Annotated in this window: 109 protein-coding genes, 5 tRNA genes, 1 other RNA gene, 1 pseudogene and 1 riboswitch (2 of these 117 cut by a window edge); of the genes and pseudogenes, 66 read left to right on the top strand and 50 right to left on the bottom strand. The window is 52.7% G+C overall.

Translation table 11 applies throughout. The features are described from left to right. A protein-coding gene (glmS, locus tag HV350_RS16715) for a methylaspartate mutase subunit S (RefSeq protein WP_016152308.1) crosses the window boundary here: on the bottom strand, positions 1–343 show its 5' portion. Its footprint begins 107 nt before the window's first position; the window shows 343 of its 450 coding nt (coding positions 1–343); the start codon lies at positions 341–343; its stop codon lies off the left edge, out of view. Between the two features lie 1,217 nt (positions 344–1,560). Here glmS and cydA point away from each other — a divergent pair. From cydA to pnuC, 19 genes are all read left to right on the top strand, one after another. Next, positions 1,561–3,129 carry a cytochrome ubiquinol oxidase subunit I gene (gene cydA, locus HV350_RS16710; protein WP_016152309.1) on the top strand — a complete coding sequence of 523 codons (1,569 nt, stop codon included), beginning with the start codon at positions 1,561–1,563 and terminating at the stop codon, positions 3,127–3,129. A gap of 15 nt (positions 3,130–3,144) precedes the next feature. Beyond that, a complete protein-coding gene (gene cydB, locus HV350_RS16705; RefSeq protein WP_047359469.1) occupies positions 3,145–4,284 on the top strand; it encodes a cytochrome d ubiquinol oxidase subunit II in 1,140 nt (379 codons plus the stop codon). 14 nt (positions 4,285–4,298) lie between these two features. Continuing rightward, positions 4,299–4,412: a cytochrome bd-I oxidase subunit CydX gene (cydX, locus tag HV350_RS16700; protein ID WP_003022970.1), complete on the top strand. Its 114-nt coding sequence runs from the start codon at positions 4,299–4,301 to the stop codon at positions 4,410–4,412. Continuing rightward, complete coding sequence (ybgE, locus tag HV350_RS16695; RefSeq protein WP_095715203.1) at positions 4,412–4,705, top strand: cyd operon protein YbgE; 294 nt, start codon at positions 4,412–4,414, stop codon at positions 4,703–4,705. The genes cydX and ybgE overlap by 1 nt, the downstream gene beginning before the upstream one ends. A 330-nt stretch (positions 4,706–5,035) precedes the next feature. Further along, positions 5,036–5,440, top strand: a complete 405-nt coding sequence (ybgC, locus tag HV350_RS16690; protein WP_003831439.1) for a tol-pal system-associated acyl-CoA thioesterase — start codon at positions 5,036–5,038, stop codon at positions 5,438–5,440. Further along, positions 5,437–6,129, top strand: a complete 693-nt coding sequence (gene tolQ / locus HV350_RS16685) for a Tol-Pal system protein TolQ (RefSeq protein WP_016152312.1) — start codon at positions 5,437–5,439, stop codon at positions 6,127–6,129. The genes ybgC and tolQ overlap by 4 nt, the downstream gene beginning before the upstream one ends. 3 nt (positions 6,130–6,132) lie before the next feature. Continuing rightward, a complete protein-coding gene (tolR, locus tag HV350_RS16680; RefSeq protein WP_003022978.1) occupies positions 6,133–6,561 on the top strand; it encodes a colicin uptake protein TolR in 429 nt (142 codons plus the stop codon). A 64-nt stretch (positions 6,562–6,625) separates the two neighbouring features. Next, a complete protein-coding gene (gene tolA / locus HV350_RS16675) occupies positions 6,626–7,879 on the top strand; it encodes a cell envelope integrity protein TolA (RefSeq protein WP_181628954.1) in 1,254 nt (417 codons plus the stop codon). Between the two features lie 131 nt (positions 7,880–8,010). Then, positions 8,011–9,303 carry a Tol-Pal system beta propeller repeat protein TolB gene (tolB, locus tag HV350_RS16670; RefSeq protein WP_003022981.1) on the top strand — a complete coding sequence of 431 codons (1,293 nt, stop codon included), beginning with the start codon at positions 8,011–8,013 and terminating at the stop codon, positions 9,301–9,303. 34 nt (positions 9,304–9,337) lie between these two features. Then, positions 9,338–9,856, top strand: a complete 519-nt coding sequence (pal, locus tag HV350_RS16665) for a peptidoglycan-associated lipoprotein Pal (protein WP_003022983.1) — start codon at positions 9,338–9,340, stop codon at positions 9,854–9,856. A 9-nt stretch (positions 9,857–9,865) separates the two neighbouring features. Further along, positions 9,866–10,654, top strand: coding sequence for a cell division protein CpoB (cpoB, locus tag HV350_RS16660; protein WP_016156016.1), 789 nt, complete (start codon positions 9,866–9,868; stop codon positions 10,652–10,654). Between the two features lie 165 nt (positions 10,655–10,819). Further along, a tRNA-Lys gene (locus HV350_RS16655) sits at positions 10,820–10,895 on the top strand. A gap of 26 nt (positions 10,896–10,921) precedes the next feature. After that, positions 10,922–10,997: transfer RNA gene (locus HV350_RS16650), tRNA-Val, on the top strand. Between the two features lie 3 nt (positions 10,998–11,000). Next, a tRNA-Lys gene (locus HV350_RS16645) sits at positions 11,001–11,076 on the top strand. Positions 11,077–11,225: 149 nt separating this feature from the next. Next, positions 11,226–11,301: transfer RNA gene (locus HV350_RS16640), tRNA-Lys, on the top strand. 32 nt (positions 11,302–11,333) lie between these two features. Further along, positions 11,334–11,409: transfer RNA gene (locus HV350_RS16635), tRNA-Lys, on the top strand. Positions 11,410–11,438: 29 nt separating this feature from the next. Continuing rightward, positions 11,439–11,564, top strand: a non-coding RNA gene (locus tag HV350_RS16630) — RtT sRNA. Between the two features lie 269 nt (positions 11,565–11,833). Continuing rightward, the gene (gene nadA / locus HV350_RS16625; protein WP_047415203.1) at positions 11,834–12,877 is read left to right on the top strand and encodes a quinolinate synthase NadA; all 1,044 of its coding nucleotides are present in this window, start codon (positions 11,834–11,836) and stop codon (positions 12,875–12,877) included. A 27-nt stretch (positions 12,878–12,904) separates the two neighbouring features. Beyond that, positions 12,905–13,624, top strand: a complete 720-nt coding sequence (gene pnuC / locus HV350_RS16620) for a nicotinamide riboside transporter PnuC (protein ID WP_016152316.1) — start codon at positions 12,905–12,907, stop codon at positions 13,622–13,624. Here pnuC and zitB read toward each other — a convergent pair. Then, positions 13,621–14,562: a CDF family zinc transporter ZitB gene (zitB, locus tag HV350_RS16615; RefSeq protein WP_016152317.1), complete on the bottom strand. Its 942-nt coding sequence runs from the start codon at positions 14,560–14,562 to the stop codon at positions 13,621–13,623. The genes pnuC and zitB overlap by 4 nt on opposite strands. A gap of 113 nt (positions 14,563–14,675) precedes the next feature. Then, positions 14,676–15,050, bottom strand: coding sequence for a YbgS-like family protein (locus tag HV350_RS16610; protein WP_181628952.1), 375 nt, complete (start codon positions 15,048–15,050; stop codon positions 14,676–14,678). 317 nt (positions 15,051–15,367) lie between these two features. Here HV350_RS16610 and aroG point away from each other — a divergent pair, with 317 nt between their 5' ends. Beyond that, positions 15,368–16,420, top strand: coding sequence for a 3-deoxy-7-phosphoheptulonate synthase AroG (gene aroG / locus HV350_RS16605; protein WP_016152319.1), 1,053 nt, complete (start codon positions 15,368–15,370; stop codon positions 16,418–16,420). Positions 16,421–16,574: 154 nt separating this feature from the next. On the opposite strand, the gene gpmA is transcribed toward aroG, so the two are convergent. Then, positions 16,575–17,327, bottom strand: a complete 753-nt coding sequence (gene gpmA / locus HV350_RS16600) for a 2,3-diphosphoglycerate-dependent phosphoglycerate mutase (protein WP_003022999.1) — start codon at positions 17,325–17,327, stop codon at positions 16,575–16,577. A 407-nt stretch (positions 17,328–17,734) separates the two neighbouring features. On the opposite strand from gpmA, the gene chbC reads away from it, so the two are divergent. The 4 genes from chbC to chbG all read left to right on the top strand — a co-directional run bounded on the left by chbC (position 17,735) and on the right by chbG (position 22,125). Next, positions 17,735–19,093, top strand: a complete 1,359-nt coding sequence (chbC, locus tag HV350_RS16595; protein ID WP_181628950.1) for a PTS N,N'-diacetylchitobiose transporter subunit IIC — start codon at positions 17,735–17,737, stop codon at positions 19,091–19,093. A gap of 12 nt (positions 19,094–19,105) precedes the next feature. Then, positions 19,106–19,924, top strand: a complete 819-nt coding sequence (gene chbR, locus HV350_RS16590; protein WP_181628949.1) for a transcriptional regulator ChbR — start codon at positions 19,106–19,108, stop codon at positions 19,922–19,924. Between the two features lie 73 nt (positions 19,925–19,997). Next, on the top strand, positions 19,998–21,389 hold the full coding sequence (locus HV350_RS16585) for a 6-phospho-beta-glucosidase (protein WP_181628947.1): 1,392 nt from the start codon (positions 19,998–20,000) through the stop codon (positions 21,387–21,389). Then, on the top strand, positions 21,367–22,125 hold the full coding sequence (gene chbG, locus HV350_RS16580; RefSeq protein WP_181628946.1) for a chitin disaccharide deacetylase: 759 nt from the start codon (positions 21,367–21,369) through the stop codon (positions 22,123–22,125). Before HV350_RS16585 ends, chbG begins: the two co-directional genes overlap by 23 nt. A gap of 50 nt (positions 22,126–22,175) precedes the next feature. Here chbG and galM read toward each other — a convergent pair whose 3' ends face one another. From galM to modE, 6 genes are all read right to left on the bottom strand, one after another. Further along, a complete protein-coding gene (galM, locus tag HV350_RS16575; protein ID WP_019076309.1) occupies positions 22,176–23,216 on the bottom strand; it encodes a galactose-1-epimerase in 1,041 nt (346 codons plus the stop codon). Beyond that, positions 23,210–24,358 carry a galactokinase gene (galK, locus tag HV350_RS16570; RefSeq protein WP_016152321.1) on the bottom strand — a complete coding sequence of 383 codons (1,149 nt, stop codon included), beginning with the start codon at positions 24,356–24,358 and terminating at the stop codon, positions 23,210–23,212. The genes galM and galK overlap by 7 nt, the downstream gene beginning before the upstream one ends. Before the next feature lie 3 nt (positions 24,359–24,361). Beyond that, entirely contained in the window at positions 24,362–25,408 is a 1,047-nt protein-coding gene (galT, locus tag HV350_RS16565) for a galactose-1-phosphate uridylyltransferase (RefSeq protein ID WP_016152322.1), read from the bottom strand. Positions 25,409–25,417: 9 nt separating this feature from the next. Further along, positions 25,418–26,434 carry a UDP-glucose 4-epimerase GalE gene (gene galE / locus HV350_RS16560; RefSeq protein WP_016152323.1) on the bottom strand — a complete coding sequence of 339 codons (1,017 nt, stop codon included), beginning with the start codon at positions 26,432–26,434 and terminating at the stop codon, positions 25,418–25,420. A 217-nt stretch (positions 26,435–26,651) separates the two neighbouring features. Then, positions 26,652–28,124, bottom strand: a complete 1,473-nt coding sequence (gene modF / locus HV350_RS16555) for a molybdate ABC transporter ATP-binding protein ModF (RefSeq protein ID WP_181628944.1) — start codon at positions 28,122–28,124, stop codon at positions 26,652–26,654. Between the two features lie 67 nt (positions 28,125–28,191). Beyond that, complete coding sequence (modE, locus tag HV350_RS16550; RefSeq protein ID WP_016152325.1) at positions 28,192–28,980, bottom strand: molybdenum-dependent transcriptional regulator; 789 nt, start codon at positions 28,978–28,980, stop codon at positions 28,192–28,194. A 130-nt stretch (positions 28,981–29,110) separates the two neighbouring features. Between modE and HV350_RS16545 the strand changes: the two genes are divergently transcribed. From HV350_RS16545 to modC, 4 genes are all read left to right on the top strand, one after another. Beyond that, a complete protein-coding gene (locus tag HV350_RS16545) occupies positions 29,111–29,260 on the top strand; it encodes an AcrZ family multidrug efflux pump-associated protein (protein WP_003023026.1) in 150 nt (49 codons plus the stop codon). A gap of 201 nt (positions 29,261–29,461) precedes the next feature. After that, entirely contained in the window at positions 29,462–30,235 is a 774-nt protein-coding gene (gene modA, locus HV350_RS16540) for a molybdate ABC transporter substrate-binding protein (RefSeq protein ID WP_016152326.1), read from the top strand. Next, a complete protein-coding gene (gene modB, locus HV350_RS16535) occupies positions 30,235–30,924 on the top strand; it encodes a molybdate ABC transporter permease subunit (protein ID WP_016152327.1) in 690 nt (229 codons plus the stop codon). Before modA ends, modB begins: the two co-directional genes overlap by 1 nt. A 2-nt stretch (positions 30,925–30,926) precedes the next feature. Then, on the top strand, positions 30,927–31,985 hold the full coding sequence (modC, locus tag HV350_RS16530; RefSeq protein WP_181628942.1) for a molybdenum ABC transporter ATP-binding protein ModC: 1,059 nt from the start codon (positions 30,927–30,929) through the stop codon (positions 31,983–31,985). On the opposite strand, the gene HV350_RS16525 is transcribed toward modC, so the two are convergent. Next, positions 31,986–32,804 carry a pyridoxal phosphatase gene (locus HV350_RS16525; protein WP_181628940.1) on the bottom strand — a complete coding sequence of 273 codons (819 nt, stop codon included), beginning with the start codon at positions 32,802–32,804 and terminating at the stop codon, positions 31,986–31,988. Positions 32,805–32,969: 165 nt separating this feature from the next. Between HV350_RS16525 and pgl the strand changes: the two genes are divergently transcribed. Next, a complete protein-coding gene (gene pgl, locus HV350_RS16520; protein WP_049042052.1) occupies positions 32,970–33,965 on the top strand; it encodes a 6-phosphogluconolactonase in 996 nt (331 codons plus the stop codon). Between the two features lie 82 nt (positions 33,966–34,047). Here pgl and HV350_RS16515 read toward each other — a convergent pair whose 3' ends face one another. Continuing rightward, positions 34,048–35,331, bottom strand: coding sequence for a putative acyl-CoA thioester hydrolase (locus HV350_RS16515; protein WP_029139460.1), 1,284 nt, complete (start codon positions 35,329–35,331; stop codon positions 34,048–34,050). Positions 35,332–35,554: 223 nt separating this feature from the next. On the opposite strand from HV350_RS16515, the gene hutI reads away from it, so the two are divergent. From hutI to hutH, 5 genes are all read left to right on the top strand, one after another. Further along, entirely contained in the window at positions 35,555–36,778 is a 1,224-nt protein-coding gene (hutI, locus tag HV350_RS16510; protein WP_181628938.1) for an imidazolonepropionase, read from the top strand. Next, on the top strand, positions 36,775–37,716 hold the full coding sequence (gene hutG / locus HV350_RS16505; RefSeq protein WP_103766055.1) for a formimidoylglutamase: 942 nt from the start codon (positions 36,775–36,777) through the stop codon (positions 37,714–37,716). The genes hutI and hutG overlap by 4 nt, the downstream gene beginning before the upstream one ends. Positions 37,717–37,803: 87 nt before the next feature. Further along, the gene (locus tag HV350_RS16500; protein ID WP_047415225.1) at positions 37,804–38,523 is read left to right on the top strand and encodes a histidine utilization repressor; all 720 of its coding nucleotides are present in this window, start codon (positions 37,804–37,806) and stop codon (positions 38,521–38,523) included. Positions 38,524–38,648: 125 nt separating this feature from the next. Continuing rightward, on the top strand, positions 38,649–40,334 hold the full coding sequence (gene hutU / locus HV350_RS16495; RefSeq protein WP_181628937.1) for a urocanate hydratase: 1,686 nt from the start codon (positions 38,649–38,651) through the stop codon (positions 40,332–40,334). 1 nt (position 40,335) lies between these two features. After that, on the top strand, positions 40,336–41,856 hold the full coding sequence (gene hutH, locus HV350_RS16490; protein ID WP_049043079.1) for a histidine ammonia-lyase: 1,521 nt from the start codon (positions 40,336–40,338) through the stop codon (positions 41,854–41,856). 56 nt (positions 41,857–41,912) lie between these two features. On the opposite strand, the gene HV350_RS16485 is transcribed toward hutH, so the two are convergent. From HV350_RS16485 to bioA, 7 genes and pseudogenes are all read right to left on the bottom strand, one after another. Further along, complete coding sequence (locus tag HV350_RS16485; RefSeq protein WP_181628935.1) at positions 41,913–42,389, bottom strand: kinase inhibitor; 477 nt, start codon at positions 42,387–42,389, stop codon at positions 41,913–41,915. A gap of 99 nt (positions 42,390–42,488) precedes the next feature. Then, positions 42,489–42,650, bottom strand: a pseudogene (locus HV350_RS16480) (phage tail protein); the annotation flags it as partial. Beyond that, a complete protein-coding gene (locus HV350_RS16475) occupies positions 42,610–42,870 on the bottom strand; it encodes a hypothetical protein (RefSeq protein WP_181628934.1) in 261 nt (86 codons plus the stop codon). The pseudogene HV350_RS16480 and the gene HV350_RS16475, both read right to left, overlap by 41 nt. Positions 42,871–43,065: 195 nt before the next feature. After that, positions 43,066–43,500 (bottom strand): hypothetical protein, encoded by a 435-nt coding sequence (locus HV350_RS16470; RefSeq protein ID WP_181628932.1) that lies wholly within the window; start codon positions 43,498–43,500, stop codon positions 43,066–43,068. Next, positions 43,497–43,853, bottom strand: coding sequence for a tlde1 domain-containing protein (locus HV350_RS16465; protein ID WP_181628931.1), 357 nt, complete (start codon positions 43,851–43,853; stop codon positions 43,497–43,499). The genes HV350_RS16470 and HV350_RS16465 overlap by 4 nt, the downstream gene beginning before the upstream one ends. Before the next feature lie 10 nt (positions 43,854–43,863). After that, complete coding sequence (locus tag HV350_RS16460; RefSeq protein ID WP_047415235.1) at positions 43,864–44,355, bottom strand: Hcp family type VI secretion system effector; 492 nt, start codon at positions 44,353–44,355, stop codon at positions 43,864–43,866. A 254-nt stretch (positions 44,356–44,609) separates the two neighbouring features. Further along, on the bottom strand, positions 44,610–45,899 hold the full coding sequence (gene bioA / locus HV350_RS16455) for an adenosylmethionine--8-amino-7-oxononanoate transaminase (protein ID WP_046274629.1): 1,290 nt from the start codon (positions 45,897–45,899) through the stop codon (positions 44,610–44,612). Positions 45,900–45,975: 76 nt separating this feature from the next. Between bioA and bioB the strand changes: the two genes are divergently transcribed. Genes bioB through bioD form a run of 4 tightly spaced genes read left to right on the top strand, consistent with a single transcriptional unit; the run spans position 45,976 to position 49,600 of the window. Beyond that, positions 45,976–47,016: a biotin synthase BioB gene (gene bioB, locus HV350_RS16450; RefSeq protein ID WP_029139462.1), complete on the top strand. Its 1,041-nt coding sequence runs from the start codon at positions 45,976–45,978 to the stop codon at positions 47,014–47,016. After that, positions 47,013–48,170: an 8-amino-7-oxononanoate synthase gene (gene bioF / locus HV350_RS16445; protein ID WP_181546273.1), complete on the top strand. Its 1,158-nt coding sequence runs from the start codon at positions 47,013–47,015 to the stop codon at positions 48,168–48,170. The genes bioB and bioF overlap by 4 nt, the downstream gene beginning before the upstream one ends. Then, complete coding sequence (gene bioC, locus HV350_RS16440; RefSeq protein WP_016152341.1) at positions 48,154–48,909, top strand: malonyl-ACP O-methyltransferase BioC; 756 nt, start codon at positions 48,154–48,156, stop codon at positions 48,907–48,909. The genes bioF and bioC overlap by 17 nt, the downstream gene beginning before the upstream one ends. Further along, positions 48,902–49,600, top strand: a complete 699-nt coding sequence (bioD, locus tag HV350_RS16435; RefSeq protein WP_181628929.1) for a dethiobiotin synthase — start codon at positions 48,902–48,904, stop codon at positions 49,598–49,600. The genes bioC and bioD overlap by 8 nt, the downstream gene beginning before the upstream one ends. Here bioD and HV350_RS16430 read toward each other — a convergent pair. After that, on the bottom strand, positions 49,566–50,288 hold the full coding sequence (locus tag HV350_RS16430; protein WP_049282683.1) for an ATP-binding cassette domain-containing protein: 723 nt from the start codon (positions 50,286–50,288) through the stop codon (positions 49,566–49,568). The genes bioD and HV350_RS16430 overlap by 35 nt on opposite strands. Positions 50,289–51,058: 770 nt before the next feature. On the opposite strand from HV350_RS16430, the gene uvrB reads away from it, so the two are divergent. From uvrB to nhaC, 3 genes are all read left to right on the top strand, one after another. Then, positions 51,059–53,080, top strand: a complete 2,022-nt coding sequence (uvrB, locus tag HV350_RS16425) for an excinuclease ABC subunit UvrB (protein WP_181628928.1) — start codon at positions 51,059–51,061, stop codon at positions 53,078–53,080. 316 nt (positions 53,081–53,396) lie between these two features. Continuing rightward, positions 53,397–54,608, top strand: a complete 1,212-nt coding sequence (locus HV350_RS16420; RefSeq protein ID WP_181628926.1) for an aminotransferase class I/II-fold pyridoxal phosphate-dependent enzyme — start codon at positions 53,397–53,399, stop codon at positions 54,606–54,608. Positions 54,609–54,623: 15 nt separating this feature from the next. Then, positions 54,624–56,090 (top strand): Na+/H+ antiporter NhaC, encoded by a 1,467-nt coding sequence (gene nhaC, locus HV350_RS16415; protein WP_181628924.1) that lies wholly within the window; start codon positions 54,624–54,626, stop codon positions 56,088–56,090. Positions 56,091–56,154: 64 nt separating this feature from the next. Here nhaC and yvcK read toward each other — a convergent pair whose 3' ends face one another. Then, positions 56,155–57,063: a uridine diphosphate-N-acetylglucosamine-binding protein YvcK gene (gene yvcK / locus HV350_RS16410; protein WP_016152345.1), complete on the bottom strand. Its 909-nt coding sequence runs from the start codon at positions 57,061–57,063 to the stop codon at positions 56,155–56,157. Positions 57,064–57,455: 392 nt separating this feature from the next. Beyond that, a riboswitch (molybdenum cofactor riboswitch) is annotated at positions 57,456–57,601 on the top strand. Between yvcK and moaA the strand changes: the two genes are divergently transcribed. From moaA to HV350_RS16380, 6 genes are all read left to right on the top strand, one after another. Beyond that, positions 57,589–58,578: a GTP 3',8-cyclase MoaA gene (moaA, locus tag HV350_RS16405; RefSeq protein WP_065554855.1), complete on the top strand. Its 990-nt coding sequence runs from the start codon at positions 57,589–57,591 to the stop codon at positions 58,576–58,578. It overlaps the preceding riboswitch by 13 nt. Before the next feature lie 19 nt (positions 58,579–58,597). Continuing rightward, positions 58,598–59,110, top strand: a complete 513-nt coding sequence (gene moaB, locus HV350_RS16400) for a molybdenum cofactor biosynthesis protein B (RefSeq protein ID WP_016152347.1) — start codon at positions 58,598–58,600, stop codon at positions 59,108–59,110. Positions 59,111–59,112: 2 nt separating this feature from the next. Then, entirely contained in the window at positions 59,113–59,598 is a 486-nt protein-coding gene (gene moaC, locus HV350_RS16395; RefSeq protein WP_003035188.1) for a cyclic pyranopterin monophosphate synthase MoaC, read from the top strand. After that, on the top strand, positions 59,591–59,836 hold the full coding sequence (gene moaD, locus HV350_RS16390) for a molybdopterin synthase sulfur carrier subunit (RefSeq protein WP_016152348.1): 246 nt from the start codon (positions 59,591–59,593) through the stop codon (positions 59,834–59,836). Before moaC ends, moaD begins: the two co-directional genes overlap by 8 nt. A gap of 1 nt (position 59,837) precedes the next feature. Further along, a complete protein-coding gene (gene moaE / locus HV350_RS16385) occupies positions 59,838–60,290 on the top strand; it encodes a molybdopterin synthase catalytic subunit MoaE (protein WP_046274634.1) in 453 nt (150 codons plus the stop codon). A gap of 41 nt (positions 60,291–60,331) precedes the next feature. Continuing rightward, a complete protein-coding gene (locus HV350_RS16380; protein ID WP_003831536.1) occupies positions 60,332–61,036 on the top strand; it encodes a Bax inhibitor-1/YccA family protein in 705 nt (234 codons plus the stop codon). A gap of 39 nt (positions 61,037–61,075) precedes the next feature. On the opposite strand, the gene HV350_RS16375 is transcribed toward HV350_RS16380, so the two are convergent. The 3 genes from HV350_RS16375 to HV350_RS16365 are packed head-to-tail and all read right to left on the bottom strand — an operon-like array spanning position 61,076 to position 64,037. Further along, positions 61,076–62,038, bottom strand: a complete 963-nt coding sequence (locus HV350_RS16375; RefSeq protein WP_016152350.1) for a YbhN family protein — start codon at positions 62,036–62,038, stop codon at positions 61,076–61,078. Further along, positions 62,038–63,279 carry a cardiolipin synthase ClsB gene (gene clsB, locus HV350_RS16370; protein ID WP_016152351.1) on the bottom strand — a complete coding sequence of 414 codons (1,242 nt, stop codon included), beginning with the start codon at positions 63,277–63,279 and terminating at the stop codon, positions 62,038–62,040. Before clsB ends, HV350_RS16375 begins: the two co-directional genes overlap by 1 nt. Continuing rightward, positions 63,276–64,037 carry an endonuclease/exonuclease/phosphatase family protein gene (locus tag HV350_RS16365; RefSeq protein ID WP_016156057.1) on the bottom strand — a complete coding sequence of 254 codons (762 nt, stop codon included), beginning with the start codon at positions 64,035–64,037 and terminating at the stop codon, positions 63,276–63,278. The genes clsB and HV350_RS16365 overlap by 4 nt, the downstream gene beginning before the upstream one ends. A 131-nt stretch (positions 64,038–64,168) precedes the next feature. On the opposite strand from HV350_RS16365, the gene HV350_RS16360 reads away from it, so the two are divergent. After that, positions 64,169–64,579: a YbhQ family protein gene (locus HV350_RS16360; protein WP_016152353.1), complete on the top strand. Its 411-nt coding sequence runs from the start codon at positions 64,169–64,171 to the stop codon at positions 64,577–64,579. On the opposite strand, the gene HV350_RS16355 is transcribed toward HV350_RS16360, so the two are convergent. From HV350_RS16355 to cecR, 5 genes are read right to left on the bottom strand one after another with little or no spacing between them, the layout of a single operon-like run. Beyond that, positions 64,541–65,647, bottom strand: a complete 1,107-nt coding sequence (locus HV350_RS16355; RefSeq protein ID WP_008784194.1) for an ABC transporter permease — start codon at positions 65,645–65,647, stop codon at positions 64,541–64,543. The two genes, HV350_RS16360 and HV350_RS16355, sit on opposite strands and share 39 nt — an antisense overlap. Positions 65,648–65,657: 10 nt before the next feature. Beyond that, positions 65,658–66,791 carry an ABC transporter permease gene (locus HV350_RS16350; RefSeq protein WP_016156059.1) on the bottom strand — a complete coding sequence of 378 codons (1,134 nt, stop codon included), beginning with the start codon at positions 66,789–66,791 and terminating at the stop codon, positions 65,658–65,660. Beyond that, entirely contained in the window at positions 66,784–68,520 is a 1,737-nt protein-coding gene (locus HV350_RS16345) for an ATP-binding cassette domain-containing protein (protein WP_181628922.1), read from the bottom strand. Before HV350_RS16345 ends, HV350_RS16350 begins: the two co-directional genes overlap by 8 nt. Further along, positions 68,513–69,508 carry a secretion protein HlyD gene (gene hlyD / locus HV350_RS16340; RefSeq protein WP_142417722.1) on the bottom strand — a complete coding sequence of 332 codons (996 nt, stop codon included), beginning with the start codon at positions 69,506–69,508 and terminating at the stop codon, positions 68,513–68,515. Before hlyD ends, HV350_RS16345 begins: the two co-directional genes overlap by 8 nt. Beyond that, entirely contained in the window at positions 69,505–70,182 is a 678-nt protein-coding gene (cecR, locus tag HV350_RS16335) for a transcriptional regulator CecR (protein WP_016152358.1), read from the bottom strand. Before cecR ends, hlyD begins: the two co-directional genes overlap by 4 nt. A 221-nt stretch (positions 70,183–70,403) precedes the next feature. Here cecR and rhlE point away from each other — a divergent pair, with 221 nt between their 5' ends. From rhlE to HV350_RS16315, 4 genes are all read left to right on the top strand, one after another. Next, complete coding sequence (rhlE, locus tag HV350_RS16330; protein ID WP_181628921.1) at positions 70,404–71,747, top strand: ATP-dependent RNA helicase RhlE; 1,344 nt, start codon at positions 70,404–70,406, stop codon at positions 71,745–71,747. Between the two features lie 96 nt (positions 71,748–71,843). Further along, the gene (dinG, locus tag HV350_RS16325; RefSeq protein ID WP_046274637.1) at positions 71,844–73,994 is read left to right on the top strand and encodes an ATP-dependent DNA helicase DinG; all 2,151 of its coding nucleotides are present in this window, start codon (positions 71,844–71,846) and stop codon (positions 73,992–73,994) included. Between the two features lie 29 nt (positions 73,995–74,023). Continuing rightward, positions 74,024–74,992: a DNA-binding protein YbiB gene (gene ybiB, locus HV350_RS16320; RefSeq protein WP_181628919.1), complete on the top strand. Its 969-nt coding sequence runs from the start codon at positions 74,024–74,026 to the stop codon at positions 74,990–74,992. A gap of 161 nt (positions 74,993–75,153) precedes the next feature. Then, positions 75,154–76,239 (top strand): malate/lactate/ureidoglycolate dehydrogenase, encoded by a 1,086-nt coding sequence (locus tag HV350_RS16315; RefSeq protein WP_181628917.1) that lies wholly within the window; start codon positions 75,154–75,156, stop codon positions 76,237–76,239. A gap of 97 nt (positions 76,240–76,336) precedes the next feature. On the opposite strand, the gene ybiJ is transcribed toward HV350_RS16315, so the two are convergent. From ybiJ to mcbA, 5 genes are all read right to left on the bottom strand, one after another. Continuing rightward, on the bottom strand, positions 76,337–76,597 hold the full coding sequence (ybiJ, locus tag HV350_RS16310; RefSeq protein WP_181628916.1) for a DUF1471 family protein YbiJ: 261 nt from the start codon (positions 76,595–76,597) through the stop codon (positions 76,337–76,339). Between the two features lie 300 nt (positions 76,598–76,897). After that, positions 76,898–77,164, bottom strand: coding sequence for a DksA/TraR family C4-type zinc finger protein (locus HV350_RS16305; RefSeq protein WP_003035233.1), 267 nt, complete (start codon positions 77,162–77,164; stop codon positions 76,898–76,900). 75 nt (positions 77,165–77,239) lie between these two features. Continuing rightward, the gene (gene ybiX / locus HV350_RS16300; RefSeq protein WP_181628914.1) at positions 77,240–77,917 is read right to left on the bottom strand and encodes a PKHD-type hydroxylase YbiX; all 678 of its coding nucleotides are present in this window, start codon (positions 77,915–77,917) and stop codon (positions 77,240–77,242) included. Between the two features lie 43 nt (positions 77,918–77,960). Continuing rightward, positions 77,961–80,246, bottom strand: coding sequence for a catecholate siderophore receptor Fiu (locus tag HV350_RS16295; protein WP_131405756.1), 2,286 nt, complete (start codon positions 80,244–80,246; stop codon positions 77,961–77,963). A 293-nt stretch (positions 80,247–80,539) separates the two neighbouring features. Continuing rightward, positions 80,540–80,800, bottom strand: a complete 261-nt coding sequence (gene mcbA / locus HV350_RS16290; protein ID WP_016152367.1) for a DUF1471 family periplasmic protein McbA — start codon at positions 80,798–80,800, stop codon at positions 80,540–80,542. A 210-nt stretch (positions 80,801–81,010) separates the two neighbouring features. Between mcbA and rlmF the strand changes: the two genes are divergently transcribed. Further along, positions 81,011–81,937, top strand: coding sequence for a 23S rRNA (adenine(1618)-N(6))-methyltransferase RlmF (gene rlmF / locus HV350_RS16285; RefSeq protein WP_047359435.1), 927 nt, complete (start codon positions 81,011–81,013; stop codon positions 81,935–81,937). Here rlmF and ybiO read toward each other — a convergent pair. The 6 genes from ybiO to rhtA all read right to left on the bottom strand — a co-directional run bounded on the left by ybiO (position 81,934) and on the right by rhtA (position 88,582). Then, on the bottom strand, positions 81,934–84,171 hold the full coding sequence (ybiO, locus tag HV350_RS16280) for a mechanosensitive channel protein (protein WP_016156068.1): 2,238 nt from the start codon (positions 84,169–84,171) through the stop codon (positions 81,934–81,936). The two genes, rlmF and ybiO, sit on opposite strands and share 4 nt — an antisense overlap. Before the next feature lie 118 nt (positions 84,172–84,289). Next, positions 84,290–85,012 carry a glutamine ABC transporter ATP-binding protein GlnQ gene (glnQ, locus tag HV350_RS16275; protein ID WP_003035246.1) on the bottom strand — a complete coding sequence of 241 codons (723 nt, stop codon included), beginning with the start codon at positions 85,010–85,012 and terminating at the stop codon, positions 84,290–84,292. Continuing rightward, a complete protein-coding gene (glnP, locus tag HV350_RS16270; protein ID WP_003035248.1) occupies positions 85,009–85,668 on the bottom strand; it encodes a glutamine ABC transporter permease GlnP in 660 nt (219 codons plus the stop codon). Before glnP ends, glnQ begins: the two co-directional genes overlap by 4 nt. A gap of 107 nt (positions 85,669–85,775) precedes the next feature. Beyond that, positions 85,776–86,522, bottom strand: coding sequence for a glutamine ABC transporter substrate-binding protein GlnH (gene glnH, locus HV350_RS16265; protein ID WP_181628912.1), 747 nt, complete (start codon positions 86,520–86,522; stop codon positions 85,776–85,778). Positions 86,523–86,887: 365 nt separating this feature from the next. Next, on the bottom strand, positions 86,888–87,391 hold the full coding sequence (dps, locus tag HV350_RS16260) for a DNA starvation/stationary phase protection protein Dps (RefSeq protein ID WP_006685362.1): 504 nt from the start codon (positions 87,389–87,391) through the stop codon (positions 86,888–86,890). 303 nt (positions 87,392–87,694) lie between these two features. Then, a complete protein-coding gene (gene rhtA / locus HV350_RS16255) occupies positions 87,695–88,582 on the bottom strand; it encodes a threonine/homoserine exporter RhtA (RefSeq protein ID WP_016156069.1) in 888 nt (295 codons plus the stop codon). A gap of 411 nt (positions 88,583–88,993) precedes the next feature. On the opposite strand from rhtA, the gene ompX reads away from it, so the two are divergent. Then, the gene (ompX, locus tag HV350_RS16250) at positions 88,994–89,509 is read left to right on the top strand and encodes an outer membrane protein OmpX (protein WP_016152372.1); all 516 of its coding nucleotides are present in this window, start codon (positions 88,994–88,996) and stop codon (positions 89,507–89,509) included. Positions 89,510–89,572: 63 nt separating this feature from the next. Here ompX and HV350_RS16245 read toward each other — a convergent pair whose 3' ends face one another. Next, on the bottom strand, positions 89,573–91,159 hold the full coding sequence (locus tag HV350_RS16245; protein WP_047359432.1) for a phosphoethanolamine transferase: 1,587 nt from the start codon (positions 91,157–91,159) through the stop codon (positions 89,573–89,575). Between the two features lie 276 nt (positions 91,160–91,435). Beyond that, positions 91,436–91,564: a manganase accumulation protein MntS gene (mntS, locus tag HV350_RS16240; protein WP_016152374.1), complete on the bottom strand. Its 129-nt coding sequence runs from the start codon at positions 91,562–91,564 to the stop codon at positions 91,436–91,438. Between the two features lie 186 nt (positions 91,565–91,750). Here mntS and mntR point away from each other — a divergent pair, with 186 nt between their 5' ends. After that, a complete protein-coding gene (gene mntR / locus HV350_RS16235; RefSeq protein ID WP_003831586.1) occupies positions 91,751–92,224 on the top strand; it encodes a manganese-binding transcriptional regulator MntR in 474 nt (157 codons plus the stop codon). Next, on the top strand, positions 92,221–93,330 hold the full coding sequence (locus HV350_RS16230) for an anion transporter (RefSeq protein ID WP_153690566.1): 1,110 nt from the start codon (positions 92,221–92,223) through the stop codon (positions 93,328–93,330). The genes mntR and HV350_RS16230 overlap by 4 nt, the downstream gene beginning before the upstream one ends. Before the next feature lie 80 nt (positions 93,331–93,410). On the opposite strand, the gene ldtB is transcribed toward HV350_RS16230, so the two are convergent. Continuing rightward, positions 93,411–94,331: a L,D-transpeptidase gene (gene ldtB, locus HV350_RS16225; protein ID WP_003035268.1), complete on the bottom strand. Its 921-nt coding sequence runs from the start codon at positions 94,329–94,331 to the stop codon at positions 93,411–93,413. Positions 94,332–94,563: 232 nt separating this feature from the next. Here ldtB and HV350_RS16220 point away from each other — a divergent pair, with 232 nt between their 5' ends. Next, positions 94,564–96,156: an ABC-F family ATPase gene (locus HV350_RS16220; RefSeq protein WP_016152376.1), complete on the top strand. Its 1,593-nt coding sequence runs from the start codon at positions 94,564–94,566 to the stop codon at positions 96,154–96,156. A 143-nt stretch (positions 96,157–96,299) separates the two neighbouring features. Here the strand turns inward: HV350_RS16220 and HV350_RS16215 are convergent, their stop codons facing one another. The 4 genes from HV350_RS16215 to HV350_RS16200 all read right to left on the bottom strand — a co-directional run bounded on the left by HV350_RS16215 (position 96,300) and on the right by HV350_RS16200 (position 101,990). Continuing rightward, positions 96,300–97,562: a DUF1479 domain-containing protein gene (locus HV350_RS16215; protein ID WP_115190786.1), complete on the bottom strand. Its 1,263-nt coding sequence runs from the start codon at positions 97,560–97,562 to the stop codon at positions 96,300–96,302. A gap of 153 nt (positions 97,563–97,715) precedes the next feature. Then, on the bottom strand, positions 97,716–98,531 hold the full coding sequence (locus HV350_RS16210; RefSeq protein WP_065554862.1) for a Cof-type HAD-IIB family hydrolase: 816 nt from the start codon (positions 98,529–98,531) through the stop codon (positions 97,716–97,718). A 121-nt stretch (positions 98,532–98,652) separates the two neighbouring features. Then, positions 98,653–101,085, bottom strand: coding sequence for a glycyl radical protein (locus tag HV350_RS16205; protein WP_181628910.1), 2,433 nt, complete (start codon positions 101,083–101,085; stop codon positions 98,653–98,655). A 5-nt stretch (positions 101,086–101,090) separates the two neighbouring features. Continuing rightward, entirely contained in the window at positions 101,091–101,990 is a 900-nt protein-coding gene (locus HV350_RS16200) for a glycyl-radical enzyme activating protein (RefSeq protein WP_047359426.1), read from the bottom strand. Between the two features lie 132 nt (positions 101,991–102,122). Between HV350_RS16200 and fsa the strand changes: the two genes are divergently transcribed. After that, a complete protein-coding gene (fsa, locus tag HV350_RS16195; RefSeq protein ID WP_019076360.1) occupies positions 102,123–102,785 on the top strand; it encodes a fructose-6-phosphate aldolase in 663 nt (220 codons plus the stop codon). Between the two features lie 119 nt (positions 102,786–102,904). On the opposite strand, the gene moeB is transcribed toward fsa, so the two are convergent. Together moeB and moeA are read right to left on the bottom strand one after the other, a co-directional pair. Beyond that, on the bottom strand, positions 102,905–103,654 hold the full coding sequence (gene moeB / locus HV350_RS16190) for a molybdopterin-synthase adenylyltransferase MoeB (RefSeq protein WP_049282695.1): 750 nt from the start codon (positions 103,652–103,654) through the stop codon (positions 102,905–102,907). Next, positions 103,654–104,889, bottom strand: coding sequence for a molybdopterin molybdotransferase MoeA (gene moeA, locus HV350_RS16185; protein WP_019076362.1), 1,236 nt, complete (start codon positions 104,887–104,889; stop codon positions 103,654–103,656). Before moeA ends, moeB begins: the two co-directional genes overlap by 1 nt. 175 nt (positions 104,890–105,064) lie before the next feature. Between moeA and HV350_RS16180 the strand changes: the two genes are divergently transcribed. From HV350_RS16180 to gsiD, 6 genes are all read left to right on the top strand, one after another. Further along, positions 105,065–105,853, top strand: a complete 789-nt coding sequence (locus HV350_RS16180) for an aminoglycoside adenylyltransferase family protein (protein WP_181628909.1) — start codon at positions 105,065–105,067, stop codon at positions 105,851–105,853. A gap of 192 nt (positions 105,854–106,045) precedes the next feature. Next, positions 106,046–107,011 carry a beta-aspartyl-peptidase gene (iaaA, locus tag HV350_RS16175; RefSeq protein ID WP_016156081.1) on the top strand — a complete coding sequence of 322 codons (966 nt, stop codon included), beginning with the start codon at positions 106,046–106,048 and terminating at the stop codon, positions 107,009–107,011. Next, entirely contained in the window at positions 106,998–108,869 is a 1,872-nt protein-coding gene (gene gsiA / locus HV350_RS16170; RefSeq protein WP_142417734.1) for a glutathione ABC transporter ATP-binding protein GsiA, read from the top strand. The genes iaaA and gsiA overlap by 14 nt, the downstream gene beginning before the upstream one ends. 28 nt (positions 108,870–108,897) lie before the next feature. Then, on the top strand, positions 108,898–110,436 hold the full coding sequence (gene gsiB / locus HV350_RS16165; RefSeq protein ID WP_181628908.1) for a glutathione ABC transporter substrate-binding protein GsiB: 1,539 nt from the start codon (positions 108,898–108,900) through the stop codon (positions 110,434–110,436). Between the two features lie 46 nt (positions 110,437–110,482). Continuing rightward, positions 110,483–111,403 (top strand): glutathione ABC transporter permease GsiC, encoded by a 921-nt coding sequence (gene gsiC, locus HV350_RS16160; RefSeq protein ID WP_016152391.1) that lies wholly within the window; start codon positions 110,483–110,485, stop codon positions 111,401–111,403. 2 nt (positions 111,404–111,405) lie between these two features. Continuing rightward, positions 111,406–112,317: a glutathione ABC transporter permease GsiD gene (gene gsiD / locus HV350_RS16155; RefSeq protein WP_047359421.1), complete on the top strand. Its 912-nt coding sequence runs from the start codon at positions 111,406–111,408 to the stop codon at positions 112,315–112,317. 56 nt (positions 112,318–112,373) lie between these two features. Here gsiD and rimO read toward each other — a convergent pair whose 3' ends face one another. Further along, entirely contained in the window at positions 112,374–113,699 is a 1,326-nt protein-coding gene (gene rimO / locus HV350_RS16150) for a 30S ribosomal protein S12 methylthiotransferase RimO (protein ID WP_016152393.1), read from the bottom strand. Between the two features lie 230 nt (positions 113,700–113,929). On the opposite strand from rimO, the gene bssR reads away from it, so the two are divergent. Both bssR and HV350_RS16140 read left to right on the top strand, forming a co-directional pair. Continuing rightward, complete coding sequence (gene bssR, locus HV350_RS16145) at positions 113,930–114,313, top strand: biofilm formation regulator BssR (RefSeq protein ID WP_016156086.1); 384 nt, start codon at positions 113,930–113,932, stop codon at positions 114,311–114,313. A 102-nt stretch (positions 114,314–114,415) separates the two neighbouring features. After that, positions 114,416–115,343, top strand: the 5' portion of a protein-coding gene (locus HV350_RS16140; protein WP_094760734.1) for a PQQ-dependent sugar dehydrogenase. It continues 170 nt past the right edge of the window; only the first 928 of its 1,098 coding nucleotides appear in the window; its start codon is at positions 114,416–114,418; its stop codon lies beyond the right edge, outside the window.

The following is a 115,343-nucleotide window of genomic DNA, read 5'->3' as shown; positions in this document are numbered from 1 at the left end:
GGTTAAAACCCATCTCCTTAAACTTCACTTCCACATCGCCGAAGTCATGTTTACCAACTACCAGGTTGCCACCGACGTACAGCAGAATGTCGCCGAGGCCGCGTTCGATGCAGCGCTCACGTAACCCGAGGCAGTCAATGTCGCCATGACCGTAGATAGAGGACACCACGATGGCATCGGCGCCTGTTTCAATCGCGGCATCAATATATTCATCCTGGCTCACCATCACCCCGAGGTTGATTACGTGAAAATCATGAGCAGTAAAAACGCGATCCAGAACTTTATTACCTACTGCATGGCAGTCAGCACCGATGACGCCAATAACAAGTGTAGATTTCTTCATGGGTAATCCTCTGTAGGGCTGATGGTCAATAAGTGAAAATTATTTTCTAATATTTAGAACATGGCTTGTGACAACCTCTTAATAGGGTCGGAGTTTCTGTGTAAGCGGAAAAGGAAGCAATTGATCTATTTTCAAAATATCCTGCGCAAAATGATTGTTATATTTTTTATTTGTAAAAACCCTTGTTTATCAGGTTGTTGAATGTTGTTTTTGCGGCTTTTTTTAATTTACCAGGAAAATGACGAATAAATGACTTGCCATGTTTGTGATCGAAATCTTATTTTGTTGTGCGCCTCATTTATGCGTCATTTTTTATAATTTAAAAAATTACCTTTACTAAATAACTTGTGAACGGGATAACGGTTTTTTATTTTTTAATCTTATATGACATAATTATATTTTGTTAAATTTAAGATAAAAATGATAATGAATTGTTTGTGGCATATTTAAACGTTGCCACATAAGAGAAAAAGAGAAGTGAGTGATAACTTTCAGTGATGCTTTAAGCGAAACGCCTGCGCTGTGCTGAGGACGTCAAACCCAATGCGTCTGTCAATGAGGGACGCTTTCGCTTCCATTTGAGATAGTTACATCTTGGTGTTAATTATAAGTAAAATTTAAATGAATAATTTGTATGAAATAACAATTCCATGACTTGCTAAACAAAAAACTGTGAGCTACCCAGCAATAGTGACTCTTTATCTGCTGGCAATTCTGTCAATCGGGCGGGTTAAAAGATCGTGTAGATTTAAATAAATATCCTATCATTTGTAGTAACGGCAATTACTCATTGAAAAACATACCGTTAACATGGCGTTCACTAGTCGCCTGACTGTTAAACACTATTAACATTAAATTTGAAAATTGATTTAAATCAATGTTTAAAACTTGGTAAACAGCCTCAAAAGAGGTTAAATTGCTGCAGATCAAATTGGTCTGAAAGTGATAAATTAGCTATAAATTGATCACTATCGAAAAATGCAAATTTACCTCGATAAAAACCTGTTTATTGTAAGGATTTTACGGCGTAATATAATTGCGGGATCAATTTGAGTGTTTTATTAACATGTTTGTAACCTTTCATCATTGTCCTTTCTTCAATTGAGAAGAAAGAGCAGCGGCGGAGGGAAGCAGATAAATTTGTATTGGGGCATGCGTGTGACCCTTTCTAACGGGGTTCACTCTCGGAGTCTTCATGCGATGAGCAAGGAGTCATGATGTTAGATATAGTCGAACTGTCGCGCTTACAGTTTGCCTTGACCGCGATGTACCACTTCCTGTTTGTGCCACTGACGCTAGGTATGGCGTTCTTGCTGGCCATTATGGAAACGGTCTACGTCCTTTCCGGCAAACAGATTTATAAAGATATGACCAAGTTCTGGGGCAAGTTGTTTGGTATCAACTTCGCTCTGGGTGTGGCAACCGGTCTGACCATGGAGTTCCAGTTCGGGACTAACTGGTCTTACTACTCCCACTATGTAGGGGATATTTTCGGTGCGCCGCTGGCGATCGAAGGTTTGATGGCCTTCTTCCTCGAATCCACCTTTGTAGGTCTGTTCTTCTTCGGCTGGGACCGTTTGGGTAAAGTCCAGCATATGTGCGTCACCTGGCTGGTGGCCCTGGGTTCTAACCTGTCCGCACTGTGGATTCTGGTTGCGAACGGCTGGATGCAAAACCCAATCGCCGCGGATTTCAACTTTGAAACCATGCGCATGGAGATGCTGAGCTTCTCTGAACTGGTGCTCAACCCGGTAGCACAGGTGAAATTTGTTCACACTGTGGCATCTGGTTATGTTTGTGGCGCGATGTTCGTTCTGGGGATCAGCTCCTACTATATGCTGCGCGGTCGTGACTTCGCGTTTGCTAAACGTTCTTTTGCAATCGCCGCCAGCTTTGGTATGGCTGCTATTCTGTCTGTTATCGTTCTGGGTGATGAATCCGGTTACGAAATGGGCGACGTGCAGAAAACCAAACTCGCTGCTATTGAAGCAGAATGGGAAACGCAGCCTGCACCGGCTTCCTTTACCCTGTTCGGTATTCCGGACCAGGATGCGCAGGAAAACCATTTTGCGATTCAAATTCCTTATGCGCTGGGCATCATTGCCACCCGCTCTGTTGATACACCGGTCATTGGTCTGAAAGACCTGATGGTGCAGCACGAAGAGCGCATCCGTAACGGGATGAAAGCGTATCAACTGCTGGAAGAACTGCGTGCGGGTACTACCGATCAGGCCGTTCGCGACCAGTTCAACAGCATGAAGAAAGACCTGGGTTATGGTCTGCTGCTGAAACGCTATACGGATAACGTCACCGACGCGACCGAAGCGCAAATTCAGCAGGCAACGAAAGATTCTATTCCTCGCGTTGCGCCGCTGTACTTCGCTTTCCGTATTATGGTGGCGTGCGGCATTCTGATGCTGGCAATCATCGCAGTGTCCTTCTGGACCGTGATTCGTAACCGTATCGGTGAGAAAAAATGGCTGCTGCGCACCGCGCTGTATGCGATTCCTCTGCCGTGGATTGCCATTGAATCCGGTTGGTTTGTTGCAGAGTACGGCCGCCAACCGTGGGCGATTGGTGAAGTGTTACCAACAGCCGTAGCGAACTCTTCGCTGACCGCTGGCGACCTCATCTTCTCGATGCTGTTGATTTGCGGCCTGTATACCCTGTTCCTGGTGGCTGAACTGTATCTGATGTTCAAGTTCGCACGCCTTGGGCCGAGTAGCCTGAAAACCGGTCGTTATCACTACGAGCAGTCCACTGTGACTTCTCAGCCGGCACGCTAAGACAGGAGTCGTCAAATGATCGATTATGAAGTATTGCGTTTTATCTGGTGGCTGCTGGTTGGCATTCTGCTGATTGGTTTCGCGGTCACTGATGGCTTCGACATGGGGGTGGGCATGCTCACCCGTTTCCTCGGTCGTAATGATACCGAGCGTCGAATTATGATTAACTCCATCGCCCCGCACTGGGACGGTAACCAGGTTTGGCTCATCACCGCGGGTGGCGCACTGTTCGCTGCCTGGCCGATGGTGTATGCCGCTGCGTTCTCCGGTTTCTATGTGGCGATGATCCTGGTACTGGCGTCTTTGTTCTTCCGTCCGGTCGGTTTTGATTACCGCTCCAAGATTGAAGACATGCGCTGGCGCAACATGTGGGACTGGGGCATCTTCATTGGTAGCTTCGTTCCACCGCTGGTTATTGGCGTGGCGTTCGGCAACCTGCTGCAAGGGGTTCCGTTCCACGTAGACGACTACATGCGTTTGTACTACACCGGTAACTTCTTCCAGTTGCTGAATCCGTTTGGTCTGCTGGCGGGTGTCGTGAGTGTTGGGATGATCATCACCCAGGGCGCGACCTATCTGCAGATGCGTACGGTAGGTGAACTGCATCTGCGTGCGCGTACAACGTCGCAGGTTGCGGCACTGGTCACTATGGTCTGCTTCGCGCTGGCTGGTGTGTGGGTGATTTACGGTATTGACGGTTATGTTGTGACCTCAGCACTGGATCATCATGCCGCCTCTAACCCGCTGACCAAAGAAGTGGCTCGCGTGGCTGGCGCATGGATGGTGAACTTTAACAATGCACCTATCCTGTGGCTGGTTCCTGCACTGGGCGTGGTTCTGCCGCTGTTGACCATCCTGACTTCTCGTATGGAGAAAGGGGCATGGGCGTTCGTCTTCTCTTCACTGACGTTAGCCTGCATCATCCTGACGGCTGGTATCGCAATGTTCCCGTTTGTGATGCCATCCAGCACCATGATGAACGCAAGTCTGACCATGTGGGATGCAACGTCCAGCCAGCTGACGCTGAATCTGATGACGTATGTAGCTTGTGTGTTCGTTCCGATCATTCTGCTGTACACCGGCTGGTGTTACTGGAAGATGTTCGGTCGCATCACCAAAGAAGATATTGAAAGCAACACCCACTCTCTGTACTAAGTAAGGAGCTTAAAATGTGGTATTTCGCATGGATTTTGGGAACGCTTCTTGCCTGTGCATTTGGGATAATCACAGCGCTGGCGCTTGAGCACGTTGAATCAGGCAAAGCCGGACAAGAAGATAGCTGATGACCAACATTATCGCGATACAGTATAACGCGATGGATAAGCGCCCCTTGCGGGCGCTTTCCTTTGTGCTGGCAATCGTGTTGGCTGGCTGCATATTCTGGGATCCGTCACGTTTCGCGGCCAAAACCAGTGAGCTGGAAATCTGGCATGGTCTCCTGCTGATGTGGGCGGTCTGCGCAGGCATCATTCACGGCGTTGGTTTTCGTCCTCGCGCCGTACACTGGCAGGGCATTTTCTGCCCGCTAATCGCAGATATCGTCCTGGTTGTTGGTCTGATTTTCTTCTTCTTTTGAATAAGAAACATCCTTAAATATTTATGGGCTTGCATAAGCCCATAAATTTTTACTCTCCGTTTACTTTCCCCCATTCCAAACCACCATTCCCGCGCGTATAGTAGCGAAGTTTGAAAGCATTAACCTAAGGTTGTGCCCTGGAGTTGTGTGCGGTGGCGACACTGGACCATCAGGACGCAACTTAATTGCATTACCGGGATGTAAAGTGAATACAGCGCGATATACAACGACATTCTTGAAGCATCGCGGCGGCAAGAACGCGAGTCACCAGGCGCTTACAAAGTTAAGCGACCGGTGTGAGTGGGCGAAGCCAACAAAGAGGCAGTAAGAATGAACAAGTATATGTTTCGATGGCCGGTTCGTGTCTACTATGAAGACACCGATGCCGGAGGGGTGGTTTACCACGCCAGCTACGTCGCTTTTTACGAAAGAGCACGCACAGAAATGCTGCGTCATCATCACTTCAGTCAGCAGGTCCTGTTGGCCGAACGTGTAGCCTTTGTGGTGCGCAAGATGACGCTGGAGTATTTTGCGCCTGCCCGGCTCGACGATATGCTCGAAGTCCAAACCGAAATTACGTCAATGCGTGGCACCTCATTGGTTTTCACGCAACGCATTGTCAACGCAGAGAACACCGTGCTGAATGAAGCCGAAGTTCTGATTGTTTGCGTTGATCCACTCAAAATGAAGCCTCGTGCGCTTCCCAAGTCTATTGTCGCGGAGTTTAAGCAGTGACTGACATGAATATCCTTGATTTGTTCCTGAAGGCAAGCCTTCTGGTTAAACTTATCATGTTGATTTTGATTGGTTTCTCAATCGCATCCTGGGCCATTATTATCCAGCGGACCCGTATTCTTAATGCGGCTTCACGTGAAGCCGAAGCATTTGAAGACAAGTTCTGGTCCGGCATTGAATTGTCGCGCCTGTATCAGGAAAGCCAGGGGCGTCGTGATAACCTGGTGGGCTCGGAACAAATTTTCTACAGCGGATTCAAAGAGTTTGCGCGTCTGCATCGGGCGAATAGTCATGCGCCGGAAGCGGTCGTTGAGGGGGCATCCCGTGCGATGCGTATCTCGATGAACCGTGAACTGGAAACGCTGGAAACGCATATTCCATTCCTCGGCACCGTCGGCTCTATCAGCCCGTATATCGGTCTGTTCGGTACCGTTTGGGGGATCATGCACGCATTTATCGCGTTAGGCGCGGTAAAACAGGCAACGCTGCAAATGGTCGCACCGGGTATCGCGGAAGCGTTGATTGCAACGGCTATCGGTCTGTTTGCGGCAATCCCGGCGGTTATGGCTTACAACCGACTGAATCAGCGCGTGAACAAGCTGGAACTGAATTACGACAACTTTATGGAAGAGTTCACCGCGATTCTGCACCGCCAGGCGTTTACCGTTAGCGAGAGCAACAAGGGGTAAGCCATGGCCAGAACGCGTGGACGAGGTCGTCGCGAACTCAAGTCCGAAATCAATATTGTACCGCTGCTCGACGTACTACTGGTGCTGTTGCTGATCTTTATGGCAACCGCGCCGATTATTACGCAGAGTGTGGAAGTCGACCTGCCGGATGCGACCGAATCGCAAGCTGTCAGTAGTAACGACGAACCGCCGGTCATTATTGAAGTTTCCGGGATAGGGCAATACAGCGTGGTCGTTGAGAAAGATCGTATGGATCAACTGCCGCCGGAGCAGGTTATCGCGGAAGCGAAAAGTCGCCTGCAGACCAATCCGAAAACGGTCTTTTTAATCGGTGGTGCGAAAGACGTGCCTTATGATGAAATAATTAAAGCGCTGAACTTGTTACACAGTGCAGGCGTAAAATCGGTTGGCTTGATGACGCAGCCAATCTGATGACTGCGTTTTGCTGGCTTGAAAGATAGCGCGTAACAGGCGAACAGTTTTTTGGGAACCGAGAGTGTCAAAGGCAACCGAACAAAACGACAAGCTCAAAAGGGCGATAATTATTTCAGCGGTGCTGCATGTCATTTTATTTGCAGCGCTGATCTGGAGTTCGTTCGATGAGCACATTGATGCTTCAGCCGGCGGCGGTGGTGGTTCGTCCATCGACGCCGTTATGGTCGATCCTGGCGCCGTTGTGCAACAGTACGACAGGCAGCAGCAACAGCAGGCAAGTGCTAAACGTGCAGAAGAGCAGCGTGAAAAACAGGCGCAGCAGCAAGCTGAGGAACTTCGCGAGAAGCAGGCGGCCGAGCAAGAGCGACTGAAGCAACTTGAAAAAGAACGTTTAGCCGCGCAAGAAAAAGTGCGCGAACAGGCGGAACAGCAGAAACAGGCCGAAGCCGCCGCCGCGAAAGCGCAAGAGCAACAGAAACAGGCTGAAGAAGCTGCGGCGAAGGCTGCTGCAGACGCGAAGGCCAAAGCTGATGCTCAGGCGAAACAAGCGGCAGATGCCGCGAAGAATGCCGCTGCGGACGCACAGAAAAAAGCAGAGGCTGAAGCCGCTAAAGCCGCCGCTGATGCGAAGAAAATTGCCGAAGCACAAGCTGCTAAGGCTGCCGCAGACGCTGCGAAGAAAGCTCAGGCTGAAGCCGCTAAGCAAGCAGCAGCCGAGAAAGCTGCTGCAGAGAAAGCAGAAAAAGCCGCTGCCGCGAAAGCTGCCGCTGCTGAAAAGGCTGCGGCTGATAAGAAAGCCGCAGCGGAAAAAGCAGCAGCAGACAAAAAAGCTGCAGCCGAGAAAGCCGCTGCCGATAAGAAAGCTGCGGCAGATAAAGCGGCGGCTGCGAAAAAGGCTGCGGCCGAAAAAGCAGCTGCAGCCTCTGGCGTTGACGACTTGTTAGGCGACTTAAGCTCCGGTAAGAATGCACCGAAATCAGGTGGTGGAGCGAAAGGAAGTAATAATTCTCCTGCGGGGAGTGGTAATACTAAAAATAATGGAGCATCAGGCGCGGATATCAGTAATTACGCTGGGCAGATTAAAACGGCTATAGAGAGTAAGTTTTACGACTCATCATCCTATGCAGGGAAAACCTGTACGTTGCGTGTAAAACTCGCTCCCGACGGTATGCTGCTGGATATTCAGTCTGAAGGCGGCGATCCTGCGCTTTGTCAGGCTGCGCTTGCCGCAGCCCGACAAGCTAAGATTCCTAAGCCACCGAGCCAGGCGGTATATGAAGTCTTTAAAAACGCGCCTCTGGATTTTAAACCTTAAGCCGGGTTTTCCCGAGTCTTCGGAAGAAAACGGTCTAAGGTTGAGACAGCGTTCTGGTAGTTTTGTGTATTTGAGTTTGTTAACATTCTGCTAAATTATCGTGGGCTTTCCGTCCAGATAAGGGAGATATGATGAAGCAGGCATTACGAGTAGCATTTGGTTTTCTGATGCTGTGGGCAGCGGTGCTGCACGCAGAAGTACGTATCGAGATCACCCAGGGGGTGGACTCGGCACGCCCGATTGGTGTTGTCCCCTTCCAGTGGGCAGGGCCGGGTGCTGCACCTGAAGATATCGGTGGTATCGTAGGCGCTGACCTGCGTAACAGCGGTAAATTTAATCCGTTAGACCGTTCTCGTCTGCCGCAGCAGCCGGGTACCGCACAGGAAGTTCAACCTGCCGCATGGTCTGCGCTGGGTATTGATGCCGTGGTAGTAGGTCAGGTTACGCCAAATCCGGATGGTTCCTACAGCGTTGCTTATCAACTGGTAGATACCGGTGGCGCACCGGGTACCGTACTGGCACAGAACACCTATAAAGTGAACAAGCAGTGGTTGCGTTACGCGGGCCATACTGCAAGTGACGAAGTGTTTGAAAAACTGACCGGTATTAAAGGTGCATTCCGTACCCGTATCGCTTATGTTGTTCAGACGAACGGCGGCCAGTTCCCGTACGAATTACGTGTATCCGACTACGATGGCTACAACCAGTTCGTGGTACACCGTTCTCCGCAGCCGCTGATGTCTCCGGCATGGTCTCCGGACGGTTCAAAGCTGGCATACGTCACTTTCGAAAGCGGTCGTTCTGCGCTGGTTATTCAGACGTTGTCTAATGGCGCGGTTCGTCAGGTAGCGTCGTTCCCACGTCACAACGGTGCACCTGCGTTTTCTCCGGATGGCAGCAAACTGGCGTTTGCCCTGTCTAAAACCGGTAGCCTGAACCTGTATGTCATGGACATTGGTTCCGGTCAGATCCGTCAGGTGACGGATGGTCGCAGCAACAACACGGAACCTACCTGGTTCCCGGACAGCCAAAACCTGGCCTTTACCTCTGACCAGGCCGGTCGTCCGCAGGTATATAAAGTTAACGTCAACGGCGGTGCTCCGCAGCGTATTACCTGGGAAGGTTCGCAAAACCAGGATGCGGATGTGAGCAGCGACGGTAAGTTTATGGTAATGGTAAGCTCAGCCAATGGTCAGCAGCACATTGCCAAACAAGATCTGGTAGCGGGTGGCGTACAAGTCCTGTCGTCAACGTTCCTGGATGAAACGCCAAGTCTGGCACCTAACGGCACTATGGTAATCTACAGCTCTTCTCAGGGGATGGGATCCGTGCTGAATTTGGTTTCTACAGATGGGCGTTTCAAAGCGCGTCTTCCGGCAACTGATGGTCAGGTTAAATTCCCTGCCTGGTCGCCGTATCTGTGATAATAAATAATTGATTAATAAAGGAATCATTGAAATGCAACTGAACAAAGTGCTGAAAGGGCTGATGATTGCTCTGCCTGTTATGGCTATTGCAGCGTGTTCTTCTAACAAGAACGCCAGCAATGACGGCAGCGAAGGCATGCTGGGTGCCGGCACTGGTATGGATGCAAACGGCAGCGGCAACATGTCTTCTGAAGAGCAAGCGCGTCTTCAGATGCAACAGCTGCAGCAGAACAACATCGTTTACTTCGATCTGGACAAGTACGATATCCGTTCTGACTTCGCTGCAATGCTGGATGCTCACGCTAACTTCCTGCGTAGCAACCCGTCTTACAAAGTCACCGTAGAAGGTCATGCGGACGAACGTGGTACTCCTGAGTACAACATCTCCCTGGGTGAGCGTCGTGCGAACGCCGTTAAGATGTACCTGCAGGGTAAAGGCGTTTCTGCTGACCAGATCTCCATCGTTTCTTACGGTAAAGAAAAACCTGCAGTACTGGGTCATGACGAAGCGGCTTACGCCAAAAACCGTCGCGCCGTACTGGTTTACTAAGAGAATTGCATGAGCAGTAACTTCAGACATCACCTGTTGAGTCTGTCGTTACTGGTTGGCATAGCGGCCCCTTGGGCCGCTTTTGCACAGGCGCCAATCAGTAGTGTCGGCTCAGGCTCGGTCGAAGACCGTGTCACTCAACTCGAGCGTATTTCTAACGCTCACAGTCAGCTTTTAACCCAACTCCAGCAACAACTCTCCGATAATCAGTCCGATATCGATTCCCTGCGTGGTCAAATTCAGGAAAATCAATATCAACTGAATCAGGTTGTTGAGCGACAGAAGCAGATATTGCTGCAGATGAATAATCTTGGCAGCGGTAGTGCGCCTGCGGCACAGTCTACAGGTGGCGATCAGAGTGGGGCGGCAACCCCTGCACCTGATGCGGGAGCAGCAGCAACGTCAGGGGCTCCCGTGCAAACTGGCGATGCGAATACCGATTACAATGCAGCGATTGCTCTGGTGCAGGATAAATCCCGCCAGGATGACGCAATTGAAGCATTTCAGAACTTCATCAAAAAGTACCCGGACTCTACTTACCTGCCCAATGCGAATTACTGGCTGGGTCAGTTGAATTACAACAAGGGTAAAAAAGATGATGCTGCGTTCTATTTTGCTTCGGTAGTTAAAAACTTCCCAAAATCACCTAAGGCTGCAGACGCGATGTATAAAGTCGGCGTCATCATGCAGGACAAAGGTGACACAGCAAAAGCTAAAGCGGTTTATCAGCAGGTTATCACTAAATATCCTGGCACTGATGGCGCGAAACAAGCGCAAAAACGCCTTGGCGCGATGTAATGACCACCATGCGACCAGAAATCGTGTTATTTCTGGTCGTGTCGTGTGATTCCTAAGCAGTTGAGTTATTTACATCGAAATTTTTGTTGCGCTAAAATCTGAAATCAGTAATATATGCCGCCGTTGCCAAGGGATATCAAACAGCCCGAAAGCGGCGAAAAAAGTGGGGCGTTAGCTCAGTTGGTAGAGCAGTTGACTTTTAATCAATTGGTCGCAGGTTCGAATCCTGCACGCCCCACCACTTAATGCAGTATCCAGCGTAGTATCGGGTGATTAGCTCAGCTGGGAGAGCACCTCCCTTACAAGGAGGGGGTCGGCGGTTCGATCCCGTCATCACCCACCACTCGGGGCGTTAGCTCAGTTGGTAGAGCAGTTGACTTTTAATCAATTGGTCGCAGGTTCGAATCCTGCACGCCCCACCAACTTTAACATTGTACTCAGGTGTTAAACGTGAAGGATAACGTTGCTTTAGCAACGGCCCGTTAGGGCGAGACGAAGTCGAGTCATCCTGCACGCCCCACCAATTCTTATATTGGTGTCGAGTAAAAAATTTTTCAGGTGACATCCGAGCGGGTCGTTAGCTCAGTTGGTAGAGCAGTTGACTTTTAATCAATTGGTCGCAGGTTCGAATCCTGCACGACCCACCATCCTGAATAATTGAAGCAGTAAACCCCATACGGGGGCGTTAGCTCAGTTGGTAGAGCAGTTGACTTTTAATCAATTGGTCGCAGGTTCGAATCCTGCACGCCCCACCAGTGTAAAAAGGCGCCCTAAAGGCGCCTTTTTGCTATCTGCGATTTATAAGATTCGAACCTGCAGCAGGTTCGGGTCGAACGCAGTGAGACAACGGAGCCGTTCACGGCGACGGCCCGAAGGGCAAGCGAAGCGAGTCATCCTGCACGCCCCACCAGTGTAAAAAGGCGCCCTAAAGGCGCCTTTTTGCTATCTGCGATTTATAAGATTGCCTGATGTCCTTTGCTTATCAGCCTACAGACGACACTACTCGTGTAGGCCGGATAAGACGTCAGACGCCATCCGGCATTCATCACACGCAATTATTGTGACTTTTCTGCGCCAATCCGCTATCTTGTTTAGCATACAAAACAAATCAAACCGAATATGGCGTGCGTCACGCTTTTAATCGGTTATTTCGTTAAGCCAGTGAAACGAGAAAGCAAGATGAGCGTGATGTTTGATCCAGAAGCAGCAATTTATCCGTTTCCGCCGAAGCCAGTACCGCTAAGTGTGGATGAAAAGCAATTTTATCGTGAAAAAATCAAGCGCCTGCTGAAAGAGCGTGATGCCGTTATGGTCGCGCATTATTACACCGATCCTGAAATTCAGCAGTTAGCGGAAGAGACCGGGGGCTGTATTTCTGATTCTCTGGAGATGGCGCGGTTCGGTGCAAAGCATTCTGCCTCTACGCTGCTGGTTGCGGGCGTGAGGTTTATGGGAGAAACTGCCAAAATTCTCAGCCCGGAAAAGACCATCCTGATGCCGACCTTACAGGCGGAATGTTCATTAGATCTGGGCTGTCCGATTGACGCGTTCAGCGCATTTTGCGACGAGCATCCGGATCGTACCGTGGTGGTTTACGCCAATACCTCTGCTGCCGTTAAAGCACGTGCGGACTGGGTCGTGACTTCCAGTATTGCGGTTGAACTTATTGAGCATCTTGATAGTTTGGGTGAAAAAATCATCTGGGCTCCGGACAGACATCTGGGTAACTACGTGCAAAAACAGACCGGCGCAGACGTGCTCTGTTGGCAGGGGGCCTGTATCGTCCACGACGAGTTTAAAACCCAGGCCTTAACACGCATGAAAGGGCTTTACCCTGATGCCGCGGTGCTGGTGCACCCGGAGTCCCCTCAGTCTATCGTTGATATGGCAGATGCGGTTGGCTCAACCAGCCAGCTCATCAACGCGGCTAAATCGTTACCGCATAAGCAGTTGATTGTGGCGACTGACCGGGGCATTTTTTACAAAATGCAGCAGGCCGTTCCGGATAAAGAGCTGCTTGAAGCTCCGACGGCTGGCGAGGGGGCAACCTGTCGCAGCTGTGCGCATTGTCCGTGGATGGCGATGAATGGCCTGAAAGCGATTGCTGAGGGCCTGGAACATGGCGGCGCGGCTCATGAGATACATGTTGAGGACTCGCTGAGAGAAGGGGCGCTGTTGCCGTTAAACCGTATGTTGGAATTTGCGGCTACACTTCGAGCGTAATTATTTATTTTTGCTCTGGGGGAAAAGATGGACTTTTTTAGCACGCAGAACATTCTGGTACATATTCCGATTGGCGCGGGTGGTTACGATTTGTCGTGGATCGAAGCCGTGGGAACGATCGCCGGGTTGCTGTGTATTGGCCTGGCGAGCCTTGAGAAAATCAGCAATTACTTCTTCGGTCTGATAAACGTCACGCTGTTTGCAATTATCTTCTTTCAGATCCAGCTCTATGCCAGCTTGTTGCTGCAAGTTTTCTTCTTTGCCGCAAATATCTACGGCTGGTATGCCTGGTCCCGGCAAACCAACCAGCATGAAGCGGAACTGAAAATTCGCTGGCTACCGCTTCCAAAAGCGATCGGCTGGCTGGCGGCTTGCGTGGTGGCGATCGGCCTGATGTCGATCTATATCGATCCGGTCTTTGCGTTCCTGACAGGCATTGCAGTGAATATTATGCAGGCATTGGGATTACAGGTTGTTGTGCCTGAACTACAACCCGATGCATTCCCGTTCTGGGACTCCTGCATGATGGTGCTGTCGATTGCGGCGATGATCCTGATGACGCGCAAATACGTTGAAAACTGGCTGCTGTGGGTGATCATTAACGTCATTAGCGTGGTGATCTTTGCCCTGCAAGGCGTATATGCCATGTCGCTGGAATATATGATCCTGACGGTTATCGCCCTGAACGGTAGCAGGATGTGGATTAACAGCGCGCGTGAGCGGGGTTCCCACGCGCTTTCTCATTAATGGTGATGATGTGAATGGCCGGACACGCCCTGATACAGGTGACAGTCCGGCCCATTGCACGGCTGATACTCCATCTGGATTGTGGCGTGTTCAATCTGGTAGTGATGGATAAGGAAATGCTGAATACGCTCCAGCAACGCATCGTGATCGTGTGGCGGGATCACCTGAACATGCAGCGTCATTACCGGTTTTTCGCCCACCATCCAGACATGGACATGGTGAACGTTGCGGACTTCAGGAATATCCTGGCTGAGATGGCGCTGCAGTGCGGCGATATCCAGCGTCAGCGGGGCACCTTCCAGTAATTCATTAACGCTATCTTTTAGCAATCGCCAGGCGCTACGCAGCACCAGCACGGAAACCAGAATCGAGAGAATTGGGTCCGCGGGTGTCCAGCCCGTCCAGATAATAATCAGCGCAGCGATGATTGCCCCGACCGAGCCGAGTAAATCGCCCATCACATGCAGCGCCGCGGCGCGGACGTTCAGATTTTTCTCTTCACTGCCGCGATGTAAAACCCAAAAAGCGAGCACGTTGGCCAGTAGACCCGCGACAGCAATAACCATCATCATACCGCCAGCCACGGGGCGAGGTGTCTGGAAGCGCTCAATCGCCTCCCAGACGATTAAAATGGTGATAACGACCAATGCGATGGCATTAACAAATGCGGCCAGCGTCGTGAGCCTCAGCCAGCCGAAGGTGTGTCGTATTGTGGGCGGGCGACGGGAAAACCGGACGGCCAGCAGCGCGAAAAGCAGCGCCGCAGCATCCGTGAGCATATGCCCGGCGTCGGCCAGCAAGGCCAGTGAACCAGAAAGTATTCCACCCACCACTTCAACCAACATAAATCCGGCTGTAATGCAGAATGCGAACATCAGTCGGCGGGCATTATTGTCCTTGGGTTGCTCAGAGGAAGTATGAGTATGTGCGTGCGCCATTATGCCATCCCTTTGTTATTCTCATCTTTACTGTATGCCATCATACCGTTTTTGGGATGATAAAATTAAAAAGGAGAGCTATTGCTCTCCCGTTATTAGCTTTAATTTCAGCGTTACTGCGTGGTGCCATCAGTTTTTGTGTCAACATCATTGTTGATGCCGTTTCCGGTCTCAACCTTCTTATTCACATCAGGGCAGCGACCGTCCTTACACATAGTGTTTTTGTGCATCTCATCATTGGTCATCCCTTCATGGTTCATTGATGAACCGTCCGGGTGCAGCATTGTGCCACCTGAATTCACGTTACTGTTGTCGACATTATTTGGCGCCACGTTTTCGCGGGCGTCTGGGGCGACTTGTCCTGCATCAGCCGAGGAATTTGCCTGACCGTTATTGGACTGCGCGTTGCTTTCTGCAGCCAGTGCCGCGCCGCTGGCGAGGCTGAGTGTAGCGGTAAGGAAGAGTGAAGCCAGCTTTGTCATATGCATATTATGCTCCTGTTAAGGTCGATATGTCGGATAACGTCTTCCAACAGTGCATGTGCCAGTTACATCATTAATATGTGGTTAATCGTTTTGCTATGGAAATTAAAACCAGCATAGAATCTTGAAATCTATGAAAATTAAAGCTGTTACAGTTAGAAATTGTAGTTTGGATCTCGTTTTTCGCTACTTTATTGCGTTTTTTTGGCCAATTCCAGGATTAATCCGTCCAAAGTGTAAAACCCCGTTTACACTTTATGACTGAAGATATAGATTGGAGGGATTGCATTCATTTATATAAGTATGGCAACGCTGGAATAATCATGAATTATCAGAACGACGATTTACGCATTAAAGAGATCAACGAGTTATTACCACCAGTCGCACTGCTGGAAAAATTCCCCGCTACTGAAAATGCCGCCAATACGGTGGCTCATGCCCGTAAGGCGATTCATAAAATTCTGAAAGGGAGCGACGATCGCCTTCTGGTGGTGATTGGGCCGTGTTCTATTCATGATCCGGCAGCAGCCAAAGAGTATGCCACTCGTCTGCTGGCGCTGCGCGAAGCGTTAAAAGGTGAGCTTGAAATCGTCATGCGCGTCTATTTTGAAAAACCGCGTACCACCGTTGGCTGGAAAGGGCTTATCAACGACCCGCACATGGACAACAGCTTCCAGATCAATGATGGGCTACGCATTGCGCGTAAACTGCTGCTGGATATCAACGACAGCGGATTGCCGACTGCGGGTGAATTCCTCGATATGATCACCCCACAATATCTCGCCGATCTGATGAGCTGGGGCGCGATTGGGGCACGTACAACAGAATCTCAGGTGCACCGCGAGCTGGCATCGGGTCTGTCCTGCCCGGTTGGTTTTAAAAACGGAACCGATGGCACCATCAAAGTGGCGATTGATGCAATCAACGCTGCTGGGGCACCGCACTGCTTCCTGTCTGTCACCAAATGGGGTCATTCAGCGATCGTGAATACCAGTGGTAATGGCGATTGCCATATCATTCTGCGCGGTGGCAAAGAGCCGAACTACAGCGCTCAGCACGTTGCGGACGTGAAAGAAGGTCTGGTCAAAGCAGGACTCTCTGCGCAAGTGATGATCGACTTCAGCCATGCCAACTCCAGCAAGCAGTTCAAAAAGCAGATGGATGTTGCAAAAGATGTTTGCGGACAAGTCGCCGGTGGCGAAAAAGCAATTATTGGCGTGATGATCGAAAGCCATTTGGTGGAAGGTAATCAGAATCCGGATAGCGGTGAGCCGCTGACCTACGGTAAGAGCATCACCGACGCCTGCATTGGTTGGGAAGATACCGATGCGGTGTTGCGTCAACTGGCGGATGCGGTAAAAGCGCGTCGCGGTTAACCAAGTCCCATAGGCCTGAGAAGCGTAGCGCCATCAGGCATTCCGGTGCAGACTGCCGGATGGGGCGATGCCTTATTTGGCCTACATTTTCTGGTAGGGCCGAAATAAAAAAGCGTGGAGAAATCCACGCTTTGTCTTCAACTTACCGCGAAAATTACTTCGCTTTACCCTGGTTCGCTACGGCCGCCGCTTTTGCTGCGATCTCGTCAGCGTTACCCAGATAGTAGTGTTTGATCGGCTTGAAGTTTTCGTCGAACTCATACACCAGCGGTACGCCGGTCGGGATGTTCAGTTCAAGGATCTCATCTTCGCCCATGTTATCAAGGTATTTAACCAGCGCACGCAGAGAGTTACCGTGAGCGGCGATAATTACGCGCTCACCGCTTTTCATGCGCGGCAGAATGGTTTCATTCCAGTAAGGGATAACGCGATCGATGGTCAGCGCCAGGCTTTCGGTAACCGGTAACTCTTTGTCGGTCAGCTTCGCATAACGCGGATCGTGACCCGGGTAACGCTCGTCGTCTTTGGTCAGTTCCGGCGGGGTAACCGCAAAGCCGCGACGCCACTGCTTAACCTGCTCATCACCGTATTTTTCAGCGGTTTCTGCTTTGTTCAAACCCTGCAGCGCACCGTAATGGCGTTCGTTCAGTTTCCAGGATTTCTCAACCGGCAGCCAGGCCTGATCCAGTTCGTCCAGTACGTTCCACAGGGTGTGGATGGCACGTTTCAGCACGGAGGTATAAGCAAAATCAAAGCTGTAGCCTTCCTCTTTCAGCAGTTTTCCTGCCGCTTTTGCTTCGCCCACGCCTTTCTCGGACAGATCAACATCATACCAACCGGTAAAACGGTTTTCGTTGTTCCACTGACTTTCACCGTGACGTACCAGAACCAGCTTAGTTACAGCCATACATTCACTCCTATAAATCATATCGAATGATAATAATTCTCATTATATTGCCGTAATGTGTAAGCGGCAATGCTTATCCTTATACAATAGCGAAAATTAGTCATTAATGTAAGAAACATGTAAATGAGAGGTTGTGTAGGGAGAGCAAGGTGAGTGACTGAGCACCTGAGAGAAAAGGGGCGAGATTTTCAGTGAATGCAGAGCCTGAAAATTGTTCAAAATGTGAAAATCCTCATACCAAAAAGTCAATCAAACGGAATTCAAGTACCTTACTCATTACTACCTTTGAATGTCTTCAAGTATGCTATTCATAATTTCTGAGTAAATGTTCGAACGATTAATTTTCCGTCAAAGAATTTCACAATAATTCATTTCCTTATCAGATGTCATATTTGAGGATATTTATCATGTCAGGTGCAATAAGCTCTCTGGAAAGGGTGATCTTACCTGTTGCCGTAAAACTGGGAAAACAGGTACATGTCAATGCCATTAAAAATGGCTTTATCAGGTTAATGCCTTTAACGCTGGTTGGGGCAATGTTTGTTCTTATTAACAATGTGCTACTTAATTTTGGTGAAGGATCATTCTTCTGGTCAATGGGGGTGCGGCTGGATGGAGGAACAATTGCTTCTCTGGAACAATTAAAAGTCATTGGTGGCAGCGTTTATAACGGCACGCTGGGGATAATGTCATTAATGACACCATTTTTTATTGGTATGGCACTTGCTGAAGAGCGTAAAGTCGATGCTCTGGCCGCTGGCTTATTATCAATCGCGTCTTTTATGACCGTAACACCATTTACCGTAGAGCAGGCGAGTGCCATTGGCGCAAACTGGCTTGGCGGCGCGAATATTATCTCAGGGATTGTAATAGGTCTGGTCGTTGCTGAGATGTTTGCTTTTATTATCCGCCGTCAATGGGTTATCAAGCTACCCGATAGCGTACCGGAGTCAGTCTCTCGTTCATTTACTGCTTTGCTCCCCGGTTTCATCATTCTTTTAATTATGGGGCTCATGTCATGGGGGCTTTCTATGGCGGGTACCCATTTCCACCAGGTGATTATTAATTCGATCTCCACTCCACTGGCGTCACTTGGCAGTATTGTGGGATGGGCATATGTCATATTTAATTCATTACTCTGGTTTTTCGGCGTGCACGGAGGCCTGGCGCTAACTGCGCTGAATAGCGGTATCCTCGGCCCGTGGGGAATGGAAAACATGGAGACCTACACCCATTTTGGTTCTGTCGATGCGGCACTGGCCGCCGGTAAAAGCTTCCACTTTTGGACAGGCCCAATGCTGGAATCGTATGTTTACCTTGGGGGAACGGGAGCGACGCTTGGTCTGATTTTTGCCATTTTTATTGCCTCGCGCCGTGCGGACTATCGTCAGGTGGCCAAAATGGCGCTGCCGTCGGGACTCTTTAATATTAACGAGCCTATTTTGTTTGGCTTGCCAATCATTATGAATCCAGTGTTGATGATCCCCTTTGTGCTTATTCAGCCAATCCTGGCGGGAATCACCCTGCTGGTGTATTCATTAGGTATTATCCCTCCATCCACAAACTTTGCACCGTGGACGATGCCGCCTGGACTGGGAGCATTTTTCAATTCAAATGGTAGTGTTACCGCTTTGATTATGGCATTAGTGAATCTTGCCATGGCAACGATAATTTATCTGCCATTTGTTGTGATTGCTAATAAAGCGCAAAACGTTATTGATGAGGAAGAGAGCGAGGAAGATATCGCTAATGCTTTGAAGTTTTAATGAGGAACTACCATGGAAATTAACACCGTTCATGAAAATCAGTTTTTAAAGGGTAAGAATTTTTACTTCTTTATCCTTGATAAAACGGAAAGTATTAGTGGATTACACCAGCATGATTATTATGAGTTTACCCTAGTGCTGACGGGAAGTTGTTGTCAGGAGATTAATGGTAAACACGTTATAATGGAACGTGGTGATTTTGTGTTTATTCCTGTGGGGTCATATCATCAAACTTTTTATGATTACGGTGTTACTCGCATTTTAAATATGGGAGTAAGTAAGTGCTATTTTGATGAACATTATTTGAATATGCTGCCCTCATGTTTTGTGGCATCACAACGTTATACGATGTCAAATGCATTTTTGACCTGCATAGAATCTACATTATCAACGTTGGGCGTACATCAGAGCGAGTGCGATGAATTCAATAAATTACTTACTTTTTATATCGTCAATCGGCTACAGCATTATAAAGATAATCCACGGTCAGATTCCGTTCCCGGCTGGTTATCTCAACTGATAAGAGAGATGCACAAAAAATCAATGTTTGCAGATCAGGCATTAAATAATATGGTCAGACTCTCCGGAAAAACCCAATCGTATCTTACGCGTGCAACAAATCGTTATTACCAGAAAACACCTGGGCAAATAATTAATGATATTCGTATTGATTATTGTAAAAGGCAGTTGGAGACAACTAATTTTTCTGTGACGGATATTGCTTTTGAAGCTGGTTTCAGTAGCCCAGGGATTTTTATTAATAATTTTAAAAAATTGACATCATTTACGCCGGGTAATTATCGCCGACAGTTGGTCAATGCAAATCATTAGCACTATTGGTATCAAGTGCTATTGAGTTAAGTAAATAACAACAGATTGCAGGAGACTGCTTTCAGGAGTCGAAATGAAAAAATTAAAAGTAGTCACCATTGGGGGAGGCAGTAGCTATACTCCGGAATTGCTCGATGGATTTATTAAGCGCTATCACGAGTTACCTGTCAGCGAGTTATGGCTGGTGGATATTGTGGAAGGTCAAGCCAAACTCGATATCATTTTCGCGTTATGCCAGCGTATGGTGGCGAAGGCGGGCGTGCCGATGACCATCCATAAAAGTCTTAACCGGCAGGAAGCGTTACAAAATGCGGATTTTGTTACTACACAATTTCGAGTTGGGCAGCTAAAGGCACGTGAACAGGATGAGCGTATTCCTTTGTCACAGGGGTATCTGGGGCAAGAGACAAATGGCGCCGGTGGGCTATTCAAGGGGCTACGTACAATACCTGTTATTTTGGATATTGTGCAAGATGTACAGAATATTTGTCCTCAGGCCTGGATTATTAACTTTACCAACCCTGCAGGAATGGTAACAGAAGCTGTATATCGCTATACCGATTTTAAACGTTTTATTGGTGTCTGCAATGTCCCGATAGGAATGCGGATGTTGTTAGAAGATCTATTGGCGTTAACCAAACAGGATGACGTTTCTCTTGACCTGTTTGGGTTGAATCATTTGGTTTTCATTCGTGATGTTTGGGTAAATGGGCAATCTCGTTTTGCAGAGGTAATGGAACGGGTTGCTTCGGGAATGATTGGCGGCAGTTCGGTCAAAAATATTTATAGTCTACCGTTTAGTGAAGGTTTGTTGCGTTCACTTAATTTACTACCGTGTTCATATCTTCTCTATTATTTCAAGCATAAAGAGATGTTGGCGATAGAAATAGGTGAGTATTACAAAGGTAACGTTCGCGCACAGATAGTTCAGAAGCTGGAAAAGCAGCTATTTGAAATCTATAAAAATCCTCAGTTGGATACTAAACCTGCGGAACTTGAAGCCCGTGGGGGAGCTTACTATTCAGATGCGGCTTGCGAAGTAATTAATGCTATTTATAACGATAAGCAAACTGAACATTATATTAATGTACCGCATCATGGACATATTGATAATATCCCAGCGGATTGGGCTGTAGAAATGACCTGTTTGCTGGGTAAGCATGGCGCTACACCGCACCCGCGTATTACGCATTTTGATGAGAAAGTGCTGGGGTTGATCCACACCATAAAAGCGTTTGAAATCGCTGCTTCACATGCATCCCTGAGCGGTCAGTTTAACGACATTTTGCTGGCGTTGAACCTTAATCCATTGGTGAATTCAGACCTGGACGCTGAAGTTTTGGCGCGGGAAATGCTGCTGGCTAATCAACAGTATTTGCCTCAGTTTGCTGATGCTTTTCACTTATTCCTGCAACCAGACAATCAACCAAAGGACCAGCGACATGATGAAATTATTGATTGTTAATGCTGATGATTTTGGACTAAGCCCGGGGGTAAATTACGGCATTATTGAGGCACATCGCCATGGCTTAGTTACCTCAACGACAGCAATGATGAATGCCGGGGGTATCGAACATGCGGCGGAGATCAGCGCTGATTATCCCTTGCTAGGTGTTGGTTTACATTTTGTTCTCAGTTATGGCAGGCCACTGTCCGCGATGCCTTCCCTGGTGAGAGAAGGTCATTTAGGGAAATGGGTGTGGGAGGTAGCAAAACAGGGCTCACTGGCGGATGAGGATATTGTGGCTGAATTACACCAGCAGTTTGACCGCTTTGTCTCGCTTTTTGGGCGTCAGCCAACGCATATTGATAGCCATCATCATGTCCATTTTATTCCTCAGGTCTGGCAGCATGTGTCAGATTTTGCACGTAAAAAAGGCGTACCAGTACGCCTCGACTGGCAGGCGATCCGGCAGCAAAATATCACGGTACAAGGGGTACGCGGAGTTGAACGCTTTATCAATGATTTTTATGCTGAAAATGTCTCTGATCGCTTCGTTCTTGAAGTGCTAAGACGGGCAACGCTGGGTGATGAACAATCTGTCGAGCTGATGTGTCATCCTGCTTTTATCGACAAAACAGGCATGGCCAGCAGTTATTGTTTTCCGCGACTGGATGAACTGGAGGTACTAACTTCGCCTGCACTGCAACGTACAATTTTGGAGTTGGGATTCCGGTTGGGAACCTATCGCGATCTGTGATGAATTACCCGGCGGTTTACATCGCCGGGCATTATACATTGGGGACGACATCAGGCTGGAATAAACTGATATTCCGTCACGCTGGCATACTCTTCACCCGGACGCAGGAAGCAATCCGCCTGTGGCCACTCAGGGTGGTTCGGGCTGTCCGGCAGAAATTCACTTTCCAGCGCCAGGCCTTGCCAGTCTTCGTAGGCCTCTGGCCCGCGGGAAGGCGTACCACCGAGGAAATTACCGGAGTAAAACTGCAATGCCGGGGCCGAGGTGTAGACCACCATCTGCAGTTTTTCATCCTGTGACCACAACTGAGCGACCGGCGTACGCGCATTGCCCTGTGCCTGAAGCAGGAAGGCGTGATCGTAACCTTTCACCTTGCGCTGATCGTCATCGGCCAGAAATTCACTACTGATGATTTTAGGGGTGCGGAAATCGAACGTGCTACCGGCGACGGATTTCAGTCCATCATGCGGGATACCCATTTCGTCAACCGGTAAGTACTCGTCCGCCAGAATTTGCAGCTTATGCTGGCGCACATCCGTTTTATCGCCGTCGAGGTTAAAATAGACGTGATTTGTCAGATTCACCGGGCAGGGTTTATCGACCGTGGCACGATAAGTTATCGAAATACGATTATCATCAGTCAGGCGATACTGCGCGGTGGCGCAAAGATGGCCTGGGAAGCCCTGATCGCCATCGTCAGACGTTAAGGCGAACAGCACCTGACGGTCATTCTGATTGACTATCTGCCAGCGACGTTTGTCGAAACCGTCCGGCCCGCCGTGCAGTTGGTTATTGCCCTGACTCGGCAGTAATTCAACGGTTTCGCCAGCAAAGGTATAGCGGCTGTTGGCGATACGGTTCGCGTAGCGGCCAATCGAAGCCCCCAGAAATGCAGCCTGTTCCGGGTATTGTTCCGGACTGGCGCAGCCGAGTAATGCTTCGCGCACGCTACCATCGCTAAGCGGAATACGCGCAGAGAGCAGGGTCGCGCCCCAGTCCATGAGCGTGACTACCATCCCTGCGTCATTGCGCAGGGTGAGCAGGCGAAACGGTTGACCGTCCGGAGCCTGCACGGGGATTTCGTTTAACATTGTCCGGCTCCTTGTGAAGGTTTGCAGACGTAGAATGTTTCTTTAATACCGGTTTTTGCCTCGTACTGTGCGGCGACAGCCTGCTGTACGGCAGGAACCAAATCTTGCGGGATCAGCGCCACGATGCAGCCGCCGAAGCCGCCGCCGGTCATCCGCACACCGCCTTTATCACCGATGGTCGCTTTGACAATCTCTACCAGCGTATCAATTTGCGGCACCGTGATTTCAAAGTCATCGCGCATTGAGGCGTGAGATTCCGCCATCAGCTGACCCATGCGCAGCAGGTCGCCTTTTTCCAGTGCCTGCGCGGCTTCAACGGTACGCGCATTTTCCGTGATGACGTGGCGCACGCGTTTGGCAACAATCGGATCCAGCTCGTGGGCGACAGCGTTAAACGCTTCGAAGCTGACATCACGCAGCGCTGGCTGCTGGAAGAAACGCGCGCCAGTTTCACACTGTTCGCGACGGGTGTTGTATTCGCTACCGACCAGCGTGCGTTTAAAGTTGCTGTTGATGATCACCACCGCTACACCCTCAGGCATAGAAACGGCTTTGGTGCCCAGCGTACGGCAGTCGATCAGCAGCGCATGATCTTTCTTGCCAAGCGCGGAGATCAGCTGATCCATGATGCCGCAGTTACAACCGACAAACTGGTTTTCAGCTTCCTGGCCATTCAGGGCAATCTGCGCGCCGTCGAGCGGCAGATGATAGAGCTGCTGGAATACCGTACCAACAGCGACTTCCAGTGAGGCAGAAGAGCTTAAGCCCGCACCCTGCGGGACGTTACCGCTGATCACCAGATCCGCGCCGCCAAAGGCGTTATTGCGCTTTTGCAGATGTTTTACCACGCCACGCACGTAGTTTGACCACTGCTGGCTATCGTGGGCGATAATCGGCGCATCGAGAGAGAACTCATCAACCTGATTGTCGTAATCAGCGGCGATGACGCGTACTTTTCGATCGTCGCGCGCCGCGCAACTGATGACGGTTTGATAGTCGATGGCGCAGGGCAAAACGAAGCCGTCGTTATAATCGGTATGTTCGCCGATCAGGTTTACACGACCCGGTGCCTGAATAGTATGGGTGGCAGGGTAGCCAAACGTTTCTGTAAACAGAGATTGTGTTTTTTCTTTCAGACTCATTATTTACACTCCGGATTCGCGAAAATGGATGTCGCTGACCGCACGCAGTCGCTCAGCCGCTTGTTCTGCGGTCAGATCTCGCTGGGTTTCTGCCAGCATTTCATAACCGACCATAAATTTACGCACGGTCGCGGAACGCAGCAGCGGCGGGTAAAAGTGAGCGTGCAACTGCCAGTGTTCGTTTTCTTCACCGTTAAACGGCGCGCCGTGCCAGCCCATGGAGTAGGGGAATGAGCACTGGAACAGGTTGTCGTAACGACTGGTCAGTTTTTTCAACGCCAGCGCCAGGTCAGCACGCTGCTCGTTGGTCAAATCGGTAATACGCAGCACATGCGCTTTCGGCAGCAGCAGCGTTTCGAACGGCCACGCGGCCCAGTAAGGGACAACCGCCAGCCAGTGTTCAGTTTCAACGACCGTACGGCTACCGTCTGCCAGTTCACGCTGGACGTAATCAACGAGCATCGGCGCGCCCTGTTCGGCGAAGTATGCTTTCTGTAGGCGATTTTCACGTTCAGCTTCGTTGGGCAAAAAGCTGTTGGCCCAAATTTGACCGTGCGGGTGCGGGTTCGAGCACCCCATCGCCGCGCCTTTATTCTCAAATACCTGCACCCAGGGATAGGTTTTCCCTAAGTCTTCGGTCTGCTCCTGCCACGTTTTTACGATTTCTGTCAGCGCAGAGACGCTGAGTTCTGGCAGCGTTTTGCTGTGATCGGGCGAGAAGCAAATTACGCGGCTGGTACCGCGCGCGCTCTGGCAACGCATCAACGGATCGTGACTGTCCGGCGCGTCCGGGGTATCGGACATCAGCGCCGCAAAATCATTGGTAAAAACATAGGTTCCGGTGTAATCCGGATTTACATCACCGGTAACGCGCGTATTGCCAGCACACAGGAAACAGTCCGGGTCATGTGCAGGCAGTACCTGCTTAGACGGGGTTTCCTGCGCCCCTTGCCACGGGCGTTTGGCGCGATGCGGTGATACGAGGATCCACTGCCCGGTGAGCGGGTTAAAACGGCGATGTGGATGATCGACAGGATTGAATTGCGTCATGATTGGTCCTTAATCCGAATATCCTTGCGGGTGGCGTGACTGCCAGTGCCAGGTGTCTTGTGCCATTTCATCCAGTGTGCGGGTCACGCGCCAGTTAAGCTCGCGATCGGCTTTGCTGGCATCTGCCCAGTAAGCCGGAAGATCGCCATCACGGCGCGGGGCGAAATGGTAATTAATGGGTTTACCGCAGGCTTTGCTGAAGGCGTTGACCACGTCCAGTACGCTGCTGCCGATGCCTGCTCCGAGGTTGTAAATATGCACACCCTGTTTACCCGCCAGTTTTTCCATCGCGACGACGTGGCCGTCGGCGAGATCCATCACGTGGATGTAGTCGCGAACGCCGGTGCCATCTTCAGTTGGGTAGTCGTTGCCAAATATGGCAAGGGACTCGCGGCGGCCCACGGCAACTTGTGCGATGTAAGGCATCAGGTTGTTGGGAATACCTTGCGGATCTTCCCCCATATCGCCCGACGGATGAGCACCAACCGGGTTAAAGTAGCGCAGTAAGGCGATACTCCAGTCGGGGTGTGCTTTTTGCAGGTCGGTCAGGATTTGTTCTACCATCAGCTTGCTTTTGCCGTACGGACTTTGCGGCGTGCCGGTGGGGAAGCTTTCAACGTAAGGAATTTGTGGCTGATCGCCATAGACGGTCGCGGAGGAACTAAAAATGAAGTTTTTCACGTTGGCGGCGCGCATTGCATTCACCAGACGCAGGGTGCCATTGACGTTGTTGTCATAGTACTCCAACGGCTTGGCAACGGATTCTCCAACGGCTTTTAAACCCGCAAAATGAATGACCGTGTCAATAGCATGATCGTGTAGAATTTCGGTTATCAGCGCTTCGTTACGGATATCCCCTTCCACGAAGGTCGGCTGCTTGCCACCTAAACGCTCAATGACGGGCAAAACGCTGCGTTTGCTGTTGCAGAGATTGTCCAGGATCACCACCTCGTGACCGTTTTTCAACAACTGCACGCAAGTGTGGCTTCCAATGTAACCGCTACCACCTGTAACCAATACTCTCATAATTCGCTCCGTTAAGCCTATGGTATGTAATAACCATAGCATAACAAAGATGAGAAAAGTGTGACATGGAATAAATTAGTGGAATCGTTTACACTCCATAAGTTTCACGAATTTTTAATGGTTATTTTATTTTAAATCATTATGTTAGGTTGTTATTTCAGCGTTTATCTGAAAAAAAGCAGAAAAAAAGGGCGTGATAAACGCCCTGCAATGAAAACTAACGCAGAGACGTTAGTCGATAGGCGTAGATGTCGTTCTCGGGCACAAACTCCAGTCGATGGGTAATGCAGGCTGGGGCATCTTCGGCGTGGTGAGAGACGAACAGCAGTTGAGTTTCACCTTCACCGATTAGCACATCCACAAAACGGCGAATCAGTTGGCGATTGAGCGGATCTAACCCTTGCAAAGGCTCGTCAAGGATCAACAACGTCGGGTGTTTAACCAGCGCGCGAACAATCAGTGCCAGCCGCTGCTGTCCCCAGGAAAGACTATGAAATGGCGCATCCGCGATACGTTTATCGAAGCCAAGGATATCCAGCCACTGTTGCACCAGCTTGTGCTGCCTGTCGGAAACGGCCTGATAGATGCCGATTGAATCAAAATAACCAGAGAGAATAACGTTGCGAACTGTGGTACTCACCCGGTAATCCAGATGCAGACTGCTGCTGACGTAGCCGATGTGTTTTTTGATATCCCAGATAGTTTCACCGCTGCCACGGCGACGGCCAAACAGGGTCAGGTCGTTGCTGTAACCCTGAGGGTGATCGCCGGTGATTAAACTGAGCAGAGTTGATTTTCCCGCACCGTTGGGGCCGACGATTTGCCAGTGTTCCCCCGGATTTACCTGCCAGCTCAAATGGTGAAGGATAGGGCGATCGTTATACGAGACCGTGCCATCGTTAAGCACAATTCGCGGCTCGTTATCTGACAACGTACGGCGCACCGAAGGCTCGTCCGGTTCAGGTAACTGAATTCCTTCCAGCCGCTCGCTATGGGCAAGCTGAGCGATTAATGCCTGTTGCAGAAGGTCGGTTTTTGCGCCGGTTTCTGTCAGCGTGCAATCGGCAAGTACGCCAGCAAACTGCACGAATTCGGGAATCTCATCAAAGCGGTTAAGTACCAGCACCAGCGTAAAGCCGGCCTGATGCAACTCCGCGAGCAGTTCTGCTAACTGACGGCGTGACGCCACGTCCAGCCCGTCAAAGGGCTCATCAAGGATCAGTAAATCCGGCGCGGACATTAACGCCTGACAGAGCAGGGTTTTGCGTGTTTCACCGGTGGAAAGGTATTTGAAACGCCTGTTGAGCAGGGAAGAAATGCCAAACTGCTGCGCCAACGCAGCGCAGCGGGCGGGATCGTTGACCTCATCCTGGATGATTTCGGCGGTGGTGCGCCCGGTGTCGTCTTCACCGGGACTAAGAAGATCGGTGTTGTTTCGCTGCCACTCGTCGCTGACTAGCTTTTGTAGCTGCTCAAAGGAGAGTCGGGTAATACGCGTGAACTGACAGTGGCGCTCGCCTTTCAGAAGCGGCAGCTCACCCGCCAGTGCGCGGGCCAGCGCGGATTTCCCGCTCCCGTTAGCGCCAACAAATGCCCAGCTATCACCCGCGTTTAACGTCAACGCATCTAACTGGAGCGTTTTTGTGTCGCTAAGACGAAACGTGCCTTGCGAAATTTGCAACGATGACATTTTGTATCCCATTATTTGCAGCGATTAATAACAGGGATACGTGTTCTTCAGGCTGATGTCAATCTACTCAGCACAGCGTGGCGATAATCACTCTGTCTGCATTAAACCAGGCGGTGACGTTAGCGCCTTCTTGCAGCGTTGCGGCGTCTTGGGCCGGAACGGTGGCGCACAGCGTCTGGCCGTCTGGTAACGTCATCAGCACTTCACACTGTTCCGCACCGCGTTCAATATGGCTAATCGTGCCCTGCAACTGGTTATCGGCGGCCTGAGCGATGGCATCGTCCTGAGTGATTCCCACCCACGGCGCTTTCAGCAGAATCAGTACTTCTTTGCCTTCCTCAAGACCCAGACGCTCGCCGCTTTGCGCAGTGATCGCCACTTTCAGGCGCGTTTCGCCATCGGCCAGCAGGACGTCGACATGCTGCTGGACCTGATCGTGGTCGCGGGCGGTGATTGTGCCAAACCATTGGTTACGGGCGCTGGTTTGCAGTGAAAATCGAGAGATAGCCGCCAGCAGGCTATTGAGCGGTAGCGCATCGTCATCGCTCAAAACATCAAAGGCTTTTTGTTGGATCTGCGCCAGCAAATCATACAACTGGATTAAGCGTTGGCCGTAGCGCGTTAATACCGCGCCGCCGCCGCCTTTGCCGCCGGTGGCGCGCTCAACCAGCGTCTGCTCGCTGAGTTGGTTCATTTCGTTAATCGCATCCCAGGCGCTTTTGTAGCTAATACCTGCATCCTTCGCGCCCTGACTGATAGAGCCGGAAAGCGCAATATGCTTAAGCAGAGAAATGCGACGGGGATCGGCAAACAGTTTTTGCTGAAGTTTCAGCGTAAGAAGGATTTCGGCCTGCATCACAAGCTCCTGGCAAAAAAGGGTATTGTGACGGAAAACCGTGCCTGAGCAAAGCCGACCGCACAAAAGGGGAGTGCTTTTCTGCGTTATGTGGTTAGAATACAGCTAAGGACTACATCTGGAGTTGACCATGTTAGAGTTATTGAAAAGTCTGGTATTCGCCGTAATCATGGTACCTGTGGTAATGGCCATCATTCTGGGTCTGATTTACGGACTGGGTGAAGTGTTCAACATTTTCTCCGGTATCGGTCAAAAAGACCAGTCCAGACAGAATCATTGATTCCCCAAACGCCCGCTCAGTCGGGCGTTTATATTTTTTATGCCTTCCAACCCGTTTTCTCTGTCTACCGTTTCTCAAGATCCTGCTTTCCCTGCCGATATTTTCTTCGTGTAACCTCAAATTGGTATCAATAACCACTGGGAAAATCCTGGTTTACTCGTTATATTTGCGACTACATAACGAAACGCAAAGGAGTTACAGATGGCACGTACATGGTTACGCTTGTTTGCCGGGGCAACACTTTCTCTTACTGTTGCCGGGCATGCGCTGGCGGATGAAGGAAAAATTACTGTTTTCGCAGCGGCTTCACTGACTAACGCGATGCAGGATATTGCGACGCAATACAAAAAAGAGAAGAACGTTGACGTTGTCTCTTCTTTTGCGTCTTCTTCCACGCTGGCGCGCCAGATTGAAGCAGGCGCTCCGGCCGATCTGTTTATCTCTGCCGATCAGAAATGGATGGATTACGCGGTAGACAAAAAATCGATTGATACCGCCACGCGTGAAACGCTGTTGGGTAATAGCCTGGTGGTTGTCGCACCGAAAGACAGTGCGCAGAAAGACTTCACCATCGACAGCAAAACCAACTGGACCCGTTTGTTAAATGGTGGGCGTCTGGCCGTTGGCGATCCGGAACATGTTCCGGCGGGCATTTATGCTAAAGAAGCGCTGCAAAAACTGGGGGCATGGGATACCCTGGCCCCGAAACTGGCACCTGCCGAAGATGTGCGCGGTGCGCTGGCGCTGGTAGAGCGTAACGAAGCGCCGCTGGGGATCGTCTATGGTTCCGATGCTGTCGCCAGCAAGGGTGTAAAAGTTGTTGCGACTTTCCCGGAAGATTCACACAAAAAAGTGGAATACCCTATCGCAATTGTTGATGGGCACAAAAACGCAACGGTCAGCGCGTTCTATGATTACCTGAAAGGACCGCAGGCTGCTGAAATCTTTAAACGTTATGGATTTACGACCAAGTAATGATACTGACCGATCCTGAATGGCAGGCCGTTATACTGAGCCTGAAAGTTTCTTCCCTGGCTGTGTTGTTTAGTCTGCCGTTTGGGATCTTCTTTGCCTGGCTGCTTGTGCGATGCAAGTTCCCGGGCAAAGCGCTGCTCGACAGCGTTCTGCATTTGCCGCTGGTACTGCCGCCGGTCGTGGTGGGCTATCTGCTGTTGGTTGCCATGGGACGCCGCGGATTCATTGGCGAATGGCTGTACGACTGGTTTGGCATTACCTTTGCCTTTAGCTGGCGCGGTGCGGTACTGGCTGCGGCGGTGATGTCTTTCCCGCTAATGGTACGGGCTATTCGTCTGGCGCTGGAAGGTGTCGATGTCAAGCTGGAGCAGGCGGCCCGCACGCTGGGCGCTGGACGCTGGCGCGTATTTGTCACGATTACTTTACCGCTGATGCTACCCGGCATTATTGTCGGTACGGTGCTGGCGTTCGCGCGTTCCCTCGGGGAATTTGGCGCAACGATTACCTTTGTCTCCAATATTCCTGGCGAAACCCGCACTATCCCGTCGGCGATGTATACCCTGATCCAGACCCCCGGCGGCGAAAGCGCGGCGGCAAGGTTATGTATCATTTCTATTGTGTTAGCGCTGATTTCACTGCTGATTTCTGAATGGCTGGCGCGTATTAGCCGTGAACGGACGGGGCGGTAATCATGCTGGAACTTAATTTCTCCCAAACGCTGGGGACGCATTGCCTGACGCTCAACGAAACGCTGCCAGCCAGTGGGATCACCTCTATTTTTGGCGTTTCCGGCGCGGGTAAAACCTCGCTGATTAACGCCATCAGCGGCCTGACGCAGCCGCAGTCCGGGCGCATCGTGCTTAACGGACGGGTTTTGAACGACGTCGAGAACGGTATCTGTTTAACGCCCGAAAAACGCCGGGTGGGCTATGTTTTCCAGGATGCGCGCCTGTTTCCGCATTATAAAGTGCGCGGCAACCTGCGTTACGGTATGGCGAAAAGTATGGCCGGACAGTTTGATAAGCTGGTGGCCCTGTTGGGCATTGAATCGCTGCTTGACCGTCTGCCCGGCGGGCTTTCTGGCGGTGAAAAACAGCGCGTAGCCATCGGTCGGGCGCTGCTTACCGCGCCGGAACTGTTGTTGCTTGATGAGCCGCTAGCCTCGCTGGATATCCCGCGTAAGCGTGAACTGTTGCCTTACCTGCAACGCCTGGCGCGTGAAATTAATATTCCGATGCTGTACGTCAGCCACTCGCTCGATGAAATCTTGCACCTGGCAGACAAAGTGATGGTGCTGGAAAACGGGCAGGTCAAAGCGTTCGGTTCGCTGGAAGATGTCTGGGGCAGCAGCGTGATGCACCCGTGGCTACCAAAGGAACAGCAAAGCAGCATTCTGAAAGTCAGCGTGCTGGAACATCATCCACATTACGCAATGACTGCACTGGCGCTTGGCGATCAGCATCTATGGGTCAATAAGCTGGATCAACCGCTGCAAACTGCGCTGCGTATTCGTATTCAGGCATCTGATGTTTCGCTGGTGCTTCAACCGCCGCAGCAGACCAGTATTCGTAACGTGCTGCGGGCGAAAGTCGCGCAGTGCTATGACGATAATGGTCAGGTGGAGGTTCAGCTTGAAGTGGGCGGTAAAACGCTGTGGGCGAGGATCAGCCCGTGGGCCAGGGATGAACTGGGTATCAAACCTGGCCTGTGGCTGTACGCGCAAATTAAGAGCGTATCGATTACCGCGTGATTACAGCAGGTGGGAATAAATAAATTTCGCGATGCTGTCGGTGGTGTTGTCACCAATTACGATGTTGGCGCGGGCTTTGACCGCGTCGTCCGCATTACCCATCGCCACGCCGGTACCTGCAGCTTCCAGCATGCTGATATCGTTAAAGTTGTCACCAAAGGCAATGACGTTTTCCATTGACCCGCCCTGTGCTTCAATCCACTGGGTAAGGCGTCGTCCTTTGCTGTTGCCTTTACGGGCTATGTCGACCTGATCGTGCCAGGACCATTCACACTCCAGCCCCAACTGTTGTTCAACATGCTTACCAAACTGCTGCAGTTTCGGAATATCTTCGTCGGTGAGGGCAAATTTCCAGACGGCGTTAACGTCATGTACGGCCTGCGCCAGCGAAGGCACCTGGGTGAAGGTCGGGCGCTGTTCCGGCGGCAGGGTTTGTGCCCAGTTAGCGGTACGCACCACATGCCCGGTTGGGCGCTCATACAGCATGGCCTCATCCACATACATCAGCCCGTGGATCTGATGTTCATCCAGCATTTCGATCAGCTGTAATGCCTGGTTTACCGGAAGGGGATCGGATTCCAGTACCGTTTTTGCCTGATAATCATACAAGTAGGTGCCGTTGCAGCAAATTGCAGGTGTATCGAGCGCCAGTGCCTGATAAAAAGGATGAATAGCAACGTGATGGCGACCTGTGACAATGATAAGTTGGTATCCTGCTTCTCTGGCGCGCGCGAGCGCTTCAACAGAGGATGGCAGTAAGGTTTTTTTCGGAGTCAACAGGGTACCGTCTAAATCCAGGGCAATCACGCGTGCGGTCATAGTTATTTCCAGATTAAGGTTGAGAATTTTGTCTGCTGGAATGGTACACCGAGACGGGAGCCGGACAAAATTCTGCGCCTTAATTAAGCATTCACCGTTAAATGCGTCTACCTTAGGCGTGTGTCAGGCAATTGCAGCCACCTGCCAAAAAGCAAAGGAGTATTCATGAAGCAAACCGTTTATACCGCCAGCCCTGAAAGTCAGCAAATCCACGTCTGGAGCCTGAATCATGATGGTTCTTTGACGCTGACGCAGGTGGTTGATGTGCCGGGTCAGGTACAGCCGATGGTCGTCAGCCCGGATAAGCGCTACCTCTATGTTGGCGTGCGCCCGGAGTTTCGCGTGTTGGCTTACCGCATTGCGCCTGATGACGGTGCGCTGACCTTCGCGGCGGAGTCTGCGCTGCCGGGTAGCCCGACGCATATTTCTACCGATCATCAGGGACGTTTCGTGTTTGTCGGCTCTTATAACGCCGGGAGCGTGAGCGTCACGCGTCTGGAAGATGGCCTGCCGGTGGAACAGGTTGACGTGGTTGAAGGTCTGGACGGCTGCCACTCGGCCAACATCTCACCGGATAACCGTATCCTGTGGGTTCCGGCGTTGAAACAGGATCGTATCTGTCTGTTTGAGGTAAGCGATGATGGACATCTGGTGGCGCAGGAACCGGCTGAAGTGACCACCGTTGAAGGCGCGGGCCCGCGTCATATGACGTTCCATCCGAATAAGCAATTTGCCTACTGTGTGAATGAGCTGAACAGCTCCGTTGACGTCTGGGCGCTGAAAGATCCGTACGGCAAGATTGAGTGTGTGCAGACGCTGGATATGATGCCGGCTGATTTCACTGATACCCGTTGGGCAGCGGATATTCACATTACACCGGATGGTCGTCATCTGTACGCCTGTGACCGCACCGCCAGCCTGATTACGATCTTTAGCGTGTCTGAAGATGGCAGCGTGCTGACCAAAGAGGGTTTCCAGCCTACTGAAACTCAGCCGCGCGGGTTTAATATCGATCACAGCGGTAAATACCTGATTGCTGCCGGGCAAAAATCGCACCATATCGCGGTGTATGAGATTGCTGGCGAGCAGGGGCTGCTGGCAGAGAAGGGGCGTTATGCAGTGGGGCAGGGACCGATGTGGGTCGTGGTGAACGCGTATTGATTCTGCGTTGAATGCCGGATGAGCACCCGGCATACTGCCCGGCAGAGTATGAGTCTGCCGGGCCTGGATAAGGGAATGGCGTTTACTGCTTCGGTTCGGCAACCACTTTGCTACCGATACCGCGGTTGTTGTATTCCCACATGCGGTTGAAGTTGGTGTCGTTCAGGTTGCGCTGGATTTCACCTTTGTCATCTTGTGCACCGGTATTACCGGCAAAAGGACGCTTCGAGATAACGCTGTCAGCCCATGGTTTTGCCATGTTAAAGCCTTCGTTGATCACGCTGTCGCGGATAACGACCTGACCGTTAGTGTTTGAATCGACATCCAGCGAGCGGCCCAACTGTGCCACGCCATCACCACTCGCCGTGAAGCGGCTATTTGTGGCGAGGAAGCCGTAGTAGATGTTTGACAGCGTCGCGGGTGCAAACACATAGGCTTCCTGCTGAGTACGGGAGTTCACAACGCGGAAATCGGTGTTATCGAACACCACGGCGCCGCGACCGGAAACAATATCCACATCGCCTTCAATGTAGCTGTTGGTTACCAAAGTACGCGGTTGACGATCGTTTTCCAGACGGTTTTGTACGCCGCTGTTAGTCACGAAAAACGTATTCTGGCGACCGAGGATGTTGACCTTATTGATCTGCACTTTATCGCCATCGGTACGTAGCGCAACGGCCGGGTGATTACCCGCATCAACGCTGTCACCCAGATTGTTTTCGATGGTCAGGTTCTGCAATTGCAGACCGTTATTTTGCGACCAGACGACGGCAGAACACATCACGCCAATATTTGTGCCGCGCTTGTTCTGGCAATTATCAAACATATACCACGCCGGTTTACCCGGCATGTATTTACCGCCCGGGTTCACCGTACGACGCCAGTCTGCGGTGCTCATGTCACCATCAATAGCCTGGCCAATTTTTACATCCAGCGGTTTTTCGCCCATGCCGTACAGCGTCAGACTTCCCGTTGCTGCCGGGATATATACCGTGCCCTGATACTCGCCCGGCATAATCGCGATGTACTGACGTTTGTTAGTACGTTTGATGATTGCCGCATCAACCGCAGCCTGAATGCTGGTATGGGTGACGCCCTGAGTCCCAGCCGGGCCAACCACGAAGTCAGGCTGTGCAGGCAGAGAAATAGCAGAAGGGCTCCACGGCGCGGTGTTTGGCGTCAGCGCGGAAAAATAGTGCGCAGCAACGAAGTTTTTCGCCTCATTGGCCGACAAGATCGGGCGCGAAGAGGTACCTGGCGCGGTCTGATCGGAAGGAATTTGATCGGGCGGCGTAGAGCTACAGGCGGTCAGCGTCACGCCAAAAGCCATTGCCAGCGCCAGACGGGAAACTGATGATATGTTCACAGGTTGCTCCGGGCTTTGAAAGTTATCCATTGAAGCCTGCTTTTTTATACTAAGTTGAGCGAAACGGGAAGGTTAAAAGGTAAAAAGTTGTTTTTATCGCCGTAATGCCCGGCGCGGAGAGTCCGTATATCACAAATACATAACAATTACGGTCCTTCAGGTTGACAACATCCGTATAATCAAAAATAAATGTCTATACAACCTATGACAAGTGGTGAGTCGAATGCAGCAATTCTTCCCTGATGATGTTATCTGGCGCAATGTTCGTCTGGCGACCATGGATCCCGAACGTAACACCCCGTATGGGCTGGTGGAGGGTCATGCGCTGATCGTCCGCGAGGGGAAGATTCGCGATATCGTCCCGGAGTCATCGCTCTATCTCACACATGACAATACCTTTGATATGCAGGGCAGGCTAATTACACCTGGCCTGATTGACTGTCATACGCATCTGGTCTTTGGTGGAAACCGCGCAGGTGAATGGGAGCAGCGGCTAAACGGTGTCTCCTACCAGCAGATAAGCGCCCAGGGCGGGGGGATCAATGCCACCGTATCAGCAACCCGCAGCGCCAGTGATAAGCAACTCTTACATCTAGCGCATCAGCGTATGGAACAGCTGATCAAAGAAGGCGTTACGTTGCTGGAAATAAAATCCGGTTACGGCCTGGATTTGCAGACAGAAGAGAAAATATTGCGTGTGGCAGCGGCGCTGGCGGCGGAGAATATCATTGAAATAAGCCCCACGCTGTTGGCTGCCCATGCGACTCCAGCAGAATACCGGGATGATCCTGACGGCTATATTACGCTGGTGTGCGAGACCATTTTGCCGCAGCTGTGGGAACAAGGGCTGTTTGAGACCGTCGATCTGTTTTGTGAAAGCGTGGGTTTTTCGTTGGCACAGAGCGAGCGGGTGTTTCAGGCCGCGCAGGCGTTGGGCATCCCGATTAAAGGCCATGTTGAACAGCTGTCATTGCTGGGTGGCGCACAGCTGGTAAGCCGCTACCACGGGTTATCCGCCGATCATATTGAATATCTCGATGAAGCGGGCGTGGCGGCGATGAGCCAAAGCGGTACGGTCGGCGTGCTGCTGCCCGGCGCATTCTATTTCCTTAAAGAGCAACAGCGTCCGCCGGTGGCGTTGCTGCGTCAGTATCAGGTACCGATGGCGGTGGCGACAGATTTTAACCCGGGTACCAGCCCGTTTATCAGCCTGCACTGGGCGATGAATATGGCCTGCGTTCAGTTTGGCTTAACGCCGGAAGAAGCATGGGCGGGCGTAACCCGTCATGCGGCCCGGGCGCTGGGACGTCATGCCACTCATGGTCAATTGAAGGCCGGGTTTGTGGCCGATTTTGTGGTGTGGGATGCAACTCTCCCGGTCGAGATCCTGTATGAACCGGGGCGTAATCCGCTCTACCAACGCGTATTCAAAGGACAAATAGTATGACTCACTGGCAACCTGTTTCACCTGCGCTGTGGCAGGGACGTGATGACCGCGCCGAATCGCCGAATGCGCTGCGCCTGTTTCAGACTATCACGCTGAGCCCGACATTTAGCCCAGAAATGTATCGCGAGCAGATAGCGCTGCTTGGGTTTGCCTGCGACGAAGGCGTGAAACGTAATCAGGGCCGGACGGGAGCCGCCGGAGCGCCCGATGTGCTGCGCAAGGCGCTGGCGAATTTAGCCAGCCACGATGGGCATCATCGGCTGGTAGATCTGGGAAATATTGTGGCCCAGGCCCCCGATCTTGAGGGCGCGCAGCAGGCGCTACGCAATGCGGTGCAGCGCTGTCAGCAGGAGAATATGCGTACCTTCGTTCTGGGGGGAGGACACGAAACTGCATTTGCGCACGGCGCAGGCGTGCTGGATGCGTTCCCACAGGCGAAAGTGGGGATCGTCAACTTCGATGCGCATCTCGATTTGCGCCATGCCGATCAGGCTACTTCCGGTACACCGTTTCGCCAACTGGCGCAGCTTTGCGATGAACAGCAGCGTGAATTTCACTATGCCTGTATCGGCGTCAGTCGGGCGGCAAACACCCAGGCGCTATGGGATGAGGCGCAACGGCTCGGTGTGACCGTGGTGGAAGATCTGTACTGTGCAACGGCGCAGGCGCAGTTAGCGCAGTTTGTCGCCAACCTGGATGTTATCTATCTGACTATCGATCTCGACGTGCTGCCGGTATGGGAAATGCCCGGCGTGTCGGCGCCCGCTGCGCTGGGCGTACCGTTGGCGACGCTGCTGAATCTGATTGAACCCCTGTGTCGTAGCGGTAAACTGCAGGCGGTGGATATGGTTGAATTTAATCCACGCTTTGACGATGATGGCAGAGCGGCGCGCGTTGCGGCGCGATTAGGTTGGCAAATCGCGCACTGGTGGCACTGATATACCTGATGGCGTTGCGCTTATCAGCTTTGGGTAATGTCTGTAAACTGTACCCACTCACATTCTCAGCTTAAGGAAGGCTTACGCATGCTCCCATCCCGTTCTGCTCCGGCACCTTTTTACGAAAAGGTCAAACAGGAGATCAGCGAAAAGATTGCCAGCGGTATCTGGCAACCTCACGATCGCATTCCCTCTGAGGCGGAGCTGGTGGCGCAGTATGGTTTCAGCCGCATGACCATCAACCGGGCGCTGCGTGAGTTAACGGATGAAGGGTTACTGGTTCGTTTGCAGGGCGTAGGGACGTTTGTCGCCGAGCCGAAGGGCCAGTCTGCGCTGTTTGAAATTCGCAGCATCGCGGATGAAATCAACGCCCGTCAGCATCACCACCGCTGCGAGGTGATCACGCTGGAACGAACCCAGGCAAGCGCGCAGCAGGCTTTGGTGTTAAACGTCAAAGAAGGCACCTCCATTTTTCACTCTGTCATGGTGCACTATGAGAACGAACTGCCGGTGCAGATTGAAGATCGCTGCGTGAATGCCGAAATTGTGCCAGCGTATCTGGCGCAGGATTACAGCCAGACTACGCCGCACGCGTATCTGTCGCTGATAGCCCCTTTAACGGAAGGCGAGCATATTGTTGAAGCGGTACGCGCCAGTGCCGAAGAGTGCGCGCTGCTGAATATCAAAGAACACGATCCCTGTCTGCTGATCCGCCGTAAAACCTGGTCTGCGTCATCCATTGTCTCTCATGCCCGTTTGCTCTTCCCGGGGTCCCGCTATCGCCTGCAAGGGCGGTTTATGTCCTGAAAAGCGTGATTGCTGCCGCAGTATAATAAAATTGTATCTTTTTTGTTAAAAGCACGCTTGCGACAACTTGTATAGACAAGTATATGTTACTTATCTGTCCGATCGTTCGCGAGGAGTGCTCTACCATGTCTCATAGCAAGTACCGTCAGCAGGATATTCGTGCCCCACGCGGCACCACCTTAACGGCCAAAAGCTGGCTGACCGAAGCGCCGCTGCGCATGTTAATGAACAACCTGGATCCCGATGTGGCGGAAAATCCGCATGAGCTAGTGGTATACGGCGGGATTGGTCGCGCCGCGCGGGACTGGGAATGTTATGACGCCATCGTCAACGCGCTGACCAAACTGGAGACCGATGAGACCCTGCTGGTCCAGTCCGGTAAACCGGTTGGCGTTTTCAAAACCCATGACAATGCGCCGCGCGTGCTGATTGCCAACTCCAACCTGGTGCCACATTGGGCTACATGGGAACACTTCAACGAGCTGGACGCCAAAGGGCTGGCGATGTATGGCCAGATGACCGCCGGGAGCTGGATCTACATCGGCAGCCAGGGCATCGTGCAGGGGACTTATGAAACCTTCGTTGAGGCCGGGCGTCAGCATTATCAGGGTAACCTGAGCGGACGCTGGGTGCTGACCGCCGGGCTGGGCGGCATGGGTGGGGCGCAACCGTTAGCCGCAACGCTGGCAGGTGCTTGCTCGCTGAATATTGAGTGCCAGCAAAGCCGGATCGATTTCCGTCTGCGTACCCGCTACGTGGATGAGCAGGCGACATCGCTTGACGACGCGCTGGCGCGTATCGAAAAGTACACCCGTGAGGGTAAAGCGGTCTCCATTGCGCTATGCGCTAACGCCGCCGACGTTGTGCCGGAACTGGTGAAGCGCGGTGTGCGCCCGGATATGGTCACTGACCAGACCAGCGCCCACGATCCGCTGCATGGTTATCTGCCGTCCGGCTGGAGCTGGGAAGCGTATCAGGCGAAAGCGGTGTCCGATCCGCAGGGCACGGTACAGGCGGCGAAACGCTCAATGGCAACGCACGTCGAGGCAATGCTGGCGTTCAGCAAAATGGGCGTGCCGACGTTTGATTACGGCAACAACATTCGCCAGATGGCCAAAGAGATGGGCGTGGAAAACGCCTTTGATTTCCCCGGTTTCGTCCCTGCTTATATTCGCCCCCTGTTCTGCCGCGGCATTGGCCCGTTCCGTTGGGTGGCGCTTTCCGGCGATCCGCAGGATATTTATAAAACGGATGCCAAAGTGAAAGAGATCGTGGCTGACGATAAACATCTGCACCACTGGCTGGATATGGCGCGTGAGCGGATTAACTTCCAGGGATTACCGGCGCGTATCTGCTGGGTGGGTCTGGAATGGCGTCAAAAACTGGGGCTGGCGTTTAATGAAATGGTGCGCAGCGGCGAAGTGTCTGCGCCGATTGTTATTGGCCGTGATCATCTGGATTCCGGCTCCGTCGCCAGCCCGAACCGCGAAACCGAAGCCATGCGCGACGGTTCTGATGCAGTATCCGACTGGCCGCTGCTGAACGCGCTGCTTAACACCGCCAGCGGTGCAACCTGGGTGTCACTGCATCACGGTGGTGGGGTAGGAATGGGCTTCTCCCTGCATGCCGGGATGGTGATTGTTTGCGATGGCACTGATGAAGCCGCAGCGCGTATCGCCCGGGTATTACATAACGATCCGGCTACCGGGGTGATGCGCCACGCCGACGCCGGGTATGACATTGCGGTGGAATGCGCCGTCGAAGAAGGGCTGAATTTGCCGATGGTCGCGGCGACGCAGGAGAAACGCTGATATGAACACCATGACATTAACGCCGGGTCATCTGAGCTTTGCGCAACTACGCGACATCTGGCAGCAGCCGGTCAAACTGAGCCTGGATGCCGGGGCGATTGATGCTATCAACGCAAGCGTCGCCTGCGTCAATAATATTGTCGCTGAAGGCCGTACGGCGTATGGCATTAATACCGGCTTTGGCCTGCTGGCTCAGACCCGTATCGCCACGGAAGATTTGCAGAATTTACAGCGTTCGCTGGTGCTTTCCCATGCGGCAGGCGTTGGTGAGGCGCTCGATGACGCGATGGTTCGCCTGATTATGGTGCTGAAAATCAACAGCCTGGCGCGGGGTTTTTCGGGTATTCGTCTCAGCGTGATTGAAGCGCTGATTGCGCTGGTGAATGCCGGGGTGTATCCGCTGATCCCGGCGAAAGGGTCAGTGGGCGCATCGGGCGACCTGGCACCGCTGGCGCATATGTCTCTGACGCTGCTGGGCGAAGGTAAAGCGCGCTGGCAGGGGGAATGGCTTCCGGCGACCGAAGCGCTGAAAAAGGCCGGGCTGGAGCCGATTACGCTGGAGGCGAAAGAAGGGCTGGCGCTGCTCAACGGTACCCAGGCTTCCACAGCCTTTGCGCTGCGCGGGTTAATTGAAGCCCAGGAGCTGTTCGCGTCTGCGACGGTGTGTGGGGCGCTGACCACCGAAGCCGTTTTAGGCTCTCGTCGTCCGTTTGATGCCCGTATTCATGCCGCACGAGGACAGCGTGGGCAGATTGATGCCGCAACGCTGTACCGCCACGTGTTGACCGACACCAGCGCGCTTTCCCAGTCGCATCATAACTGTGAAAAAGTGCAGGATCCGTATTCTTTGCGCTGTCAGCCGCAGGTGATGGGGGCGTGCCTGACGCAAATGCGTCAGGTAATGGAGGTCTTGCTGGTAGAAGCCAACGCGGTTTCCGACAACCCGCTGGTGTTTGCCGAAGAGGGCGATGTCATTTCCGGCGGCAACTTCCATGCTGAACCGGTGGCGATGGCGGCAGATAATCTGGCGCTGGCGATTGCGGAAATCGGGGCGTTATCAGAGCGACGCATTGCGCTGATGATGGACAAACATATGTCGCAGTTGCCGCCGTTCCTGGTGAAAAACGGCGGGGTGAACTCCGGCTTTATGATTGCTCAGGTAACCGCGGCCGCGCTGGCGAGCGAGAACAAAGCGCTGGCGCATCCGCACAGCGTGGACAGCTTGCCGACCTCCGCCAACCAGGAAGATCATGTGTCTATGGCGCCGGCAGCGGGCCGCAGGTTGTGGGAGATGGCGGCGAATACGCGCGGCGTGATTGCCGTGGAGTGGCTGGCGGCGTGTCAGGGGATTGACCTGCGTGAAGGGTTAACCTCAAGCCCGCTGCTGGAGCAGGCGCGCCAGGCTCTGCGCGAGCAGGTTGCCCACTATACGCAGGATCGCTTTTTTGCTCCGGATATTGAGTGCGCAACCGAACTGTTAGCCCAAGGGACGTTGTTGAAATTGTTGCCTGAATTTCTGTAGAGAAGCCTTGTTTAGTAGGCCGGATGCGGCGAAGCCGACATCCGGCACAAGACAGCTTAACTGAACATCGCCGTAATCGAGGCGCTGGCGAGCGAGTGGAAGTGAACGTTAAAGCCAACCATCGCGCCGCTGGCGTCCTCATCGACATCAATACGCTCCACATCCAGCGCGTGAACCGTAAAGATATAACGATGGGTTTCACCCTTCGGCGGCGCAGCACCGCCATAACCTGCTTTACCAAAATCCGTACGGGTCTGAATCACCCCATCCGGCAGCGCAACCAGCCCGGAGCCGAAGCCTTGCGTGAGTACGTGGGTATCTGCTGGCATATTTACCACCACCCAGTGCCACCAGCCGGAGCCGGTTGGCGCATCAGGATCGTAGCAGGTCACGACAAAGCTTTTGGTCCCTGCGGGCACGTCATCCCATGCCAGATGCGGGGAAATATTATCCCCGTCATACCCCATGCCGTTAAAGACGTGGCGATGCGCAAGCTTTTCGCCATCGCGCAGATCGTTACTGATTAGTTTCATGCTGACTCCTCTCGTTAGCCAAAAAGTGTAGCCAGAAACCGTATGTAGCGTGGCGAAATATTCTGGACTGTTTTGCGTTCAATCAAGGGTGGCAAATCCGGTTTCGTGCAAACCAAGGTATGTGAGAATGTCGGCAATAGCGTTCTTGCTGATAATGTCACGACCAACAGAAGTTAAATCAGCCAGCGCTGCCTTATCCTCTCCGGTGAAGTAGGGTACTTTATTCACACTGGTGACCAGTCCAGCCAGTGCGGCATCGAGTAAACTCCAGATACTCCTTCTCGGCGGTGTCAGGGAAAATCTGGCGAATAATCCAGCCCTGATAGGCGTAGAGACCGTCCGCCACGCCTGATGCAGCATTAGCCCGGACGGCGTAGTCGCTGTCGCTGCTGGTGTCGGCGTTCTCATCGGGTAGCGCGTTCTGAATATCGCGTAACTGGCGGTCGGTACTTTCCGCAACGGTCGGGACGGGAAATGTCATTTAATAATCCTTACTGGGTGCCGGAACGTGTGCGGCGTGCCGGTGCTGTCGGTTAAACCCACTGCATGAGCGGTTATTGTGTGGTGTTGAGTATTCAGGGAGCGGCTGAGAGGGTTCAGCGCCTGAGCGCTTGCGGCACGAAAAATCAAAGGGAAGCGGAAGAAAGACCCGGCCATATTGACCGGGTTAATTATCTTACTTAACCTGACGGGCTTTGTCTGCTTTCCATTCCTCATATGTTGCTTCGAGGAACCACAAGCAGCGAGCGCCCTTATCAGTGTTTAACAACGCAGGACGTGTCTGCTGATAAAAATCCTCAACGGTTGCTGGAGCTTCAACAGGCACTCCGCAGACAATATCAGTCCCGATCATGTGCGGCCATTTTCCCGCGTCAATGACGCTGAGCGCATCAAGAGCGCCGGTTGTATTTGCTGTTAGGGCAGCAGATAAAGCATCTTCCAGTTTAATGGCCTGCTTAACATCTGCCGCAGCCGCGAGTTCTGGCGTTTTATTCAGCCACGCTTGATCGCCCGCAGCCACGCCTTTCAGCGCATCGGGCCAGTTCACTTCGCCAGCTGCTGAAGTGGCCACAATAAACGGAAGTAGTAGCAATAATGCGAGCCGTTTCATCGTACAACCTCAAGCGGGCCGCCTTCACGTAAAATCCGGCGGCGCGTTGAGAGGGACATAATAATACAGCCCGCTGAGGCGAATCCTGCTGGCATACCCACACGTTCTCCGTGAATGCGGAAATCAGTACGACCAAAAGATTCACCAGAGGTCTGCACAAGAATGATAGTATAAGGGCCTCTAGAGGATGAATGTCCGTTAATACTATATGTTCCACGCGGGATCGGCCCCATACTCCGGACATGCTGCCGGTCCGGGTTGTTCTTATTCGTCAGATTGCCAGAGTAGCCGGTCTCCACCAGTTCAGAACCGCTGTATAATTTGCCAGTGCTCTGCTCATATTTCCATGCCATGACTGTCTCCTTACGCGGTTACGCGTTCCTTCCAACTGTCCGAGTGAATGATGTTACCGTCCGCGTAACGCCAGGTTATTTTCTCGTACATCAATTCCACGACGTCCAGATGATTACGCTTTTCACCGTACTGCGATTTAACGTCATACATAACCGGGCCGATGCTGATTACAGTTACGTTTTCCATCATCATGCTGAAGTATTCAACTTCCTGACCCGCATCATTGATGCGATAAAATTTCACTTCTGCCAATTTGAGCTTTTGCCCTGTGGTTACAGCCTTATACAGATAAGGTGTTGAAGCATCAGTTTCCTTGTCAAATGTGAATGGGGCATGTTGACGTGTTGCTGTCGCTTTGCCTGTGGCGGGGTCTGTTGGCAGCGATACACCATGATTCAGACCTAAAATCTCGATACTGCCTTCACGTCCATGAACATCGACGGAACCTTTGATATCAGCGCCGCCGTCATCTTTGAGCCATAAATAAGCTGGAATAGCCATTTTCTTAAAACTCCATTTAAGGAAAATCTCATAAAATCCTTTCACTTTAATCACTTACGTGACAAATTCACGCTATCGCTTATTAAATCACCCGTCAATTTTTGCTCAGCATCGATATAAAACGATTTACAATTTCTTTGATGCAAATAAAAAAAGGCCGGAATAATCCGGCCTTCATGTCTAAATATTGTTACTTCATCAGTCATCGAATAATCCGGGCTGTTTCACTTTTCCACGTCCGGACCGGGCGCTGATTAATCGCTAAAAAATGTTGCACTGCGCACAGCCTCGTTTACGGCCTGGGTCAGACGACGTAACTGATCGGGCTGAATAATGTACGGCGGCATCAGATAGATCAGTTTGCCAAACGGTCGTACCCACACACCCTGTTCAACAAAGAACTTCTGTAACGCCGCCATATTCACCGGATGCGTGGTTTCGATCACACCGATGGCGCCGAGTACGCGCACGTCGGCTACCCAACTGGAGTCTGCCGCCGGGGCGAGTTCTGTCCGCAGTTGCGCTTCAATAGCCGCTACCTGTGAGCGCCACTCACCGGTTTCGAGTAACGACAGGCTGGCGGAGGCGACGGCGCAGGCCAGCGGATTACCCATAAAGGTTGGACCGTGCATGAAGCATCCGGCTTCACCGTTGCTGATGGTTTCGGCGACCTGACGCGTGGTCAGGGTGGCGGAAAGGGTCATGGTTCCGCCGGTTAACGCTTTGCCGAGGCACAAAATGTCCGGAGTTATGTTGGCGTGTTCACAGGCAAAAAGCTTGCCTGTACGACCAAATCCGGTGGCGATTTCATCGGCAATCAGCAGGATCCCTTCACGGTCGCACATCTTACGGATGCGCTTTAACCATTCGGGATGATACATGCGCATGCCGCCAGCGCCCTGCACAATCGGCTCAAGGATCACCGCCGCAATCTCGTGGCGATGCGCGGCCATCAGGCGGGCAAAAGGCACCATATCCAGTTCGTCCCACTCGCCGTCCATGCGGCTTTGCGGGGCGGGCGCAAACAGGTTCTCCGGCAGATAACCCTTCCACAGACTGTGCATCGAGTTGTCGGGATCGCAGACCGACATCGCGCCGAAGGTATCGCCGTGATAACCGTTTCGAAATGTCAGGAAACGCTGACGGGATTCGCCTTTGGCCTGCCAGTATTGCAGCGCCATTTTCATTGCTACTTCTACGGCGACCGAACCTGAATCCGCGAGAAAAACGCACTCCAGCGCCTCTGGCGTCATCGCCACCAACTGGCGGCACAACGCAATGGCCGGGGCATGGGTAATGCCGCCAAACATCACATGTGACATGGCATCAATCTGCGTTTTCATCGCGGCGTTCAGCTGTGGGTGATTGTAACCGTGGATCGCCGCCCACCAGGACGACATGCCGTCTATCAGCCTCTCACCGCTGGCTAAAATCAGTTCGCAACCTTCGGCACGCGCCACCGGATAAACCGGTAACGGGGAGGTCATGGAGGTGTAAGGGTGCCAGATATGGCGTTGGTCAAACGCAAGATCGTCCGTTGTCATAATCGACTTGTAAACCAAATTAAAAAGATTTAGGTTTACGAGTCTACACCAAACTCATAACGAAACGTATACCAATATGGCTCATTCTTCTCGCTGGACAATGTCGCAAGTCACCGAATTATTTGAAAAACCGCTGTTGGATCTGCTGTTTGAAGCGCAGCAGGTTCACCGTCAGCACTTTGATCCGCGGCAGGTTCAGGTCAGTACGCTGCTGTCGATTAAGACCGGTGCCTGCCCGGAAGACTGCAAATACTGCCCGCAAAGCTCCCGCTATAAAACCGGTCTGGAAACGGAACGTTTGATGGAGGTTGAACAGGTACTGGACTCTGCGCGTAAAGCGAAACAGGCCGGTTCAACGCGGTTTTGCATGGGTGCGGCGTGGAAGAATCCACACGAACGCGACATGCCTTACCTGGAACAGATGGTTCAGGGCGTCAAAGAACTGGGGCTGGAAGCGTGTATGACGCTGGGTACGCTGAACGAAAATCAGGCCCAGCGGCTGGCCAATGCGGGTCTGGACTACTACAACCATAACCTCGACACCTCGCCGGAATTCTACGGCAATATCATCACAACCCGTTCGTACCAGGAGCGCCTGGATACGCTGGATAAAGTGCGTGAGGCGGGCATTAAAGTCTGCTCCGGCGGGATTGTGGGACTGGGGGAAACGGTGACCGACCGCGCGGGTCTGTTGCTGCAATTAGCTAATCTGCCAACGCCGCCAGAAAGCGTGCCGATCAACATGCTGGTGAAAGTGAAAGGCACGCCGCTTGCCGATAACGACGATGTGGATGCCTTTGATTTTATTCGTACTATCGCCGTGGCGCGGATCATGATGCCGACTTCATATGTCCGTCTTTCAGCCGGACGCGAGCAAATGAACGAACAAACCCAGGCGATGTGCTTTATGGCCGGGGCTAACTCGATTTTCTACGGCTGCAAACTGCTGACCACGCCGAACCCGAACGAAGATAAGGATTTGCTGTTGTTTCGCAAACTGGGTCTCAATCCGCAGCAAACGGCGGTGCTGGCCGGTGATAACGAACAGCAGCAACGCCTGGAGCAGGCGCTGCGTACCCCGGATACCGACGAATACTACAACGCGGCAACCGTATGACCTGGCAGCAAAAAATAGACGATGCGTTAACGGCGCGTCGTCGTGCTGATGCGTTGCGACGGCGCTATGCGGTGACGCAGGGCGCCGGTCGCTGGCTGCAGGCCGACGGTCGCCAGTATCTGAACTTTTCCAGCAACGACTACCTTGGCTTAAGCCACCATCCGCATATTATCTGCGCGTGGCAGCAAGGCGCTGAGCGTTTTGGCGTCGGCAGCGGCGGCTCGGGTCATGTCAGCGGTTATTCCGTTGCTCATCAGGCGCTGGAAGATGAGCTGGCGCAATGGCTCGGCTATTCACGGGCGCTGCTGTTTATCTCCGGTTTTGCCGCTAATCAGGCGGTCATTGCCGCGCTGATGGGCAAAGAGGACCGGATTGTTGCTGACCGGCTCAGCCATGCCTCACTGCTGGAAGCTGCCAGCCTTAGCCCTGCCGTGCTACGTCGCTTTACCCATAACGATCCCCAACATCTGGAACGTCTGCTGACCACCCCCTGTCCGGGGCAACAACTCGTGGTCACTGAAGGGGTGTTCAGCATGGATGGCGATAGCGCACCGCTGGCGGAAATTCACGCGGTGGCAGAGCAGCAGGGCGCGTGGTTGCTGGTGGATGATGCGCACGGGATTGGCGTCAGCGGTGAGGAAGGGCGCGGTTCGTGCTCCCGACAGCAGGTGAAACCCGAGCTGTTAGTGGTGACGTTTGGCAAAGGTTTTGGCGTCAGCGGCGCGGCAATCTTGTGCTCAGACAGCGTGGCCGATTATCTGCTGCAGTTTGCCCGTCATCTGATCTACAGCACCAGTATGCCTCCGGCCCAGGCCCAGGCCTTGCGCGCCGCGCTGGAGGTGATCCGCAGCCGCGAAGGCGATGAGCGCAGAGAAAAACTGGCGATGCTGATCCAGCGTTTTCGCGCTGGGGTGAATATGCCGGACTTAACGCTGGCGCAGTCAGACAGCGCCATTCAGCCGCTGATCGTGGGCGACAATCATAAAGCCTTGCAACTGGCGGAGGCATTACGTCAACAGGGATGCTGGGTGACGGCTATTCGCCCACCGACGGTGCCGGTTGGTACGGCCAGGCTGCGGCTTACGCTGACCCAGGCGCATGAAGTCCAGGATATCGATCGCTTACTGGAGGTGCTGCATGGCGCAGGTCAATAAGCAGGCGATTGCTGCCGCGTTTGGTCGCGCGGCTACTCACTATGAGCAACACGCGGAACTCCAGCGTCAGAGCGCCGATGCGTTACTGGCGCGACTCGATGGTCGGGCATTCTCTCAGGTTTTAGATGCGGGCTGCGGACCCGGGCGTATGAGCCGTTACTGGCGGGAGCAGGGGAGCGAGGTCTGCGCGCTGGATCTGTCGGCGCAAATGCTGACTGAAGCACAGCGTCACGATGTCGCCCACCGCTATTTGCTGGCGGATATTGAAGCCATTCCGCAGGCTGCTGCTACTTTCGATCTGGCCTGGAGCAATCTGGCCGTACAGTGGTGCAGTGACCTTCGCGGCGCGTTACGTGAGCTTTACCGGGTGGTGCGTCCTGGCGGGACGGTGGCGTTTAGTACCCTGGCGCAGGGGTCAATGCCGGAACTTCGTCAGGCGTGGCGAGCGGTTGATGAGCGGGAGCACGCCAATCGTTTTTTGCCCGTGGATCAACTGGAAAACGCCCTGCATGGGTGGGACGTTGAATACCAGTCTCATGCCGTCACGCTGTGGTTTGACGATGCGCTGAGCGCCATGCGCTCGCTGAAGGGCATTGGCGCGACGCATTTGCATGATGGCCGCGAGCCGCGCGTTCTCACCCGCTCACAGCTGCGCCAGCTACAGCTAGCCTGGCCCTGCCAGCAGGGGAAATATCCGCTGACCTATCATCTATTTTTGGGAGTGATTCAACGTGACTAACACTTTTTTTGTCACCGGGACGGATACCGAAGTGGGGAAAACTATCGCCAGCTGCGCGTTGCTACAGGCGGCGGGGCAGAGGGGATTGCGAACCGTCGGCTATAAGCCAGTGGCGTCGGGCAGTGAAATGACGGTTGAAGGTCTGCGCAATAGCGATGCCCTGGCATTACAGCGCAACAGTGTTGTGACGGTGGACTATGCGGCTATCAACCCCTATACCTTCGCGGAACCTACCTCACCGCATATCATCAGCGCGGACGAAGGTCGCCCCATTCAGGCCTCAGTAATGTCTGCGGGTTTACGCGCGCTGGAACAACAGGCTGACTGGGTGCTGGTGGAAGGTGCCGGCGGGTGGTTTACGCCGCTTTCGCCAACGCTGAGTTTTGCTGATTGGGTGAAAACAGAGCAGCTGCCGGTTATTCTGGTGGTTGGCGTTAAGCTCGGCTGCATCAACCACGCTATGCTGACCGCCCAGGCGGTGCAGCAGGCCGGACTGACGCTTGCCGGATGGGTCGCCAATGATGTGACGCCACCTGGCAAGCGTCATGCTGAATATATGGCAACGCTCAGGCGTGTGCTTGCGGCTCCGCTGCTGGGAGAAATTCCCTGGCTGGCAGAAGAGCCGGAGCGGGCATCTACAGGACGTTATATCGATCTTAGCGTTTTGTCTGTGGCGTCACCCAATCGTTGATTAGCGGGTTGCTGAGCTGTGTGATTTGCCCCTGAGCCACGTTGCGCCCACGGTGTAACAGGCAGTAGCAGTCAGCAACCCGACGAATAAACGGCAGGCTCTGCTCCGCGAGCATTATGGCGATGCCGAGCTCCTGGCTTAACCTTACCACCAGGTTCCCCAGCTTGTGGATATATGCCTGGCCACTTCCCCGCGTGGGCTCATCGAGGATCAGCAGGCGCGGGCGTGTGACCAGCGCGCTGGCGAGCGCAAGCTGGTGCTGATCATCTTCCGATAATGCCGCCCCTTTGGCCTGACGCAGTACGAACAACTGTGGAAACAGGCGGTAAATATCACTGCTGTTCATCGTTTCGCTTTCCTCAACCGCCTGGCGCGCAATATGCAGATTTTCCTCTACCGTCAATTGCGAAAAAATCCGTCTCTCTTGTGAAACGTAGTTAATGCCCAGCGCGATGCGATTTGCCGCCGGAATGGGACTCAGGTCGCGCGGCGGTGCGCCAGCCTGATGCCAGAACATGGTGCCGCTTTCGATCGGTAAATTGCCGATAATGCAATTGGTCAGCGTAGTCTTTCCCATTCCTGGAAGCCCCAGCACACCGGTACATTTACCGGGCAGCAGGTCGAGATCCACATCCCATAGGGAGTGTTGATTACCGTAATAATGATTCACTGCGCGAAGACTCAACATAGATTCCTCCAGCATGATGCTATCCGCCCCACGTACAGGTCGTCGGAAGAAAATTGCAATTCTCTTGCCAGAAGAGGGATTGGGGTCAAAAAACAGCAGGAGAGTGTGCCGCGCAGGCGGTGATGTCTGGCTGGCCGGAGAGCTGGCGTTGTTTTGTGCACATTGCCAGTGCCTGGCGGTGTCGTAATGGTGCAGGCAAGAAAATGATGAAAATGCGAGCAAGATCCCGGCCATTCCAGGCCGCTTCGTTAGCTGATAAATATCAAAAAATAGCGATAAATTTTTTTTATCCCTCCGGAAAAGGGAGTGAGGGCGTTTTTGCCAGGCTACAGTCCATACGGGCTGGAGGCAGTTATCCACTATTCCTGTGGATAACCTTGTGTATTAGAGTTAGAAAACACAATGTAAGCGAGAGAAGACGCGGCCTGCGACTAAATTGATGCGAAAGACGGCTCGGGATAATAGTCATTAAATTACAGAATGTTAGATAAAATCAATGGCTGTCGCAGAAGTGTCATGCGTTGCCACAAAACTTTCATCGGGCGGCTTGACAAATGTTAAAAAAGTCATTGCTTTGGGGATAACACGTTTTTGCTGGTGTTTTATCTTGTCAGAGGCCAAATTTTAGCCTGCGGTCACGGTCATTCTGATGGCGTATCAGAAATATTCTGGTGCGTTACTGTTTTTTCATCCAGTATATTTTACTGGCAAAATATACGACTGCGAGTAAAATTACACACCTGCCCGCCCATTGCTTCAGGTAGCTGCTCATGAGTAAACCGTTCAAACTAAATTCCGCTTTTAAACCCTCTGGCGATCAGCCTGAGGCTATTCGCCGTCTGGAAGACGGGCTGGAGGATGGTCTGGCGCATCAGACGCTGCTGGGGGTGACGGGCTCGGGGAAGACATTCACCATCGCTAACGTAATTGCGGACTTGCAGCGGCCTACCATGGTGCTGGCTCCCAATAAGACGCTGGCCGCGCAGCTGTACGGTGAGATGAAAGAGTTCTTCCCGGATAACGCGGTGGAGTATTTCGTCTCCTACTACGACTATTATCAACCGGAAGCCTACGTACCAAGTTCTGATACCTTCATCGAGAAGGATGCCTCGGTTAACGAACATATTGAGCAGATGCGTCTGTCGGCGACCAAAGCGCTGCTGGAACGTCGGGATGTCGTCGTCGTTGCGTCAGTTTCCGCTATCTATGGTTTGGGCGATCCGGATCTGTATCTGAAAATGATGCTGCACCTGACGGTGGGGATGATTATCGACCAGCGTGCGATCCTGCGCCGCCTGGCGGAACTGCAATATACCCGCAACGATCAGGCATTTCAGCGCGGAACCTTCCGCGTGCGTGGTGAAGTGATCGACATTTTCCCGGCTGAATCCGACGACATTGCGCTGCGCGTGGAACTGTTTGATGAAGAGGTCGAACGTTTATCGCTGTTTGACCCGCTTACCGGGCAGGTTGAATCCACGATTTCGCGCTACACCATCTATCCTAAAACGCACTACGTGACGCCGCGCGAACGTATCGTGCAGGCGATGGAAGAAATCAAAGTTGAGCTGGCAGAGCGGCGTAATGTCCTGCTGGCAAATAACAAACTGCTGGAAGAACAGCGGCTAAGTCAGCGTACGCAGTTCGATCTGGAAATGATGAACGAGCTGGGTTACTGCTCGGGGATTGAAAACTACTCCCGCTATCTGTCCGGGCGTGGCCCCGGCGAGCCGCCGCCGACGCTGTTTGATTACCTGCCTGCCGACGGCCTGCTGGTGGTGGATGAATCCCACGTCACTATCCCGCAAATTGGCGGTATGTATCGTGGTGACCGGGCGCGTAAAGAGACTCTGGTCGAATACGGATTCCGTCTGCCGTCGGCTCTGGATAACCGTCCGCTTAAATTTGAAGAGTTTGAAGCGCTGGCCCCGCAGACCATCTACGTCTCAGCGACGCCGGGCAACTATGAGCTGGAGAAATCCGGTGATGACGTCGTCGATCAGGTAGTACGACCGACCGGCCTGCTGGATCCAATCATTGAGGTACGCCCGGTGGCGACGCAGGTTGACGATCTGCTGTCTGAGATCCGCATCCGTGCGGCGATTAACGAACGTGTGCTGGTCACTACGCTCACGAAACGGATGGCAGAGGATCTCACCGAATACCTTGAAGAGCACGGTGAGCGGGTGCGCTATCTGCACTCAGACATCGATACCGTGGAACGTATGGAAATCATTCGTGACCTGCGTCTGGGCGAGTTTGACGTGCTGGTGGGTATCAACCTGTTACGTGAGGGTCTGGACATGCCTGAGGTCTCACTGGTGGCGATTCTGGACGCAGACAAAGAAGGGTTCCTGCGTTCTGAACGTTCGCTTATTCAGACCATCGGCCGTGCGGCGCGTAATATCAACGGGAAGGCTATTCTCTACGGCGACAAAATTACCGCCTCAATGGCTAAGGCGATAGGGGAAACTGAACGCCGTCGTGAGAAACAGCAGCTCTACAACGAAGAACACGGTATTACGCCGCAGGGGCTGAACAAGAAAGTGGTCGATATTCTGGCGCTGGGTCAGAATATTGCGAAGACTAAGGCGAAAGGCAAAGGGAAGTCACGCGCAGGTGCGAAGTCTGAAATTGTCGAACTGGATATGACGCCAAAAGCGCTGCAGCAGAAGATTCATGAGCTGGAAGGGCAGATGATGCAGCATGCGCAGAATCTTGAATTTGAAGAGGCTGCAACGATCCGCGACCAGTTGCATCAGCTGCGCGAGTTGTTTATCGCGGCATCGTAAGATTGTTTCCACTTTCCAATTCGCCATCGCGTAAATGCCATGGCGATTGGAAAAATACAGAATGTATTATCATTTATAATTATATTATTCGTTTTTCTATTGCCATTTATTATTCTTAAAATTAATGCACTCACTCTAATTGATTCTTTGCTGAATTGATTTTTGTTTTTCAGCTTTGTGAACCTCATCGTTTTATTCTTTACATTCCTGACGATTCTTTCAGCATTTTGGCAGCAAGCAAAAGGCTGTCATTGTTCCTTTTTTTTATAATTGTCCTGTTATAGAAATTTCCCTGACGAAAATATAAAGGAAAATTATGAAAGAGATAATATGCAATTACGCTGAGAATGATTATGCCGTTCAGGACGCCATGATATGTTCTGGCGTTGGTGAACAACACCAGAAAAATTTTGGTGCAGTCAGCCCTCCGCTAGTAAAAACCAGTCTGTTTGTGCAGCAGAGCTATCAGCAATACTGTGATGATATGCAGCACGAAGCTGAACGGTACATCTATTCCCGGGGGCTTAACCCAACAACGGAACTGTTAGAGCATAAACTGGCAGCGTTGGAGCGTGGCGCGGCCTGCAAAGTTTTTGGCTCGGGCATGGGCGCGATAAGCGCAACATTGTTTGGCCTGCTGAAAAGTGGCGACCATATTATTCTGGTGAATAATGTTTATGGTCCAACAGTTGTGCTGGTGAAGCAAATGCAACAACGCTTTGGTATTGACTATGACATTGTTCTCAGTGGCGATGTCGAGGATATTCGGCAGAAAATAAAGCCGAATACTCGTATGATATACACGGAATCCCCAGGAACAATGACCATGCGAGTTGTGGATCTGCAGATGATAGCAGGGTTGGCGAAAGAGAATAATATTATTACTGCCATTGATAATACTTGGGCTACGCCACTCTTCCAAAAGCCATTGACTCTTGGTTTCGATTTAGTGCTCCACTCTTGTACTAAATATATCGGCGGTCACAGTGATTTAACGGCGGGTGCTGTGGTAGGCGCAAAAGTCTATCTTGATATTATTCGTGATTTTTCACATCAGCTTCTTGGCGCAGTGCTGGCCCCGGATAGTGCATGGTTAGTGATTCGCGGTTTACGAACGTTGCCGCTGCGCATGAGACAACATCAGAATAATACCTATGCAATTCTTACTTTTCTCAATAGCAGAGCAGAGGTTGAGAATATCTGTCACCCCCTTATGGCTGATGCAAAACAACGTGAAATTGTTTCACAACAAATGTTTGGTACTTCTGGTCTCATTAGTTTTGAACTTAAAGATGGCAGTTTTGAAAAAGTTAAAGCCATTATTGATAGTTGTAGAATTTTCAAACCGGGGTGCAGTTGGGGGGGATATGAAAGCCTGATTATTTCTCCAAATCGCGGTTATAACCAGGATGTAATATGCAAAGATGGGATGGCGCCTGGTTTAATTAGGATTTCAATTGGACAGGAATCTCCAGAGATGTTAATCGCGGACTTAGAGAATGCGTTTGATTCTATAAAAACATATTAATAGCGGGAAAATAACATGGTAAGCACAAATAAGCAACCGAGCTTTTATGCAGCATTGATGTTATTAGTGGCTATTTTCCTGGTTTTCTTTATAGGTATTGGGGTTTTAAATTACCCAGTTGAATTTATCTTAATTGTTATTACGATTATTACAGGTTTTTTTGCCAGATACTATGGCGCGGGCTGGAAGGAAATTCTCCAGACTTTTATAGAAAAAATAAAAGATGCCGTCCCTGCAATGTTAATTCTACTGTCGATCGGTATGTTGATTGGATGCTGGATGGTTAGTGGTACCATTCCGTTAATGGTCTATTATGGCCTGGAAATTATCAACCCAGCTTACTTATATCTTACAGCTTTTTTAGTGACGGTTTGCATCTCGACATTTACAGGCACTTCATGGGGGTCCGCAGGAACAATTGGTGTGGCGTTGGTTGCCGTTGCTGCGGCGATGAATGTGTCATTGCCGATTACTGCTGGAGCCGTTATCTCCGGTGCCTACTTTGGTGATAAATTATCTCCTTTATCAGATACCACAAACATGGCCGCGTTAGCTGCGGGGGCTGAGCTTTATCAAAGTATTAGAAATATGTTGTATACATCGGTTCCTGCTTTTTTGTTTGCCTGCCTGGGGTTTTATATCGCGGGGTTAGATTTAAATGTGGTAAATTCAATCCAACTAGATACTATCCCGGTCATGAAAAAAGCGCTAAACTCATTATTCTGGCTTAACCCCTTATTAATATTACCGACATTGCTGGTCTTTATTGGTGCGATAAAAAAATGGGATACCATTATTGTCTTGATCGCATCTTCTTTTTTTGCTCTGGCAATATGCGCAATTTTTCAGCCGTTTACCATGATGGACCTCGTTCAAGCATCGATTAATGGCTTTAATACCAATATGATCAGCAATTTTTCAGATGTCGCGATGAATGAATCTACGACTAAAAATATTAATATATTGCTTAATCGTGGCGGTATGTATTCAATGGTTAGCCCAATTGTGGTTATGCTTTGTGCATTTATGTTCGCTTCGGCACTTGATGTTTCTGGTGGCCTTAATGTACTGCTTGGGCGACTGGTTCAGAAATTAAAAACGGTGACCAGTACTCTGTTGGCGACAATGTTCACAAGTTCTCTATTAGTTGCCTGCACTGGCAATGCAGTCATCAGTTTCTTTCTGGTGAAGAATATTTATGATCCTTGTTTTAAAAACAAAAAATTGCATATGGTTAATATGTCCCGATCAATGGAGTCTGGAGCCACGCTACTTGAAGGACTTTTCCCTTGGACAATTTCTGGTATGTTCACGGCGAAGACGCTGGGGGTGGCGACGCTGGATTATGCACCCTGGGTTTTGTTCAATTTAAGTTGCCTGGTTATGGCCGTATTCTTTGCCATTCTTGCCCGGTGGTCTAATTTTGGCACAAGATACGAAGAGCCAATATCCGCCGAGCAGGTACCTGTGCTGAGAGGTTAATGCAGTAAGCCACAAGTACAATCCTCATTACGATGAGGATTGTATGCTAATCACGCACTTGGGATTACCCCAGCGCCTGTACCGCTTTCTCCAGCGCGTAATGCAATAGCTGGCGGTCATGACGGTAGGGAATGTCGCTGGCTTCCAGCACTTCCTGAATAACAACGCGGTCGGTAACGGTGGATACATCCACTTTCGGGCCCACAACCACCGCATCAATCACTTTCCTGCCAACGTACTGTTCAATGATTGCCAGCTTATCGTTAAGCGTCAGGCTGGCTGCTGGCAGGCTTAACTCACGACCCAGATTGCCGATGTAGACCATCGGGGCAGGTGTGCGACGTAATGCCTGCGCCAATTCGTCGAGCAGCAGGAGCGGCATCAGGCTGGTGTAAAAACTGCCGGGTCCGATCAAAATCAAATCCGCTTCGGCGATAGCTTCAACTGCCTCCCGCGTGGTGGGGACTTTTGGCGACAGCATCAGTTCCTGAGGCGGGATGGTGAGCTGATCGATATTCACTTCGCCATAGACTTCATGTCCCTGATCGTCGATAGCCATCAGATCCACCGGCAGCTCCGACATCGGAATTAAATGCGCGTCAACTTTCAGCAGACTACGAATTAAATTGATGGCTTCCAGAGGCCGCACACTGAGGTGATCGAGCGCCTTTAACATCAGATTTCCGAGGTTATGCCCGGAAAGCTCACCATTACCGCCAAAACGATACTCAAACATGGCGGATGCAACGCTGGGTTGAGTAATTAACTGGTTCAGACAGTTACGCATGTCTCCCCAGGCAATGCCTCCTTCAGAGCGACGAATACGACCTGTCGACCCGCCGTTATCGGTCGTGGTGACGATCCCCGTCAGGCGTGAACCTAAAGGGGAAAGAGAGGAGAGAACGCGTCCCAATCCATGCCCTCCGCCGAGAGCGACAACGCGGTCCAGATCTGCCAGCGTGCGAGTGCGCATATATTTTCCTGATATCAATTAATCGGCGCTACAGTAACGTAAATAGTGTGTTTTCAGCAATTATCCAGGCGGAATCTGGCGTAATTTTTTTCTGCGATCTACTCCTTTCTGACGAGATTCACCTGCCGGCAAGATGATGTATATCAATGCAAAACTGTGGTTTTTGCTTATTCTGTAGCGAAATTGCACGATCATGTCGCTATGCATGTATTTATACAGCGAAAGTGTACATGGCAAAAGCGTCATTTACACGCTAGTATCGGCATAACCACAATGTACTCTGAATAATTTGAGTTGCAGGAAGGCAGTGAGGGAGAGAATCCCCCGTAAGCGGACATAAGTACGTGACTGGGGTGAATGAACAAAGCCCACGCTTCTGCAATTTGAAGTATGACGAGAATAAACACTCTAGCCTCTGCACCTGGGTCAAATGATACGGTGCTTTGGCCGTGACAATACTTGAATAAGTTTGTCACCAGGGCGTAGGAAGAAATGACTACGTCTCCCGTATTTGGAAAGGTGTACATGGGCTCTCAACTTACCGATGCTTTCGCACGTAAGTTTTACTACTTACGTTTGTCGATTACCGATGTGTGTAACTTTCGTTGCACCTACTGCCTGCCGGATGGCTATAAGCCCGGCGGTGTCACCAATAACGGCTTTTTGACCGTTGATGAAATTCGCCGCGTCACGCGCGCGTTCGCCAGTCTGGGAACGGAAAAAGTGCGTCTGACAGGGGGCGAACCTTCATTGCGTCGCGACTTTACCGACATTATCGCCGCCGTGCGCGAAAACGATGCCATCCGTCAGATTGCGGTGACCACTAATGGTTATCGTCTGGCGCGTGATGCCGCTGCCTGGCGCGATGCCGGACTGACCGCACTTAACGTCAGCGTCGACAGCCTCGATGCCCGTCAGTTTCACGCCATTACCGGGCAGGACAAATTTCAGCAGGTGATGGCAGGCATTGACGCAGCCTTTGATGCGGGTTTTGAAAAAGTGAAAGTCAATACCGTGCTGATGCGCGACGTAAACCATCATCAACTGGACACCTTCCTGGCGTGGGTTCAGCCCCGTCCTATCCAACTACGCTTTATTGAACTGATGGAAACGGGTGAGGGCAGCTCTCTCTTCCGTAAACACCATATCTCAGGCCAGGTCCTGCGCGATGAGCTGCTGCGTCGCGGCTGGATCCACCAGATCCGACAGCGCAGCGACGGCCCGGCTCAGGTTTTCTGTCATCCTGACTATGCTGGTGAAATTGGTCTGATCATGCCTTATGAGAAAGACTTCTGCGCCACCTGCAACCGTCTGCGCGTTTCCTCTGTCGGCAAGCTGCATCTGTGTTTATTTGGTGAAGGCGGCGTAAGCCTGCGTGATTTGCTGGAAGATGACGCTCAGCAGTCGGCGCTGGAAGAACGCATTTCAGCCGCGCTGCTGGAGAAAAAGCAGACTCATTTCCTGCATCAGAACAATACCGGTATTACGCAAAACTTATCTTACATTGGCGGCTGATCGCTAAAAGGAGTTTTTCATGAGTCAGGTAAGTGCTGAATTTATCCCGACACGCATTGCTATTCTTACTGTTTCCAACCGTCGCGGCGAAGAAGATGACACCTCCGGCCATTATCTGCGTGACTCGGCGCAAGAGGCGGGTCATCAGATTGTCGACAAGGCGATCGTCAAAGAGAACCGCTACGCCATTCGCGCCCAGGTTTCTGCATGGATTGCCAGTGAGGATGTGCAGGTTGTGCTCATTACAGGCGGCACGGGCTTAACCGAAGGGGACCAGGCGCCAGAAGCGCTGCAACCGCTGTTCGACAGAGAAGTCGAAGGGTTTGGTGAAGTATTTCGTATGCTGTCGTTTGAAGAGATTGGCACCGCGACGCTGCAATCCCGGGCGATTGCCGGAGTGGCCAACAAAACGCTGATTTTCGCCATGCCGGGGTCGACTAAAGCGTGTCGCACCGCATGGGAAAATATCATTGCGCCGCAGCTCGATGCCCGTACGCGTCCGTGTAATTTCCACCCACATTTGAAGAAATAAGTATGTCGCAACTGACTCATATTAACGCCGCTGGCGAAGCGCATATGGTGGATGTCTCCGCCAAAGCGGAAACCGTACGCGAGGCGCGTGCAGAAGCATTCGTGACCATGCGTAGCGAAACGCTGGCGATGATTATCGACGGCAGCCACCATAAGGGCGACGTTTTCGCCACGGCGCGTATTGCCGGTATTCAGGCCGCCAAACGGACCTGGGATCTTATCCCGCTGTGCCATCCGCTGATGTTGAGCAAGGTTGAAGTTAATCTGCACGCCGAGCCGGAACACAACCGCGTACGCATTGAAACGCTGTGTCGCCTGACCGGGAAAACCGGCGTCGAAATGGAAGCGTTAACGGCGGCCTCCGTGGCAGCGTTGACCATCTACGATATGTGCAAAGCGGTGCAAAAGGATATGGTGATTGGTCCGGTGCGTCTGCTGGCTAAAAGCGGCGGCAAATCGGGAGATTTTAAGGTGGATGCGCATGATTAAGGTTCTTTTCTTTGCTCAGGTACGGGAATTGGTGAACACGGATGCGATAGAAGTCGCCGCTGAGTTTGCAACGGTAGAAGCGCTGCGCCGGAGTCTTGCGGCAAAAAGCGATCGCTGGGCGTTGGCGCTGGAAGACGGCAAGCTGCTGGCCGCGGTAAACCAGACGCTGGTCAGTTTTGACCATCCCCTTAATGCGGGTGACGAAGTGGCTTTCTTCCCACCGGTAACCGGAGGCTAAGATGGCTGAAACGCGAATTGTTGTTGGTCATGCGCCGTTCAGCGTCGGGGATGAGTATCCCTGGCTGGCCGAACGCGATGAAGATGGCGCGGTGGTCACTTTCACCGGTAAAGTCCGCAATCACAATCTCGGCGATAGCGTGCAGGCGTTAACGCTGGAACACTATCCGGGAATGACCGAAAAAGCGCTGGCGGAGATTGTCGACGAAGCGCGTGCGCGCTGGCCGCTGGGACGAGTAACGGTCATTCATCGCATTGGCGAACTGTGGCCGGGTGACGAAATCGTTTTTGTTGGCGTGACCAGTGCGCATCGCAGCAGCGCGTTTGATGCCGGGCAGTTCATTATGGATTATCTGAAAACCCGCGCACCGTTCTGGAAGCGCGAGGCCACGCCAGAAGGTGAGCGCTGGGTTGATGCCCGCGACAGCGATAAGCTAGCAGCAAAACGCTGGTAGAGTACAATTGGTGTAGGCTCATACTGATTCAGGAGATTGTCATGGACCGATTCCCACGATCCGATTCTATTGTACAGGCCCGTTCCGGCCTGCAAACGTATATGGCGCAGGTGTACGGCTGGATGACCTGCGGATTGTTGCTGACGGCGTTTATCGCCTGGTATGCAGCAAATACGCCCGCGGTGATGATGTTTGTCTTCTCCAGCAAAATCACCTTCTTTGGACTGATCATCGCCCAGCTAGCGCTGGTGTTCGTCCTGTCCGGCATGGTGCAAAGGCTCAGCGCGGGAATGGCGACCACGCTGTTTATGCTCTATTCGGCATTAACCGGGCTGACGCTATCAAGCATTTTTATCGTCTATACCTACTCGTCTATCGCCAGCACCTTCGTGGTCACCGGCGGGATGTTCGGGATCATGAGTTTGTACGGCTACACCACCAAACGCGATCTCAGCGGTTTCGGCAATATGCTGTTTATGGCACTGATCGGTATTGTGCTGGCCTCGCTGGTTAACTTCTGGTTGAAGAGCGAAGCGCTGATGTGGGCGGTGACCTATATTGGGGTGATTGTGTTTGTCGGCCTGACCGCTTATGACACGCAGAAGCTGAAAAACATCGGTGAGCAGATCGACCTGCGTGACAGCTCCAATCTGCGTAAATACGCAATTCTTGGGGCCTTAACGCTGTATCTGGACTTCATCAACCTGTTCCTGATGCTGCTGCGTATCTTCGGCAATCGTCGTTAATTCTCTGTTGCCGGATGGCGTAAGCCGCCATCCGGTGAATCATTTCGCCATCGCCTTCTCGTTTTTTACCCGCAACTTTTTCGCCCGACTCTCCAAAAGCAAATAGCACATCAGCGCCAGCAGCAGCGGAATAAAATAGTACAGCACGCGATACGCGAGCAGGGCGGCAATGATTGTCCCCTGAGAGGTATTCTCTCCTGCCAGCAGCGCCATAAAGACCGCCTCCAGCACACCAATCCCCGCCGGAATATGCACGATAACACCGGCAATACTGCTCACCAGTAGTACGCCCAGCACGAAGAAATAGTTGATATTCTGACCCAGCAACAGCCAGATAATCGCCCCCATTACCATCCAGTTAGTACCGGATATCGCCATTTGCGCGAGGGCAAATTTCCAGGAGGGCAGTACCAGTTTTTGGCCCTTGATGGTGATGTGGCGATGTTTAGCGAAAGCGCAAAACCACAGATAAACAACAATCATCAGCAGCAGCGCAATGCCTAAGAGGCGTAGCGTACCTTCATCGATATACCAGTGCGCGGGCAGTTCAACGACGCCGAAGGTGAAAATAAAACCGCCCAGCAGAATATAGCCCAGCCAGTTGGTGGTAATGCTCAGTGAAAAAATTCGCGTAATTGTGCTCCCCGGTAATCCGAGACGCGAGTAGAGACGATAACGCATCCCAATACCGCCCACCCATGTGCTTAACGTCAGGTTGAAGGCGTAACAGATAAACGACACCAGCATGACCTGGCGTTTTGCCAGCTTGTGCCCGCAGTAGTAGCGCCCGAGCAGGTCATAGCAGCCGTAAAGTAAATAACTGACGATCACCAGCCCTACGGCGCTGAGCAGGGCGATCCGATTGTAATCGCGGATTACCGTCCACACTTCCTGCCAGTTGACCTTACTGGCATAAACGACCAGCAATACGATGACCGCAATAAAAAATAGCCATGTGAGGATCTTTTTCGCTAAGCGCCAGCGTCGGTGGTTTTTTGGCATCAGGTTTCCCCTCCTGCATCCTCAGTCGGAATACGATCCTGGGTTTCCAGAGTTGGCTGTGCGGGTGGTTCTACCTCGGCCAGATGCGGGGTATGCGCCGGTAGCCAGCCGACCAGCGCCGGGAAGTGGCGTAAAAAGTGGAAGGCCAACACGCTTTTGGTCAGGTTCCACCAGGTGCGTTTTGGCAGCATTGATTCATCAACTCGCTTGCAGTCCTGCGCAATAATGGGGTTCAGGTTGTCACGCAGGGTCTGGTTAAACGTGCGGTCATGAATAATAAGATTTGCCTCCAGATTGAGCGACAGACTGAGCGGGTCGAGATTGCTGGAACCTACCGTCGCCCAATGATCGTCCATTAGCGCGACTTTACCATGCAGGGGCTTACGCCGGTATTCATAGACATGGACGCCGCCTTTAACCAGATAGTTATACAGCAGGCGGGCACCCACTTTCACAATCGGCATATCCGGTTCACCCTGGACGATGAGTTTTACCCGAACACCGCGTCGCGCAGCTTTTCGTAGGGCATGCAGCAGGCGATAACCCGGAAAGAAATAGGCATTGGCAATGATCACTTCCCGCCGGGCCTGGGTCAGCATTTTCAAATAGTGGCGTTCAATATCATCGCGATGCTCTTCGTTATCGCGCCAGACAAACAGCGCCTGCGCTTCGCCAGGCCGATGATTTTCAATTGCCCGGTGATGACGTCGCCACCAACGTCGTACGGCGCTCTGTCCCGGTAAGTTATCCAGCACGAATTTCAGGATGTCGGCCACGACTGGACCTTCCACGCGAACGGCATAATCCTGCTTGGCCTCGGGACCGTAATCAGACATGTGTTCAGCGGAATAATTAATACCGCCGACAAAGGCAACACGGTCATCAATGACCACAATTTTGCGATGCATACGGCGAAAGAGATTGGTGCGCATACCGAACAGACGCGGGCGCGGATCGTAGTAGCGGAAAACAACGCCAGCTACGGTCAACTCTTCGACAAAACTGTCGCTAAGATCCGGCGAACCGTAACCGTCCAGCAGCACCTCTGCTTTGATTCCGCGCTGGGCGGCTCCGAGCAAGGCGGCATGCAGCTGTTTTCCGACCGCATCTTCAAACCAGATAAAAGTCTCAAGGATAATTTTTTGCTGTGCCTGTTCAATGGCGTCAAAGACGGCGGGATAGTATTGATCACCGTTTTCCAGCAGTTGAATTTGATTGCCTTCACGCCAGCCATTTTTCATAAATGAATCTCCGCACTCAGGGGGGCATGATCGGACAAATGTCGCCAGTGACGCAGCGCCAGCGTCGTTGGGGTACTGGCATTCGCGTTTTTCACATAGATCCTGTCCAGACGCAGCAGGGGAAACTGCACCGGAAACGTCCTCGCCGGGCGACCGTGGGCGCGGGTAAAAATCTCGTCAAGGCCGGCCCTGGCTTTCAACGGGTGATTGGCCGTTTGCCGCCAGTCGTTAAAATCTCCGGCGATCACCACGGGCTCCGCGTCGGGCAGGGCATTGACCCAGTCAGCCAGCATAGCGAGCTGGGCCTGACGGTGTGCTTCACGCAAACCGAGATGCACGCACATGACATGAATTGGGTGCGAGAGCATTGGCGGCACGATGCGGCAGTAGAGGACCCCGCGCTTTTCACTCGCGCCGACGGACACATCGCGATTTTCATAATGTTCAATGGGATAACGCGACAACACCGCGTTACCGTGATGCCCTTGCGGGTACACGGCGTTACGCCCGTAGGCGAAGTCGCTCCACATGGTGTCCGCCAGAAATTCGTAGTGGGTGGTATCCGGCCAGTTCTCAATCTGCAGCGAGTGAGCATCGTGCGCGCCCATAACTTCCTGCAGGCACACAATGTCTGCCCCGACCGTTCTGACAGCCTCCCGTAGTTCAGGCAAAATAAAACGCCGGTTGAAGGCGGTGAACCCTTTGTGAGTATTAATGGTGAGCACATTGAATGAAAATTGAACTCCCGATCCGCTCATGAGCCTCCCGTTGGCGTCACTTCCTAAATAAAATAGTGTAGTCGTCGTCACAAAAAGATGCGGTGTTGCGGAATTTTCCGTAAAGTCCGGTACTCTGAATAATTAGTTGAAAATCCTTCAGGAGAAAAGCCATGAGGTGGCAACAACGTGTTCGTGTCGCAACGGGTCTAAGTTGCTGGCAGATTGTGTTGCATTTACTGGTAGTGGCGTTGCTGGTAATGGGCTGGATGAGCGGTACGCTGGTGCGCGTCGGCCTGGGATTATGCGTCGTTTACGGCGTAACGGTTTTATTAATGCTGGCCTTGCAACGTCACCATGAACAGCGCTGGCGCGACGTAGCTGATGTGCTGGAAGAACTGACTACCACGTGGTATTTCGGTGCCGCGATGATCGTACTGTGGTTGCTGTCGCGCGTGCTGCAAAACAACGTCTTGCTGGCCCTGGCGGGGCTGGTGATCCTTGCCGGACCCGCCGTGGTCTCGCTGTTGGCGAAAGACAAAAAGCTACATCACCTTGCGTCTAAACATCGCATACGCCGCTGAGCCGGTCGTGGCCGCTATCACCAACAGCGGCCACAAACTTCCCCACACAATCTGCAGACTCGCATCCTTCAGGTAAATCTGTTTCGTGATGTCCGTAAAATGGCGGATTGGGTTTATCCACGTCAGATTCTGTAGCCAGACCGGCATATTTTCGACCGGCGAGACGTAGCCTGAAAGTAAAATCGCCGGCATCATAAACACAAACACGCCGATAAACGCCTGCTGCTGGGTGGCACACAGTGATGAAATCAGCAGACCAAAGCCGACCAGCGACAGCCCGTAAATCACCATCGTGAAATAGAACAACCCCAGTGAACCGGCAAACGGAATGTGATAAGCCCAGATGCCGATCGCCAGCACAATGGTGGCCTGAAACGTTGCCACAATTAACGCGGGCACCGCTTTACCGATGAATATCTGCCAGGTGGTAAGCGGGGAGACCAGCAGCTGATCCAGCGTGCCTTGCTCGCGCTCGCGGGCAACCGAGAGCGAAGTGACGATCATGACGCCGATGGTGGTGATCATGGCGATCAGCGACGGAACCACAAACCATTTGTAATCCAGATTCGGGTTATACCAGTTACGCACCACCAGCTCGCTGTTGTTCGGTTTCGGCTTGCCGTCCATCAGCTCCTGCTGATACTCCTTAACGATCTGCTGCAGATAATTCGCGGCAATTTGCGCACTGTTAGAGTTACGCCCGTCGAGAATAATCTGCATGGGAGCCTGCTGGAAGGTATCCAGATTACGCGAAAAGTTGGCCGGGAAGCGCACCAGCAACAGGGCTTTTTGCGTGTCGATGGTGGGCTGGATCTCCTGCGGGCTTTTCAGCAGCAGAACGTGCGTAAAGGCGCTGGCGCGAGCGAAGCGCTGGGTTAGTTCCACCGAATGTTTACCGTTGTCTTCGTTATAGATAGCGATAGTGGCGTTGGTGACTTCCAGCGTGGCCGCGAACGGGAACAGAATAACCTGAATCAGCACCGGTAAAATCAGAATGGCTCGCGTCTGCGGTTCACGTAACAGTGATTGCAGCTCTTTACGAATTAATGTCCATAAGCGATGAAACATGCCCGTCCCCTTAATCCAGCCGACGTTTGGTTTTAAGCCACGTCAGGCCAATAAACATCACCGCCGAAGCGATTAAAAACAGCACGTTGATAATCAGCACCACCGGAATATTTCCCGCCAGAAACAGGCTTTGTAGGGTGCTGACGAAATAACGAGCCGGAATAATATAGGTTACTGCCCGGATAATCGCCGGCATGCTGTCTATCTGGAAGATAAATCCCGACAGCATAATCGAGGGCAGGAAGGCGGCGTTTAGCGCGACCTGCGCGGCGTTAAACTGATTGCGGGTGATGGTGGAGATAAGCAACCCCATGCCGAGCGTGCTGAGCAGAAACAGGCTGGTAATGAAAAACAGGATCAGCAACGAACCGCGATAAGGCACGCCGAGAATAAACACCGACACCAGCATACACAGCAGCATCGCCAGCATGCCCAGAAAGTAATAGGGGATCAGTTTGCACAGCAGCAGTTCGACGCGGGTGACTTCGGTAGACAACAGCGCTTCCATGGTTCCGCGCTCCCATTCGCGCGCCACCACTAATGAGGTGAGGATAGCGCCAATAACCGTCATGATGATGGTTACCGCCCCGGGAATAATAAAATGTTGGCTGATGGCCGCCGGGTTAAACCAGTAGCGGGTCTGCACGTCGATCAAAGGTTCAAATGATTCTCCGCGATCTTCCGCCCGCTGTTGTTGCCAAATCTGCCAGATGCCTTCGACATAACCCTGCACAAAGTTAGCGGTATTCGGTTCACTGCCGTCGGTGATCACCTGGATCGGCGCCACGTCGTTGGGTCGCGCCATCTGCTGGGCGAAATCCACCGGGATCACCACCAGCCCGCGAATGCGCCCGGCCTGCATTTTCTCAATCAATTCCTGACGGTTATCGCTGATGGTGGCGTCAATATACGGTGAACCGGTCATGGTATGGGTAAAATCCAGCGCCTCTTCGCTTTGCTGTTCGAGCAAAATCCCTACCCGCAGCTTGCTGGAGTCGAGGTTGATCCCGTAGCCGAAGATAAACAGCAGCAGCAGCGGGATCACCACCGCAATCAGCCAACTGCTGGGATCGCGGACGATCTGGCGCGTCTCTTTCACGCACAGTGCGCGTACGCGACGCCAGGAGAGAACGGAGTTACTCATGCGTATGCTCCTTATCCCAGTCATTGATTAGCGTGATAAACGCCTGTTCCATGGTCGGGTCTGGCGTCTCACTGTCAGCAGACTGAGCTTTCAGGTCGTCCGGCGTACCGCTGGCAATCAGTTTGCCGCGATACACCAGCCCGATGCGATCGCAGTATTCTGCCTCATCCATAAAGTGGGTGGTCACCATCACCGTGACGCCTTTTTCCACCATGCTGTTGATATGTAACCAGAACTCCCGACGGGTGAGAGGATCGACCCCGGAAGTGGGTTCATCGAGGAACAGAATGTCGGGTTCATGCATCAGCGAACAGGCCAGCGCCAGGCGCTGTTTAAAGCCCAGCGGCAGTTCGTCGGTGGCGTGGGAGGCGATACTCTTCAGGCCGAATGCCTCGCTCATCCGCTCGATTTTCTCCTTCTGCGCCCGACCGCGCAGGCCGTAGACGCCGGAGAAAAAGCGCAGATTCTGTTCAACCGTCAGGTTGCCATACAGGGAGAATTTCTGCGCCATATAGCCCAGATGCTGGCGCGCTTTACCGGAGCTGACCTTCAGGTCCATGTCCAGCACCAGCGCTTTACCCGAAGTGGGGACCAGCAGGCCGCACATCATTTTAAAGGTAGTGGATTTGCCCGCGCCGTTGGGTCCTAACAAACCAAAAATCTCGCCGCGCTGCACGGCAAAGTCTACGTGGTCGGTAGCGGCAAAATCGCCAAATTTTTTGGTCAGCGCTTTGGCTTCGATCACCGTTTCACCAGGCGTGCCTTCCACGGTATGCAGGATAGCGCCCAGCGGGGACTCCGATGTTCCGGCCCCGCCGAGTAAATCGATAAAGGCATCCTCGAAGCGGGGGGCGGTTTCGTTGATAGTTATCTCCGGCATGCCGTCAGCGTTTTGAATCTGCTGGGCCGTCGCTTCTTTTTTCAGGATTAAGCGGACGGATTTCCCCTGAATCATCCCGTCGCTAACCTGCGGCAGTTTTAACGTGCGTTGCAGCAGTCGGCGGTTATTTTCCTGCGAACTGCTCATCAGGAAGCTGCGACCCGACATGGTTTGCGTAAGCTGAGTGGGATCGCCCTGATACAGCAATTCACCTTCGTTCATCAGCAGCACATCACGGCATTGTTCAGCTTCATCCAGATAGGAAGTGCTCCAGAGGATCAGCATGCCGTCCCCGGCCAGTTCATGAACCATTTGCCACAGTTCGCGACGGGAAATAGGGTCGACGCCTACGCCAGGCTCATCCAGCAGTAACACGCTGGGTTCACCGACCAGTGTACAGGCAAGTCCGAGCTTCTGTTTCATGCCGCCGGAAAGCTTGCCGGCCAGGCGTCCGGTAAACGGCCCCAACGAGGTAAATTCCAGTAGCCGGGCAAAGGTTTTTTCTCGCGCTTCACCGGTAACGCTACGTAAATCTGCATAGAGATTGAGGTTCTCCATGACGGTCAAATCTTCATACAGACCAAATTTCTGCGGCATGTACCCCAGTACCGCATGCAGCGCGCTGTCGTCTTTGATGGGATCAAAACCAATTACCGTTGCGCTACCGGCGTCGGGTTTCAACAGCCCTGCCAGCATTCGCATCAGCGTGGTTTTGCCAGCACCATCCGGCCCGACCAGCCCGGTCACGTAGCCCGCATGAACGGTACAGTCGAGCGGGGCGACGGCCGGTTTATCCATTCCGGCAAAGTTTTTCGTCAGTCCATTCAGCGTAATGACGGCGTCATTCATGCCGTGCCTCATCGCTGAACTTTATCGTTACCGGCATTCCCTGGCGCAGCGCATCGTCCGCGTCGGTCACCACAATACGCAGGCGATAAACCAGGTCGGTGCGCAGGTCAGGGGTCTCGACTGTTTTTGGGGTAAACTCGGCGGTGGGCGACACGAAGCCGATTTTACCGTGATACGGTTTGTCCGGACGGCCATCGGTGTAAAGCAGGATTTCGCGTCCTGGCTGCGCCTCGCTCAGATTTCGTTCGTCAACGTAGGCTCGAACCCATACCGGACGCGTGAGTGACAGCGTCAGTACCGTGCCCCCTTCGTTCAGCATGCTGCCGGGTTCGACCGCACGGGTGAGTAACGTGCCGTCAGACGGCGAGGTCAGCGTGGTGTCATGCAAATTAAGCTCTGCCTGGGCCAGCTCGGCCTGAGCTTGTTCGAGCGTGGCTTTCGCCTGCTCGATGTCCTGCACACGATTACCGCTGCGGTATTGGCTGAGTTTATCCTGTGCGGATTTCAGAGAGGCCAGCGCCTGATCGCGTGATGAACGGGCGTTTTCCAGATCGTTGGCGGAGATAGTGCGGCTTTTCCACAATCCCACCTGCCGATTGTAAAAGTTTTGCGCGTAATCATAGGCTGCCTGCGCCTGTTTGACTGCCGCTGCGGTTTGCGCGATCTCCTCTTCACGATACCCTGCCAGCATCAGATCGTATTGCGCCTGCGCGGCGGCAACATTCGCTTTTGCCTGCATTAATGCGTTTTCATACGGTGCACGGTCCAGTTCGCCCAGCACCTGACCGGCGGTAATGGCATCGCCTTCGTCAACCGCCAGCGAGGCCAGCCTGCCGCCGACGCGAAAACTCAGGTTGACGCTACGGATATCGACATTGCCGTACAGCGTCAGACCGTTATCTTGCCGACTTTGATACCACCACGTTCCACCGGCAATCACGGCAACGAGGGCCGCGATGACCAGCCCGAGAACGACAGGTTTTTTCATGACTCCAGACTCCTTTGCGTTAAACCTTGCAGAATAAGATCGATGTGACAGGTGATCGTTTGGTCAATCAGCGCGGTTTTATCCTCATCAAATTGTGACCAGCCCGTACGCAACAGAATGGTTTCTTTCCCCAGACGAAAGGCCAGTACCTCGCCGAGTAGGGCGTGGGTGTGCAGGATCATTTGGGTATCGTTGGCATCGCCGCCGGTATAGGCAGCAATCAGGCGCGTCAGGTGAGTATGTAGCGGATTGATAACCTGGTCGTGCACCAGTTGATAAGCCGCGGTGGGGGAAAGCTGTTCGCGCGAAATAAATTTGCTCAGGTTAACGGTATCGTCCTGGGTTAACAGCATGATCATATTTTTGCAGGCGCGGAGGATAAGTTCGCGCATCGCGCCACGATCCGGTTCCGGCTGAGCAAACAGACGCTCGGCTTCTTCAGCGTGCGGGCGAAACTGTGAGCCGATAAAATCCGCAATCCACTGGGCGCAGGCGAGATATAAATCCTCTTTTGAGCCAAAATAGTAGGTGATGGCAGCAATATTTTGCCCGGCCTGCGCGGCGATATCGCGAGTAGTGGCGTGCAGACCATACTCGCCAAACTGCGCCAGCGCGGCGGCAATGAGCTGATTTTTCGCCTGTTCACCTTTGGTTGTCATGGTGGGTGTATTCATAGCACGACTCAGATCTTAATCAATCGATTGATTAAGATTATGACTGATGTGTAACCTTGTCCAGTCCGGACCGTTATTTTTCAGCGCAGGGATAATTTATGCGGCACATCACAAAAACTGCTACACTCCGCCCCTTCATGACATTGTGGTTTTTGTCATCTTTATTATATGTATCTCCCTGAAAACGACACCGGTAACGGTCAGGGTGGTTCGGAGTTGTTATGTCTTTTGATTCCCTTGGTTTAAACCCTGATATTTTACGTGCCGTTGCCGAGCAGGGTTACCGTGAACCTACCCCTATTCAGCAGCAGGCGATCCCTGCCGTGCTGGAAGGCCGCGATCTGATGGCTAGCGCCCAGACCGGTACGGGGAAAACGGCAGGTTTTACCCTGCCGCTGTTGCAGCACCTGATTACCCATCAGCCGCATGGCAAAAGCCGTCGTCCGGTGCGTGCGCTGATCCTCACGCCAACTCGCGAACTGGCGGCCCAGATTGGCGAAAACGTACGTGATTACAGTAAGTATCTGAATATTCGCTCGCTGGTGGTCTTCGGCGGCGTGAGCATTAACCCGCAGATGATGAAGCTGCGCGGCGGTGTGGATGTGCTGATCGCCACGCCTGGTCGTTTGCTCGATCTGGAACACCAGAATGCGGTGAAACTGGATCAGGTTGAGATTCTGGTACTGGATGAAGCTGACCGCATGCTGGATATGGGCTTTATTCATGATATCCGTCGCGTTCTGGCGAAACTGCCGGCAAAACGCCAGAACCTGCTGTTCTCAGCAACGTTCTCTGATGATATTAAGTCGCTGGCCGAAAAGCTGCTGCACAATCCGCTGGAAATCGAAGTGGCGCGCCGTAATACCGCGTCAGAGCAGGTGACTCAGCACGTTCATTTCGTTGATAAAAAGCGTAAACGTGAACTGTTGTCGCAGATGATCGGTCAGGGCAACTGGCAGCAGGTGCTGGTGTTTACCCGTACCAAACATGGTGCAAACCATCTGGCGGAACAGCTGAATAAAGACGGCATCCGCAGCGCGGCGATCCACGGTAACAAATCTCAGGGGGCGCGTACGCGTGCGCTGGCTGATTTTAAATCCGGTGATATTCGTGTGCTGGTGGCGACCGATATTGCCGCGCGCGGTCTGGATATTGAAGAGCTGCCGCACGTGGTGAACTACGAGCTGCCAAACGTCCCGGAAGATTACGTGCACCGTATTGGTCGTACCGGTCGTGCGGCCGCTACCGGCGAAGCGTTGTCTCTGGTGTGCGTTGATGAACACAAGCTGCTGCGTGACATCGAGAAGCTGCTGAAAAAAGAGATCCCGCGAATTGCGATGCCTGGCTACGAGCCGGACCCGTCCATCAAAGCCGAGCCGATCCAGAATGGTCGCCAGCAGCGTGGCGGCGGTGGTCGCGGTCAGGGTGGAGCTGGGCGTAGTCAGCAGCCGCGTCGTCAGGATGGCGGTGCGCCAAAAGCGAAACCGCGTAGCGGCGAAGGCAAACCGGCGGGCGATAAGCCTCGTCCACCGCGCCGTCCGCGCAAACCGTCTACAGCGCAGTAATTGCGAGCCCGGCCGGAAGGTCGGGCTTTTCTTTTTGCGACACGTATCAGAAAGTGCCACAATAGTGGCTGTTTATACAGTATTTCAGGTTTTCTCATGGCACTAACGGCTGCGCTAAAAGCGCAAATTGCCGCCTGGTATAAGGCGCTTCAGGAACAGATCCCCGACTTTATTCCCCGTGCGCCGCAGCGGCAGATGATTGCTGACGTCGCGAAAACACTCACTGGGGAAGAAGGGCGGCATCTGGCAATTGAAGCGCCGACCGGGGTGGGGAAAACGCTGTCGTACCTGATTCCCGGTATTGCCATAGCGCGTGAAGAACAAAAAACGCTGGTGGTCAGTACCGCCAACGTTGCTTTACAGGATCAGATCTACAGCAAAGATTTACCGCTGCTGCGCAAAATTATCCCCGATCTGCGTTTTACCGCCGCGTTTGGTCGCGGGCGTTATGTCTGCCCGCGTAATTTAGCGGCGCTGGCCAGTAGCGAACCCAATCAGCAGGATCTGTTGGCCTTTCTCGACGATGACCTGACGCCCAACAACCAGGAAGAACAAAAGCGCTGCGCCAGGCTAAAAGGCGATCTCGACAGCTACAAGTGGGACGGGCTGCGCGATCACACGGATATCGCTATCGACGACGGACTCTGGCAACGCCTGAGCACTGATAAAGCCAGCTGTTTGAATCGTAACTGTCACTACTATCGTGAATGCCCTTTTTTTGTCGCCCGCCGTGAGATTCAGGAAGCCGAAGTGGTGGTGGCTAACCACGCGCTGGTGATGGCGGCCATGGAAAGCGAAGCTGTTTTGCCGGAGCCGAAGAACCTGCTGCTGGTCCTTGATGAAGGTCACCATTTGCCGGACGTCGCGCGCGATGCGCTGGAGATGAGCGCAGAAATCAGCGCCCCCTGGTATCGACTGCAGTTGGATCTGTTTTGCAAATTAGTGGCCACCTGCCTGGAACAGTTTCGTCCAAAAACCACGCCGCCGCTGGCGAATGCCGAGCGTCTGAACGGTCACTGTGAGGAACTGTATGAGCTGATTTCATCGCTCAATAACATTCTTAATCTGTACATGCCTGCGACCCAGGAGGCGGAACACCGCTTCGCGATGGGCGAACTGCCTGCGGAAGTGATGGAGATTTGTCAGCGTCTGGCGAAGCTAACAGAAATGCTGCGCGGTCTGGCGGAACTGTTCCTCAACGATCTCAGTGAAAAAACCGGCACCCACGATATTGTGCGTCTGCATCGGGTTATTTTGCAGATGAATCGGGCGCTGGGCATGTTTGAGGCGCAAAGCAAACTGTGGCGGCTGGCTTCGCTCGCGCAGTCGTCAGGCGCGCCGGTGAGTAAATGGGCGACGCGCGAAGTGCGTGACGGGCAGATCCACGTCTGGTTCCACTGTGTGGGGATCCGCGTGAGCGATCAGCTTGAACGACTGCTGTGGCGCAGCGTACCGCATATTATCGTGACCTCCGCCACGCTGCGTTCGCTCAACAGCTTCTCGCGTTTGCAGGAGATGAGCGGGCTGAAAGAAAAAGCAGGGGACCGGTTTATCGCGCTGGATTCACCGTTTAATCACGTTGAGCAAGGCAAAATCGTCATTCCGCAGATGCGCTACGAACCGTCAATTGATAACGAAGAGCAGCATATCGCGGAAATGGCCGCCTATTTCCGCGAACAGCTGGAAAGTAAAAAGCATCAGGGCATGCTGGTACTCTTTGCCAGCGGTCGGGCAATGCAGCGTTTTCTTGAGCACGTTACCGATCTGCGTCTGCTGTTGCTGGTACAGGGCGACCAGCCGCGCTATCGACTGGTGGAGCTGCACCGCAAGCGGGTGACCAACGGCGAGCGTAGCGTACTGATTGGGCTGCAATCTTTTGCCGAAGGTCTGGATTTGAAAGGCGACTTGCTGACCCAGGTGCATATTCACAAAATTGCTTTTCCGCCTATCGACAGCCCGGTGGTGATCACCGAGGGCGAGTGGCTGAAAAGCCTGAACCGCTACCCCTTTGAGGTGCAGAGCTTGCCCGCGGCGTCATTCAATTTGATCCAGCAGGTTGGGCGACTCATTCGTAGCCACGGCTGCTGGGGAGAAGTGGTTATTTATGACAAGCGTTTATTGACCAAAAGCTATGGCAAGCGTTTACTGAACGCATTACCCATATTTCCGATAGAGCAACCTGCTGTGCCAGACGTTATAGTAAAACCAAAAGAAAAAGCGAAACCCACGCGTCGCCGTCGGCGTTAACGATGCGAGCAACAGGCAAGGAGTTATCGATGGATTACCGCAAAATCATCAAAGAGATTGGGCGAGGAAAAAATCACGCGCGTGACCTGGATAAGGATACCGCTCGCGGACTGTATACCCATATGATGAACGGCGAGGTGCCCGATCTTGAGATGGGCGGTGTACTGATTGCGCTGCGTATTAAAGGCGAAGGCGAAGCGGAGATGCTGGGCTTTTACGAAGCGATGCAGAACCACACCATTCGCCTGGCTCCGCCAGTGGCCAAACCCATGCCGATTGTCATTCCCAGCTACAATGGCGCGCGCAAGCAGGCAAATTTGACTCCGCTGCTGGCGATTTTACTGCATAAGCTGGGCTTCCCGGTGGTGGTGCACGGCGTCAGCGAGGATCCAACCCGCGTGCTGACTGAAACCATTTTTGAACTGATGGGGATTGCGCCGACGCTGCATGCCGGGCAGGCGCAGGCAAAGCTGGATGGTCATGAGCCGGTGTTTATCCCGGTGAGTGTGCTGTGTCCTCCGCTGGAAAAACAGCTGGCGATGCGCTGGCGAATGGGCGTGCGTAACAGTGCGCATACGCTGGCTAAATTAGCCACGCCGTTTGCCGAAGATGCCGCGCTGCGTCTTTCCAGCGTTTCTCACCCGGAATACGTATCGCGCGTGGCGAAATTTTTCGGCGATATCGGTGGGCGTGCCCTGTTGATGCACGGTACCGAGGGTGAAGTGTACGCCAACCCGCAGCGCTGCCCGCAGATAAGCCTGATAGATTCGTCCGGCGTGCGAGTGCTACAGGACCGGCAGAGCGAGATGCCCGATGAGCCGGTCCCGCTGCCGGTGGCTAAAGACCCGGAAACTACCGCGCGCTGGATTGAGCGTTGTCTGGCGGGCAGTGAGCCGGTTCCGGCATCGCTGAAAATCCAGATGGCCTGCTGCCTGGTAGCAACCGGTGAATCCGCGACGTTGGCTGAAGGACTTGGCCGCGTCGAGCAAAGCTTCTGATTTTTCTTTCTCCCGACGGGTCCTTTGCCTGGCCCGTCGCTTTACGCCTTCCGGCAACGTGAAATTTCTGCACGTTTATTGATCTCCTGAGCGCTGTGGCGCAGCATAGTTTGTTGAAAAATAAGAACCACAATCAACACGCGACACAACAGGAGATAACAATGAACAGTGGACATCGCTTCCATGCGCCAACACTGCACGCCTTTATCCAGGCCGTTTTTCACCAGATGGGAAGCAATGAGCTGGAGGCGCGGCTGGTGGCCGATCATCTGATAGCCTCTAACCTCGCCGGCCACGACTCCCACGGTATCGGCATGATCCCAAGCTATATTCGCTCATTTTCGCAGGGACACCTGCAGATCAACCGCCATGCCAAAGTGGTCAACGATGCGGGAGCGGTGATTACGCTTGACGGCGACTGCGCATTTGGTCAGGTGGCGGCCCACGAGGCAATTACGCTTGGGATCGAAAAAGCGCGCCAGTACGGTATCGCTGCCGTGGCATTACATAATTCGCACCATATTGGACGCATTGGCTACTGGGCGGAGCAATGTGCGGCGGCGGGTTTTGTTTCGGTGCACTTTGTGAATGTGGTAGGGATCCCGATGGTCGCACCGTTTCATGGCCGCGATAGTCGATTTGGCACCAACCCCTTCTGTGTGGTGTTCCCACGTAAAAATACGTTCCCGTTGTTGCTGGACTATGCAACCAGCGCCATCGCGTTTGGCAAAACCCGTGTGGCATGGCACAAGGGTGAGCCGGTGGCTCTGGGATGCCTGATTGATGCTAATGGGGTACCCACAACCGATCCTGCCGTAATGCAGGTCTCTCCGCTGGGGTCGTTGCTGACCTTCGCCCAACACAAAGGTTATGCGCTGGCGGCAATGTGCGAAATTATGGGGGGAGCGCTTTCTGGTGGTAAAACCACACATGAAGAGAGCCTGCAGACCAGCGCGGACGCCATCATTAACTGTATGACGACCATCATTATGAATCCGGAACTGTTTGGCGCGCCGGACTGCGACAACCAGGTCGCGGCCTTTGCTAAGTGGGTGAAAGCGTCCCCCCATGCTGAAGATGCCCCGATCCTGTTGCCAGGGGAGTGGGAGGTGAATACTCGTGAAGAACGGCTGGAGCAAGGTATTCCGCTGGATGCCGGAAGCTGGCAGGCGATTTGCGAGGCGGCGTTGCAAATAGGGATGCCAGACGCCGTGTTGCAGGAATTCCGTCAAAGACTGGAACACTAAGCAAAAAAAAGCCCGTCCAGTGGCGGACGGGCAAACAAAGGGTAACAAACAGGGTCAATGAGGGTTGGAGCATTGGGTCGTACAGGTAATCTTTCGGTTATTTATAGATAACCGCGGTGCCGCTCATTTTGTCTTTGCCGATAGCGGAAGTGATGCTGTAACCCGTTGCACCAGCAGCAGTCGCTTTTTCAGCCAGTTTTGCTTCCAGGCCGTCCAGCGTGGTGGCGCCGTCAGCAGATACCACACCAATTTTGTTCATGCTTTGCGCCTGAGTAGAGGAAACTGGCTCGGCAGCGAAAACGCCAAATGACAGGGTAGACAGAGCGATGGCGGCAACAGCAAATTTGATATTTTTCATGATTAATTTCTCGCAGGTTTGTTCTGTTAGTCAGTGTTCTTTAAGAAGACGTTGTTTCGTCGATGTGAGAAGTATCACGTTTTTTTATGCGAGATAAAATCGAATAGAATTGACGACATCAATCAAAAAAATTGAATGACAAATAACTTATTGAATATTAATAAATTCGAAAGAGGGATTTACAGTTCTTGTCATTGCGCTTTACAGAGAAACCGACAACGGCACATTTTGCTACACAGAGTGCAAAAAAGCGTGCTCGTAAAGGAAATCGTATGCGCTGAAACTTTCGGTAAAGATAAGTCAACGTAGCTGGCTGTCTTTCGAACCTCTGCGATTATATCCTGAAAATGCTGCGCTATGTGAATCTTTATCCTGCTGGCATGTGATGCACAAGCGTACGCCGGGCACGGCCTCCCGTCTGGCCTGAGGGATTGGATTGCCACATTCTTCGCATTCATACAGACTTTCCCCCGTCGGTAACTCACCGCGGGCGCGGGCAACAGCATCTTCAATAGTATTGTTGATCTGTTCGTTAACAGCGTCGTCATTTGCCCATCCGGATGCCATACCTACCTCCTGCTGATGTCTACAGAATAAGTATAGCGAATGTGATGGCTGAAAAACGACCACGCGTCAGCGGTATCAGATTTCAGACCATTCGCGCAGCAGGTTATGGTAGAGATTGAGAAGCGACAGGATCTCGCTACTCTCCCCATGACGTGTCTTCAGGGACTGGATGTTTTTATCCAGCTCAAAAAGCATGGCGCGATTTTTATCGTCCCGGATCATCGACTGGATCCACATAAAGGATGCCACCCGAACACCACGGGTCACCGGCGTAACGCAGTGCAGACTGCTGGAAGGGTAAAGTACCAGATCGCCTGCCGGAAGTTTTACCGCATGCTGGCCGTAAGTGTCATTGACCAGCAGCTCTCCTCCCTCATAATCGTCGGGATTACTCAGGAATAAGGTGGCAGAAAGATCTGTGCGCATCCAGCCGTTTTGCGGATGACTACGCACCGCGCCGTCAACGTGAAAACCGTAGGTCTCGTTGTCCTGGTAGCGATTGAACAGCGGTGTGGAAAGCGTTTTCGGTAATGCAGCGGCGAAGAATAACGCGCTGTTGTTCACCGCGTTTTGTACCGCCTGTTGTAAAACGCCGTAACGCTCACTTTGCGTATCCACCTGCTGGTTGTTTTTAACCTGCGCGCCCTGAGCGCCGGTGGTTGCGCGGCCATCAACCCAGTCGGCAGCGTCCAGTTGTTCGCGAAACCAGGCGACATCCTTCGCCGACAGAATGCCGGGAATGTGATACATCATCAGTGTTTCTCCTGAAAGTGGGGCTTACGCCCCACGTAAAAGATCAGAAATGCATATTTGCCGTGAGCAGGAAGGTTCTTGGCTCGCCCGGATGGTAACGGTATCCGCTCTTGTTAATGGAGGATACATAATCGGTGTCGAACAGGTTATAGACGTTCAACTGGAAATCGAGATTGCGATTCACGCGATAACCCAGTTTCGCGTCGGCGACCCAGTAACCTTCGGTGTAGGATGGCGTACCCACGGCCCCGTCGGAACCGCGATGCATACTGCCCACGTAGCGAGCGCCCGCGCCAACAGAGATATCATCGGTAGCCTGATACTGGTTCCACAGCGTGAACGCATGTTCTGGCGTATACGGCAGGGATGAAGAACCATCCTGAGCAACGTTTTTGCCGCTGTGGATCGTCGCGCGCTGCTGGGTGTAACCCCCAATAACCTGCCATGCGGGAGTGATGTTCCCTGCTACCGAGAGTTCGTAACCTTCAACGCGCTTCTCCCCGTACTGGGAATATGTGCCGTCGTCGTTCTGCTCAACTTCGTTCTCAATATCCGTACGGAAAATCGCGGCAGTTAACAGCAGGCGCTTATCCAGCACCTCCCATTTGGTGCCGATCTCGCTGGTTTTCGCTTTCTGCGGTTTGAAATCGGTACGGTTCGCACTGTTACCGCTTCCGCCCTGAGCGAGGGCAAAGTTGCTGCCGCCCGGCGGTTGCTGAGAAACGGCGTAGTTAATGTAAACGTTACCGTTATCGGTCAGGTGATACAGCGCGCCCGCTTTCCAGTTCACCAGATTGCCTGATTTGGCAGTATCCACGGTGGTGACCGGAGAACCTTTCGCCACGCCTGTCGGACACGCGACCGCGCCGCGACCAGAAGCGCCGCAAGCGGTGGCGCTGTCATATTCCGTGCGGTAATTGTCGAGGCGAATACCACCGTTTAGTTCAAACTCACGGGTAATCTGTAGCGTATCAAAGGCGTATACACCGAAGGTATCGGTTTGCCCGTTAGCATTAGCGCCGTTACGAGATAATCCGCCGATATTCACATTGCTGTCGGGATGATAGATATTTACCGGCGGCGGGGTGATCGGGTTTACACCATAGTTGGTTTGCGTTTCACGCGTTAGCTCCACGCCGGTGCTGATGTCGTGACCGATGGAGCCCGTGTAAAATTTTGAGGTCAGGTTGGTCTGGTTGGTCAGGATCTTATTGCTGACATCTTTGGTATTAGCCAGGCGTGACCAGGTCCAGGTGTCGACGCTGCTGGTGGGTTGGGTGATGTTAGTCGCGCCGCCCATCACCGCCGTCATCAGATAATCCTGCTTAATGCGTGACCAGCGGGTGGTGTTGCGAATAGTGGTGCTGTCGTTCAGATCATGTTCAAAACGCATCGTTGCGGTATCGGTCGTCGAATCGTCGTAATCCGAGTTGGTACCGTAGAAGTTATGCGTATCCACTTTTCCTGACTGATTCAGTGCAGCAGTCCCCGCGGAAGGCGCGGAATATCCCGGCAGACCGATGGTGGGGACACCGCCATCCGGGGTGTTGTGCTGGGTGACATGCAGATAGTTCAGATACAGTCGGTTCTCAGTGCCTAAGCCAAAGGCGAGGGAGGGGGCCACACCATAACGTTCATTCTTAACGTTATCGCGACCGGCATCATGCGTTTTTTCACCCATCAGGTTTAACCGTGCAGCGGTGGTCTCGCCGATGACCTGGTTAATGTCCAGCGTACCACGGCGGAACCAGGCGCTACCGACGCTGGCCGAGGCATCGATCCCTGAGTCAGTGCGCGGCTGTTTGCTGATCATATTGATGGAGCCCGTTGGCGCGCTACGGCCATAGTCGGTGCCGGAGGGGCCTTTGATCACTTCAACCTGTTCGGTATTGAAAGTGTCGCGCGTAACGCTGCCAATATCTCGGATACCGTCGATATAAATACTGTTCGAGGTATCCGCACCACGCATGTACACCGCGTCACCGGTGGTGGAGTTACCGTTCTCACCGGCGAAAAACGCGCCAACGCCCGGTACGTTTTTCAGCGCATCGGTCAGATTGGTTGCACCTTGATCCTTAATCACCTGCTCAGAAATCACTGTCATGGTGCGGGTTGTATCCGCTACCGGGCGGGAGAACTTAGGGTCGGCAGACTGCGTTGGGGCGTATAACGAAGGTTTGGCCGCTTCAACAACCAACGTATCTTCTTGTTTTTTATCTTGATCGCCCGCGGCGACAGCCTGAGCTACCGGAGACAGGCCAATACACAGACCGGCAAAAAAAGTCAGTGAATGAAAACTACTGGCAGGCAAATTGCGATTTTTATCCATGTTAGTGAGTGACTTATTATTTTTTGAGTAGACGGTTTCACTCGCGCGAAGGGACATCTCTGTGGATGTTATACCCTGCAGGCCTCGCGGGAGTGAATGTATAATTGATAATGATTTTGATAAGCATTACTAATCAGTGCGACGTTTTAGCATTCATTAATTCAAAAATAAATACATTTATTTACATTGGATTCAAAATTGCTACACGATGATTACAATTTGAGCGGTGAACGACGTGAACAGCAGGTAGCAAACTGCATTCGGGGTGAATGCAGTTGGGCTAAGGTGAGGGACTACTTATAGATAGTTGCGCTGCCGTACATCTGGTTTTTACCGCCCGCAGAATTGACGACAAAGCCTTTTGCGCCTTGCTCTTTCGCTTTCTCTGCCAGCTTGTCTTCGAGATCGCTCAGGTTAGAAGCTCCGGTAGCGAAAACAGTGCCGGAAGCTTGTAGCTGGCCGGTTTGAGGGCTGGTGTAGGGCTGTGCAGCAAAGGACGCAAATGTCATGCCGGTCAGTACGGTAGCGGCAAGGAATGTGAGGCATTTCTTCATGGTGATATCCTCTGAGAAACAACAGGTCGTGCCTGATAAGTTTAGGCCGTCAGCGGATGACATTTACCGCAAAAAACTGGTGATGAGCTGTCTGTTTTTTGAACAATCCGCAAGCCATCAAATAGGTATAAAAAAAGCAAATTTCCTTGCTGTGTGTTTACCGCGTGGCGTTATGCGGGTATCTTACGCCGCTGTTAAAAGGAGAATGCTATGCCCCCCCAGAAACCGGGATTACACCCACGCAACCGCCACAATGGCCGTTATGATCTTGCGACTTTATGCCAGGTTACACCCGAGTTGACGCAATTTCTCACCCTCACGCCAGGCGGCGAGCAGAGTGTTGATTTCGCGAATCCGCAGGCAGTGAAGGCGCTCAATAAAGCACTGCTGGCGCATTTTTATGCGGTGAAAAACTGGGATATTCCAGACGGTTTTCTGTGCCCGCCGGTTCCTGGTCGCGCTGACTACATTCACCATCTGGCCGACCTGTTAGGTGAAACCAGCGGAACCATTCCAGCAAATGCGAGCGTGCTGGACGTGGGAGTTGGGGCAAACTGTATTTATCCGTTGATCGGCGTGCATGAATATGGCTGGCGATTCACCGGTAGTGAGACCAGTAGCGAAGCGTTTAACAGCGCTCAGGCGATCGTAAATGCCAATCCGGGGTTAACTCGTGCTATTCGTCTGCGTCGCCAGAAAGATGCTACGGCAATCTTCAACGGTATCATTCACAAGAATGAGCAATATGAAGCCACATTGTGTAACCCGCCATTCCATGATTCTGCGGCTTCAGCCCGCGCCGGAAGCGAGCGCAAACGTCGTAATCTGGGGCAGGATAAAGATGATGCGCTGAACTTTGGCGGGCAGCAGCAGGAGCTGTGGTGTGAAGGCGGTGAAGTGGCGTTCATCAAAAAAATGATCGCCGAAAGCCAGGCCTTTGGCCGTCAGGTGATGTGGTTCACCACGCTGGTTTCGCGCGGTGAGAATTTGCCTCCGCTGTACCACGCGTTAACGGATGCGGGTGCGGTGAAAGTGGTTAAGAAAGAGATGGCCCAGGGGCAAAAGCAGAGTCGCTTTATTGCCTGGACCTTTATGGATAACGATCAGCGTCGCCGTTTTATGGCGCGTAAACGCTAAAGCGTTGGCTCGGTTGGCGGCAGCGGTTCGCTTGCTGCCGACGCAGGGCCATTCACCGGTGCAGGCAAGACCTGATAGGTCTGTACCGGCGCGCGTACGTTGGCCAGATCGAAGTATTTCTTCACCTGGCTGTCGAGCGCGAAACGTACCGTCCACTGTTTCAGCGGTAATGTGGTAAATGAGACCCGTAGCGTGAAGGCCGTATTGGTTAACCCCACAATCCCGGCAAACGACGGCTCGCCAATAATCAGCCCGCGAATATCGTCCTGTTCCATCACTGCAGCCACAGCGTCTTTCAACGCCTGATTCGCTTTATCTGCATCCTCATGGCGGTCTACGTCGTAATTGGCGACGACCGATCCAATCCCGCGCACAAAGTTGGCGAAGGTCGTTATCGATGACCAGGGAATGATATGGTACGCCCCGGTGTCCTGACGGACGCCCACAGAGCGGATGGACATCCGTTCAACCGTACCGGTGAGTGGGCCGATAGTCACCAGGTCACCGGTGTTCATGCCATTTTCGAACTGAATAAAGATCCCGGTAATAATATCTTTTACCAGCGTTTGCGAGCCGAAAGAGATAGCCAGCCCCAGCGCCCCGGCCCCGGCCAGTAAGGGCGCGATATTGACGCCAATTTCGGATAGCACAATCATGATGGTGATCGTGCTGATGATCACCGCCAGCGCGTTGCGAAACAGCGTCAGCAGGGTGCGGGTACGGGCGCTGGGGAGCGGGCGGCCGTGAATATCGGAAGCCAGACGATTTTCAATCAGGCTGGCAAGGATCGTCCAGCCGATGGCGGAGAAGAATAAAATCAGCGCGATACGGATCAGAATATCCACCGTTTTTTCTCCTGCGCCGTAATGCAGCCAGTTCCAGAAGTCGAACAATCCCCAGGCATTCAGTAGCAGCATTACCGCGACGCACACCGTCAGGATCCTGGCTACGCTTAACGCCGTCGACAGCCAGCCATTCAACCGTTTTTGTAATTCCGGATAGCTGCGCTGGGTGTGTGGCGAAAGGGTAATAGTTTTGGCTATCCAGCGGGAAAGCATACCGGAAACAAAGGCGGCGATTCCAATGATCACCAGGCTACGCAGCGTAGCGCCCATCATGAATTTCAGGCTGTTGCCAGGATCAAACAGCGAGAAGAAAAACAGCACAATGAAGTAGGCGCTGGCCAGCCAATGCCATACCAGTGCAAAGGCGCGGATAAACAGGCTGAAAAACGCTAACGATCTTTCCGCCAGATTCAGCAAATGCTGCGTTATCTCTTTCTTGTTTCTGAAAATCAGGTACAGCGCCCATAGCGTGATACACAGCATGATGATGACGTTTGCCATCGCGCCGACCTGCACGTTGACCTGATTCGAGATAATGGGAACGGCAACGATAAGTCCGTATCCAATCAGGCTGCTCAATGAACTTAAACGGCGATTCCAGTAGCGCGCACCGGCATCCTGAATGTTAAACGGGCGCAGTTCGGCCACCGTTGGGCAAAATATCAGGCGTAGAATGGCTTTGAAGAACTCAATCAACGCAAAGGCATTGAGAAACAGACTTTGCTGAAAGGCGATAGTGCGGCTACCTGCGTTCATTCTGTCGCTCAGTATCTGCCCGACAAACAAAGTCAGCGCCAACAGAAGCAAATCGATAATGAATGCGCCGATGATCATCGTCGGAAGCTGGAGCCAGTTGCTGCGTTCGCGGTTTTTCCGTCGTGCCCATTGCCCCATTTTGCGATACAGCGGCAGCGCGCACAGGCGAAGCAGCCAGAAAAAACCGAACACTGACGCCGCCAGCATTAAAAAATGGGTCAGGGCATTGGTGAACGTTTGCGGGTTGAAGGTCTTGTGTGGTGCATCGGTAATATTGCGGTAAAGCTGAGCAAAGCGGCTGGAGAGCGCCTCACCGTAGTGGCGGGTGACATCCGTGACGTTTTCCAGCACCGTTTTTTCTTCCGTTAACGTGGGCGGAACAATGGTTGGCACCGGCTCGGCAGGGGGCGCTGTCGCCACTTTGCGTAACTGACCGATCAGTTCCTGGCGCGAGGCATCATTTTCCAGCACATCAGCCAGTGCGCCGTAGGCCGCTTTCTTCTGTTCAACATCCGGCTCTTTCGCCGGCGCGGTTTGCGCGTTGGTTGACGTTGGCGTAGTGACGCCTGGTATCGTCACCGCCTGAGTCGGGAGACTCACCAGACAAACAAAGATGAACAGGATCCAGCGCATGACTCCTCCCATGAGAAAATAAATTCAAAAGGATAAGTATAGATGTCAGGGCGGGGGAGAAATGAAATGAGAGGATTCTGGTGAAAAACCTCCCTTCAGGCGAAGGGAGGGAGAGCTATCAGGAAACGTGCTGCAAGAATTCCTGTAAACGTTGGCTGGGCGGATTTTCAATCAGGGCCTGCGGATTACCGTCTTCGGCAATACGTCCCTTATCAATGAAAATCAGGCGTGAAGCCACTTTTTCGGCAAAGCCGATTTCGTGGGTCACAATCACCATGGTCATCCCTTCCTCCGCCAGATCCTGCATAACTTTCAGAACTTCGTGGCGCAGTTCCGGGTCCAGCGCTGAGGTTGGCTCATCAAACAGCATCATTTTCGGCTTCACCGCCAGCGCTCGGGCGATCGCCACACGCTGCTGTTGACCGCCAGACAGCTCAGAAGGGTAGTGATGCGCACGCTCGGCCAGACCTACTTTCGCCAGCAGCTCTTTAGCCAGTTTCTCGGCCTGTTCTTTATTCGCCCCGCGTACGCGCTGCGGTCCGAACATGACGTTTTCCAGCGCCGTCAGATGCGGGAACAGGTAGAACTGCTGAAACACCATCCCGGCTTCCTGGCGGATTAACCGCTCGTCTACCTTTGGATCGTTTACCTTCAGACCGTCGACGATCAGATCGCCAGAGGTTATCTCTTCCAGTTTGTTAATGCAGCGCAGCAGGGTTGATTTGCCGGACCCGGATGGCCCGATAATTACCACCACTTCGCCCTGCTGAATGTTCAGGTCAATATTGTGCAGCACCTGGGTTGGGCCAAAGTGCTTAGAAACGTTTTTAAATTCAATCACAGGATTTTCATCCTTCTTTCCAGACGACGCAGAATGAAGCTCAGCACCAGCGTAATGATCAGATAGAACACCGCAACGGCGCTCCAGATTTCCAGTGCGCGGAAGTTACCGGCAATGATTTCCTGGCCCTGACGGGTCAGTTCAGCGACGCCAATGACAATAAACAGCGAGGTATCTTTAATGCTGATGATCCACTGGTTGCCCAGCGGTGGCAGCATACGACGCAGCGCGAGAGGTAAAATAACGTGGCGGATAGTCTCTGTACGTGAAAGCCCAAGCGCCAGTCCGGCTTCGCTGAATCCTTTATGGATTGAGAGCACCGCGCCGCGGGTGATTTCCGCAATATAGGCGCCGGAGTTGATCATGATGGTGACAACGGCGGCGCTAAAGGGATCAATGCGTAAATCGTTAAATGCCATTGGCAGGGCAAAGTAAATAAACATCACCTGCACAACGATTGGCGTACCGCGAATGACTTCGATAAACACCAGCGCTACGTGGTTGGCTATCCAACCGCCGAAAGTACGCGCAAACCCTGCTGCAAGCCCGATTATCAGACCGCCTGCCAGACCGAGGACCGAGATCCACAGGGTCATTTTGGCGCCTTCAATCAAAAGCGGGATGGCGGGCCAGATGGCACTCCAGTCAAACTGCATATTTCGTTCCTGTTACCGTGGTGAGAAAAGTAATGAGCCATAACGCGATGACTCAAAATTGCAGGCCCGGCGGCGCTGGCGCTACCGGGCGTTACAGAACGTTCTTGTTATTTAGGTTCGGTACCGAACCATTTTTTGTAGATTTCGTTGTATGTGCCGTTCTCTTTCAGCGTTTTCAGCGCGCCGTTCACTTTCTCACGCAGTTCATCGCTGCCTTTCGGGAAGGCGATACCGTACTGCTGGGCTTCCAGGGATTCGCCTACAGCTTTGAACTGACCGTTGCCAGCGGTTTTGATGAAGTAAAGAATGTTTGGCGTGTCGTGCAGCACGGCGTCTGCGCGGTTGGTGCCCAGTTCCATATATGCGTTATCGATATTCGGGAACTGACGCAGATCTTTGGTTTTGATGTTAGCTTTCGCGTAATCAACGGAACCCGTGCCGCTCTTCACAGCGACGACTTTACCACCCAGATCTTTCACGCTTTTCACGTCGTTATTATTCGCTTTGACCATCACTAACAGACCGCTTTTGTAGTAGCCGTCAGAGAAGTCGATCGCTTTCTTACGCTCATCAGTGATGGTGATACCCGCCAGCGCCAGGTCGATATTCTTGGTTTGCAGAGCCGGGATGATGCCGCTGAAATCCATTGGTTTCAGTTCATAATCCAGCTTCAGTTCTTTGGCCACGGCAGCCCACAGATCCACATCAAAACCAACGTATTTGTCACCCTGTTTGAATTCGAACGGTACAAACGCGGTGTCGGTTGCGACAACCAGTTTCTTATCTGCGGCATGGGAGGACACCGCAAAAGCCAGGGTAAGTGCAGCCAGTGAGACTTTTAATACAGACTTCATAGGATTTCCTTTTATATCCACGGGGCGATCCCCTGCGAGAACATATGGCTTAATGAAAAAATCGTGCCAGTTTTGCAACTCATTGTTTTAACAAGAGGGTGTCTCGTTTCTCTGCACAATAAGTAGGGCAAAGTGGGTAATCTGCACTGTTTTGGGGCACTCATTTGGTGCGCACCTGACACAGTGCAAACGGTATGACTATTTAGCGTAAAAATTGTTGATAAAACAATCTTTCGTTAACGATTGTGTGAAGTGATTATTACAAATAATTTACTTTGGAGTGACGAACGATCAATGTCATGCACCATAGATGTGCAAAACCCCCGCCAGGGCGAGGGTTATATAGGTAATTCTTATGTCTGCTGTTATTCAATGTTGGCTTCGATAAACCACAGGAATTTGTCGAGGTCGCGTGAAGCGGCGGTGAAGATATCTGCTGTATCTTCGTCTTTTGCTTCGCTAATGGCTTTACGGACGCTGTTAGCGACGACGGCATAACGATCGGCCAGCTCTTTTAAGTGGTCCTGTACGCTATGGATATCCAGCGGATAGCTTTTCAGAGGCGTTTTGCTGTTAATAACCTGGGTGGTACCCAATGCCACACCGCCTAACTGTACGGCGCGCTCAGCCATGGTGTCGAGGTGATCGGTCAGGGCAGTACGGAAGCCATCGAGCATTTCATGCACAGCAATGAAGTTCGCGCCGCGCATGTTCCAGTGAGCCTGTTTGGTGATCAAAGACAGGTCGATGAACTGGATCACTTGCTGATTCAGCAGCTCTACGGTCGCTTTCTTTTCGCTATCTGTTACATCGTTGCGGGTATAAAGGAGGGCAGATGCTTTTGTTTTTACCAGTTTTGCGGTACTCATATTTTCATATCCTCTTGATAATTATGTCCCAGCTCTTCAACGGGAATAAGTATAGCGTGAATTTTGGATTTATTTTTCTGGTGTTACCTATCACTTTAATAGCGAAGAGAGGGGTGGATATGAAATAACTAATAAAATCATATGGATATAGTGGTTATTAATGGAGGTGTGTTATTTTTATGTTAATGTATAAATTTCAAGAAATATGCAGATGAGAAAATTATATTCATTAGAATAATTATCACGCAGATTTACAATTGGATATTCTGCATGATTATGCAAACCATGCAGAATATTAAGTGGTTAATTCACGTCAACTTGCTTAATTTGTGGTTCTTTGCGAATAGTGAGCGTCGAACCCATTGATGCGACAATAATGGCGCCCAGAGCGAGCGTCTGGACAAGCGTCAGCGTTTCACCGAGGAAGATCATTCCTGAAACCGCAGCCAGTGCAGGTTCCATACTCATCAGAGTACCAAAAGTGCGTGTTGGTAGCCGCGTCAACGCAATCATCTCCAGCGAGTAGGGAAGCGCAGTGGAGAGGACCGCAATGGCCAGGCCTAACGGTAGAATGGACCAGTGCCACAAGGCATCCCCGGCCTGGAGCGCGCCGATGGGTACAAAAATCAGCGCCGCAATTAATGACCCTACCGCAACGGTCGCTGGACCATGTTCCGCGCCGGCTCGCTGCCCGGTAAGGATATAGATTGCCCAGCAGGCGCCAGCGCCCAGCGCCAGCGCAGCGCCGGTTAAATCCACGTGAGAAACGTCCTGACCTAACGGCAGCAGGAACCATAGTCCGAGTACAGCCAGTGCAACCCAAATGAAATCCACCGGACGTCGTGATGAAAACAGCGCTACCGCGAGCGGGCCGGTGAACTCCAGCGCTACGGCAATTCCCAGCGGGACGGTCTGGATTGACAGGTAGAAGAGATAGTTCATCCCGCCCAGAGACAGACCATAAAACAGCAGCGGCAGGCGTTGTTCTTTGGCGAATCGCAAACGCCAGGGTTTAAAGAAGGCAATAAGGATGAGGGTGCCCAGCGCAAGGCGCAATGCGGTAACGCCCGGCGCACCGACGAGTGGGAATAGCGATTTTGCCAGAGATGCTCCGCTTTGAATGGAGGACATAGCAATAAGCAAAACCAAAATAGGCAACCAGACTGGCGCTTTACGTGACGACCCCGGCATCCTTTCTCCTGTCAAATGATAATTACACGCCTTCATCTGCGCGACGTTGCAAATTTGCTACGACACGGATGACGTGATGTATAGAAAAGTAAAACAGCGAGTGTAATGGAAATACGCACCGCTGGTTGAGTATTCGTTGAAAAAAAAATTGCTCAGTTCCGTACAATGGCATGAAAGTGATGGATTAATAATCTGTGTGATTAGGAATATTCTGGATGAATGTGCCATATTGTGCGCGCAATAATGGCATTTCAGGTTAGAAAAGTGATGTTAATTGAAAGAGATAGCGGGTTTCTGAAACGTTCTGTTACATGAAAGACCCCGTTAGACATCGCGAATCGCAAAGAGTTTCCCATCAATTTTTGGTATATTTAAAACTTAGGATTTACTTGAAGCACATTTGAGGTGGTTATGAAAAAAATTGCATGTCTTTCAGCACTGGCCGCTGTTCTGGCTTTCTCCGCAGGTACTGCTGTAGCTGCGACTTCTACCGTTACCGGTGGTTACGCTCAGAGCGATGCTCAGGGCGCAGCGAACAAAATGAACGGTTTTAACCTGAAGTATCGCTACGAGCAGGACAGCAACCCGCTGGGTGTTATCGGTTCCTTCACTTACACTGAAAAAGATCGTACCGATGCGTCTGGCGACTACAACAAAACCCAGTACTACGGCATCACTGCTGGTCCGGCTTACCGTCTGAACGACTGGGCAAGCATCTACGGTGTAGTGGGTGTTGGCTACGGTAAATTCCAGAACGCAGCATCCCCGGCTGATAACCACACCACCAGTGACTACGGTTTCTCTTACGGTGCTGGTCTGCAGTTCAACCCGATCGAAAACGTTGCTCTGGACTTCTCCTACGAGCAGAGCCGTATTCGTAGCGTTGACGTTGGCACCTGGATCGCTGGCGTGGGTTACCGCTTCTAATCACTTCGGTGATACAAAAAATCCGCCTCTCGGGGCGGATTTTTTTTGTGTGCAATTCAGAGATTAACGAGATTTGGTCTCAAAGATGTCGGTACCCAGATGGTTGTAGTCCACCTTCTGCAATTTGAAGTTGGTGATGTACACCGGGCCAGCCTTTTTCTCTGAAATAAAGCGATAGCTGTTGGTGATTTCCTTCGCGCTTATCCCCGTCCACTGCGAGAAAAAGCTGAGGAAGTCATTGGCGGAGCGACGGGCTTTAATCACCCGGTGCGCTTTATCATCGCTCGACAGCACCATAAATGGTACCTGGAAATTCTGCTGGAACTGATCGTCATGCGCCAGGTACTGCACCTCTTTCCCCCGCTCTTTAAACGCGAGGCCATGATCGGAGAAATAGACCATCGAGAAGCTGTTACCGCTGTTACGTAACTGATCGTAAAGCTGGCGCAGCAGGTCATCCGTCTGCGTCATGGTGTACAGATAGCAAGATGTCTCTTTCGACTGGACGAAAGTCTCGTATTTACCCTGCGTACGGTCGCAGGCCTGCGGATGCGAGCCCATTAAATGCAGCACGATAAGCTGTGGCTGAGTGCGCTCGGTTGCCAGCACCTGGGCGGTCATCTTCAACAGCGCTTCATCACGGGTATTTTTATCCGCTTCGAAATCACCGCTTTTGAGGAACTGAACTTCATCAGCTCGCTTCGCAATGCTGGCGATGGCCGTATCGTATTCACCAATCTGTCCCTGATTGGAGAACCACCACGTCTGGAATCCCGCGCGGTTGGCCAGAGTGACAAAGTTATCCTGGAACTGGGGTTTATTGTCCACCACCCGATTCAGCGTCAGGCCGAGTGATTTTTGTGTCGAACCGCTTGCCGCGATGTAATCCGCGAAGATGTAGCCGTTAACGGAACTGGCAAACGGGGTGTTATCCCAGTGGCCGCCAAAAGCGCCTAACGCATCGCGGCGGGCGCTTTCGCCGATGACCACCACGTAGGTATGATACTTCGGCTTCACGGCGGTTACCGTCCAGCTGTCTTTCACGCTCGCCAGCTTCGCCATACGCTCTTGTTCGTCGAGCACTTCGTTGTTATTAACGATAACGTCCTTGGCAAAGCGGAAAACCGGATAGCCGGTGTCTTTCAGCTTGAACACGCCGCCCCAGGCCAGGTTTTGCACCGGGGTCACAAAGAACGCGACAACGCTGAACAGCAAACAAATGCTGTCGAACTTATTCCAGCTACGCTGCTGCACCTCTTTTTTACGGCGTACGGCGATAACACCGAGGGCGAAAATAAACACCCCAACCAGATAACTGTACCAGGGGAAGATGGTCAGAATTTCAGTAGACTCTTCCATATTGGTTGAGTGCAGCGCCAGCAAGGTATTGAAGTTCGGCGAACCGTAAGCCTGGCCAAACGGGAAGTACATTGCCGCTATCAGCGAGCAAATGCCAATCAGCACTTTCTGCGCACGCGGCGCGCTGCGCCACAGCAGCATCAATATACAGGTGAAAGCAACGCTATAGAGCAGGCTAAGCGGATAGCCCAGCGCAAGGTTGATCAGCAGAGACTGTAAGAAATAGAGGCCAGTCCACGGACTAATCGCCCGGCTACGAGCAATGATTGAATCTTTGAGGGTTAAATTCATATGCCACTGTTACAAAAACGCCATGTGCTTACCCTGGCGCTAAGGGTCATTGCCTGCCTGAGAGAGCGAGAAGGGGGATAGGGTCCGCATCCGCGAGCCGCAATATATGCAGGGCTGCGAAAAGATAGAGTGTGTGCAAGAGAAGGTCAACTACTACTAAGAAATTGTTTTGCGAGGGGCGTGGCAAAACTGACAAAAAGAAGGGTTATTGGCACGAAAACGATCACCGTATCCGAGTTACGGCAGGAAAATGAAGCGGCGTACCGCGACGCCGCATTATTTATCTGCAGGTTTATCCTGCTCTGGTTTGCTGTTAATCATGTCGCACAGCATAGAGATCAGCATTAACCGTACTTTAAAGGGAGAGTGGCTAAACACGCGTATACACCTCTTAAATTCATTCATATAAACCTCCTGACTTCACGATCCCATCAGTCCTTGAGGGATGTCTTTATTATATACAGATATAGCACAGGCTATATTATATAGCTATTGCTAAAACGTTAATTTTTTGTGCCCACGCAACTCTGGTTTACAATGAGCGTTCTCTAATCAGATGCCGTTAACGCGTCACAGTAACGAGGAAGCAGAATGAGTCGTCGCGCAGGTATGCCAACAACAAAAAAAGTGACGCAATTGGTGAATGTCGAAGAACACGTTGAAGGATTTCGTCAGGTCCGGGAGGCACATCGCCGTGAGCTGATTGATGACTACGTAGAGCTGATTTCCGATCTCATTATTGAGGTGGGTGAAGCGCGCCAGGTAGATATGGCAGCACGGCTTGGGGTTTCCCAGCCGACGGTTGCTAAAATGCTTAAGCGTCTTGCTTCAGTTGGGTTGATTGAAATGATCCCCTGGCGGGGCGTGTTTTTAACCGCAGAAGGTGAGCGACTGGCTCAGGAGAGTCGGGAGCGTCACCAGATTGTGGAGAATTTCCTGCTGATGTTAGGTATCAGCCCGGAAATTGCCCGTCGCGACGCGGAAGGAATGGAGCATCACGTCAGTAAGGAAACGCTGGAGGCTTTTAGCCGGTTTACGCAACAGCAAGGCACAGGCTCTGAATGAGTTTTCCTTTACTACGCGCCTTACAGCGCGATCGCTTTTTTCAGCTGTTAATCATCGTCGGGGTTGTACTGAGCCTGTTCGTGCCGTTTACGCCAAGGTCGTGGCCGGGGGCGATAGACTGGCACACGATCATTACGCTTAGCGGCCTGATGTTACTGACCAAAGGCGTGGAGCTAAGCGGTTACTTCGATGTGTTAGGGCGCAAGATGACCCGGCGCTTTAACACCGAACGTCAATTGGCGATATTTATGGTGCTGGCGGCGGCCCTGCTGTCGACGTTTCTGACCAACGATGTTGCGCTGTTTATTGTTGTTCCGCTGACGATCACCCTGAAAAAATTGTGCGCCATTCCTGTAAATCGCCTGATTATCTTTGAGGCGCTGGCGGTAAACGCCGGTTCGTTGCTCACGCCAATAGGTAATCCGCAAAACATTCTGATGTGGGGACGCTCCGGCTTATCGTTTACCGCGTTTACCTGGCAGATGGCGCCGCTTGCGGGGACCATGATGCTGACATTGGTGGCGCTGTGCTGGTTCAGTTTCCCGCATAAAGCTTTGCATTATCATACCGGTACGCGCGCGCCTGACTGGCAACCGCGCCTGGTGTGGAGCTGTCTGGGGCTGTATATCATTTTCCTGGCGGCACTGGAGCTAAAACAAGAGCTGTGGGGCCTGGCGATCGTCGCGGCAGGATTCATGGTGCTGGCTCGCCGCGTGATCCTCAGCGTGGATTGGACGCTGCTGTTGGTGTTTATGGCGATGTTCATTGATGTGCACTTGCTGACGCAGCTCCCGGCCTTGCAGGAGATTACCCACCAGATTGGCACGCTTTCAGCGCCGGGGCTTTGGTTGACGGCCATTGGCCTGTCGCAGTTTATCAGTAATGTTCCCAGCACGATTTTGCTGCTGAACTACGTCCCGCCAACGCTGCTGCTGGCCTGGGCGGTCAATGTGGGCGGTTTTGGGTTGTTGCCGGGATCGCTGGCGAATCTTATTGCTTTACGGATGGCAAACGATCGACGGATCTGGTGGCGTTTTCATTGGTATTCGGTGCCGATGCTAATATGGGCGGCGCTGGTAGGGTATGGTTTATTGCAGGTGATGTGAGGATGGTGCCCGATGGGGCTGGCGCTTATCGGGCCTACAGGTCAAGTAGGCCCGATAAGGCGAAAGGGCAGTTTTGATGCTTAGTTCAGACGAACCGGCATACCTGAACGGTTCTGTACCGCCTGCTCAACGACGGCCTGATCGACGTCAGACTGACCGGTGATGCTGGTAATGCTCTTGTTCAGCGTAATCGGTACGATTTCCCCGCCTTCGAACTGTGCTTCAGTGGTAGACAGTGGGTTGTGTACCTCGATGTAACGGCTGCCGTCTGGTTCAGTCGTGGCTTTTACCGGCTCATCGATAAACTGTACGCGGGTGCCGACCGGCACATTTTCAAACAGGAATTTGATGTCGTCGTTACGCAGACGCACGCAACCGTGGCTGACGCGTAAGCCGACGCCGAAGTTAGCATTGGTGCCGTGGATGGCGTACAGGCGACCGATATACAGCGCGTACAGGCCCATCGGGTTATCCGGACCTGCCGGAACAACGGCTGGCAGTGGTTCGCCAGCAGCGCGGTATTCCGCATGCATTTTTGCCGTTGGCGTCCAGGTTGGGCCCGCTTTTTTACGTTCTACTTTGGTGGTCCAGTTGATTGGCGTGTCTTTGCCCAACTGACCAATACCGATCGGCAGAACAATAACGGTGTTGGTGCCTTTCGGGTAGTAGTACAGACGCATTTCAGCGCTGTTAATAACAATACCTTCATGCACGGTATCCGGCAGGATCAATTGCTGAGGTATGTTCAGTACGGTACCGCCCTTCGGCAGGAAGGTATCCACGCCCGGGTTGGCTTCCAGCATATTAGACAGACCCATCTGATACTCCGCCGCAAAATACTCCAGCGGTTGGGTGTTGCCTTCAGGAATAGTGATGACCTGGTTTTGGCCGATCAAACGGCTGCCATCGGTAGGCAGCGGGTACGTGACGGCAGAAGCGGTGTTACAAAAACCAACTATTGCGAGTGCCGCCGCGAAAAGCGTTGTTAATTTCATATTCATGTTCATGTATGCGAGATTCAGTGCCAGGCAGGCTAGTGGGTTGAGATTTATGTAGTGTTGGGCACGCATTATATGTGCAATCTGAGCAACAAGGAATTCGGATGTGTACTAAATCACATTTTTTTCCTTTTGCTTTCACTTTATCCCTTCAGCATCAAGGCGCGATCTTATTGCAGACTTATGGCATAATAAGCGGTTCGTCACATATTTCTTTCTCTTTCAGGATAAGCCAGTGTTAGTTTCCAGCAACGTCACCATGCAGTTCGGCAGTAAGCCGCTGTTTGAAAATATTTCCGTCAAATTTGGCGGCGGCAACCGTTACGGCCTGATTGGCGCGAACGGTAGCGGTAAATCCACTTTTATGAAAATTCTCGGCGGCGACCTCGAACCGACGCTGGGCAACGTTTCCCTCGATCCGAACGAGCGTATTGGTAAGCTGCGTCAGGATCAGTTCGCCTTTGAAGAGTTCACCGTGCTTGACACCGTGATCATGGGTCACGGTGAACTGTGGGAAGTAAAGCAGGAGCGCGATCGCATTTACGCCCTGGCCGAAATGAGCGAAGAAGACGGCTATAAAGTTGCTGACCTTGAAGTTCAGTATGGCGAAATGGACGGCTACTCTGCGGAAGCGCGTGCGGGTGAACTGCTGCTGGGCGTAGGTATTCCGGTAGAACAGCATTACGGCCCGATGAGCGAAGTCGCCCCCGGCTGGAAGCTGCGTGTGCTTCTGGCACAGGCGCTGTTCTCTAACCCGGACATTCTGCTGCTTGACGAACCAACGAACAACCTGGATATCGACACCATCCGCTGGCTGGAGCAGACGCTGAACGAGCGTGACAGCACCATGATCATCATTTCGCACGACCGTCACTTCCTGAACATGGTCTGTACGCACATGGCGGATCTGGACTACGGCGAACTGCGTGTTTATCCGGGTAACTACGACGAATATATGACGGCGGCAACCCAGGCGCGTGAACGTCTGCTGGCCGATAACGCCAAGAAGAAAGCGCAGATTGCCGATCTGCAATCCTTCGTCAGCCGCTTTAGCGCCAACGCATCTAAATCTCGTCAGGCGACTTCTCGTGCGCGTCAGATTGATAAGATCAAGCTTGACGAAGTGAAGGCGTCCAGCCGTCAGAACCCGTTCATCCGCTTCGAACAGGATAAGAAACTGTTCCGTAACGCGCTGGAAGTGGAAGCGCTGACGAAAGGGTTTGATGAAGGTCCGTTGTTTAAAAACTTTAACCTGCTGCTGGAAGTCGGTGAGAAAATTGCCATTCTGGGTGCCAACGGCGTGGGTAAATCAACCATGCTGAAAACGCTGGTCGGCGAATTACAGCCGGATAACGGTACTGTGAAATGGTCTGAAAACGCCCTGGTTGGTTACTACGCGCAGGATCACGAGTACGAATTCGAAAACGATCTGACGGTCTTCGAGTGGATGAGTCAGTGGAAACAGGAAGGCGATGATGAGCAGGTAGTACGTAGCTTCCTTGGTCGCTTGCTGTTCAGTCAGGACGATATCAAGAAACCTGCTAAAGTGCTGTCCGGTGGTGAAAAAGGACGCATGCTGTTCGGTAAGCTGATGATGCAGAAACCGAATATACTGGTAATGGATGAACCGACCAACCACCTGGATATGGAATCTATCGAATCGCTGAACATGGCGCTGGAAATGTACCAGGGCACGCTGATCTTCGTTTCTCACGACCGTGAGTTCGTCAGTTCGTTGGCAACCCGCGTGATTGAAATTACGCCGGAACGCGTAATCGACTTCACCGGTAACTACGAAGATTACCTGCGTAGCAAGGGCGTCGAATAATTTTCCCGTCGTCTTTCGTGTTACAGGTGTGTTGGCTGCACCTGTACACCCCGGTCACTTACTTGTGTAAGCTTGCGGGGATTTACAGGCTGGCCGCCTTCCTGTAACGCGAAATACTTAGGGAAACTTGTGTAAGTTACAAATTAAATAATCCCCAGCGCACGCTTGCCATGGATATTCAAATCATCCAGCGTGAAGCGTCCTTCCCAGTGAGTTTCATAATCCTCGCGTGGGAAATCACCCGGCGATACGCCTTTTTCCAGCGCGGCCTTCACTTTATGGGCGTAGGCCAGATTCTTTTCGCACATCGGTGCGGCAGGGATGTACATCACGTTGCCCCAACCCTGTTGATTTTCTACCGGCGCGACGGAGTGGATCACATCACAATGCCACCAGACGGAGTCTCCGGCGTCCAGTTGCGGAATGCTGGTTAACGCTTCAATCAGCAGCGGATGCCATTGCGCAGAAATCGGCAGAACTCTGCCGGGTGCTACGCCGCAAAGTTCATCTTCCGGCACATCGTCAAGCAATGGACGTAACAGTACCCAGGCCATCGCTTCAGGGATAGGGACCACGTGCAACAACCCCTGACCTGGCAGCATATCGGAGAGAGCAGTCCAGCCCTGGAAGGTGCGGAATACTGAACATTTGGTGGTGTTATCCACCGTGTACTCTTCTACTTCAGTGCGATGCGCGGCCTGCCACGGGTCGTAATCTTCCAGCTTACCATTGAAAACATTAGCAAAGACCTGCTGATATGCCGGCAGAAGCCAGCGTTCCAGCGCGCCGGAATCCGTATGCGCGCCCAGCCCTTTGGACGTCGTTCCCGGTGGACGACGGCGTATGCGGTCGGGGTAGATAACGCTGACATCCGGGTTAAACCATTGCTTACCTTCGCCTGCAAATGTCCAAAGACGGTTGAGAAATGACTGCGCATTTGCCATTTCTTCACTCTGACGGGCCTGCATCTGCGCCTGGGACCAGTAGATGGGGTAGATTTCAGGCCGCGACGCGCTCAGGGTACCAAAGAAATTATCGCCGGGTCCTTGGTAAACGTCGTCAAAATGGTTGCGGTCCAGATAGTCCAGCATTGACCTATCCCAATCGAGGGCTTGTTCGCGAGAGAAATGGCCTTTAATGACCGCGCATCCGCGACGCTTAATTTCTTCACGCTGCTCAGCACTCACGCGACCCGCCTTGATATCCGCATAGGACAACACAGGCCATACCGGAGAGCCTTGCGCTTTGAGGGCGTTGATTTCCGCCACGCGATTAGCAATGGCCTCGCTCAACTGATTGAAAATCAACTGAACATCTCCAAGCTGTTCACGCAATTGCTTTTTCATCTGCCTGATTGCCGCTTTGTGATCGGTGGGCAACGTGTCGCTGGTAAAAGTAAAAGCCATATCCACCTCGCATTAACTTTCATTCGAAACTTGTTTAACTTACAGGTGATAATATAAGTTAAAATTTAGTTAACGCAAGTTTAAAATTTGATGGTGTGAGAAACATGAAAAAGCGTGGAAACCGGGGCAAGGGGATACCCCGGTTGGGCAGGATTAGCAATTAAAAGGGGAAGTGTTATCCAGCACCGCCTGAATCACGTTCAGCGCGCCCTGATGGTTATTGTCGTCGGTCTGATAGCGGGCAATCGATTTGATACTCTCTGCCGCATTGGCCATGGCGAAAGAGTAGCGCGCCATTTTCAGCATTTCTGCGTCGTTGCCGCTATCGCCAATGGCGACTACATTTTGCGGGGACAGGTTCCAGCGCTTTAGCAGACGGCTGATTCCGTTGGCTTTATGCAAGCCTGGAATGATCAGGTCAATAAACCCAAAGCCGCTGGTGACGGGTTTCATTATACCGTCAAGGGCAGAATGAAGGTGATCGATCACTAATGGGATTTGTTGGTCCGGTAAATTTAGCGAGAACTTGAACAGCACATCATCGATGTCCTGATAATCCTTCACGGGTTTCAGGCGATGGTAGTGTTTTGACATCAATGCGACAAAGGACTCGGGGGCATTTTCGCTAACGTAGGCGCTTTGCAGGCCACAAGCCACAAAGTTGAGATGCGTATCTTTGAGCAGTTCGCCAATGACAATGCGGGATTCGTGGCGGGTCAGCTCACCGTGAAACAGCTGTTTGCCATGTTCAAAGACTAACGCTCCGTTCTCGGCAACAAAAGAGATCTCATCTTTGAGTTCCGGGAAAAAAGAGATCAGTTGGTAATACTGATTGCCGCTGGCCACGACAAATTCAATATCTCGTTTTTTCAGTTCCTGATACTGCGCCATAAAACGTGCAAGATCGTATTTTTTGGCGTCGTCGAGAAAAGTTCCGTCCATATCGGTGACGATAACTTTGATGGTCATACTTGCTCCTGGCTCATAACTGCGACCAGAAACATTTTAATAACAATGTGAGCTAAAGCACAAATTTATTTCATTCGAAAGAAGAATACCCGGCAAGCGAAATGCCGCCGGGTAAGGGGGATTACAGCATATGTTCAGTACGTGCGATGATATCGTCCTGCGCATCTGGAGACAGCGCGGTGAAGAAGGCCGAATAACCTGCTACACGGACCACCAGGTCACGATACTGATCCGGGTGCTTTTTGGCTTCCAGCAGCGTTTCACGGGAGACAATGTTGTACTGAATATGCCAGCCTTTGTGCTCTTCAAAGAAGGTACGCAGCAGGATCATCAGCTTTTGCTTATCGGATTCATTCTCCAGCGTGGCCGGGTTCAGCTTCTGGTTTAACAACACGCCGCCGAGGATTGAACCGGTCGGCAGTTTACCCACCGAGCCAATTACCGCTGTTGGGCCGAGATGGTCCGTTCCGGAAGCCGGGCTTGCGCCTTCTGCCAGCGGAGTGTGCGCTTTACGACCATCCGGCGTGGCCATCGTTGCCGCGCCAAACGGTACGTTTGCGGAGATCGATGAGGTACCCGCGTAGTAATTGCCGCCAACCGGGCCACGTCCGTAACGTGGATTATGATACTGTTTCAACTCATTGATATAGGTCTGATAAGCGCGGGCCAGCAGCGTATCAACGCTATCGTCATCGTTGCCGTATTTCGGTGCGCCGTTGATCAGCCGCTGGCGTAATTGTTCGTGGCTCAGACCGTCAAAATCGTCGGCCAGCGCGGCGGCCAGCTGTTGCTGACCGATAGCGCCTTGTTCAAAGACCAGTTTCTTCACCGCAGCCAGGCTGTTGCCGAGGTTGGCAATACCCACCTGCAAACCCGATACCCAGTCGTATTTCGCGCCGCCTTGCTTAATGCTTTTCGCGCGTTCAATACAGTCATCTACCAGCGCAGAGCACAGAATATCGTGTACGTTCTCTTCCAGCATGGTGTCGACGACATACTCAATTTCGATAGATTTACGCGTGTAGTAGCGAATCTGCGCATCCCAGGCGTCCATCACTTCGTCGAAATTGTTGAAGTTACCAGCCGAGAGCGCTTTTTCCTGTGGCAGAAATACTTTACCGCTGGTGGCATCGCGACCACCTTCCAGCGCTGCCAGCATCACGCGGGCAAAGTTAATAAAGCTCATACCGGTACAGCGGTAGCCCCATTTGCCGCCAACGGCGGTTTCGATGCAACCAATAGCCGCATAGTCATAGGCGTCCTGCGGTTCAATGCCAAGCTTAATGAATTCAGGTATGACGATTTCGTCGTTATTAAAGGCAGGCATCCCGAAGCCGCAGCGGATCACCTGTACACAGGCATCCAGGAAATCATTACTCATCCCTGCATGATAACGCACGCTCAGGTTTGGCTGAGTAGAACGCAGGCGACCGCAGGATTCCAGAATAGCGTAGGAGAGCGGATTGACGGCATCCATTGCCTGACCGTTAACCAGGTTTTGGCCACCAATGGTCACGTTCTGATACAGCGGGCTACCCGCCGAGGCTTTCGAATGGGAGCCGGAGCGGATTTTGTTCACTTCCAGCAGTTTCAGCCAGCAGCTGTGCAGCAGCTCAATGGCGTGCTCACGATCGAGGCTTTGGTTCAGTTCTACGTCACGACGGTAGAACGGATAGAGGTACTGATCCATGCGACCAAACGACACCGAGTGACCATTCGATTCAATTTGCAGGATCAACTGGATGAAATAGCACAACTGTAGCGCTTGCCAGAACGTTTTTGGCGGCTCATGGGCGATAACATCGCAGTTGTCCGCCATGGTCAGCAGTTCATCACGACGACTGGCGCGAGTTTCCGTGGCCGCCATTTTACGTGCCAGCGCGGCAAAGCGCTCAATGTGCAGACTGACGGCCTCCAGCACGATATCAATCGCTTTCAGAAACTGATCGCCATGAAGGTCTTCCAGACATGTCAGATTGATGCGGGAACGACGTTCATCAACTTTGTGGCGCAGGCCGTCGAGACCTTTTTCCAGCAGCAGCGGGAAGTTTACCGCCAGGTGTGCATCACCGGAGGTCATGTTACCTTCGGCTTTGATAATGCCGGTTTCCAGCAGCCCTTTCTGCTCGTCCGTAAACATCCCGTAGCAGCGATCCTGCACGGTCTGACCACGCCACCATGGACACACCTCGTGCAACACGCGTTTGTTATCTTCGCTTACCGCAAAGCCCGCGCCCGGCCTGTCGGCGAGGTCATCGATCTCTTTTTCAATCCACGACACGGTGTATTCCGGGAAGATTGGCGCGGCACGCACTTCGCTTGCCTGGTTACCAATGATCAGTTCGTCATGCTTGATCCAGATGGTGCGTTCCGCCAGATGATGGGCCAGCGCCAGCGCGCGGCGAACCGGGATAGGTTTATCCAGATGTTGTTGATACATCTCGGTATAGTGCTGGGCGCGCTCGGTACAAACCGGCGGCTTCACGATGTGGATCAGGGCCGTTTTATGCGCTTTGATACGGTCGCTGAGTGTGTCCAGTTTCAGAGTGGTCATGGCGATTATCCTCGTAGGGTCGCGGTTAAACCTTTAAGGCTGGCGTACTGCTGGGCAAATTCGAGCAGCGCAGGCGCATCAAGCGGTTTATCCGGTGCGTTGTAGGGTTGACTGAGTAAGTGGTATTTGTTGATGCCCAGCGTGTGGTAGGGCAAAAAATGGATCTCATCGACGTGAAGCTCGTCGGCAGCAAAATCGGTAATGGCCTGAATAGCGGCTTCGTCAGCGTTGAACCCCTGAATCAGGGGGACGCGGATAACCATTTTTTTACCGGCGGCGGCCAGTTTTTTCAGATTTTCCAGTACGCGAGAGGCGCTGCCATCGGTCCACTGTTTAAACGGCGCGTCGGCGACATGTTTTAAATCGGCCAGGAACAGGTCGACGTCAGGTAATGACGGTTCAATATACTTCCACGGGACATGCAGACAGGTTTCAACCGCTGTATGAATACCTGCATCGTGGCTGGCTTTGAGCAGCGCTGCCGCCAGTTCTGGCTGCATAAAGGGTTCACCGCCAGACAGGGTGAGACCCCCGCCGCTGCGATCGTAAAACGGTTTATCACGCACTACGGTCGCCATGATGTCGTCCACGCTTTTTTCCTCTCCGCAGACGGTCAGCGCCTGGGTTGGACAGCAGTGGGTCAGCGCCGTGAGCGCATCATCGGTCAGTTTTTCGCGTTGAATCAGCAATCCACTCAGCGCGCGTTCAATCACCTTCGGTGCGGCCTGAGCACAGAGATCGCAACCGTCGAGGCACAAACGCGCGTCATAGAGCAGATCCTGCGTGCGGGCGCGGCTTTCCGGATTCTGGCACCACCGACAGCCCAGGGAGCATCCCTTAAGGAACACCACAGTACGGATACCGGGACCATCATGTGTGGAATAGCGCTGGATATTGAAAATCATAAGCGGCCTCTTATCTTTCGTATAAAGATTAAATTACTTTCGAATGAAAGTTATATTGACGTACGTCAACTAACCGTGAGGTTTCGCCGTGCTACCTTTTATTCATGCTAATTATTCGTTTGAGGAAAGGTTATGGAACTCTATTTAGATACGTCTGACGTTGACGCGGTAAAAGCTCTGGCGCGGGTTTTTCCGCTGGCAGGGGTGACCACTAACCCAAGCATTGTGGCGGCAGGTAAGCAGACACTGGACGTGTTACTGCCGCAACTGCAGGAAGCGATGGGAGGGCAAGGACGCCTGTTTGCTCAGGTAATGGCGACCACCGCCGAAGGCATGGTCAGCGATGCGCGTAAGCTGCGGGCAATCATTGCGGATATCGTGGTCAAAGTGCCGGTCACGGCAGAAGGTCTGACGGCCATTAAATTGCTGAAAGAAGAAGGGATCCCGACGTTGGGTACCGCGGTATACGGCGCTGCTCAAGGGCTATTAGCTGCGCTTGCGGGGGCCGAATACGTTGCGCCATACGTTAACCGTGTGGATGCGCAGGGGGGGGACGGCATTCAGACGGTGACCGATCTGCAAACCTTACTGAAAATGCATGCCCCGCACGCCAAAGTACTGGCCGCCAGTTTTAAAACGCCGCGTCAGGCGCTGGATTGCCTGCTGGCAGGCTGCGAGTCCATCACGCTGCCGCTGGATGTCGCTCAGCAGATGATTAGCTCTCCGGCCGTTGATGCTGCCGTAGCGAAGTTCGAGCACGACTGGCAGAGCGCATTTGGACGCACTTCTCTGTAAGTCTGTTTTGCCGGATGGCGGCTAACACCTTATCCGGCCTACACAATGCGCTGTTGTAGGCCTGATTGGAGGCATTAGCATCGCCCTCTGGCAATAGTGTGGTGCCGACGATTTCTCTGCTAACTCCCGCAGACCTCACAGGTGGGATTGCGCATCAGCTTCATTTCGCGAAACTGGCAGGTCATGGCGTCGTACATGACGATTTTTCCGGACGCCGGTTTACCGTAGTTAGCCAGCAGCTTAATGGCTTCCATTGCCTGTAACGAGCCGATCACGCCGATCAGCGGGGCCATCACTCCGGCCTCTACGCAGGTCAGGGCGTTTTCACCGAACAGACGGCTCAGGCAACGGTAGCAGGGCTCTCCTTCCTGGTAGGTAAATACGGTAATTTGTCCTTCCATGCGAATTGCCGCACCGGAAACCAGCGGAACCCTGGCGGCGAAGCATCCGGCATTCAACTGATTGCGGATGCTGACATTATCCGTACAGTCCAGCACCAAATCGTGTTCGGTAATAAGCGTGTGAATCTCGCTCTCGTCCAGCAGGGCATTCACCGGCGTAATGGCGATATAAGGGTTAATCCGCGCCAGTGCGTCGCGGGCGGATAGCACTTTTGGCTGTCCAACGGTCGCATCGCTGTGCAGCGTCTGGCGCTGGAGGTTCGACACGGATACTGTGTCAAAGTCGAGCAAGGTTAAATGCCCGACGCCAGCGCCTGCAAGGTACTGAGTTGCTGCGCATCCCAGTCCCCCCACACCAACGACCAGTACCCGCGCCTCCTTGAGCGCTTCCTGACCTTCGAAATCGAAGCCGCGCAGAATGATTTGCCGGTTATAGCGCATCATCTCCTGGTCGCTGAGTTCTGCCATTACAGGCCTCCAAACAGTGCGTTAAACGGCTCGACCTCAACCCATTCGCCGGCTTCGACGTTACCGCGATCGCGCTCCAGCACGATAAAACAGTTACCCTGGCTAAAAGAGCTAAAAATATGCGAGCCCTGGTGCCCGGTAGTGGTGACTTCCAGTTCGCCTTCAGCGGTACGCTGCAATACACCGCGCTGAAAATCCAGACGGCCAGGTGTTTTCTTCAGGCGTGAGGCGGTGCGCACGCGCTGGCGAGGCGGTAGTCCACAGGCGGTGTTGCCGCTGAGTTTCGCCAGGAGCGGTTGTACCAGTTGATAGAAGGTGAGGGCCGCAGACACTGGATTACCCGGCAGACCGCAAAACCAGCTGTTGCTCAGTTTGCCAAACGCGAACGGTTTGCCCGGTTTGATGGCCAGCTTCCAGAATGCAATTTCTCCCAGCTCTTCCAGAATAGTTTTAGTGTAATCCGCTTCGCCTACTGAAACGCCGCCGGAACTGATGACGACATCGGCCTGGCTGTCGGCTTCGATAAACGCGGCACGCAGCGCGTTGGGATCGTCGCGAATAATCCCCAGGTTGATCACTTCGCAGCCCAACTGTTGCAGCATCAGGTGAACGGTCAGACGGTTAGTGTCATAAATCTGTCCGTCTCCCAGCGGCTGACCAGGCAACTGCAGTTCATCACCGGTGGAGAACAGCGCCACGCGGACTTTGCGCACTACGGGAGCATCGGCAACACCGAGCGAAGCCAAAACGGGAAGCTCGGCGGTTGTCAGGCGAGTCCCGGCGGGAAACACCACCGCGCCGTTTGCAATATCTTCACCGCGCAGACGAATATTTTGCCCGCGGCGGACTTCGGCGGTAAAACGCACCCCGTCGTCAGTTTGTTCCGTTTGCTCCTGCATCACCACTGCTTCACAACCAGCAGGCACCGGGGCGCCGGTCATAATACGGATGCAGGTTCCCGCAGGCCACTCGCCATGGAAAGGCTGACCGGCAAAGGCTTTACCCGCCACCGCAAGCGGCTGATCAGATTGTAAATCGGCTAATCGTACCGCATAGCCATCCATTGCTGAGTTATCGAATCCCGGTACATCAATGGGGGAGACAACGTCGGTGGCCAGAATACGGCCAAAGCATTGAACCAGCGGCAGCGTTTCGACGGCGGTGAGCGGGGTAATACGCGAAAGCATCTGAGAGAGAGCCGTTTCAAGCGGCATCAGTCCGGCGGTAAATTCCATGAGAAGACTCCTGCGGGGCAAAATCGAATCTGCTCATTATGTCAGAAAATGGACGCGGGCAGTATGCTACCTCAGGCTTAGAATCAGATCTGGTAAAGGTTTTGTGCCAGGGATAGCGCTGCAGGAAGAATGCAGTATAGACTCAATATTTCCGCTCATTTTTCCCTGGGGCTAAATGGCTAATATTATTCCAGACGCAATTCGACGACAGGTGGAGGCCGCCAGTGCGTGCATCCGCCAGATTTTCGAGGGGAATCTCATTGCCCTTCATTTGTATGGCTCTGCGGTTGAAGGCGGCTTAAAACCCCAAAGCGACATTGATTTATTGGTCACCCTGCGTGAACCAATAAATGCCCGACAAAGAAAAATACTGATGCAGGATTTGCTGACCATTTCAGCGCCTCCCGGCACCTCCGGGCCATATCGTGCGCTGGAAGTGACCGTGGTTCTGCACTCGCAGATCGTGCCGTGGCGATTCCCTCCGGCGAGAGAAATGCAGTTTGGCGAATGGCTGCGTGATGATATTCGCGCTGGCGTGTTTGAACCGGCAATGGTGGATCCTGATCTTTCTATTCTGCTGACCCAGGCCCGGCGCGCCAGCGTACCGCTGTTCGGTGAACCGGCTGAGACGTTGTTTAACGTCATTCCGTTTAGCGATGTATTGCAAACATTTCGGCATATCCTTGAGATGTGGCAGAAACCGGCTGATTTAGAGGGGGACGAGCGTAATATCATCCTTGCTCTAGCACGTATCTGGTATAGCGTGGTTACGGGTAATATTGTCGCTAAAGATGAGGCCGCATCCTGGCTTCTGCCGCAATTACCCGCTGAGCATGCTGATTTGCTGCAAGCGGCGCGTGCGGAATATCTGGGGTTAACCAAACATAACTGGGCAGCGTATATGCCGTCTGTAGAACGCTTTGTGTTTTATGCAAAAAAACAGATTACCGATCGGCTTGAATAATTTAGCAACAACGTCGGGAGATCTCCTTTCCGTTAAACACATCTGAATGACCTGATGAGACGGGGTGTGAGGTGCAGGCCTTTACCTTTACATGACGTCTGCATCTTTCTATATTCAAAAATCGAATCAATAAGTCACCGAAATTCTGATATTTATAACCCCCCGGTACCCGCCACCTAATGGACGAATAAAATGGGTAAAGCAGTCATTGCAATTCACGGCGGCGCAGGGGCTATCACCCGCGCGTTACTGAGCCAGGAGCAAGAATTGCGTTATATACAAGCGCTGTCGGATATCGTTGAAACCGGCCAACGGATGCTTGAAGACGGTCGTAGCGCACTGGATGTGGTCACCGAAGCCGTGCGTTTGTTGGAGGAGTGTCCGTTGTTTAATGCCGGAATTGGCGCGGTGTATACCCGTGATGAAACCCATGAACTGGACGCCTGTGTGATGGACGGTAATACGCTAAACGCGGGAGCCGTCGCCGGGGTTAGCCATCTGCGCAATCCAATTCTCGCGGCTCGCCTGGTGATGGAGCACAGCCCCCACGTCATGATGATAGGTGAAGGGGCTGAAAACTTTGCCATTGCGCAGGGTATGGAGCGCGTTTCGGCGGATATTTTCTCGACGCCAGAACGCTACGCTCAACTGCTGGCAGCGCAATCGGCGGGTGAAACGGTGCTGGATCATAGCGCGACCCCGCTGGATGAAAACAACAAAATGGGTACTGTGGGTGCGGTCGCGCTGGATATGTTTGGCAATCTGGCGGCGGCAACATCGACCGGCGGAATGACCAACAAATTACCGGGGCGGGTTGGTGACAGTCCGCTGGTTGGCGCAGGCTGTTATGCCAATAACGCAAGTGTGGCCGTTTCCTGCACCGGAACCGGTGAAGTCTTTATTCGTGCGCTGGCGGCCTATGACATTGCGGCGTTGATGGACTATGGCGGCCTGAGTTTATCGGAGGCGTGCGAACGCGTAGTAATGGAAAAATTACCGGCGCTCGGCGGTAGCGGCGGTTTAATTGCCGTCGATCACGAGGGCAACGTCGCCTTGCCGTTTAACAGCGAAGGCATGTACCGTGCCTGGGGATATGCAGGCGATACGCCAACCACCGGTATTTATCGGGAAAAAGGAGATACCGTTGCCACACAGTGATGAGCTTGACGCCAGCGACGTGCTGGCAGTCAGCAACCTGAACATTGCCTTTGAACAGGAGCAACAGCGCATCAGTGCGGTGCGTAATCTGTCATTTCGCCTGAAGCGTGGTGAAACGCTGGCGATAGTGGGTGAATCCGGTTCAGGAAAGTCGGTAACAGCCTTGTCGCTAATGCGTTTGATTGAACAGTCAGGCGGCGAGGTGAGCTGCGATGAAATGCTCCTTCGACGCCGTAACCGACAGGTTATTGAGCTGGGTGAACAGAGCGCGTCGCGGATGCGTCACGTGCGTGGCGCGGATATCGCCATGATCTTCCAGGAGCCCATGACATCGCTTAATCCGGTATTTACCGTGGGTGAGCAGATTGCTGAGTCAATTCGTTTGCATCAGGGGGCCAGCCACGAAGAGGCGATGGTGGAAGCGAAACGGATGCTCGACCAGGTGCGTATCCCCGAGGCGAAGGCTATTTTATCGCGCTATCCGCACCAGCTTTCTGGCGGCATGCGCCAGCGGGTAATGATCGCCATGGCGCTATCGTGTCGCCCTGCGGTTTTAATTGCCGATGAACCGACTACCGCGCTGGATGTCACTATTCAGGCACAGATCCTGCAACTGATAAAAGTGCTGCAGCAGGATATGTCGATGGGAGTGATCTTTATTACCCACGATATGGGCGTCGTGGCGGATATTGCCGATCGCGTGCTGGTGATGTATCAGGGCGAGGCGGTAGAAACCGGCAGCGTTGAGCAGATTTTTCACGCTCCCCAGCATCCTTACACCAAAGCGCTGCTGGCAGCCGTGCCGCAGCTTGGGGCGATGACCGGACAAGCGTACCCGCGCCGGTTTCCACTCATTTCATTACACGATCCCAGCCATGTAGAACCACAGACTGAACAGGATACCGTGGTTGAAGGCGAGCCTATTTTGCAGGTACGTAATCTGGTGACGCGTTTTCCGCTGCGCAGCGGCATTCTTAATCGGGTGACCCGCGAGGTGCATGCGGTGGAAAACGTTAGCTTTGACCTGTGGCCCGGAGAGACGCTCTCGCTGGTGGGGGAGTCAGGCTGCGGGAAATCCACCACCGGTCGGGCGCTGCTACGTCTGGTAGAGTCTCAACGCGGGGAGATTGTTTTCAACGGACAGCGTATTGATACCCTGGCCGCCAGTAAGCTACAGCCGCTGCGTCGGGATATTCAATTTATCTTCCAGGACCCCTATGCTTCGCTCGATCCGCGTCAGACCGTGGGATATTCCATTTTAGAACCGCTGCGGGTGCATGGGCTACTGCAAGGCGATGCGGCGGCAAAACGGGTTGCATGGCTGCTGGAACGCGTAGGATTGCTCCCTGAGCATGCCTGGCGCTATCCGCACGAGTTTTCCGGTGGGCAGCGTCAGCGGATCTGTATTGCCCGGGCGCTGGCGCTCAATCCCAAGGTGATTATTGCCGATGAGTCAGTCTCGGCGCTGGATGTCTCAATTCGCGGGCAAATTATCAACCTGTTGCTCGACCTCCAACGAGAAATGGGGATTGCGTACCTGTTTATTTCCCACGATATGGCGGTGGTGGAGCGGATCAGTCATCGGGTGGCGGTGATGTATCTTGGGCAAATCGTCGAGATCGGCACCCGACGCGCGGTGTTTGAAAATCCGCAGCATCCGTACACCCGCAAACTGATGGCGGCAGTCCCGGTCGCCGATCCCTCACATCACCGGCCCCAGCGCGTGCTGCTGTCGGATGATATCCCCAGTAATATCCGCAAACGCGGTGAAGAGATTTCCCCCGTTTCACTACAGCTAGTTGGTCCGGGGCATTATGTTGCGCGTCCGCAACCAGAAAATGCGCTTTCGCGTTTATAACAGGCAGGCAGGGTTTAAGGAGAATAACATGACAAAAATTGTTGCTCGAAAATGGCTGGTTGCTGTGGGAGTGGCCTTTGCGCTGGCCGCCACACCTGGCTGGGCCGCCAAAGATGTAGTAGTGGCGGTAGGATCCAATTTCACCACCCTCGATCCCTACGACGCAAACGACACGTTGTCGCAGGCGGTAGCGAAGTCGTTTTACCAGGGGCTGTTTGGCCTTGATAAAGAGATGAAGCTGAAAAATGTGCTGGCGGAGAGTTATACGGTTTCTGATGATGGCCTGACTTATACTCTTAAGCTGCGACAGGGCGTGAAGTTTCAGGACGGCACCGACTTCAACGCCGATGCGGTTAAAGCTAACCTCGACCGGGCCAGCAACCCGGAAAACCATCTGAAACGCTACAACCTGTATAAGAATATCGATAAAACCGAGGTCGTCGATCCGTCGACGGTGAAGATAACGCTGAAGCAGCCGTTCTCTGCATTTATCAATATTCTGGCGCACCCGGCTACGGCGATGATCTCTCCCGCCGCGCTGGAGAAATACGGCAAGGAGATCGGTTTCCATCCCGTGGGGACCGGGCCGTATCAGCTTGAGACCTGGAATCAGACGGATTTTGTAAAGGTTAAGAAGTTCGCGGGTTACTGGCAGCAAGGGCTGCCAAAGCTGGATACGATTACCTGGCGTCCGGTGACCGACAACAACACGCGTGCGGCAATGTTGCAGACCGGGGAAGCGCAGTTTGCCTTCCCGATCCCTTACGAACAGGCGGCGCTACTGGCGAAGAATAAAAACCTGGAACTGGTGGCCAGTCCGTCTATTATGCAGCGTTACATCAGCATGAACGTCACGCAAAAACCGTTCGTTAACCCGAAGGTGCGTGAAGCGCTGAATTATGCCATTAACCGTCAGGCGCTGGTGAAAGTGGCGTTTGCCGGTTACGCGACGCCAGCAACCGGCGTTCTCCCTCCGTCGATCGCCTATGCGCAAAGCTATACGCCATGGCCATACGACCCGGCAAAAGCGCGCGAACTGCTGAAAGAAGCGGGTTATCCGAACGGTTTTACCACCACGCTATGGTCTTCTCATAACCATAGCACCGCGCAAAAAGTGCTGCAATTTACCCAGCAGCAACTGGCTCAGGTGGGCGTTAAGGCTCAGGTGACGGCGATGGATGCCGGTCAGCGCGCGGCGCAAGTCGAAGGTAAAGCGCAGAAAGAGAGCGGGGTACGCATGTTCTACACCGGCTGGTCTGCCTCTACGGGTGAAGCAGACTGGGCGCTGTCACCGCTGTTTGCATCTCAAAACTGGCCGCCAACGCTGTTTAATACGGCGTTCTACAGCAATAAGCAGGTGGACAGTGATTTAGCGGCAGCGTTGCAAACCAACGATCCGGCCCAGAAAGCGAAGCTGTACAAGGATGCGCAGGATATTATCTGGAAAGAGTCGCCGTGGATCCCACTGGTAGTGGAACAACTGATTTCGGCGCACAACACCAGATTGACCGGGTTCTGGATCATGCCGGATACCGGATTTAGCTTTGATGATGCGGATTTAAAATAAGCTATTCATCCGGCCCCGCCACACAGGGGCCGGCGAAGGGAGTGTGATGCTTAACTATGTTTTCAAGCGCCTGCTGGGGTTGATTCCAACTCTGTTGATTGTAGCGGTGCTGGTATTTTTATTTGTTCACCTGCTACCCGGCGATCCGGCCCGACTGATTGCCGGACCGGAGGCTGATGCTGAGGTTATCGAACTGGTGCGTCAGCAGTTGGGTCTGGACCAGCCGCTGCATATTCAGTTCTGGCATTACATTACTAACGTGTTGCAAGGCGATTTTGGAACCTCAATGGTTTCTCGTCGTCCGGTCTCCGAAGAGATAGCCAGTCGTTTTATGCCATCGCTATGGCTGACCATTGCCAGCATGGCGTGGGCGGTGTTATTCGGCATGACGGCAGGGATCATTGCTGCTGTATGGCGCAATCGTTGGCCGGACAGATTGAGTATGACGCTCGCCGTCACCGGGATCTCTTTCCCGGCGTTTGCGCTCGGCATGCTGCTCATGCAGATATTCTCCGTTGAGCTTGGCTGGTTGCCCACCGTTGGCGCTGATACCTGGCGGCACTATATCCTCCCGTCTATTACCCTGGGTGCGGCGGTGGCTGCGGTGTTAGCCCGGTTTACCCGCGCTTCGTTTGTCGATGTGCTCAGTGAAGACTATATGCGTACCGCGCGGGCCAAAGGGGTGAGTGAAACCTGGGTGGTGTTAAAACATGGTTTGCGTAATGCGATGATCCCGGTGGTCACCATGATGGGGCTACAGTTTGGCTTTTTGCTTGGCGGCTCGATTGTGGTTGAAAAGGTGTTTAACTGGCCAGGGCTTGGGCGGCTGTTGGTGGACTCAGTCGAAATGCGCGACTACCCGGTGATTCAGGCCGAGGTGCTGTTGTTTTCTCTGGAGTTTATTCTTATTAACTTAGTGGTGGATGTGCTCTATGCCGCCATTAATCCGGCTATCAGGTACAAGTAAGGATGCGATTTTTTAACTGGCGCCGACAGGCGATTTTAAATGCGATGCCCCTTGTTAAGCCTGAGCAGATACGCACGCCGTGGCATGAATTCTGGCGTCGTTTCCGTCGCCAGCGCATGGCGATGTTAGCGGGGTTATTTGTCCTGCTGCTGATAATGGTGGCGATTTTTGCTCGCTGGTTAACGCCATTTGATGCCGAGAATTACTTCGATTATGACCGTCTGAATGACGGACCGTCGATGCTGCACTGGTTCGGCGTTGACTCGCTGGGGCGGGATATTTTTAGCCGCGTGCTGGTGGGGGCGCAAATCTCGCTGGCGGCGGGGGTCTTTGCCGTATTTATTGGCGCGGCGATTGGCACCGTGCTGGGTCTGCTGGCGGGATACTACGAAGGCTGGTGGGATCGACTGATTATGCGTATCTGCGATGTGCTGTTCGCCTTTCCGGGTATTTTGCTGGCGATAGCCGTGGTCGCTGTGCTGGGCAGCGGCATTGCAAACGTGATTATTGCCGTGGCCATTTTCTCCATTCCGGCCTTCGCGCGGCTGGTGCGCGCAAATACGCTGGTGCTAAAGCAGCAGACCTTTATTGAATCCGCGCGCAGTATCGGCGCCAGCGATGCGACCATCATCTTCAACCATATCCTGCCGGGTACGGTTTCATCGATCGTCGTCTTTTTTACCATGCGAATTGGCACGTCAATTATCTCTGCCGCGAGCCTGTCATTTCTGGGATTGGGTGCGCAGCCGCCGACCCCGGAGTGGGGGGCAATGCTCAATGAAGCCCGCGCTGATATGGTGATCGCGCCGCACGTGGCGATTTTCCCGGCGGTGGCGATATTCCTGACGGTGCTGGCGTTTAACTTACTCGGAGATGGTCTGCGCGACGCGCTGGACCCGAAAATTAAAGGATAAATCACAGGCCGGATAAGACGTAACGCTTATCCGGCCTACAGTTGGGTTGCGCTTATTTAAACGCGGGTGCCCCACAGATCGTATTCATCAGCGTTTTCGACCTTCACGCGGATGATATCGCCAGGTTTCACCTTAGTTTCGCCATTCAGGTATACCGCGCCGTCGATTTCCGGGGCGTCAGCCATGCTGCGGCCAATCGCGCCTTCTTCGTCAACTTCATCAACGATAACCAGAATTTCGCGGCCCACTTTCTCCTGCAAACGTTCAGCGGAGATTTGCTGTTGCAATTGCATAAAGCGGTTCCAGCGTTCCTCTTTCACCTCTTCCGGGATTTGGTCCGGCAGGTCATTGGCGCCAGCGCCTTCTACCGGGCTGTATTTAAAGCAGCCCACGCGGTCCAGACGCGCTTCCTTCAGGAAGTCGAGCAGCATCTGGAAGTCTTCTTCCGTTTCACCTGGGAAACCGACAATGAAGGTTGAGCGCAGCGTCAGTTCAGGGCAGATTTCACGCCACTGTTTGATGCGTGCCAGTTGTCTGTCCACGGAGCCTGGGCGTTTCATCAGCTTAAGAATACGCGGGCTGGCATGTTGCAGCGGGATGTCCAGATACGGCAGGATTTTCCCTTCCGCCATCAGTGGGATCACGTCATCAACGTGCGGGTAGGGGTAGACGTAATGCAGACGAGTCCAGATCCCCAGTTTTGATAACTGCTCGCACAGATCAACCATGCTGGTTTTGACCGGCTCGCCGTTATGGAAACCGGTGCGATGCTTCACATCCACGCCGTACGCGGAGGTATCCTGAGAAATGACCAGTATCTCTTTCACGCCCGCATCCACCAGACGTTTGGCTTCGCTGAGGACGTCGCCAATCGGACGGCTCACCAGATCGCCACGCATCGACGGAATAATGCAGAACGTGCAGCGGTGGTTGCAGCCTTCAGAAATTTTCAAATAGGCATAATGACGCGGAGTGAGCTTGACGCCCTGTTCAGGAACCAGGCTCAGGAACGGGTTGTGCTTTGGTTTGGGCACATAGTGGTGAACGTGCTCCAGAACCTGTTCGTAGCTATGCGGCCCGGTGATTTCCAGCACCTTCGGGTGGACTTCACGGATCTGATCGACTTTCGCGCCCAGACAACCGGTGACGATCACCTTGCCGTTTTCGTTCAGCGCTTCGCCGATTGCTTCCAGCGACTCCTGAACCGCGCTGTCGATAAAGCCACAGGTGTTAACGATAACCATATCCGCGTCGTCGTAGCTTGGCACAACATCATAGCCTTCGGTACGAAGTTCGGTCAGGATGCGTTCAGAATCGACGAGGTTTTTCGGGCAGCCGAGGGAGACAAAGCCGATTTTCGGCTGGTGGGTTACATTGCTCATAGCGTAAAAATTGTTCAGTTATTGGAATATTCAGGGCACGGATTCTACAGAGTTCTGAATAAAAATTGTATCGCAATCTCATACCATCAGTCGCCACGCCCGGCGTGGAATTAAAGATTATTTGTAAATTGTGTTAATTTTCGGTGATGGATTGATCCTGGACACGACTTTGTTCAAAAAATGACCATACTATTAAGTTGCACCATAGTTGGAAAGAGGAGGAACAAAGTATGGTTGTTGACAGACTGAGAACCGATCTTCTCAACAAATTGATAAACGCCCGTGTCGAACTTGCCGCTTATCTGCTGTTGAGAAAAGCGAAAGGCTACATGTCAGTCAGCGAGAGCGATCGTCTGCGTGATAATTTTTTTGCACTGAATCGCGAATTGCACGAGCAATCACAGCTTCACGGTATGCATCTTGATCAGGAAGAGTGGAATGCCCTTCATCGTGCTGAAGGGGCGTTAGCCGCCGCCGCTGTTTGTCTTATGAGTGGACATCACGATTGTCCAACTTTTATCGCCGTTAACGCAGAGAAACTGGAAAACTGCCTGACAACGCTGACGCTAAGTATCCAGTGTTTGCAATCTTATTCAACGCTGGAACACGTCTGAATCAGGGGGAGGGCGCTCCCCCTTTTCGTTAATATTATGTAAATGTGGCGGGATAATTCCCCTTGCTGGCTACGCTTTATGCAGAGCCATTAAGGAGGTGTTATGCGTCGACTCTTTCTCTGTGCTGTCCCACTCGCGCTATTTTCCTCTTATGCCGCCGCGGTAGAGGTGGAAGTGCTGCAAACGAAACTCGATCATCCGTGGTCGCTGGCGTTTTTACCCGACAATCGCGGCATGCTCATTACGCTCAAAGGCGGCCAGCTTCGACTTTGGCAGTCAGGGAAGGGGCTTTCCGACCCGCTGACCGGCGTACCCAAAGTCTGGGCGAATGGTCAGGGGGGATTGCTTGATGTGGCATTAGCACCGGATTTTAAACAATCCCGCCGGGTGTGGCTTAGTTTTGCTGAAGCTGACGGTGAAGGTAACGCCGGGACAGCGGTTGGTTACGGACGACTGAGCGACGATCTCAAACATCTGCAAGGGTTCCAGACCATTTTTCGCCAACAGCCGAAGCTTTCCACCGGAAACCATTTTGGCGGACGTATGGTTTTTGATGGCAACGGTTATCTGTTTATTGGTCTTGGTGAAAATAATCAACGTTCTACCGCACAGGATCTGGATAAGCTGCAGGGCAAGGTCGTACGACTGACCGATGAGGGAAAAATTCCGCCGGATAATCCGTTTGTGAAGAGGGCAGGAGCGCGGGCAGAGATTTGGTCATATGGTATCCGCAACCCGCAGGGGATGGCGATGAATCCCTGGAGCGATACGCTGTGGCTTAATGAGCATGGTCCACGCGGGGGCGATGAAATCAATATCCCCGAGAAAGGGAAAAACTACGGCTGGCCGCTTGCGACCTGGGGCGTTAACTACAGTGGTCTTAAAATTCCCGAAGCAAAAGGCCCAATTGTTGCTGGAACAGAGCAACCCATCTTTTACTGGGAAAAGTCACCGGCGGTCAGCGGAATGGCTTTTTATAATAGCGATACCTTCCCACAGTGGCGGCAGAAGTTATTCATTGGCGCGTTGA

The sequence above is a fragment of the Citrobacter sp. RHBSTW-01013 genome, from assembly GCF_013781985.1.
Taxonomy (GTDB): Bacteria; Pseudomonadota; Gammaproteobacteria; order Enterobacterales; family Enterobacteriaceae; genus Citrobacter; species Citrobacter braakii.
This window is presented reverse-complemented; position numbering and strand designations above follow the sequence as displayed.

Bases quoted from the DNA above. Each gene is read 5' to 3' on its own strand.
- gsiD (WP_047359421.1), top strand. From the start codon at position 111,406: ATGCGATTTTTTAACTGGCGCCGACAGGCGATTTTAAATGCGATGCCC.
- HV350_RS16430 (WP_049282683.1), bottom strand. From the start codon at position 50,288: ATGTTGAGTCTTCGCGCAGTGAATCATTATTACGGTAATCAACACTCC.
- ybiO (WP_016156068.1), bottom strand. From the start codon at position 84,171: ATGCGCTGGATCCTGTTCATCTTTGTTTGTCTGGTGAGTCTCCCGACT.
- dps (WP_006685362.1), bottom strand. From the start codon at position 87,391: ATGAGTACCGCAAAACTGGTAAAAACAAAAGCATCTGCCCTCCTTTAT.
- ybgC (WP_003831439.1), top strand. From the start codon at position 5,036: ATGAACAAGTATATGTTTCGATGGCCGGTTCGTGTCTACTATGAAGAC.
- bssR (WP_016156086.1), top strand. From the start codon at position 113,930: ATGGTTGTTGACAGACTGAGAACCGATCTTCTCAACAAATTGATAAAC.
- HV350_RS16350 (WP_016156059.1), bottom strand. From the start codon at position 66,791: ATGAGTAACTCCGTTCTCTCCTGGCGTCGCGTACGCGCACTGTGCGTG.
- pgl (WP_049042052.1), top strand. From the start codon at position 32,970: ATGAAGCAAACCGTTTATACCGCCAGCCCTGAAAGTCAGCAAATCCAC.
- pal (WP_003022983.1), top strand. From the start codon at position 9,338: ATGCAACTGAACAAAGTGCTGAAAGGGCTGATGATTGCTCTGCCTGTT.
- zitB (WP_016152317.1), bottom strand. From the start codon at position 14,562: ATGGCGCACGCACATACTCATACTTCCTCTGAGCAACCCAAGGACAAT.
- HV350_RS16375 (WP_016152350.1), bottom strand. From the start codon at position 62,038: ATGCCAAAAAACCACCGACGCTGGCGCTTAGCGAAAAAGATCCTCACA.
- clsB (WP_016152351.1), bottom strand. From the start codon at position 63,279: ATGAAAAATGGCTGGCGTGAAGGCAATCAAATTCAACTGCTGGAAAAC.
- cydX (WP_003022970.1), top strand. From the start codon at position 4,299: ATGTGGTATTTCGCATGGATTTTGGGAACGCTTCTTGCCTGTGCATTT.
- moeB (WP_049282695.1), bottom strand. From the start codon at position 103,654: ATGGCAGAACTCAGCGACCAGGAGATGATGCGCTATAACCGGCAAATC.
- aroG (WP_016152319.1), top strand. From the start codon at position 15,368: ATGAATTATCAGAACGACGATTTACGCATTAAAGAGATCAACGAGTTA.
- HV350_RS16245 (WP_047359432.1), bottom strand. From the start codon at position 91,159: ATGAATTTAACCCTCAAAGATTCAATCATTGCTCGTAGCCGGGCGATT.
- yvcK (WP_016152345.1), bottom strand. From the start codon at position 57,063: ATGCGCACTCGCACGCTGGCAGATCTGGACCGCGTTGTCGCTCTCGGC.
- HV350_RS16585 (WP_181628947.1), top strand. From the start codon at position 19,998: ATGAAAAAATTAAAAGTAGTCACCATTGGGGGAGGCAGTAGCTATACT.
- HV350_RS16180 (WP_181628909.1), top strand. From the start codon at position 105,065: ATGGCTAATATTATTCCAGACGCAATTCGACGACAGGTGGAGGCCGCC.
- ybiJ (WP_181628916.1), bottom strand. From the start codon at position 76,597: ATGAAAAATATCAAATTTGCTGTTGCCGCCATCGCTCTGTCTACCCTG.
- ompX (WP_016152372.1), top strand. From the start codon at position 88,994: ATGAAAAAAATTGCATGTCTTTCAGCACTGGCCGCTGTTCTGGCTTTC.
- ldtB (WP_003035268.1), bottom strand. From the start codon at position 94,331: ATGAATATGAAATTAACAACGCTTTTCGCGGCGGCACTCGCAATAGTT.
- rhlE (WP_181628921.1), top strand. From the start codon at position 70,404: ATGTCTTTTGATTCCCTTGGTTTAAACCCTGATATTTTACGTGCCGTT.
- gsiC (WP_016152391.1), top strand. From the start codon at position 110,483: ATGCTTAACTATGTTTTCAAGCGCCTGCTGGGGTTGATTCCAACTCTG.
- cecR (WP_016152358.1), bottom strand. From the start codon at position 70,182: ATGAATACACCCACCATGACAACCAAAGGTGAACAGGCGAAAAATCAG.
- HV350_RS16365 (WP_016156057.1), bottom strand. From the start codon at position 64,037: ATGAGCGGATCGGGAGTTCAATTTTCATTCAATGTGCTCACCATTAAT.
- modC (WP_181628942.1), top strand. From the start codon at position 30,927: ATGCTGGAACTTAATTTCTCCCAAACGCTGGGGACGCATTGCCTGACG.
- rlmF (WP_047359435.1), top strand. From the start codon at position 81,011: ATGCCCCCCCAGAAACCGGGATTACACCCACGCAACCGCCACAATGGC.
- HV350_RS16610 (WP_181628952.1), bottom strand. From the start codon at position 15,050: ATGCATATGACAAAGCTGGCTTCACTCTTCCTTACCGCTACACTCAGC.
- uvrB (WP_181628928.1), top strand. From the start codon at position 51,059: ATGAGTAAACCGTTCAAACTAAATTCCGCTTTTAAACCCTCTGGCGAT.
- ybiX (WP_181628914.1), bottom strand. From the start codon at position 77,917: ATGATGTATCACATTCCCGGCATTCTGTCGGCGAAGGATGTCGCCTGG.
- pnuC (WP_016152316.1), top strand. From the start codon at position 12,905: ATGGACTTTTTTAGCACGCAGAACATTCTGGTACATATTCCGATTGGC.
- mntS (WP_016152374.1), bottom strand. From the start codon at position 91,564: ATGAATGAATTTAAGAGGTGTATACGCGTGTTTAGCCACTCTCCCTTT.
- HV350_RS16380 (WP_003831536.1), top strand. From the start codon at position 60,332: ATGGACCGATTCCCACGATCCGATTCTATTGTACAGGCCCGTTCCGGC.
- HV350_RS16470 (WP_181628932.1), bottom strand. From the start codon at position 43,500: ATGAAACGGCTCGCATTATTGCTACTACTTCCGTTTATTGTGGCCACT.
- HV350_RS16465 (WP_181628931.1), bottom strand. From the start codon at position 43,853: ATGGCATGGAAATATGAGCAGAGCACTGGCAAATTATACAGCGGTTCT.
- HV350_RS16475 (WP_181628934.1), bottom strand. From the start codon at position 42,870: ATGACATTTCCCGTCCCGACCGTTGCGGAAAGTACCGACCGCCAGTTA.
- HV350_RS16200 (WP_047359426.1), bottom strand. From the start codon at position 101,990: ATGATTTTCAATATCCAGCGCTATTCCACACATGATGGTCCCGGTATC.
- gsiB (WP_181628908.1), top strand. From the start codon at position 108,898: ATGACAAAAATTGTTGCTCGAAAATGGCTGGTTGCTGTGGGAGTGGCC.
- moaB (WP_016152347.1), top strand. From the start codon at position 58,598: ATGAGTCAGGTAAGTGCTGAATTTATCCCGACACGCATTGCTATTCTT.
- cydB (WP_047359469.1), top strand. From the start codon at position 3,145: ATGATCGATTATGAAGTATTGCGTTTTATCTGGTGGCTGCTGGTTGGC.
- HV350_RS16230 (WP_153690566.1), top strand. From the start codon at position 92,221: ATGAGTTTTCCTTTACTACGCGCCTTACAGCGCGATCGCTTTTTTCAG.
- rimO (WP_016152393.1), bottom strand. From the start codon at position 113,699: ATGAGCAATGTAACCCACCAGCCGAAAATCGGCTTTGTCTCCCTCGGC.
- bioA (WP_046274629.1), bottom strand. From the start codon at position 45,899: ATGACAACGGACGATCTTGCGTTTGACCAACGCCATATCTGGCACCCT.
- tolB (WP_003022981.1), top strand. From the start codon at position 8,011: ATGAAGCAGGCATTACGAGTAGCATTTGGTTTTCTGATGCTGTGGGCA.
- HV350_RS16345 (WP_181628922.1), bottom strand. From the start codon at position 68,520: ATGAATGACGCCGTCATTACGCTGAATGGACTGACGAAAAACTTTGCC.
- moeA (WP_019076362.1), bottom strand. From the start codon at position 104,889: ATGGAATTTACCGCCGGACTGATGCCGCTTGAAACGGCTCTCTCTCAG.
- ybgE (WP_095715203.1), top strand. From the start codon at position 4,412: ATGACCAACATTATCGCGATACAGTATAACGCGATGGATAAGCGCCCC.
- chbR (WP_181628949.1), top strand. From the start codon at position 19,106: ATGGAAATTAACACCGTTCATGAAAATCAGTTTTTAAAGGGTAAGAAT.
- HV350_RS16420 (WP_181628926.1), top strand. From the start codon at position 53,397: ATGAAAGAGATAATATGCAATTACGCTGAGAATGATTATGCCGTTCAG.
- fsa (WP_019076360.1), top strand. From the start codon at position 102,123: ATGGAACTCTATTTAGATACGTCTGACGTTGACGCGGTAAAAGCTCTG.
- bioF (WP_181546273.1), top strand. From the start codon at position 47,013: ATGACCTGGCAGCAAAAAATAGACGATGCGTTAACGGCGCGTCGTCGT.
- modF (WP_181628944.1), bottom strand. From the start codon at position 28,124: ATGTCATCGTTGCAAATTTCGCAAGGCACGTTTCGTCTTAGCGACACA.
- HV350_RS16355 (WP_008784194.1), bottom strand. From the start codon at position 65,647: ATGTTTCATCGCTTATGGACATTAATTCGTAAAGAGCTGCAATCACTG.
- hutH (WP_049043079.1), top strand. From the start codon at position 40,336: ATGAACACCATGACATTAACGCCGGGTCATCTGAGCTTTGCGCAACTA.
- modA (WP_016152326.1), top strand. From the start codon at position 29,462: ATGGCACGTACATGGTTACGCTTGTTTGCCGGGGCAACACTTTCTCTT.
- nadA (WP_047415203.1), top strand. From the start codon at position 11,834: ATGAGCGTGATGTTTGATCCAGAAGCAGCAATTTATCCGTTTCCGCCG.
- HV350_RS16305 (WP_003035233.1), bottom strand. From the start codon at position 77,164: ATGGCATCCGGATGGGCAAATGACGACGCTGTTAACGAACAGATCAAC.
- chbC (WP_181628950.1), top strand. From the start codon at position 17,735: ATGTCAGGTGCAATAAGCTCTCTGGAAAGGGTGATCTTACCTGTTGCC.
- hutU (WP_181628937.1), top strand. From the start codon at position 38,649: ATGTCTCATAGCAAGTACCGTCAGCAGGATATTCGTGCCCCACGCGGC.
- nhaC (WP_181628924.1), top strand. From the start codon at position 54,624: ATGGTAAGCACAAATAAGCAACCGAGCTTTTATGCAGCATTGATGTTA.
- hutG (WP_103766055.1), top strand. From the start codon at position 36,775: ATGACTCACTGGCAACCTGTTTCACCTGCGCTGTGGCAGGGACGTGAT.
- galE (WP_016152323.1), bottom strand. From the start codon at position 26,434: ATGAGAGTATTGGTTACAGGTGGTAGCGGTTACATTGGAAGCCACACT.
- HV350_RS16210 (WP_065554862.1), bottom strand. From the start codon at position 98,531: ATGACCATCAAAGTTATCGTCACCGATATGGACGGAACTTTTCTCGAC.
- hutI (WP_181628938.1), top strand. From the start codon at position 35,555: ATGCAGCAATTCTTCCCTGATGATGTTATCTGGCGCAATGTTCGTCTG.
- iaaA (WP_016156081.1), top strand. From the start codon at position 106,046: ATGGGTAAAGCAGTCATTGCAATTCACGGCGGCGCAGGGGCTATCACC.
- modB (WP_016152327.1), top strand. From the start codon at position 30,235: ATGATACTGACCGATCCTGAATGGCAGGCCGTTATACTGAGCCTGAAA.
- gpmA (WP_003022999.1), bottom strand. From the start codon at position 17,327: ATGGCTGTAACTAAGCTGGTTCTGGTACGTCACGGTGAAAGTCAGTGG.
- HV350_RS16315 (WP_181628917.1), top strand. From the start codon at position 75,154: ATGAACAGTGGACATCGCTTCCATGCGCCAACACTGCACGCCTTTATC.
- HV350_RS16360 (WP_016152353.1), top strand. From the start codon at position 64,169: ATGAGGTGGCAACAACGTGTTCGTGTCGCAACGGGTCTAAGTTGCTGG.
- galT (WP_016152322.1), bottom strand. From the start codon at position 25,408: ATGACGCAATTCAATCCTGTCGATCATCCACATCGCCGTTTTAACCCG.
- HV350_RS16500 (WP_047415225.1), top strand. From the start codon at position 37,804: ATGCTCCCATCCCGTTCTGCTCCGGCACCTTTTTACGAAAAGGTCAAA.
- cpoB (WP_016156016.1), top strand. From the start codon at position 9,866: ATGAGCAGTAACTTCAGACATCACCTGTTGAGTCTGTCGTTACTGGTT.
- mcbA (WP_016152367.1), bottom strand. From the start codon at position 80,800: ATGAAGAAATGCCTCACATTCCTTGCCGCTACCGTACTGACCGGCATG.
- HV350_RS16460 (WP_047415235.1), bottom strand. From the start codon at position 44,355: ATGGCTATTCCAGCTTATTTATGGCTCAAAGATGACGGCGGCGCTGAT.
- galM (WP_019076309.1), bottom strand. From the start codon at position 23,216: ATGTTAAACGAAATCCCCGTGCAGGCTCCGGACGGTCAACCGTTTCGC.
- ybiB (WP_181628919.1), top strand. From the start codon at position 74,024: ATGGATTACCGCAAAATCATCAAAGAGATTGGGCGAGGAAAAAATCAC.
- moaA (WP_065554855.1), top strand. From the start codon at position 57,589: ATGGGCTCTCAACTTACCGATGCTTTCGCACGTAAGTTTTACTACTTA.
- cydA (WP_016152309.1), top strand. From the start codon at position 1,561: ATGTTAGATATAGTCGAACTGTCGCGCTTACAGTTTGCCTTGACCGCG.
- HV350_RS16295 (WP_131405756.1), bottom strand. From the start codon at position 80,246: ATGGATAAAAATCGCAATTTGCCTGCCAGTAGTTTTCATTCACTGACT.
- HV350_RS16485 (WP_181628935.1), bottom strand. From the start codon at position 42,389: ATGAAACTAATCAGTAACGATCTGCGCGATGGCGAAAAGCTTGCGCAT.
- glnP (WP_003035248.1), bottom strand. From the start codon at position 85,668: ATGCAGTTTGACTGGAGTGCCATCTGGCCCGCCATCCCGCTTTTGATT.
- HV350_RS16525 (WP_181628940.1), bottom strand. From the start codon at position 32,804: ATGACCGCACGCGTGATTGCCCTGGATTTAGACGGTACCCTGTTGACT.
- moaD (WP_016152348.1), top strand. From the start codon at position 59,591: ATGATTAAGGTTCTTTTCTTTGCTCAGGTACGGGAATTGGTGAACACG.
- bioC (WP_016152341.1), top strand. From the start codon at position 48,154: ATGGCGCAGGTCAATAAGCAGGCGATTGCTGCCGCGTTTGGTCGCGCG.
- glnH (WP_181628912.1), bottom strand. From the start codon at position 86,522: ATGAAGTCTGTATTAAAAGTCTCACTGGCTGCACTTACCCTGGCTTTT.
- moaC (WP_003035188.1), top strand. From the start codon at position 59,113: ATGTCGCAACTGACTCATATTAACGCCGCTGGCGAAGCGCATATGGTG.
- dinG (WP_046274637.1), top strand. From the start codon at position 71,844: ATGGCACTAACGGCTGCGCTAAAAGCGCAAATTGCCGCCTGGTATAAG.
- moaE (WP_046274634.1), top strand. From the start codon at position 59,838: ATGGCTGAAACGCGAATTGTTGTTGGTCATGCGCCGTTCAGCGTCGGG.
- HV350_RS16205 (WP_181628910.1), bottom strand. From the start codon at position 101,085: ATGACCACTCTGAAACTGGACACACTCAGCGACCGTATCAAAGCGCAT.
- hlyD (WP_142417722.1), bottom strand. From the start codon at position 69,508: ATGAAAAAACCTGTCGTTCTCGGGCTGGTCATCGCGGCCCTCGTTGCC.
- mntR (WP_003831586.1), top strand. From the start codon at position 91,751: ATGAGTCGTCGCGCAGGTATGCCAACAACAAAAAAAGTGACGCAATTG.
- HV350_RS16545 (WP_003023026.1), top strand. From the start codon at position 29,111: ATGTTAGAGTTATTGAAAAGTCTGGTATTCGCCGTAATCATGGTACCT.
- HV350_RS16215 (WP_115190786.1), bottom strand. From the start codon at position 97,562: ATGGCTTTTACTTTTACCAGCGACACGTTGCCCACCGATCACAAAGCG.
- galK (WP_016152321.1), bottom strand. From the start codon at position 24,358: ATGAGTCTGAAAGAAAAAACACAATCTCTGTTTACAGAAACGTTTGGC.
- tolR (WP_003022978.1), top strand. From the start codon at position 6,133: ATGGCCAGAACGCGTGGACGAGGTCGTCGCGAACTCAAGTCCGAAATC.
- rhtA (WP_016156069.1), bottom strand. From the start codon at position 88,582: ATGCCGGGGTCGTCACGTAAAGCGCCAGTCTGGTTGCCTATTTTGGTT.
- modE (WP_016152325.1), bottom strand. From the start codon at position 28,980: ATGCAGGCCGAAATCCTTCTTACGCTGAAACTTCAGCAAAAACTGTTT.
- bioB (WP_029139462.1), top strand. From the start codon at position 45,976: ATGGCTCATTCTTCTCGCTGGACAATGTCGCAAGTCACCGAATTATTT.
- chbG (WP_181628946.1), top strand. From the start codon at position 21,367: ATGATGAAATTATTGATTGTTAATGCTGATGATTTTGGACTAAGCCCG.